The organism is Micromonospora sp. NPDC047707, from assembly GCF_040704235.1.
Taxonomy (GTDB): Bacteria; Actinomycetota; Actinomycetes; order Mycobacteriales; family Micromonosporaceae; genus Micromonospora.
This window is the reverse complement of sequence record NZ_JBEYSU010000004.1, coordinates 1-112931: the sequence shown is the minus strand read 5'-3', so window position 1 is coordinate 112931 and position 112931 is coordinate 1. Positions and strand designations below refer to the sequence as shown.

Here is a 112931-nt window from a genome sequence, read left to right as displayed (position 1 = left end):
CCGGCAGCGGCAGCGTGGTGACCGCCGACGGTCTGTCCGCGCTCGTCGAGCGCACCCTGGCCGCCGCACGGCTCTGCCCGCCCGACCCGGCCTGGCCCGGCCTCACCCCGCCCGCACCGACCCCGTCCGGCGCGCCGGTGGACGAGGCCACCGCGTACGCGGAGCCGGACGAGCGGGCCGAGCGGGTCCGGGCGTTCGTGGCGGCGGCCGGCGGGCTGGAGGCGGCGGGCTACTGCCGCACGGCGTTTCGTTCGTCGGCGTTCGCCAACTCGGCCGGCCACTCGGCACGGGGCCGCACGGCCGAGGCGGCGATGGACGGCATCGCCCGCACCGGCGGGGCGGACGGGGTGGCGCGACTGGCCGCCGACCGCCTCGCCGACCTCGACGGCACGGTGCTGGGCGCCCGCGCGGCCGCGAAGGCCCGGGCGGCGGCCGACCCGGTCGAGCTGGTTCCCGGCCGCTACGAGGTGGTGCTGGAGCCGGCCGCGGTCGCCGACCTGCTGCAGAATCTCTCCTTCTACGGCTTCAACGGCAAGCGGTACGCCGAGCGGCAGTCCTTCGCCGAGCCGGGGGTCGCCCAGTTCGACCCGCTGGTCACCCTGGTCGACGATCCACTCGGCGGCTCCGGGCTGCCGTTCGATGTGGAGGGCACCCCGCGCGGCCCGGTGACCCTGGTCGACGCCGGCACCACCCGCGCCGTGACCCACGACCGGCGTACCGCGGCGGAGGTCGGCACGGCCTCGACCGGGCACGCCGTCGCCGGCGGCGCCACCTGGGGGCCGATGCCCCGCAACCTGCGCCTGTCCCCCGCAGCGGCCGCGCCGGCCGCCGCCGGTCCGCCGGCCGGCGAGTCGGAGTGGGTGGGCGGCGGGGACCTCTCCGGCGCGGTCGTCGATCCGGACACCGCCGCACTGGTCGCCGGGGTGCGGCGCGGCCTGCTGGTCAGCGACCTCTGGTACACGCGGGTGCTCGACCCGAAGAGCCTGGTCGTCACCGGCCTGACCCGCAACGGCGTATGGCTGGTGGAGGACGGGGTGGTCGCCCGCGCGGTCCGCGACTTCCGCTTCACCGAGGCGTACCCGAGGGCGCTCGGCCCCGGCGCGGTGCGCGGCCTGGGGCGGCGACCGGTGCGCCAGCCCGACCGGGTCGACGGCGTCTGGTGGGAGGCGCCGGCGTTGCGGCTCGCCTCGTGGAACTTCACCGGCGGGGCTTCCGGCTGACCTGGTGGAGTCCTGCCTGGATCTGGAACGGGACGCGGTCGGCGTCCGCACCGCCACCAGCCGGTCCTGACGGGCGGACATCGATTGTGACGGAAGGGGTTTCCAAGCGCCGGAACACACGGGACACTGCCTTGCGCGGACGGCTCGCGAAGATCGGCGTAACGTGTGTCACTTAGCTGCGCCGTATCGCCGGCGCGGTCGTTGGTGTGCGCAAGACGTGGCAGTGGACGCGGTCTGGCCGGTCCGCTGACCGAAGGGAACGTGATCCGCCGCCCGTCAGGGCCCCGTCAGGGAGACGACTGGAAATGACATCAACGGCAACGAGGCCGGGAGGGCCGGGTGCACGGCCCCGCGCCGCCATCTCGGCGAGGACGTTGCGTACCGACCGCTGGTGGGTGCAGCCCGCCATCATCGCCGCGATCCTGCTCCTCTTCATCGTCTACTCGACGGTCCGCATCTTCATGGCGAAGTGGTACTACGTCGAGGACTTCCACTACCTCACGCCGCTGTACTCGCCGTGCGTGTCGAACGAGTGCGTGCCCGGCTCGGCCCACTTCGGCACCCCGTTCGGCGACTTCCCGTTCTTCGTTCCGCTCGGCATCATCGCGTTCCCGATCGTGGCCGGGTTCCGGGTGACCTGCTACTACTACCGCAAGGCGGGCTACCGCTCGCTGTGGGCGTCGCCCCCGGCCTGCGCCGTGACCGAGCCGCACAAGAAGTACACCGGTGAGACCCGGTTTCCGCTGTTCGTCATGAACTGGCACCGCTACTTCTTCTACCTGGCGGCAGTGATCCTGCTGGTCAACCTCTACGACGCGGTCCTCGCGTTCCGCGGGCCGGACGGCGGCTTCGGCATCGGCCTGGGCACCCTGATCATCCTGGTGAACGTCGTCGCCCTCGCCGGCTACACGCTCTCCTGCCACGCCTGCCGGCACGTGATGGGCGGGCGGCTCAAGCACTTCTCCAAGAACCCGCTGCGCTACCGCTTCTGGACGTTCGTGTCCAAGCTGAACGTCCGGCACGGCACGTTCGCCATGGTGTCGCTGTTCACGGTGATCTTCACCGACCTGTACATCATGGCCGTCGCGGCCAAGTGGATCACCGACCTGCGGTTCATCAACTAGAGGGCCCCCTGATATGACCACTACCACGCGAATCGAACGACACCACTACGACGTCGTCGTGATCGGGGCCGGCGGCGCCGGGCTGCGGGCGGCGATCGAGGCCCGGCTCGCCGGCAAGAAGACGGCGATCATCTCGAAGTCGCTCTTCGGCAAGGCCCACACGGTGATGGCCGAGGGCGGCGCCGCCGCCGCGATGGGCAACGTGAACAGCCGGGACACCTGGCAGGTGCACTTCCGCGACACGATGCGCGGCGGCAAGTTCCTCAACAACTTCCGGATGGCCGAGCTGCACGCGAAGGAGTCGCCGCAGCGGATCTGGGAGCTGGAGACGTACGGTGCGCTCTTCGACCGCACCAAGGACGGGAAGATCTCGCAGCGCAACTTCGGTGGCCACGAGTACCCGCGGCTGGCGCACGTCGGTGACCGCACCGGCCTGGAGTTGATCCGCACCCTCCAGCAGAAGGTCGTCTCCCTCCAGCAGGAGGACAAGCGCGAGCACGGCTCGTACGACGCCCGGCTCAAGGTCTTCGCCGAGACCACGATCACCGAGCTGTTGCTCGACGGGGACCGGATCGCCGGGGCGTTCGGCTACTACCGGGAGTCCGGCGAGTTCGTCCTCTTCGAGGCCCCCGCGGTGGTGCTGGCGACCGGTGGTGTCGGCCGCTCGTACAAGGTCACCTCGAACTCGTGGGAGTACACCGGGGACGGCCACGCGTTGGCACTGCGCGCCGGGGCGACGCTGATCAACATGGAGTTCCTCCAGTTCCACCCGACCGGCATGGTCTGGCCGCCCTCGGTCAAGGGCATCCTGGTCACCGAGTCGGTCCGCGGTGACGGCGGCGTCCTCAAGAACTCCGACGGCAAGCGGTTCATGTTCGACTACGTGCCGGACGTGTTCCGCAAGCAGTACGCGGACAACGAGGCCGAGGCGGACCGCTGGTACGACGACCCGGACAACAACCGGCGCCCGCCGGAGCTGCTGCCCCGCGACGAGGTCGCCCGCGCCATCAACAGCGAGGTCAAGGCCGGCCGGGGCACGCCCGCCGGCGGCGTCTACCTGGACATCGCCTCCCGGCTGCCGGCCGAGGAGATCCGCCGCCGCCTGCCGTCGATGTACCACCAGTTCAAGGAGCTGGCCGACGTCGACATCACCAGGGAGCCGATGGAGGTCGGCCCGACCTGCCACTACGTGATGGGTGGCGTCGAGGTCGACCCGGATTCCGGCGCGGCGTTCGGGCAGGTGCGCGGGCTGTTCGCCGCCGGCGAGGTGTCCGGCGGCATGCACGGCTCCAACCGGCTCGGCGGCAACTCCCTGTCCGACCTGCTCGTCTTCGGCAAGCGCGCGGGCGGTCACGCCGCCTCGTACGCCGACGGTCTGGCCGCCCGGCCGCGGGTGCCGGTGACCGTGGTGGAGGCCGCGGTGGAGACGGCCCTGGCGCCGCTGCAGCGGGACACCGGCGAGAGCCCGTACACCCTCCAGCAGGACCTCCAGGCGGTGATGGGCGACCTGGTCGGCATCATCCGGCGGGAGGGCGAGCTGGTGGAGGCGCTGAGCCGGCTCGGCGAGCTGCGCGAGCGGGTGGCCAAGGTGAGCGCGGCCGGCGGCCGGCGCTACAACCCCGGCTGGCACCTGGCCCTGGACCTGCGCAACATGCTGGTCGTCTCGGAGTGCACCGCGAAGGCGGCGCTGGAGCGGCAGGAGTCGCGGGGCGGCCACACCCGGGAGGACTACCCGGCGATGGACCCGGCGTGGCGCCGGGTCAACCTGGTCTGCTCGCTGGAGGGCGACACCGTTCGCCTGGACCGCAAGCCGCTGCCGAAGATGCGCCCGGAGCTGGTCGCGCTCTTCGACCGGGCGGAGCTGGCCAAGTACCTGACCGACGAGGAGCTGACGGAGTTCGACGCCCTCGCTGAGGAGGCGGGCAAGTAATGGGCACCGACAAGACCGAGGCGGCCGGCAAGCCGGCTACGAAGAGGCAGTTCCGCATCTGGCGGGGCGACGAGACCGGCGGCGACCTTCAGGACTACATGGTCGAGGTCAACGAGGGCGAGGTGGTCCTCGACATCATCCACCGGCTCCAGGCCACCGACGCGCCGGACCTGGCCTGCCGCTGGAACTGCAAGGCGGGCAAGTGCGGCTCCTGCTCGATGGAGATCAACGGCAAGCCGAAGCTCAGCTGCATGACCCGGATGTCGACGTTCGCCGAGGACGAGACGATCACCGTCACGCCGCTGCGCACCTTCCCCGTCGTCCGGGATCTGGTCACCGACGTCTCGTACAACTACGAGAAGGCCCGGGAGACGCCGGCGTTCGCCCCACCGCCCGGGGTCGCGCCGGGCGACTACCGGATGCAGCAGGTCGACGTGGAGCGCTCGCAGGAGTTCCGCAAGTGCATCGAGTGCTTCCTGTGCCAGACGGTCTGCCATGTCGTCCGGGACCACGAGGAGAACAAGACGGCCTTCTCCGGGCCGCGGTACTTCATCCGCGCCGCAGAGCTGGACATGCACCCGCTGGACGCGCGGACCGACCGCAAGGAGTACGCGCAGGCCGAGCAGGGCCTGGGCTACTGCAACATCACCAAGTGCTGCACCGAGGTCTGCCCGGAGCACATCAAGATCACCGACAACGGGATCATCCCCATGAAGGAGCGGGTCGTCGACCGCAGGTACGATCCCCTCGTGTGGCTTGGTAGCAAGATCTTCCGGAGGGGTCAGGTGCCTCAGACCATCGTGACCGGTGAGCACTCCCCGGGTGCCGTCGGCGCCCACGCCGCGGCGGGCCCGGCCGGGGTCCACTCGCACGCGGGTGGCTCGCACGACCCGCAGTCGGAGACGCAGGCGCAGCAGGGCGTCAACTGGCACCGGGAGGTGCCCAAGCCCACCGCGCCGGCCGTCGACTCGTCGGGTCGGATGCCCCTGACCGAGCTCACCTTCGACCGCGCGGCCGCACCGTCGCCGTTCGGCGACGACGTGACGTTCCCGCTGCCGCCGGAGCACCTCAATTTCGCCCACCCGGAGCAGGACAAGCACTGAGATCGGTCGAGACGATGACGGGGGCCGCGGCACACGCCGCCGGCCCCCGTCCCTTTTCGGCCCGGCCGTCCGGTCGGGGGAACGGTCAGTCGGCGGCCAGGAGGGGCCGGAGTGCGGCGACGATCGGGGCGTCGGCGGGAAGCCAGGTGACGGTGTCCAGTTCGGTGGCGGAGAGCCAGCGCAGCGCCGAGTGCTCCAGGGGCTGCGGCTGGTCGCCGTGCAGCAGGCGGGCCGCGTACACCTTGAGCACCGAGCGGCCGTGGGCCATCCGTACGTTGCGGCCGACCCGGTCGCCGATCTCGACGCGGACGGCGAGCTCCTCGGCGCACTCGCGGGCCAGGGCGGCGGTCTCGGTCTCCCCCGGCTCGACCTTGCCGCCCGGGAACTCCCACATGCCCGCCACCTCGGGAGGCGCGGAACGCGCGCAGGCGAGCACCCGCCCGTCCCGGATGATCGCCGCACCGACGATCACCTTCGGCTCCCGTCGCTCAACCTGCCCGCCGTCGTTGGCCCGTTCGGTCCGCACGGGCGTCCAGCGTGCCAGATCAATCGGCGGTTTGGGTACCGTGGCCGACCGTCAGGCCAAGAAGACACGGAAGTGTGGCCGTGGACACACTCACCGTGCGCCGACAGACTAGAGCCACCGGCAAGACACGGGACGGCGACGATTTGGCCACAAGCCGGCAACGGCGCCTGGGAGGTGTGGTGATGCGTGTGCTGTTCGGCGGGCGGGGGAAGCACGACTACCTCAGCGACGCGTTGACCCTTCTCCCCGGTTGGACCCGGGAGGGTGAGCAGATCCGACGCACCCTCGTCATCGACGACTCGCAGCACGCGGCGCTCACCGAGCGGGTCAAGGTCGTCGCCGACGCGCTGCACCTGCGCCCCGAGATCAGCCGGCGCGCCGACCACACGCTGATCCGGGTGGGGCACGGCAACGCGCCGCTCACCGAGGGCGAGGTCCTGCTGGCGGCCCGCATCGAGGACGCGTACCGCGCGGTCACCGAGTCCTGACCCGAGCCCCGCCCGCCTCCGACGGCTGCGAGCGGGGCTCGACGACATCAGGCCGGCCGGTCCTGCGGATACCAGCGCAGCTCGACGGCGTTGCCGTCCGGGTCCCGCACGTACACCGAGGTGGCGCTGCCCCGGGCACCGAAGCGGCCGACCGGCCCCTCCAGCACGTCGAAGAGCCCGCCGGCGATGACCTCCGACCAGTTCAGCGGCTCGACCACCAGGCAGAAGTGGTCGACGTTCGTCCCGGCCCGCTCCCCCCGGACCAGGTCGATGATCGTCTCCGGGCTCACCCGGACCGACGGGAACGGGACACGCCCGGCCCGCCACTCGTCGGCGCGGACCGGCGCCAGGCCGAGCCGGTCGCAGTAGAAGTCGAGGGAGCGCTCGACGTCGGCGACCGTGAGCACGAGATGGTCGAAGCCGGTGATCCGCACGGCGTTCACCGCGTCTCCAGCTCGTACGCCCGGCGCAGCCATCCGGTGAAGAGCACCGGGTCGACGTCGGCGGCGGTCCGCACCTTGACCGAGGCCATCCGCCGCGCACCGGCCACCAGCCGGCCGGACGGGTCGGGGACGTCCTGCCCCCGCCACAGCCCGAACGTCACGTACGAGGCGTACGGCTTCAGCAGGCAGACCGGCCGCGCGCCCGGCCGGTCCCCCAGGCCCCAGACCGGGTGGCCGTGCCACACCGCTGCGGTGGCCTCGGGCAGGGCGGCCTCGATGACGGCGCGGAGCTGTTCGGCGGTCTCCCGCAGTGGTTCGTCGAGGGCGGTGAGGTGGTCGGTCACCGTCATGGTGTGCCCCTTTCCGGGTCGGCTTCGGTGCTCTCACCCTGCGCCGGGCGGGCGGCGCGACCAAGACGGAATCGCGCCACTATCGTTGAGCGAGACTCAACGACGGGATGGGACGTGCTGGAACGCCACGAGCTGGAGACCTTCCTGACCCTCGCCGAGGAGCTGCACTTCGGCCGTACGGCCGAGCGCCTGCGGGTGAGCACCGGGCGGGTCAGCCAGGTGATCCGCACGCTCGAACGCCGGATCGGCGCTCCGCTGTTCGCGCGGACCAGCCGGGTCGTCCAGCTCACCCCGATCGGCCGGCAGCTCGCCGACGACCTGGCCCCGCTGATGGCCGGCATCGAGGACGCGGTGCGCCGGGCCACCGAGGCGGGACGCGGTGTGACCGGACGGCTGCGCGTCGCCTTCCTCGGCGAATGGACCGCTCCGGTGCTGCTCAAGGCCGTCGCCCTGTTCGGCCAGCGGCACCCGGAGTGCCAGGTGGAGGTGCGCGAGGTCCAGCTCGCCAACTCGCGGTCCAGCCTGGTGGACGGATCGATCGACCTGCTGATCGCCGCGTACCCCTTCGACGGGATGTCCTGCGGCCCGGCGCTGCTGGAGGAGGCCCGGGTGCTCGCGGTGCCCGCCGGCCATCCGCTGACCCGACGGGCGTCGGTCTCCCTGGAGGTGCTCGCCGACCATCCCGTGGTGCAGTACCCGTCGGCGACCTCGGCCGGCTTCAAGCACGACCGCACGCCGGAACACACCCCGTCGGGGCGGCCCGTACCGAAGGGGCCGGTGGGCGAGACGTTCTCCGAGATGCTGACGCTGGTCGCGATGGGCCGTGGCGTGCTGCCGGTCGGCGAGCACACCCGCCGCTACTACCCGCGCCCCGACGTCGCGTACGTGCCGATCCACGACGCGCCGCCGATCCGGCGCGGCCTGGTGTGGCGGGAGAGCAACACGACGGCCCGGGCCCGCGAGTTCGTCCGGGCCGCGAGCGACGCCAACCCGGCGCCCACCGGTTGATCTTGGTGGTGGTCCGCCCGACCTACCCTGGGGTCATGGCGAACGCGACGTACGACCGCAAGGAGCAGTTCCAGCAGATCCAGAGCGGCCTGCTCGAGGGTGAGCAGATCATCGCCGTCTACGACGCCGTCGGCACCGGCACCGGCTTCATCGGCCTGACCGACCGGCGCGTGATCATCCAGGACCGCTCGTTCATCGGCAAGCGGTACGCGATCACCAGCATCCCGTACTCGAAGATCACCAGCGTGAGCGTGGTCAGCAACAAGTCGTGGGGCGGCTCGTTCTTCTCCACCGGCGCCATCGCCATCCACGTCGGCACGCACACCTACGAGGTGGAGTTCCGCGGCGCGCAGAAGAGCCACCACGTCCACAACGTGATCCTCCACTACATCAGCTGACGCGCTCCTTGCCGAGATCCTGGAAGGTTCCGGCCCCTGGAGGGCCGCAGGCTTCCACGATCTGCCGCAGGTCAGGGGCGCAGCTCGGCCGCCCGGTCCAGCAGAGCGCGGCGCTCGGCCCCGGAGTGGGCGGCCGCCGCCTCGCGGAACAGCGCCGCCGCCCGCGCGGTGTCACCTCGCCGGGCGGTCAGGTCCGCCTCGGCGGCGATGGCGAGCGGATACCCGTCGAGCGCCCCGCCCGCCCGCGCCGCCGCCAGCAGGCTCAAACCCGCCTCCGGCCGGTACGCGTAGCCGTGGGCGACGGCCCGGTTCAGCTCGACCACCGGTGACGGCTGAAGGTCGGCCAGCCGGTCGTACGCCCGGGCGATCGCCGGCCAGTCGGTGGCCTCGGCGGACGCGGCGGCGGCGTGGCACGCCGCGATCCGGGCCTGGAGGGCGTACGGGCCGTGCCCGGCGCGGGCCAGGGCGGCGAGACCCTCGGCGATCAACCCCTGATCCCACCGGGACCGGTCCTGCCGGTCCAGGGTCAACAGGTTCCCGTCGCCGTCCCGCCGCGCGTCGCGGCGGGAGTCGTGCAGCAGCACGAGCGCCAGCAGCCCGGCCACCTCGGGCTGCCCCGGCATCAGCCGGTCCAGCAGCCGCGCCAACCGGATCGCCTCGTCGGCGAAGGCGGGCTGACCGTCGGCGTCGTACCCGCGCGTGAAGAGCAGATACAGTACGGCCAGCACGCCGGGAAGCCGCTCGTCGAGGTTCCGCCCGGTCGGCACCCGGTACGGGATGCGCGCCGCCCGGATTTTCGCCTTGGCCCGGGTGAGCCGCCGCGTCATCGTCGCCTCGGAGACGAGGAACGCCCGTGCGATGTCCGTGGTGGCAACCCCGCAGACGGTACGCAGCGTCAGCGCGACCCGGGCCTCCAGCGCCAGGGCCGGGTGGCAGCAGGTGAACACGAGCCGCAGCCGGTCGTCCACGATCTCCCCCTCCCCCGGCGGGGCCTCCACTTCCGGCCCGGTCGACGCCAGCACCGCCAGATCCCGCAGCTTCCGGCGCTCGACGTGGGCCCGGCGCAGCACGTCGACCGCCCGGTTACGGGCCACGGTCATCAGCCAGCCGCCCGGGTTCCCCGGGACGCCCTCGACCGGCCACCGCTGCACCGCGCTCGCCAGCGCCTCCTGGGCGCAGTCCTCCGCGAGGGTCCAGTCCCCGGTGACCCGGATGAGGGCGGCGACGATCCGCGCGTACGCCTCCCGGCCAGCGGTGGCGACGGCCTCGGCCGCCACCACCGCGCCGCCGCGCGTCAACCCCGGTCCGTCAGTCATCCAGGTCCGCGAACGGCCGCAGCTCGATGCGCCCGCCCCGGGCCATCGGATGGGTACGCGCCACCTCGATCGCCTCGTCCAGGTCGGCGCACTCCAGAAGGTCGAAGCCGACGATGACCTCCTTGGTCTCGGCGAACGGGCCGTCGGAGACCAGCAGTTGACCGTTGCGGACGCGGACCGTGGTCGCGGCCGACGGCTCGGCGAGGCGCTCGCCGGTCAGCCGCCGCCCCCGGCTGTCGTTCTCCGCCACCCAGACCTCGACATCGGGCCAGTCCGAGCGGTCGGTGTCCGGCTCGGTGTCGGTGCAGACGAACATCAGGTACTTCATCGTGTGCTCCTCTCGCGAATGCGTCACGAGGATGACGAACGGCCGCCCCCGATCCGGACCGTCGGGCGGTCAGAATCTCGGCGGGCGCACCGAGCACGGCCCGTCGTGGTCGTCGCGCCGCCCGCAGCGACGGCCGCCGGGCAGCAGCGTGTCACAGAAGGCCCGGTGCCGCAGGTGCTGCGCGTCCTCGACGGACACCGTGGTCTCGCCGGGGTCGGTCTGCGGGAGCACGCTCACCCACCGCGCGACGACCCGCGCCAGGCGTACGGCGGACGACAGGTCCCGTGTGACGACGGGCAGGTGGATGACGAACCGCCCCGGATCGGCCGCCATCAGCGGAAAGCTCCGACGTTGCGGCGGCGGGCCTGCTCCGACTGCCAGCGCCGCAGCGCGTCCTTGATCCGCGTCGTCTCCTGCCGGCTGACGCCGAGCGCGTCGTAGACCGTGGAGAGATCGTCGGCCACCCGGTTCAGGAACTCGTGGACGTCGTCCGGGTCGAGACCTCGCCGACCGAACCGGCTGGGCCTGAACCGACGCTCCCGCACCTGCCAGGGGCGCAGCGGATGGTACGAGGCCGAACGGTAACAGGTGGACCCGTGGGCCGGCTCGGTCCGCTCGTGTCGGCCGCGCCGGCGGAAGAGTAGACGCACGACGATCTGCCTCTCTCGTCACAGGGGCATGGAATGGGACGCAACCGGGATGACGTCTGCCCGTTCTTCCCCGGTCACGTTGCGCAACAGGGAGACTATCAAGGAGCCAACATAGCAACAATGGATCGTTGCACTAAAGCCATGATGGATGTTGGCAACGGAGGTACAAGGCTGACCAGATGGCCATCGATCCGCACTCGCACACCCCGGTCTACGTGCAGCTCGCCGAGCTCATCCGGACGCAGATCGAGGCCGGCGAACTACCGCCTGGAGCCAACGTCGGAAGTGAGACCCGACTGAGCCAGGAGCACGGCATCGGCCGGGACGCGGTCCGCATGGCCATCGCGCTGCTGCGTTCCGAGGGACTGGTTACGACGAGCCGTCCCTTCGGCACCCGGGTCCGCGAGACACCGGAGCGGAGGAAGGTCGAGCTGGCACCGGGTGGCTCGGTGGTCGCTCGCATGCCGACGGGGAACGAGCGCCGCAGGATGCAGCTCGACGAGGGTGTGCCGATCCTTGAGGTTCGTGACGCCAAGGGCGAGGTAGAAGTCCTGCCGGGTGACGAGGTCGAGCTGACCCGTCCGGCCGACTGATCCACTCGACCTCCTGCCGGCTGAGTATCACCGTCCACCGGGGCAGCCCTGATGGACGGTGAAAGCTACGCTGCGCCCTCTACGGGGGCGGTGAGTTCGATGGGTGGACGGGCGTTGCGAGCCGCGATGCTGCTGCTCGGCGCGGTGTTGCTGGGCACGGCCGGGCTGAGCGCGGGAGCCTGGTACGGCGGCCGGGGTGCCACCCCGCCCACCCCGGAGCGGTCGACGGCCGTGGCGGAGGAGCTGCTCCCCGGCACCCACGCATCGGGATCGATGATCGTGCGAGGTTGGCGTCACGGCGTCGGCCTCGCCGACGACGACTACGGCTCCGGGCGGACCGAGCTGCACTACGGGGAGAGCCCGGACTGCGCGCTCACCGGGCTCCTGCGGCGTACCGCGGAATCCCGAGGTTGGCGGGACGGCCGCGCCGTGCCGGGCAGTCCGTGCGACGGCTGGCGGGTCGAGCGGGACGGGCTGCTCGTCACGCTCGCGCAGCACCCGACCGGCACCCGCCTCGCCGTCACGGCGGCACCACCCGCCGGCTTCGAGGCCGCCGTGGTCGGCGGCACCGTGCTCGGCGCGCTCGCCGGCGCGGGACTGTTCCTCCTGCTGGCTCGCACCCGCCGGCAGCCGCTCGCCGCCGCCCTGGTGACCGTCGGCCTGCTGCCGGGTGCGCAGTCCACCTGGTTCGACCTGCTCACCGACGGGCTGGCCGCGCCGACCTGGCCCGCGTGGCGGGCGTTGGCGCCCGTGCTGGTGCCATGGCTGGTGATCGCGCTGGTCACGGCGGCAGTCCTCGCCCGACCCGCCACCCGACCGGCCACCCCCGCACCTGCCGAAGCGCCCTAGACGAGGCAGCCAGAAGCAGGTGCCAGCGCGACACCCGTCTAGCCGCTGAGATCGTCCTCCAGCCAGTAGACGGAGATGGCGAGGAGCGGCTCGGGTCCGTCGTTGCGAACCTGGTGCGGCACCTGGCTCTCGAAGGCCACGACATCCCCGGCGCCGACAGCGGTCGTCTGGTCGGCCCACGTCAACGTGCCGGTGCCCGTCACGATGACCCACACCTCACGGGACCGGTGGACATCGAAATCGTTGGACGTCCCGGGGGCCACCGACCACCGGGCGACCTCGAACGGGGCGGGCGCCTCCGACGGGAACGGCAGGCGGGCGCGGTGCACGGGACCGCCCTCGGCGAAGGTGTACCAGTGTGCGAAGGGCACGGGACCACTGGCTCGGCTGGTGCTCGGCATGCCGTCGAGGCTGCCGCCCCGACGCTGACCCGTCTGGCGGCAATCGGTCATCGTGGTCGCCGAGCGGCTACGGCCGCACCTTGCCGGAGACGCCGGACGTCCATCGGGCATGGTCCGCGATGAGCGGCTACCTCCGCGTGCCGTGCGAAGGATCAGCGCTGGGACGCCACGGCCCCGCTTTCGGAGACGTACGCGGTCAGGCGTTCAGCCACCTCGGAGGCCGACGGCATGGCGGCGATCTCGTCACTGAGGCGCTGTGCCGCCACGGTGAACGCGGGCTCGGTGAGCAGCCGGGCCAGCGCGGCGGCGACGGCCGAAGGTTCCTGCTCCCCGATCGGCAGGGCCAGTCCGGCTCCGGCTGCCTCTACGCGCTTCGCCTGGCGCTCCTGCCCTTCCGTGCCGGGCACGACGACGGCGGGGAGGCCGCGGGCCGCCGTGCCGAAGGTCGTGCCCGAACCGCCGTGGTGGACCACGGCCGTGACGCCGTCCAGCAGCTCCGCCGCCGGCAGGAAGGAGAACAGTTCCACCCGTCCCGGCTCCAGTCCGAACTCCTCAGCCGGGCGGCCGCCCGTCGCCGCCACCAGATCGACGTCGAGGGCGCTCAACGACCGAAGCACCGGGCCGAGCGCGGACGGCGCCCCGGGAGCGGTACTGAGGCTGACCAGTACGCGGGGTCGGCCGGTGCCCGGAACGCGGGCCGCACGCGGCGTGCCGTCGGGGGCCTGGTGCGGCTCCGGCCGCAGCGCGATGTGATCGAGCGGCGGCAGCGCACCGCCCCGTTGCAGGCTAGGTGGGCAGAGGTCGAGCAGCCAGCGGCCGGACGGCACGTGGTCCGGTGCGGCCAGACCGCGACTGAGGTACCGGGAGCGCGCCGCCACGGCAAGGGCGGCCAGGGATTCCGGCTCCAGCGCCGGGTCGATCGCCACCACCGCGGACGGCAGCTCGATCATGGCCGCGACGAGCGGACCCACGAAGTCGAGGTGCTCGGAGACGACCAGATCCGGCCGCCAGGCACGCGACCCGGCGAGAGCCTCGTCCACGGCCAGGTCGACGCGCACCCCGGCGAAGAACTCGCCGACGAGTTCCGGCGTCCTGCTGACCAGGATGTTGGTGCCGGTTCGACGCGCCAGCTCGTCGATCACCACGCCCGCTGTCGGACCGGCGGCGATCAGCTCGAAGCCTTCCGCCTCGACGGCAGCGGCCATGCCGGCGGCGCTGACGAAGGCAACGGAATGCCCCCGCTTGCGCAGGGCACGGGCCAACGGGAGCAGTGGCAGGAAATGGCCGTTGATCGGATTGTTGAAGAAGAGAACGCGCACTACGAGGAGCCTAGTCGGCGGGCGGGACCGCACGAGCCCTGGGTGCTGCCGGCAGCCGTACGGTGATCGTTCAGACGTTGAAGCGGAACTCCACCACGTCGCCGTCCTGCATGACGTACTCCTTGCCCTCGATGCGGACCTTGCCCGCCGCCTTGGCCGCGGCCATGCTGCCGGCCGCGACCAGGTCGCCGTAGGAGACGACCTCGGCCTTGATGAAGCCGCGCTGGAAGTCGGAGTGGATCACCCCGGCGGCCTCCGGCGCGGTCGCGCCGATCGGGACGGTCCAGGCCCGCGCTTCCTTGGGGCCGGCGGTGAGGTACGTCTGGAGCCCGAGCGTCCGGAAGCCGACCCGGACGAGCTGGTCCAGCCCGGGCTCGGACTGCCCGATCGACTCCAGCAGCTCGCGGGCCTCCTCCTCGGGCAGGTCCACCAGCTCGGACTCGATCTTGGCGTCCATGAAGACGGCCTCGGCCGGGGCGACCAGGGCGCGCAGCTCGTCGAGGAACTCCGCGTTGGCCAGCTCGGCCTCGTCGACGTTGAAGACGTACAGGAACGGCTTGGTGGTGAGCAGGTGCAGCTCGCGCAGGTGCTCCAGCTCGATGCCGGCGGCGGCCGCGCCCGCGTACAGGGTGGTGCCGCCGTCGAGCACGTCGACGGCGGCCTTGGCGGCGGCCAGGGCGGCGGCCCGGTCCTTGCGGAGCTTGGCCTCCTTCTCCAGCCGCGGCACGGCCTTCTCCAGCGTCTGGATGTCGGCGAGGATCAGCTCGGTGTTGATCGTCTCGATGTCGTCGGCCGGGGAGACCTTGCCGTCGACGTGCACCACGTTCGGGTCGGAGAAGGCGCGCACCACCTGGCAGATCGCGGAGGCGTCGCGGATGTTGGCGAGGAACGCGTTGCCCCGCCCCTGCCCCTTGGAGGCGCCGCGCACCAGGCCGGCGATGTCGACGAACGACACCGGCGCGGGGATCACCTTCTGCGAGGTGAAGATCTCGGCGAGCTTGTGCAGCCGCTCGTCCGGCAGACCGACGACACCGACGTTGGGCTCGATGGTGGCGAAGGGGTAGTTCGCCGCGAGCACGTCGTTCTTGGTCAGGGCGTTGAACAGCGTGCTCTTGCCGACGTTGGGTAGGCCGACGATGCCGATGGTGAGACTCACGACGAGCCAGCTTACGCCGGTGCCCACCGGCCACCCGCACCTGGCTCGGCTTTCGGGCTCCACCGGCACGGGTCATTGCCGGGGAGCTGCTGCGGGCGATCGAGGGGCCCGGGGTCCGGGCCATCGTCTGCGCCGCCTTCGAGGACCGGGTCTGACGCGGGGCCCGGTCAGTCGAGCAGGCGCGGGCCGATCGGCGTTTCGCGTACGCTGCCGTCGGGGCCCCGGCTGACCTCGTACGCCGACACCCCCGGACGGTCCGCGACCGCCTCGACCAGCCGTTCGCCCCGGTAGAGCAGGCCGGTGCCGTCGTCGGTGCAGTGCGCGGTCGGCAGCGTTCCGTCGCCGACCAGCCGGTGCATCAGCGGCCGGCGCTGCTCCTCGCTGTCGTAGTGCACGCCGTTGCCGTACGGCAGCCAGCCCAGCCCGCCGGTGAAGCCGCGCAGCGTGGGGCCGAAGCTGTCGGTGGCGCCACCGGTGTGCCAGCAGATGGAGCCGGCCGACACGCCGCCCAGCACGACGCCGGCCTCCCAGCACTCCCGCAGTATCTCGCCGAGGCCGTGCACCCCCCACACGGCCACCAGGTTCGCCACGCTGCCACCGCCGACCCAGATCACGTCCTGCGCCCGCAGGTGCGCCCGGACGTCGTCGACGTTCGGCAACGGGAACAGCGCCAGGTGGGTCATGCGGAAGCGACTGCCGGCGAACGCCTCGTACACCCGGGTCAGCGTGGTGGGCTGGTCCCCCTCGGCCTGGTTGAGGAAGCAGATCCTCGGCTCGCGCCCGGTCTCGGCCAGGTCGGCGGCCAGGTGGAAGATCGGGTTGATCCGCCGGGCCGCACCGTCCTTGCGCGGCGCGTAGACGCCCATGCTGGTCGCGAGGATGGTCGGTTCGCTGGCGGCCACGGTCGTCCTTCCGTCGGGAGCGCCGCCCATCCTGCCGCAGCCCACGCGGACCCCGCTCACCGGCCACCGCCGCCGTCGGCTCGCCACCGACCGGGTCCATCAAGAGCAATCGGGCCGTGGAGAGCGTTTCCCGGCCCCGTCGGCGGCGCGGACGGGTCTGGCGTGCGCCCCCCGGCGCCGGTCAGCGCTCGGCGTCGGTCACCGCGCCGAGGAGGGTACGCAGCAGGTCGCCGAGGCGCTCCTGGTCCTCCGGTGGCAGCACGTCGAGCAGCCGGCGCTGCACCGCGAGACCCGCCTCCGCCGCCTCCTCGACCAACTCCCGGCCGGCGTCGGTGAGGGTCACCTGGAGGCCCCGCCGGTCGGCCGGGTCGGGCGAGCGGCGGACCAGTCCGGCCCGTTCCAGCCGGTCGAGCCGGCCGGTCATGCCGCCCGAGGTGAGCATCATCGACGCGGCGAGCGCCTTCGGCGGCAGCGTGTACGGCGCACCGGCGCGGCGCAGCGCGGCGAGCACGTCGAACTCTCCCCGGCTGATCGACCATCGGGCGTACGTGCGCTCCTGCTCGTCGCCGACCAGGCGGGCCAGCCGGTAGATGCGGCCGAAGACGGCCATCGGCTCGGGTCGCATGCCCGGGCGTTCCCGCCGCCACTGCTCGACGATGCCGTCGACGTCGTCCCGTTGCGCCACATCCGGATTGTGCCGCACCTCGCACCCCTCACTTCACTCGACTCTAAGTAGCTTATCGCTAAGCTACTTAGCGAAGAGCGTTTCGAGGAGGAGCCCATGGACCACCGCCGGCTCGACCCCCTGGTCACCGCTGCGGCGCCGATCGCCTGGGGAACCACGTACCTGGTCACCAGCGAACTACTGCCGCCGGACCGGCCGCTCTGGTCCGGCGCGTTCCGGGCCCTGCCCGCCGGGCTGCTGCTGCTCGCCGTCACCCGGCACCGGCCACGCGGCTCCTGGTGGTGGCGGAGCGCCGTGCTCGGCGCGCTGAACATCGGCGCGTTCTTCCCGCTGCTCTTCCTGGCCGCGTACCGGCTGCCCGGCGGGACGGCCGCCGTCCTCGGCGCCACCCAACCCCTGCTGGTCGCCGGCCTCACCGTGCTGGTGCTCCGCGAGCGTCCCCGCCGGTGGGCGCTCGCCGCGGCGGTGACGGCGCTGGTCGGGGTCACCCTGGTGGTGCTCCGCCCGGGCGCCGGGCTGGACGCCCTCGGCGTGGCGGCCGGGCTGACCGCCACCGCGGCGATGGGGACCGGGCTGGTGCTGACCCGGCGGTGGGGACGCCCACCGGGGGTCGGGACACTCACCGCCACCGGATGGCAGCTCACCGCCGGCGGGCTGCTGGTGGTGCCCGTCGCGGTGCTGGTCGAAGGGGCGGTGCCGCGCCCCGACCCGCCCGCGCTGGCCGGGTACGCCTGGCTGACGCTGGTCGGCACGGCCCTGGCGTACGCCCTCTGGTTCCGCGGGGCCGCCCGGCTGCCCGTCACCCAGGTCTCCCTGCTCGGCGCGCTGAGCCCGCTGACCGCCGCCGTGCTCGGCTGGGCGGTGCTCGGCCAGGCGCTGACCGGGTGGCAGCTCGCCGGCTTCGCGCTGGCCGTCGGCGCCACCGTGGCCGGCCAGCTTCCCCCGCGCCGGCCGGCCGGCGAGCGTCAGTCGCGGGGACCGGGCTGGCGGGGGACGACGGGCTCGATCCGCAGCGTGCCGGGGGCCAGCTCGGCGGCGGCGGCGAGCGGCAGGGTGAACCGGGCGTCGGCGGCCGGGACGGTCGCGTACGACTCGCGGAGCATCCACCGGACCTCGTCGGCCGTCCAGCCCAGGCCGGGCCGGGCGGCGATCTCCCGCAGCAGGCGCAGCGCGGCCCGGGTGTCGTCGTCGTAGAACCGCATGCACCAGTGGTGCACCCACATGCCGAGGGCGCGCAGCCCGTCGTCGTCCAGCGAGCGGACGAGCCGGCCGCAGGCGGTGTCGCCGAAGGCGCGCCCCGGGTCACCGGCGCGGTCCCGGTCGAGGGCGCCGACCGCAGCGGGAGCGACGGCCCGCATGCGGGAGTAGAAGCCCTGCACCACCGCCCGCTCCAGCGGAGGGTGCCCGTCCCGCGTCGACGCCGCCTGCCGACCCGCCCCGCTCGCCATCGCCGCACCCCTTCTTGAGTTGATGGCGGGACGGTACCGGCCACAACCGACAGTTTCCCGCACGACCGGAGCGAACGCGCGGCTAGGCTCCGCAGGACGGGCCAGGTAGCCGGGGGGTGTCATGAAGCCCGACACGATCGTGCTCATCCACGGCTTCTGGGTGACCCCGCTGAGCTGGGAGGGGTGGAAGGCCCACTACGAGGCCCAGGGGTACCGGGTCCTCACGCCCGGCTATCCGGGCTTCGAGGTGGGCGTGGAGGCACTGAACTCCGACCCGACCCCGATCGAACGACTGACCGTGCCGGACATCATCGCGTCCCTCGAGGCCGTGCTCCGCGAGCTGGACCGGCCGCCGATCATCATGGGCCACTCCGCGGGCGGCGCGTTCGCCCAGATCCTGCTCGACCACGGCTTCGGCGCGGCCGGCGTCGCCCTCAACTCGGCACCGACCGAGGGCGTCAAGGTGACGCCCCCGGCGCAGCTCAAGGCGTCCTTCCCGGTGCTACGCCATCCGTTCGACCGCGAGCGGGCGACCGGACTCAGCCCCGAGCAGTGGCGGTACGCGTTCACGAACACGTTCCCGGAGGAGGAGTCGCTCGCGCTGTACCGGCGCTACCACGTCCCCGCCGCCGCGGCGATCTTCTGGGGCAGCCTGCTCGCCAACGTCCAGCCCGGCCGGCAGGACACCTGGGTCGACTACCGGAACGACGCCCGGGCGCCGCTGCTGTTCATCTCCGGCGGCGAGGACCACCTGATGCCGCCCGCGGTGCAGCGGTCGAACGTGGCGCACTACACGCCGAACGCGGTCACGGAGCTCCGTGAGTACCCGGGCTACGCCCACCTGCTGCCGGCGCAGCAGGGCTCGGAGCGGATCGCGGACGAGGCGCTGGCCTGGGCGCTGGAGCACGCCCGCTAGCCGGTCCACGGCCACGTCCGATTCCCGCCAGCAGGCGCGTCCGGCGGGGAGGCATCATCGGTGCGTGGACCTGGACTTCGAACGGTGCTACCGGGCCGTCGACAGCCGCGACCAGCGGTTCGACGGCTGGTTCTACACCGGCGTGACCTCTACCGGCATCTACTGCCGGCCGTCCTGCCCGGCGATCACCCCCAAGCGGCAGAACGTCCGGTTCTTCCCGTCGGCCGCCGCCGCACAGGGCGCCGGCCTGCGCGCCTGCCGCCGGTGCCGGCCGGACGCCGCGCCCGGGTCCCCGCAGTGGGACGTCCGGGCCGACGTGGTGGGTCGCGCCATGCGACTGATCGCCGACGGTGTCGTCGACCGGGACGGGGTGCCGGGCCTCGCGGCGCGGCTCGGCTACACCGAGCGGCACCTGCACCGGATGCTCCGCGCCGAGTTGGGCGCCGGCCCGCTCGCCCTGGCCCGGGCGCAGCGCGCACAGACCGCGCGGACCCTGATCGAGACCACCGCGCTCGGGATGGCGGACGTCGCGTTCGCGGCCGGGTTCGGCAGCATCCGGCAGTTCAACGACACGGTCCGCGAGGTGTACGGGGTCGCGCCGACCGAGCTGCGGACCGCCCGGGGGCAGCGTCCGGCGCCGGCCGGGGCGGGCACGATCACCGTACGGCTCGCGTACCGGCCGCCGCTGCACGCCCGGGCGCTGCTGGACTTCCTCGCCCTCCGGGCGCTGCCGGCGGTCGACGAGGTGCGCGCCGGCACGTACCACCGGGGCCTGCGGCTGCCGCACGGCACCGGCGAGGCGGCCCTGACCCCGGCGGACGGGCACGTGGTGGCGACGCTGCGGCTGACCGACATGCGGGACCTGGCGCCGGCGGTGGCCCGCTGCCGCCGCCTGCTCGACCTCGACGCCGACCCGGTGGCGGTCGACCAGACGTTGGCCGCCGACCCCGCCTTCGCCCCGGCGGTCGCGGCGGAGCCCGGCATCCGCGTCCCCCGCGCCGCCGACGGTTTCGAGATGGCCGTCCGCGCGATCATCGGCCAGCAGGTCTCGGTGACGTCCGCCCGCACCACCCTGACCCGCCTCCTGACCCACCTCCCCGCCCCGACCGCCGCCGTCGATCATGAAGTTAGCGGGTACGAAGGAGATCAACTCACCCGTCAACTTCATGATCACGCCGAGGCGGGGTGGGGGTTGCGGGGGTTTCCGTCGGCTGGGGAGGTGCTGGGGGTGCCGGACGCGGGGTTTGGGATGCCGGGGGGGCGGCGGGAGACGATCCGGGGGCTGGCGCGGGCGGTGGTTGACGGGGTCCTGGACCTGGAGCCGGGCGGGGATCGGCAGGAGACCCGGCAGCGGCTGCTGGCACTGCCCGGCATCGGGGCGTGGACGGCGAACTACGTCGCGCTGCGCGCGCTCGGCGACCCGGACACGTTCCTCCCCACCGACCTCGCCGTACGCCGTGGCGCCGCCGCCCTCGGCCTGCCGGACGACCCGAAGACCCTCGACACGTACGCCGACCGCTGGCGCCCCTGGCGCTCGTACGCGGTCATCCGACTCTGGAGAGCAGCATGAGCACGATCGACAGCACCGTCATCGCCACCCCGGCCGGCCCGCTCAGCGTCGTCGCCGGACCCGACGGGGCGGTCCGGGCCGCCGGCTTCACCGCCGACCCGCAGACCCTGGTCCCCCTCATCCACCCGAGCCTGCGGGCGCCGCTACGGCCCCGGCCCGACCTCGGCCCGGTCACCGCCGCCGTCGCGTCCTACCTGGACGGCGACCTGACCGCGATCGACACCGTGCCGGTGGAGCAGCACACCGGAGGGGCGTTCATGGCGTACGCGTGGACGGTGCTGCGGGACGTGAAGCCGGGCGAGCCGGTCACGTACACCGGGTTCGCCGGGCTGGCCGGACGCCCGGCGGCGGTCCGCGCCGCCGCGGCGGCCTGCGCCCGCAACGCCGCCGCGCTCTTCGTCCCCTGCCACCGGGTGCTGCGCACCGACGGGACGCTCGGCGGCTACCGCTGGGGGCTGGACGTGAAGAAGTGGCTTCTCGGTCATGAGCGGCGCTTGACAACAAGCTGACACCGGCACCGCTCCCAGATGCCGCTACCGTCGGGTAGTGCCTGCGGAACGTGAAGGAGACTCGGTCACTGCCACGGGCCGACATCCGCTGCACAACCTCTGGCGGCTGCGGCACTACCTGCGCCCGTACGCGGGGGAGTTCGCCTGGCTGCTCGTCGCCGGGCTGGCCGCCACCGCGGCGGGGATCGCGGTGCCCCTGGTGGCCCAGCGCGTGGTGGACGGCCCGGTCGCCCGGCAGGACCCTGCCGGGCTGGTCCGCCTCGCCGGCCTGGCACTGCTGCTGGGTCTCGCCGAGGCGCTGCTGATCTTCATCCGGCGCTGGGTGCAGTCGTCCTCCTCCGTCGGCATGGAGGCGGCCATCCGCGCCGACGTCTACGCCCACCTGCAACGGCTGCCGCCGAGCTTCCACGACCGGTGGCAGTCCGGTCAGCTGCTGTCCCGGATCACCACCGACCTGTCGGTGATCCGCCGGTTCCTCTCCTTCGGCCTGTTCTTCCTGATCCTCAACCTGGTCACGTACGTGGTCGTGGTGGTGCTGCTGATCCGGCTGCACCCCGTGCTGGGGCTGCTGGTGGCGGCGAGCGCGGTGCCGCTGTTCCTCATCGCCCGACGGTTCGCGCAGGCGTACCACACCGCCTCCCGACGCATGCAGGACCAGCAGGGCGACGTGGCGACCCTGGTCGAGGAGACGGCGCAGGGGCTGCGCACGATGAAGGCGTACGGGCGGGGGCCGCAACTCGCCGCACGGTTCGCCGAGGGGGCCCGGGCCCTGCACGACACCGGCGTCGGCAAGGGGCGGCTGCTCGCCGCGACGTCGGCCCGGCTCGACCTGGTGCCGAACCTGACCCTGGGCGTCGTGCTGGTCGCCGGTGCGGCCGCCGCCGCGAGCGGCGCACTCACCATCGGGGAACTGGTGGCGTTCGTCAGCCTCCAGCTCATGCTGGTCTGGCCGGTGCAGGGCCTCGGCTGGATCATCGCCGGCGGGCAGGAGGCGGCGACCGCGGCCGACCGGGTCCGGGAGGTGCTGGACACTCCGCCCGCCATCGTGGACCGTCCGCACGCGGTCGCGCTCGGCCGGGCCGCCGTACGCGGCCGACTGGCGTTCGAGGGGCTCTCCTTCCGCTACCCGGGCGCCACGGCACCCGTCCTGCGGGCCCTCGACCTGACCGTCGAGCCGGGTGAGACGGTGGCGCTGGTAGGCGCGACCGGCTCGGGCAAGAGCACCCTGCTGTCCCTGGTGCCCCGGCTGCACGAGGCGGGCGACGGGCGGATCACGCTGGACGGGCATGACCTGCGGGACCTGCGCCTCGCCTCGCTGCGCCGGCTGGTCGGGGTGGCCTTCGAGGAGCCCACCCTGTTCTCGATGTCGGTGTGGGAGAACCTCACGCTGGGCCGGCCCGACGCCGGTGAGGAGGAGGTCCGCGCCGCACTGGCACTGGCCCAGGCCGACTTCGCGTACGACCTGCCGTGGGGGCTCGCCACCCGCGTCGGCGAGCAGGGCCTGTCGCTCTCCGGCGGGCAGCGGCAGCGGTTGGCGCTGGCCCGGGCCGTGCTCGGCCGGCCGGCGGTGCTCGTGCTCGACGATCCGCTGTCCGCCCTCGACGTGCACACCGAGGCGATGGTGGAGGCGGCGCTGCGCCGGGTGCTGCGCAACACCACCGCGCTGCTGGTCGCGCACCGACCGTCCACCATCGCGCTCGCCGACCGGGTCGCCCTGCTGGAGGAGGGACGGATCACGGCGGTGGGCCGGCACTCGCACCTGCTCGGCGCCGTGCCCGCGTACCGTGCGCTGCTCTCGGCGGAACCGCCGACCCGCGCGCCCGGCCCCGCGGCGGGTGGCCCCGCACCCGACGGGCGGGGCCTGGTGCGGTCGTGACGGAGGCCGACGACGACACCGGTGGTCCGCCCGGACCGGTGCCGTCGCCACGACGGCCGCCCGACCCGCAACGACGGCCGCCCGACCTGGACAGTTGGCGCGGGATCGCCACCGACCCGGACGCCGACCGGAGCCACGCCGAGGACACCGACCCCGCGGCGGTGGCCCGCCTCCGCGCGCGCAGCCGGGTGCTGCTGGGGGGCCTGCTGCGCCCGCACCGCTGGCGGCTCGCCGTCGCGGTCGCGTTGCTGCTCGGGCAGAACGCGGCCGGCATGGCCGGGCCGTACCTCGTGATGCTCGGCATCGACCGGGGGATCGCGCCGCTACGGGCCGGGAATCCCGGCCCGCTGGTCGGGATCGCCGCCGCGTTCGCCGTCGCCACCGCCATGGAGTACGCGGCACGCCGCGGCTTCCTCGTGCTCTCCGCACGGATCGGCCAGGCCGTCCTGCTCGACCTGCGACAGCGGGTGTACGGCCAGTTCCTGCGGCTGTCGGTGAGATTCCACGAGCGGTACACGTCGGGGCGGATGGTCTCCCGGCTCACCAGCGACCTCGACTCGATCGGCGAGTTGGCCGGCGGCGGCATCGACAGTCTCGTGCTCGCCGCCCTGTCCATCCTCTCGGTCGCCGCCATCCTGCTCTGGCTCGATCCGCCGCTGGCCGGCGTGACCCTGCTCGCGTTCCCGTTCCTGTACTGGCTGTCGCGCTGGTTCGCGCGCGCCTCGGCGGCCGCGTACCGGCGCACGCGGGAGACGATCGCGCTGGTCATCGTCCACGTCGTCGAGTCGATGCGGGGCATCCGGGCGGTGCAGGCGTTCCGCCGCGAGCGCCGCAACCAGCGGATCTTCGCGGCGGTCAGCGACGACTACCGGCGGGCCAGCCTGCACGCCTTCCGCCTGATCGCCACCTACTCCCCCGGGATCAAGGTGATCGGCAACGTCACCGTGGCGGTGGTGCTGTGCTACGGCGGCTGGCGGGTGCTCGACGGCCACACCGAGATCGGCGTCCTCGCCGCCTTCCTGCTCTACCTGCGGCGGTTCTTCGAGCCCATGCAGGAGCTGAGCCAGTTCTACAACTCGCTGCAGTCGGCCACGGCGGCGCTGGAGAAGCTCGCCGGGGTGCTCGACGAGCGGCCCGCGGTGCCCGAACCGGCCCGGCCGGTGCCGCTGCCGGCCGGGCCGGCCCGCGGCGCGGTCACCTTCCGGGCGGTCACCTTCGGGTACCGCCCGGACGCGCCGATCCTCACCGGCCTGGACCTCGACATCCCGGCCGGGCAGACCGTCGCGCTGATCGGCCCGACCGCCGCCGGCAAGTCGACCATCGCCAAGCTGCTCGCGCGCTTCCACGACCCGGTGGCCGGGGAGGTGCTGCTGGACGGTGTCGACCTGCGCGACGTCGCGGACGCCGAGCTGCGCCGCGCGCTCGTGCTGGTCACCCAGGAGACCCACCTCTTCGGCGGCACGGTCGCGGAGAACATCCGGTTCGGCCGTCCCGACGCCGACGACGACGCCGTGGCGGCGGCAGCGCGGGCGATCGGCGCACACGACTTCATCGCCGCGCTCCCCGAGGGGTACGCCACCCAGGTGCACCGCCGGGGCGGCCGGCTCTCCGCCGGCCAGCGGCAGCTCGTCGCCTTCGCCCGCGCGTTCCTGGCCGACCCGGCGGTGCTGATCCTCGACGAGGCGACCTCGTCACTGGACGTCCCGACCGAACGGGCGGTCCAGCACGCCCTCGGCACCATCCTGCGGGACCGCACCGCGCTGGTCATCGCGCACCGGCTGTCCACCGTGGAGATCGCCGACCGGGTGGTGGTGCTGGAATCGGGGCGGATCGTCGAGGACGGCCCGCCGGCCGAGCTGGTCGCCGCCGACGGCCGGTACGCCGCGCTGCACCGGCAGTGGCGCGACTCGCTCGTGTAGGACCACCCGTGCCCTACGTGGCGGACGCGGCCGGCTCGGCGCGCCGGCCCGGGAGGAAACGGTCGACCGCGCGGGGCAGCGGCCCCTGCACCAACCCCGACGAGCGCAACGTCCACGCGCCGGTCTCCACCATCCTCGACCGGGGGAACGCCCGGACCGGTGGGACCCTCGGCCTCCAGCTGGCCACCGTGGCCCGCTGTTCGTGCGGCACCCGTCGGTGCCCCGGTCGGCGACGGACCCCGACGTGCGCCCCGCCGGGTAATCCGCTGCCCGACGGGCGGTCGCTGCCTACCATCGACGGATGACTGATACGGCGAGGACGGCCCGCGCCGGCGTCCCCGAGCGTCCGACCCTGGACGGGCTCGAGGAGACCTGGGCGCGCCGCTGGCAGGAGGAGGGCACGTACGCGTTCGACCGCGGCAGAGAGCGTTCGGACGTGTACGCGATCGACACCCCGCCGCCGACCGTATCCGGCGAACTCCACATGGGACACGTCTTCTCGTACACCCACACCGACCTGGTGGCCCGGTTCCAGCGGATGCGCGGTCGCACGGTGTTCTACCCGATGGGCTGGGACGACAACGGCCTGCCGACCGAACGCCGGGTGCAGAACGTGTACGGGGTGCGCTGCGACCCGGACCTGCCGTACGACCCGGCCTGGGTGCCACCGGACGCGCCCGTGGACGACGCCGCGCGCAAGGATCCCACCCCGATCTCCCGGCGCAACTTCATCGAGCTCTGCGAGCGGCTCACCGTGGCCGACGAGCAGGTGTTCGAGGCGCTGTGGCGGCGCCTCGGCCTGTCCGTGGACTGGTCGCTGACGTACACGACGATCGGGCGGGTCGCGCGGGCGACCAGCCAACGGGCGTTCCTGCGCAACCTGGCGCGGGGCGAGGCGTACCAGGCGGAGGCACCGACGCTGTGGGACGTCGGTTTCGCCACCGCCGTCGCCCAGGCGGAACTGGAGGACCGGGAGCGGCCCGGCGCGTACCACCGGCTGCGCTTCCACGGGCCCGGCGGCCGGGAGGTGCTGATCGACACCACCCGACCGGAGCTGCTGCCGGCGTGCGTGGCGCTGGTCCACCACCCCGGTGACGAGCGGTACGCGGACCTGGTCGGCGCGGTCGTGCGTACCCCGATCTTCGGGGTCGAGGTGCCGGTGCGCGCGCACCCGCTGGCGGACCCGGCCAAGGGCACCGGCATCGCGATGATCTGCACGTTCGGTGACCTGACCGACGTGACCTGGTGGCGCGAGCTCCGCCTGGACACGCGGGTGGTGATCGGCCGCGACGGCCGGCTGCTGCCGGAGGCGCCGGCCGGCGTGCCGGCGGAGCCGTACGCGGCGCTCGCGGGGCAGACCGTCAACGGCGCCCGGCGAACGGTCGTGCAGCTGCTGGCCGACGCGAACGATCTGGTCGGCGAGCCGCGCCCGATCACCCACCCGGTCAAGTTCTACGAGCGGGGCGACCGGCCGCTGGAGATCGTGTCGACCCGGCAGTGGTACCTGCGCAACGGCGGCCGGGATCCGGAGCTGCGCGCGGAGCTGCTGGCCCGGGGGCGGGAGCTGCGCTGGGTGCCGGAGCACATGCGGCACCGCTACGACCACTGGGTGGGGGGCCTGACCGGTGACTGGCTGGTCAGCCGGCAGCGCTTCTTCGGGGTGCCGGTGCCGGTGTGGTACCGGCTCGACAACGCTGGCGAGCCGGACTGGTCCCACCCTCTCACACCGGACGAGTCGGCGCTGCCGGTCGATCCGTCCACCGACGCGCCCGCCGGGTACGACGAGTCGCAGCGCGGAACGCCGGGCGGCTTCGTCGGCGACCCGGACGTGCTGGACACCTGGGCCACCTCGTCGCTGACCCCGCAGATCGTCGGCGGCTGGGAGACCGACCCGGACCTGTTCCGCCGGGTGTTCCCGATGGACCTGCGCCCGCAGGGGCAGGAGATCATCCGCACCTGGTTGTTCGCCACGGTGGTCCGGTCCCATCTGGAGCACGGGGTGCTGCCGTGGCGGGACGCGGAGCTGTCCGGCTGGATCCTCGACCCGGACCGCAAGAAGATGTCCAAGTCCAAGGGGAACGTGGTCACCCCGATGGCGCTGCTGGAGGAGCACGGCGCCGACGCCGTCCGGTACTGGGCGGCGAACGGCCGGCCCGGCACCGACCTCGCCTTCGATCCGGCGCAGATCAAGGTGGGCCGGCGGCTGGCCACGAAGCTGCTGAACGCGTCGCGGTTCGCCCTCGGGCTGGGCGCCGCCGACGCGTTGCGGGCCGCGGCGACCGAGCCGCTCGACCGGTCGATGCTCGCCGAGCTGTCCGGGGTGGTCGCCACGGCGACGGCCGCGTTCGAGGCGTACGACCACACGGCGGCGTTGCAGGCCGCGGAGGGGTTCTTCTGGCGGTTCTGCGACGACTACATCGAGTTGGTGAAGGAACGCGCCTACGGCAGCGGGCCGGGGGCCGACTCCGCGCGGGCGGCGCTGGCCGGCGCGCTCTCGGTGCAGTTGCGGCTCTTCGCCCCGGTGCTGCCGTTCGCGACGGAGGAGGTGTGGTCCTGGTGGCGGTACGGCTCGGTGCACCGCGCGCCGTGGCCCACCACGTACGAGGTGGGGCGGGCGATCTCCGGCGAGGGTGACCCGGAGCTGCTGCGCCTCGCCGGGGACGCGCTCAGCCAGGTGCGCCGCGCCAAGTCGGAGCGGAAGCTGTCGATGAAGGCGGAGGTGCCGCTGGCCGAGGCGCTCGGCCCGGCCGCGCTGCTCGACCAGCTCACCGTCGTCGCCGACGACCTGAAGGCGGCGGGCCGGATCGGCAAGCTCGACCTCCTCCCCGACCGCACCCCCGAGCTGGTCATCGCCTGCGCCTTCTGAGGTGTAAGGAAGGGCCCCCTTCTAACGCCTGGTGCATAGGAAGGGCCCCTTGTTAACACATGCCGCCGACGCGGCTGTGCGAGTGTTGACAAGGGGCCCTTCCTCTACCGGTGGCGTTGAGAAGGGGCCCTTCCTTGCACGTCAGCTCGTTTCGCCGGCCACGCTGAACGAGCGCAGGCGGTCGATCGCCAGGGCGGTGAAGCCCACCGCGATGAGCGCGCTCATCACGGTCGCCACCGGCACCGACACGTCCGTGGCGAGCAGCTCGGTCGGGGCGAAGCGGTCGGCGAGCGCGATCACGTACTGCTGGATGGAGAGCACCTTCGTGCCGCTGACGAAGTTGCCGAGCAGCCCCTCCCAGATCAGCACGTAGACCAGGCCGAGCAGCACGGGCCGCCGGGTGACCAGGCTGAGCGCCACGAACAACGCGCAGTACGCCAGCGCCCCGACAGCCGCGGCGGCGGCGAGCGCCAGGCCGAGGCGTACCGAGTGGGCGAGCACGCCCGCGACGTAGAGCGGCACGGCGACGGTGACCGCGGTGACGCCGGCGGCGACCGCGAGCTTCGGCAGTACGATCTGCCAGCGCGGCAGCGGCTTGGTGAGGATGTGCACCACGGTGCCGTCGTCGATCTCGGCGCCGAGCACGCCGGTGCCGACGATCAGGGCGACCACCGGCAGCACCACGGCGAGCCCGAGGCCGACCAGCACCGGCGGGCCCCACTCGCCCGGGTCCACCCCGAGGGAGCGGGACAGCACGGCGAGCAGCACCAGCAACGCCGGCAGCGGGAGCAGCAGCAGGAAGCGGCGACGGCCGAACAGTCCACGCGCGGTGATCCAGGAAACGGTAGACATCAGGCCTCCACCAGGTAGGAGAAGACGCTCTCCAGGGACTCGTCCTCGGGCACGAGCTGCCGGACGCGGATGCCCCGGGCCAGGGCGATCCTCGGCAGCGCGCGGGTGAAGGCGCCGTAGTCGCCGGCCCGCACGGTCAGCCCGGTGCGGCCCAGCTCCACGCCGGTCACCGACGGCTCCGCCATCAGCGCCACCGCCAGGGCCCGGTCGTCGGTGGACCGGATCGCGAAGACGTGCGGCCGGTTGGTCATCAGGCGCCGGATGGTCCGGAAGTCGCCCGAGGCGGCGAGCCGGCCGGCGACCATCACCTGGACGGTGCCGGAGACCTGCTCGACCTCCTCCAGGATGTGCGAGCTGAACAGGATGGTCCGGCCGGCGGCGCCGAGGCGGTGCAGCAGGTCCATCATGTGCAACCGCTGGCGCGGGTCCATGCCGTTGAACGGCTCGTCGAGCAGCAGCACCTGCGGGTCGTGGACCAGCGCCGCGGCCACCCGGGCGCGCTGCCGCATGCCCTTCGAGTACGTGCCGATCCGGCGGGACTGCGCGTCCTCCAGCTCGACCAGTGCGATCGCCCGGCGGGCCGCACCCTCGGGATCGGGCAGCCGGTGCAGCTTGGCGCTGGCGAGCACGAACTCGTACGCGGTGAGGAAAGTGTGCACGGCCTCCCGCTCGCTGACCAGGCCCAGCCGCCGGTAGACCTCGGGGTTGCGCCAGGTCGGCGATCCGTCCAGCGTCACCGTGCCCCGCGACGGCGACAGGAAGCCGGCCATCATGTGCAGCAAGGTGGTCTTGCCGGCGCCGTTCGGGCCGAGCAGGCCGGTGACGCCCGCGCCGAGGGACATGCTGACGTCGTTGACGGCGACCACGTTGCCGTACCAGCGGGAGACGCCCGCCAGCTCCAGGGTGCTCGTCGTGCGGGTGGGGGCCGGCGTCCGCTCGGCACTGATCGCGCTCATCGGGCGGCCACCTTCCGGTACCGGGCCAGCAGCAGGGTGACGCAGGTGGCGACGAGGACCACGGCGGCGAGCGCGTAGACCGGGCCGAAGTCACCGATCGGGATGTCGACGTCCTGACCCGCCGGCACCAGCAGGTCGCCCAGCGCCCAGGTGCCCACGCCGCCCACCAGGGTCGACGGCGAGGCGAGGAAGGCCAGCTCGTTGACCGCCCGCGAGGGCAGGATGGAGAGGATGCCGACGATCGGCGTGGTCATCAGGAAGACCGCCACGATCCCGCCGGCGGCGAACGCCCGCTTGCCGGTGAGCGACGCGACCAGCAGGCCGATCGAGGCGAAGACCACTGCCCAGAGGCCGGCGTAGAGCAGGCCCGGCAGCAGGTCGAGCAGCTCGTTCCAGACGCCCCGCATCCCCTCCTTGGTGGTGAAGGCGGCACCGAGGAACATCACCAGCTGCGGCCCGCCGAGCAGCAGCCAGAGCGCGGTGACGAGGGCGAGCAGCTTGGCCAGCGGATAGTCCGACCGGGGCAGTGGCCGGGAGAAGTACAGCGGCAGGACGCCGCTGCGCAGGTCCCGGCTGACCAGCTCGGGGGCGGCCACCGCGACGAAGAAGATGACCAGCCAGCTCATGTTGTCGGCGAACTGCGCGTACGTCATCACGACCTCGCCGAGCTGGCTGCGCACCGCGGTGACGCCGGCGGCCACCAGCGTCACGATGCCCACCACCAGCCAGGGGAAGATCTTGGCCTTGGCGGTGCGGCCGAAGCCGAAGACCGTCCGCAGGCCGTGCAGGTAAAGGGCTCCGAACACGGCACCGCGGCCCAGCCGTGGGCCGGTGTAACGCTGGTACCCGATGTCGTGGATGACACCGGCCGGCTCAGACATGGCTGGGCTCCCTCGTGGCGAACAGCTCGGCCACCCGGTGCCGGCGCTGGTCCAGCCGGTGCAGCGGCAGGTCCAGTTCGGCGACCGCGCCGAGGATCAGGTCGTAGGTGGCGTCGTCGGCGAGCGGCACCAGCAGCAGGCGCCCCTCCCGGCTCACCGGCAGGCGGTACGCGGCCAGCCGGGTGGCCAGCTCCTCCGCGCCCTCGCTGACCTCGACCGCGAGGATGTCGGTGGCGGTGGTCATCGCGGAGATGTGGTCGGCGCGCAGCAGCCGGCCGCCGTCGATGGCGACCAGCGTGTCGCAGATCCGCTCCACCTCGCCGAGCAGGTGCGAGCAGACGAGCACGGAGATGCCGAACTCGGTGCCGATCCGGTGGATCAGCGCGAGCATGGCGTCCCGGCCGGCCGGGTCGAGGCCGTTGGTGGGCTCGTCGAGCAGCAGCAGGTCGGGGTCGTGCACGAGCGCCTGGGCGAGCTTGACGCGCTGCTTCATGCCGGTCGAGTAGCCGCCCACCGGGCGGTACCGCTCCTCGTAGAGACCGACGTGCCGCAGAGCCTCGCTGGCGCGTTCCCGCGCGACGGTGCGGGGCAGGCCGCTCATCCGGCCGAGGTGGGTGACCAGCTCGGCGGCGCTGAGGTCCGGCGGGAGGGCGTCGTGCTCGGGCATGTAGCCGACCCGGGCGCGCACCTGGTCGGACTGGGTGGTCGGGTCCAGGTCGAGCACCCGCACCCGCCCGCCGGTGGGCGGGAGCAGGCCGAGCAGGATCTTGATCAGCGTCGACTTGCCGGCGCCGTTCGCGCCGACCAGGCCGATGATCCCGGGCTCGACCGCGACGGTCAGGTCGGCCAGCGCGGTGACCCCACCCCCGTACGTCTTGGTCAGCGACTCGGTCGCGATGAGTGTCACGCCGACAGCCTAGGCAGGTCACGCACCCCCGGGGCATCCGGCGCGCCCCTGATCCGCCCACTAGGGGTACCGGGGTAAGGCTCCGGTAATCCCTCGGGCGGCTCCGGTCCGGAAGAATGCGCGGCATGTTCCTCCGACTGCTGCGCGCCCCGCTCACCTGGGTCGCGGTCGCCGTGCTCGCCGCCGGTGCCGCGTTCGGTCTCTGGTGGTTCCAGCCGTGGAAGCTGGTCACCGACACCGAGGTGGACGACGATCTGGCCGTGGTGGCGACCGCGGCACCGCCGTCCGCTGCCGACACCGGGCCGTCCGGCCCCGCCACCACCGCCCCGGCGGGCCCGGTGATCGTCCGCAGTGGTGAGTTCGTCACCCACGAGCACGACACCACCGGCACCGCCCGGATCGTCCGCACCGCCGACGGCCGGCTGCGGCTGGAGCTGGTCGGGCTGGACACCTCCAACGGTCCGGACCTGCGGGTCTGGCTGACCGACCAGCCGGTCCGGGAGGGCACCGCCGGGTGGCGGGTGTTCGACGACGGCCGCTGGGTGGAGCTGGGCCGGCTCAAGGGCAACCGGGGCGACCAGGCGTACGACATCCCGGCCGACCTGACCCTGGACGATCTGACCAGCGTGTCGATCTGGTGCAAGCGGTTCGCCGTGTCGTTCGGCGCGGCGCCGCTGACCCCGGCCTGACCGGTCACCGTCCCGCCACCGGGCCGTCACCCGGGCTCCGTCGCGCCGGTCACCCGCGTCTCCCCCGACACCGGGAGTGGCACTCGACCGATCCCGGTGTGGGCTGAGAAACTGTGTGCCGGTCAGGCGGGTTGGGGGATTCGATGAGCAACGGCTGGGTGCTGCCGGACGAGCTGCTCCGGGACGCGCCGGCGTACACGCCGCGCCCCGGTGAGCTGGCGGATCTGGAGCTGTTGCTGACCGGGGCGTACACGCCACTGACCGGGTTCATGACCCGGGCCGACCTGGTGTCGGTGAGCCGGCGCAGCCGCCTCGCCGACGGCTCGCCCTGGCCCGTGCCGGTGACCCTCCAGGTGCCCGCGGCGCTCGCCCAGGGGCTGGACGTGCGCGACCCGGCGCGCCGCACGCTGGTGCTGACCGACGGCGAGGGCGCTCCGGTGGCCGCGCTGGAGGTGACCGACGCGTGGCCGGTCCGCGACGGGGTGGCGGGCGTGGGCGGGCCGGTGCGCCGGCTGGGCGACGGGGGCCACGGGCCGTTCCAGCGGCTGCGCCGCACCCCGGAGGAGGTCCGCGCGCTGCTGCCCCCGGGGCGGGTGCTCGGGGTGATCGCCGACCGCCCGCTGCACCGGCCGCAACTCGCGCAGATCGCGCACGCCGCCCGTACCCTCGGCGCCCACCTGCTCGTGCTGATCCCGGTCGGCGAGGACGGCGGCGGCGGGTTGCCGCCGGAGGCGCTCGTCCGCAGCGTCTTCGCCGCCCGGGACCGGATGCCCCCGGCGACGCTCGTCGCCGTGCCGCTGTCCCGCCGCCGGGAGGAGATCAGCGACGCGCTGCTGCGGGCCCGGGTGTCGGCGGCGTACGGGGTGACCCACCTGCTCTCCACCGGCGAGATGCTCTCCGGCGCCGGGCTGCGGGTGCTGGTGCCCCGTGAGCTGGCCTACGACAACCGGGACGGGCAGTGGCGCTGGCGGGAGGACATTCCGCCCCGCAACCGGCGGCTGGCACTGAGCCAGGCGGAGATCGACGACCTGCTGGACCGGGGCTTCCCGCTGCCCGAGTGGCACACGCCGCCGGCGGTGGCGAAGGAACTGGTCCGGGCCCGCCCGCCCCGGCGCTACCGGGGTCTGGTGATCTTCCTGACCGGCCTGTCCGGTTCCGGCAAGTCCACCGTCGCCCGGGGTCTGGCCGACGCGCTGCGCGAGCAGGGCGAACGGACGGTCACCCTGCTCGACGGCGACGTCGTCCGCCGGGAGCTGTCGGCCGGCCTGGGCTTCAGCAAGGCCGACCGCGACGCGAACGTCCGCCGGATCGGCTGGGTGGCCGCCGAGATCGCCCGGCACCGGGGGGTGTCGATCTGCTGCCCGATCGCCCCGTACGCGCAGGCCCGGGCCACCGCCCGGGAGATGGCGCTGACCGCCGGGGCGGGCTTCCTGCTGATCCACGTCGCCACCCCGCTGGAGGTCTGCGAGCAGCGGGACCGCAAGGGTCTGTACGCGCGCGCCCGGGCCGGCCTGCTCAGCGGGATGACCGGCATCGACGACCCGTACGAGGAGCCGGCCGACGCCGACCTGGTGGTCGACACGACCGATCTGTCGGTCGACGAGGCGGTGCAGTCGGTGCTGCACCACCTGGCCGAGACGGGCTGGGTCGAGCCCCGCCACCCGACCGTGTAAGCACCCCCTTCCCTTTCGTGGGTGACTCCCGCGCGCTAGTGTTCATTCTTGTTCGAACACGTTCGACCGCGTGAGAGTGCGCGGTGACAGGTGCGGAGGTGCGGCGCATGCTGGCGCAGCAGCGGCAGGCGGCCATCCTCGACCGGGTACGCACCGCCGGCGGGGTACGGGTGACCGAGCTGGCAGCCGAGTTCGGCGTGTCGGACATGACCATCCGACGCGACCTCGACCTCCTGCACGAGCGCGGGCTGCTGGCCAAGGTGCACGGCGGCGCGACGGTGGCCGGGCCCGGCTCCACGGACGAGCCGGGGTTCCGCGCCAAGTCGGTGCGCCAGCTCGCCGAGAAGGCCGCCATCGCCGGCCGGGCCGCGGACCTGGTCCGGCCCGGCGCCGCGATCGCCCTCTCCGCCGGCACCACCACCGCCGAACTGGCGCGCCGCCTGGTCGACGTGCCCGGTCTCACCGTGGTGACCAACTCCCTGCCGGTGGCCGAGATCCTGCACGCCGGGGGCCGTCCGGACCAGACGGTGGTGCTCACCGGCGGCGTCCGCACGCCCTCGGACGCGCTGGTCGGGCCGCTCGCCGTCGGCGCGATCCGCTCGCTGCACCTGGACCTGCTGTTCCTCGGCGTGCACGGGATCACCGAGCGGGCCGGGTTCACCACGCCCAACCTTATGGAGGCCGAGACCGACCGGGCCCTGGTGACCGCCTCCGACCGCCTCGTGGTGCTCGCCGACCACACGAAGTGGGGCACGGTCGGGCTCTCGTCGATCGTCGAGCTCTCGGCGGCCGACGTCCTGGTCACCGACGACCGGTTGCCGCCCGACGCCCGGCAGGTACTCGACGGGCAGGTGGGCGAACTGGTGGTCGTCAGTGGCACGGGCCGGACCACGCCGACGAGTGGAGGGGAGGCGGAGTGAAGCGCACCGCGATCGAACTGGCCGACGGCCGGGAGCTGATCTACTTCGACGAGCGGGACGACGCCGTCCGCGACCAGCCCGACCGCCGGGAGCTGCCGCCGCCCCCGCCGGCGTCGCAACTGCGGTACGACCCGCTGACCGACGAGTGGGTGGCGGTCGCCGTGCACCGGCAGACCCGCACCTTCCTCCCCCCGGCCGACCAGTGCCCACTCTGCCCGTCCACCGCCGACCGGCTCAGCGAGATCCCGGCACCCGACTACGACGTGGTGGTCTTCGAGAACCGCTTCCCGTCGCTGAGCGGCCGGATCGCCGAGGAACCGGCGGAGATCACGCCGTTCACCCCGGTCCGGCCCGGGCAGGGCCGGTGCGAGGTGGTCTGCTTCACGGACGACCACACCGCCTCGTTCGGCGGCCTCACCCCCCGCCGGGTGCGGACGGTGCTCGACGCGCTCGCCGACCGGACCGCGGCGCTGGGCGAACTGCCCGGCGTGGAGCAGATCTTCCCGTTCGAGAACCGGGGCGTCGAGATCGGTGTGACGCTGCACCACCCGCACGGGCAGGTCTACGCGTACCCCTTCGTGACGCCGCGGACCCGGGCGATGCTGGCCGCCGCCCGCCGGCACGCCGACCGCACCGGGGGCCGCAACCTGTACGCCGACGTACTCGCCGCCGAACGCGCCGCCGGGGACCGGGTGGTCGCCGGCAACGAGCACTGGACGGCGTACGTCCCGGCGGCCGCCCGGTGGCCGGTCGAGGTGCACGTGGCGCCGCACCGGCCGGTGCCGGACATCCCGGCGCTCACCGACGCGGAGCGGGACGCGTTCGGTCCGCTCTACCTGAACCTGCTGCGCCGCTTCGACAGGCTGTTCGACCTGCCGATGCCGTACATCGCGGCCTGGCACCAGGCTCCGGTCCGCGTCGACCGGGACCTGGGTCACCTGCACCTTCAGCTGTTCAGCATCCGGCGGGCGAGGGACAAGCTGAAGTACCTGGCCGGGTCGGAGTCGGGGATGGGCGTGTTCATCAACGACATCGCCCCCGAGCGCGCCGCCGAACTCCTCCGCTCGGCGTGAAAGGAAGGGCCCCCTTTCAACGCCTCGGGTAGAGGAGGGGGCCCTTGTCAACACCTTGCTGGACGAGCGCCGGTCACCGGACAGGGCGCGGGGGGCCCGGGACAGGGCCCCCCGCTGGGAAGGGACGGCTGGCTGCGTACGACAGCCGGGAAGGCTGGCTGATCGGCACGCATGTCGCGAGGCGACCGCGGTCAACCTTCCTGGACGTGACTGGCATCTCGTCCACCCAGGTCAACGAGGCGCGCCGGGCAAAGTGACGCAAAACGGCGTGTCGCCTGCCCGACACGCCGTTCCACCCTGTCGAGGGCGTTAAGAAGGGCCCCTTTCACAACGCCAGGCGTGAACAAGGGGCCCTTCCTTACACACGAGTCAGGCGAGCTTGCGGGCCAGGTTCTCGTCCAGCGCGTTCATGAACTCGTCGGTGGTCAGCCACGGGGCGTCCCGGGAGATGAGCAGCGCGAGGTCCTTGGTCATCTGGCCGCCCTCGACGGTCTCGACGATGACCTGCTCCAGGGTGTTGGCGAACTCGGTGACCGCCGGCGTGCCGTCCAGCTTGCCCCGGTGGGCCAGGCCACGGGTCCACGCGTAGATCGACGCGATCGGGTTGGTGGAGGTCTTCTCGCCCTTCTGCCACTGCCGGTAGTGCCGGGTGACGGTGCCGTGCGCGGCCTCCGCCTCGACGGTGCGGCCGTCCGGGGTCATCAGCACCGAGGTCATCAGGCCCAGCGAGCCGAAGCCCTGCGCCACCGTGTCGGACTGGACGTCACCGTCGTAGTTCTTGCAGGCCCAGACGAAGCCACCCTCCCACTTGAGCGCGGCGGCGACCATGTCGTCGATGAGCCGGTGCTCGTAGGTGATGCCGGCGGCGTCGAACTCGGCCTTGAACTCGTTCTCGAAGACCTCGGCGAAGATGTCCTTGAACCGGCCGTCGTACGCCTTGAGGATCGTGTTCTTGGTCGACAGGTAGACCGGGTAGCCACGGTCCAGGCCGTAGCGCATGGAGGCGCGGGCGAAGTCCCGGATCGACTCGTCGAAGTTGTACATGCCCATCGCGACGCCGCCGCCGGGGAAGTTGGCGACCTCCATCTCGACCGGGGCGGAACCGTCGGCCGGGGTGTAGGTGATGGTCACCGTTCCCGGGCCGGGGACGACGAAGTCGGTGGCCTTGTACTGGTCGCCGTGGGCGTGCCGGCCGATGATGATCGGCTTCGTCCAGCCCGGGACCAGCCGCGGCACGTTGGACATGATGATCGGCTCGCGGAACACCACGCCGCCGAGGATGTTGCGGATGGTGCCGTTCGGCGACCGCCACATCTTCTTGAGGCCGAACTCCTCCACCCGGGCCTCGTCCGGCGTGATGGTGGCGCACTTGACGCCGACGCCGTGCTCCTTGATGGCGTTGGCGGCGTCGACGGTGACCTGGTCGTCGGTCTCGTCACGGTGCTGGATCGACAGGTCGTAGTAGTGCAGGTCGACGTCGAGGTACGGCAGGATCAGCTGCTCCCGGATCTGCTTCCAGATGATCCGGGTCATCTCGTCGCCGTCGATTTCCACGACCGGGTTGTTTACCTTGATCTTCGCCATCGGCCGGCGCTCCTCTCGGGGGACACGTGCTCAAGCAGTACGAGCGTACTGGAAACTGGCTGGCAGCCCCCAGGCGGCCTCGCCCCCAGGTCGGGACGGGCGGCGCGAAGGTCACTGGCAGGCGTCGCCGCGTGCCACTGAGCCGTACCCCTGGGTCTATCACGGCGGTCGCCCGGCGGCAGCGGCGAGGGCGGCATTGCGTACGGCGCAGGGAACGGCGGAGGGCCGCCGGCGTCGCCGGCGGCCCTCCACGGGATCGGTCAGCTCACATGTTGGCGACGTCGGCCTGCTTGGCGCGGACGGCCTCGGCGGCCTCCTTCAGGGCGGCCAGCTCGTCGGCGTCCAGGTCGGTCTCGACGACCCGCTTGACGCCCTCGGCGCCGATCTGGGCCTCCACGCCCAGGTAGACGCCGGAGATGCCGTACTGGCCGTCGACCCAGGCGCACACCGGCATGACCTCGCCGGAGTCCTCCGCCACGGCCTTCGCCATCCGGGCGGCGGCCGCAGACGGGGCGTAGTACGCGGAGCCGGTCTTCAGCAGCGCGACGACCTCGGCGCCACCGTTGCGGGTCTTGACGACCAGTTCCTCGATCTGCTCCGCCGGCATGGCGTCGCGCAGCGGCTTGCCGTCTACGGTGCTCTTCGACGGCACCGGCACCATGGTGTCGCCGTGCGAGCCCAGGGTCAGGGTCCGGACCGACTTCACCGGTACGCCCAGCGCCTCGGCCACGAAGTTGGTGAACCGGGCGGTGTCCAGCATGCCGGCCTGGCCGAGCACCCGGTTCTTCGGGAACTGCGTGGCGAGCTGGGCGAGCGCGGTCATCTCGTCCAGCGGGTTGGAGACGACGATGACCACGGCGTTCGGGGCGTACTTGGCGACGTTCTCGGAGACCTGGCGGACGATCTTGGCGTTCGTCTCCAGCAGGTCCATCCGGCTCATGCCCGGCTTCCGGGGCAGGCCGGCGGTGATCACGACCACGTCCGAGCCCTCGATGGCCTCGTAACCCTCACCGTTCGGGCCGGTCGTGACGCCGACGACCTTGGTCTCGAAGCCCTCGATCGCGCGCGACTGGTTGAGGTCCAGGGCGAGGCCGGCGGGCTTGCCCTCCACGATGTCGGTGATCACGACGGTGTCGAAGACGTCGTACTCGGCCAGGCGCTGTGCGGTGGTGGAGCCGTAGAAGCCGGCCCCGACGACAGTGACCTTCTTACCCATGGTCGTCCCACTCCCTGATACCAGTCGGTTTTCCGGACCGTATCAGCCATCCTGGCACCGATCCGGCCAGGGGCGGACGGTTTGCACCTGATGGGTGGGGACGCCTCAGTCGCGCTCGGCCCGCTCGACCACGTTGGTCAGCAGCATGGCGCGGGTCATCGGTCCGACGCCGCCAGGCATCGGGACCAGGGCGCCGGCCACCTCGGCCACCTCCGGGTCGACGTCGCCGGTGTAGCGGCCCTTGCCGTCGGGGCCGATCACCCGCGTGATCCCGACGTCGACCACGACGGCGCCGGGCGTGACCATGTCGGCGGTGAGCAGTCCGGGTACGCCGGCCGCGACGATCACGATGTCGGCGGCGCGGGTGTGCGAGGCGAGGTCGAGGGTGCCGGTGTGGCACAGGGTGACGGTGGCGTTCTCGCTGCGCCGGGTGAGCAGCAGCCCGAGGGGGCGGCCCACCGTGTTGCCCCGGCCGACCACGGCGACCTTGGCGCCGCGCAGCGCCACGTCGTGCCGGCGGAGCAGCTCGACGATGCCGCGCGGGGTGCAGGGCAGCGGGCCCGGGTAGCCGAGCACCAGCCGGCCCAGGTTCACCGGGTGCAGGCCGTCGGCGTCCTTGTCCGGGTCGATCAGCTCCAGCACCCGCTGCGTGTCCAGCTGGGCGGGGAGCGGCAGCTGGACGATGTAGCCGTGGCAGGCCGGGTCGGCGTTCAGCTCGGCGAGGACGGCGTCGACCTGCTCCTGGGTGGCGTCCGCCGGCAGCTCGCGCCGGATCGAGGCGATGCCCACCTCGGCGCAGTCCCGGTGCTTGCCGTTGACGTATGCCTGGGAGCCGGGGTCGGTGCCGACCAGGACGGTGCCGAGCCCGGGCGTGACGCCCCGCTCCGCCAGAGCCTTCACCCGGGCCCGCAGCTCGTCCTTGATCTCGGCCGCGGTCGCCTTGCCGTCCAGAAGCGTCGCCGTCACGCCCAGATCGTCTCACGCCCGGCCCCCCGCGGGCCGACGACCCGGCCAGCCGCCGCCGCACCGCCCACGCCAGTAAATGACGTGACGGTGTGTGACGTGGCCTTGGTCACCGTGTGTGACTTTTGATGGTCGCTCAACGGCCGTCAACTCGACGGCGGCGGCGCGGCGGGGAGGATCGGGACGACCGGGCGGACAGCTCGCAACGACACCGGACCGGTCCGGCACGCTACGCGGCCCGCCGACCATAAACGCTGGTGCGACGCCCTACAAGGCCTCGACGCTCTACCAGTACGGCGAGCCGGATGCAAGCCCGGGCCCCACACCCTGTTATCGGTTCGCAACGGCATCGTTGTCGATCGCGATTGTGCGACCTACCGTTGCCCATCGTTGCGCAGCGTAAACCCAGCGTCGGGCCTGACTGCGCAGTGTGAGGAGACGAGGAGACTTCATGCGCGTTCGTAGGCTCGCCGCCTGGACCGCTCTCCCGCTCGCGGTGACCCTGGGCCTGGTGGCCTGCGGCTCGGGCGGCGACGGCGGATCCGGCGGAACCAACCCCAACGCGGCCGTGCGGATCGAGATCGCCGAGCCGCAGCACCTGGTGCCGACCAACACCAACGAGACGAGTGGCTCGCAGGTGCTCGCCGCCCTGTTCAGCCCGCTGGTCGAGTACGACGAGGCCAACAAGGCGTACGAGGTGGCGGCCGAGTCGGTGACGTCCGAGGACAACACGACCTGGACGATCAAGCTGAAGGACGGCTACACCTTCCACAACGGCGAGAAGGTGACCGCCGACAACTACGTCGACGCGTGGAACTACGGCGCGTACGCCCCGAACGGCCAGAACTCGAGCTACTTCTTCGAGAAGATCGCCGGGTACGAGGACCTGCAGGGCGAGCAGCCGAAGGCCAGGACGATGTCCGGCCTGAAGAAGGTCGACGACCTGACCTTCACCGTCACGCTGTCGCAGCCGTACGCCGAGTTCAAGACCATGCTCGGCTACACCGCCTTCTACCCGCTGCCGAAGGCCGCCTTCTCGGCGCCGGGCGTGCTGGCCGAGGGCTACGAGCAGGCCCCGATCGGGCAGGGCCCGTTCAAGATGAAGGGCACCTGGCAGCACGACGCCAAGGTCGAGGTCGAGAAGTACGACGCCTTCCCCGGCGAGAAGCCGAAGGTGGCCGGCGTCGAGTTCCGGATCTACCAGCAGCTGACCGCCGCGTACGCCGACGTGCTGTCGGACAACCTCGACGTGATCAAGACGATCCCGACCGAGAACCTGTCGACCGCGTCGACCGACCTGGGCGACCGGTTCAAGACCAGCCCCGCCTCGTCGTTCCAGTTCCTCTCCTTCCCGACGTACCAGAAGGAGTTCAGCAACCCGGACGTGCGCAAGGCGATCTCGATGGCGATCGACCGCGAGGAGATCACCAAGTCGATCTTCAAGGACTCGCAGACGCCGGCGCGCTCCTTCGTCTCCCCGGTCGTGGCGGGCTACCGCGACAACACCATCGGTTCGGCCGGCACGTTCGACCCGGCCAAGGCGAAGGCGCTGTACCAGGCCGCGGGCGGCCCGAGCCGGATCGAGATCTCGTACAACGGCGACGGCGGCCACAAGGACTGGGTCGACGCCACCTGCAACCAGCTCAAGGCCAACCTGGGTGTGGACTGCGTCGGCACCGCCGAGCCGAAGTTCGCGGACCTGCTGACCAAGGTCAAGGCGAAGCAGCCGGTCGGCCTGTTCCGGATGGGCTGGATCATGGACTACCCGTCCATGGAGAACTACCTCGGCCCGCTGTACAGCACCACCGGCTCGTCGAACTACTACGGCTACAGCAACCCGCAGTTCGACAGGCTGGTCGCCGAGGGCTCGGCGGCGGCCACCGAGGAAGAGGCGATCAAGAAGTACCAGCAGGCCGAGGACCTTCTGGCCAAGGACATGCCGGTGATCCCGCTCCGGTTCGGCCAGAACAGCTTCGGTCACTCGACCAAGGTCACGAACGTGGAGATGGATCTCTTCGACCGGGTCGACCTGGTGAAGATCGAGGCCGTTCAGTAACACGGCGCGACGGGTCGGGCCACTGCCAGCCGGTGGTCCGACCCGCCTTCCTGTTCGCCCTTTTTCAGAGAGACTTCCTAGTATGTTCCGCTTCATTCTGCGGCGACTGCTCCAGATGGTCCTCGCGTTCTTCGGAACCACGCTGATCGTCTACGCGCTGATGTTCGCCGGTCAGGGCGACCCGATCCAGGCGCTCGCCGGCGAGCGCCCGGTCACCGCCGCCCAGCGGGCATATCTGACGGAAAAGTTCCACCTGGACAAGACCGGGATCGACGGCTTCTTCTACCGCTACTTCGACTACGTCACCAACCTGCTCCAGGGCGACCTCGGCCAGTCCCTCACCGGACGGCAGATCGGCGACATCCTCGCCGCCGCCTGGCCGGTGACGATCAAGCTGGCGCTCATCGCCATGGCGGTCACCATCCTCTTCGGGGTCACCGCGGGCGTGCTCGCCGGCATCCGGCGGGCCAGCATCTTCGACAACTCGACGCTGCTGCTGACCCTGCTGGTGCTCGGCATCCCGACGATCGTGCTGGCCCCCCTCGCCCAGTACTTCCTCGGGGTGAAGTGGCAGCTCTTCCCGCCCACCGCCGGCGCCGAGCCCGACCTGTACGCGCTGCTCCTGCCCGGCATCGTGCTCGGCTCGCTCTCCCTGGCCACCGCGCTGCGGCTGACCCGGACCTCGGTGGCGGAGAACCTGCGCGCCGACTACGTCCGCACCGCCCGGTCCAAGGGCCTGGTCAAGCGGCGCATCGTCGGGATCCACGTGCTGCGCAACTCGCTCATCCCGGTCGTCACCTTCCTCGGCGTCGAACTCGGCAACCTGATGAGCGGCGCGATCATCACCGAGGGCGTGTTCAACATCCCCGGTGTCGGCTTCAACCTCTTCCGCGGCATCCGCACCGAGGACGGTCCGCTGGTGGTGGGCATCGTCAGCGTGCTGGTCGTGGTCTACCTCATCTCCAACCTGGTGGTGGACGTCCTGTACGCCGTACTCGACCCGAGGATCCGCTATGAGTGATTTCGAAACCGTGGCGGCGTCGGAGGACCAGGCCGCGCGGCGGGGGCCCTCCGGCGAGCCGGGCGCCCCGAACCAGGTCGGCGGCACCTCGACCGTCACCGGCCGTCCCCGTAGCCTGGCCGGCGACGCCTGGCGCGACCTGCGCCGCAAGCCGATCTTCTGGATCAGCCTCGCGCTGGTCGTGCTGGTCACCGCGATGGCCGCGGTGCCCGGCCTGTTCACCGGCAACGACCCGACCAACTGCGTCCTCGCGCGGCAGCACGCCGCGCCGTCCGGCGGCGCCATCCTCGGGTACGACTTCCAGGGCTGCGACACCTACGCCCGGGCGGTGTACGGCGCCCGCGCCTCGCTCCTGGTGGGCGCACTCTCCGCGCTGCTCACCGGGCTGGTCGCGCTCACCGTCGGGATGCTCGCCGGCTACTTCGGCCGGTGGGTCGACGCGATCCTCTCCCGCGTGATCGACATCGTGCTCGGCATCCCGCTGCTGCTCGCCGCGATCGTCCTGCTCAAGCGGGTCGCCAGCGACAGCTCGACGGTCCGGATCGCCTCCGTCATCTTCGTGCTGGCGGTGCTCGGCTGGACCACGGCGGCCCGGGTGGTCCGCTCGTCGGTGATCACCGCCAAGGAGCAGGACTACGTCGCCGCCGCCCGGATGCTCGGCGCGAGCAACGGCCGGATCATGTGGCGACACATCCTGCCCAACGCGCTCGCCCCCGCCGTCGTGGTGCTGACCATCGCGCTCGGCTCGTTCATCGCCGCCGAGGCGACGCTGTCCTTCCTCGGCATCGGCCTGAGGGAGCCGACGATCTCCTGGGGCATCGACATCAACAACGGCCGGGTGCACATGCGGGAGTCGGCGACCCCGCTGATCGTCCCGTCGACCTTCCTCGCGCTGACCGTCCTGGCGTTCATCATGCTCGGCGACGCGATCCGTGACGCCTTCGACCCGAAGCTCCGGTGAGGCTCTCATGACCCAGTCCGCTGTCCACCCCACCCCGGCCTCCCCCACTCCGGAGGGCGGCCACCTGCTCGAGGTGCGGGACCTGCACGTCGAGTTCCGCACCACCGAGGGGGTGGCGAAGGTGATCAACGGCGTCTCGTACCACCTGGACGCCGGTGAGACCCTCGCCGTCCTGGGCGAGTCCGGCTCCGGCAAGTCCGTCACCGCCCAGGCGATCATGGGGATCCTCGACACCCCGCCCGCGGTGATCCGCTCCGGCCAGATCCTCTACCGGGGCCGGGACCTCCTCACCCAGTCCGAGGAGCAGCGCCGGCAGGTGCGGGGCAAGGAGATCGCGATGATCTTCCAGGACGCCCTGTCCGCGCTGAACCCGACCTTCCCGGTGGGCTGGCAGATCGGCGAGACGCTACGCCAGCGCGCCGGCATGTCCCGCGCGGACGCCCGCCGCCGCGCGATCGAGCTGATGGACCTGGTGCAGATCCCGGCCGCCGCCAACCGGCTCGGCGACTACCCGCACCAGTTCTCCGGCGGCATGCGGCAACGCGTCATGATCGCCATGGCGCTGGCGATGAACCCCAAGGTCCTCATCGCCGACGAGCCGACCACGGCGCTGGACGTGACGGTGCAGGCCCAGATCATGGACCTGCTCGCCGACCTGCGCCGCGACCTCGACATGGCGATGATCCTCATCACCCACGACCTCGGCGTGGTCGCCGGCGTCGCGGACCGGATCGCCGTCATGTACGCGGGCCGCATCGTCGAGCACGCCGACGTGCGGTCGCTGTACCGGGCGCCCGCCCACCCGTACACCAAGGGGCTGCTGGAGTCGATTCCGCGGATGGACGTCCGCGGCCAGCAACTGTCGACGATCCGGGGTCTGCCGCCGAACCTGATGCGGATCCCGTCCGGCTGCCCGTTCCACCCCCGGTGCCCGTACGTCCAGCAGGTCTGCGTGGACGTCGTGCCGCACGACCTGGTCCTCGGCGACGGCCGGACCAGCGCGTGCCACTTCGCGCAGGAGGTCCGTGATGACAGCGCCCGCTAGCCCGACCAAGGTCCGGGGCGAGACGATCCTCGCCGTCGAGAACCTGGTCAAGCACTTCCCGATCACCCGGGGCGTCGTGTTCCAGAAGCAGGTCGGCGCGGTCAAGGCGGTCGACGGGGTCAGCTTCGAGCTGCGCCGCGGCGAAACGCTCGGCATCGTCGGCGAGTCCGGCTGCGGCAAGTCCACCCTGGCCCGCCTGCTGATGCGCCTGGAGACGCCGACCGCCGGCAAGGCGACCCTGGAGGGCCGGGACCTGTTCAAGGCCTCGGGTGCCGAGCTGCGCCGCCTGCGCCGCAACATGCAGATGGTGCTCCAGGACCCGTACACGTCGCTGAACCCGCGGATGACCGTCGGCGACATCATCGGCGAGCCGTTCAAGATCCACCCGGAGGCGGCCCCGAAGGGCAGCCGGCAGCGACGGGTGCAGGAACTGCTGGACGTGGTCGGCCTGAACCCCGAGCACATCAACCGGTACCCGCACCAGTTCTCCGGCGGCCAGCGGCAGCGCATCGGCATCGCCCGCGCGCTCGCGCTGCGGCCCGAGGTCATCGTCTGCGACGAGCCGGTGTCCGCCCTGGACGTGTCGATCCAGGCTCAGGTGATCAACCTGCTGGAGCAACTCCAGGACGAGCTCGGGCTCTCGTACATCTTCATCGCCCACGACCTGTCGGTGGTGCGGCACATCTCGGACCGGGTCGCGGTGATGTACCTGGGCCGGATCGTGGAGATCGGCACCGAGGACGAGATCTACGAGCGCGCCACCCATCCGTACACCCAGGCGCTGCTGTCGGCGGTGCCGGTGCCGGATCCGGAGCAGCGCGACAACCGGAACATGATCCGGCTGGTCGGCGACGTGCCGAGCCCGGCGAACCCGCCGAGCGGCTGCCACTTCCGCACCCGCTGCTGGAAGGCCCAGGAGGTCTGCGCCGCCGAGGACCCCGCCGCGGTGCCCCGCGCCGCCGACCCGCACCCGTCGGCCTGCCACTTCGCCGAGCTCCGTATGTAAGGAAGGGCCCCTTCTTAACGCCTCGCGTTGTGGAAGGGGCCCTTCTTAACAAGACACGTCGGGGCCGTCAGTGGAAGAAGTGGCGGGTGCCGGTGAGGTACATGGTCACGCCGGCCTCCTTGCAGGCCGCGATGGTCTCCTCGTCCCGGATCGAGCCGCCGGGCTGGACGATCGCCCGCACGCCCGCGTCGATGAGGATCTTCGGGCCGTCGGCGAACGGGAAGAACGCGTCGGAGGCGCACACCGCCCCGCGCGCCCGCTCGGTGCCGGCCCGGTCCACCGCCAGGCGGGCCGAGTCGACCCGGTTGACCTGGCCCATGCCGACGCCGACGGTCGCGCCGTCCTTGGCGAGCAGGATCGCGTTGCTCTTCACCGCCCGCACCGCCCGCCAGGCGAAGGCGAGGTCGCGCAGGGTCGCCTCGTCGGCCGCCTCGCCGGTGGCCAGGCGCCAGGTCGCCGGGTCGTCGCCCTCGGCGTCGATCCGGTCCCGCATCTGCACCAGCACACCGCCGGTGACCTGCCGCCACTCGGCCGGCAGCGGGGCGTACGCGGGTGCCCGCAGCAGCCGGATGTTCTTCTTCCCCTGAAGGATCTCGACGGCACCGGGCTCGAACTCCGGCGCGACGACCACCTCGGTGAAGATCTCCGCGACCTGCCGGGCCAGCTCGGCGCTGACCGGGCGGTTCACCGCGATCACGCCGCCGAACGCCGACACCGGGTCGCAGGCGTGCGCCTTCCGGTGCGCCTCGGCCACGTCCGCGCCGACCGCGATGCCGCACGGGTTCGCGTGCTTGATGATCGCCACCGCCGGTTGGCCGGCGAAGTCGTTCGCGGCCCGCCACGCCGCGTCCGCGTCGAGGTAGTTGTTGTAGGACATCTCCTTGCCGTGCAGCTGCTCGGCCTGGGCGAGCCCCGCCGGGCCGGACGGGTCGGCGTAGAGGGCGGCCGCCTGGTGCGGGTTCTCGCCGTAGCGCAGCACGGCCTGCCGGCGCAGTGCCAGACCGGCGAACTCCGGCCAGGCGGCATCCTCGACGAGTTCCTGCGCGCACCACTCGGCGACGGCCACGTCGTAGTCGGCGATCACCGCGAAGGCGCGGGCCGCGAGCGCCTTGCGCTGCGCCAGCGTGAACCCGCCGGCCCGCACGGCCGCCAGGAGCACCGGGTACGCGGCCGGGTCGGTCACCACCGCGACCGAGACGTGGTTCTTGGCGGCGGCCCGGACCATCGCGGGCCCGCCGATGTCGATCTGCTCGACGCACTCGTCCTGGCTGGCCCCGGAGGCGACGGTGGCCTGGAACGGGTACAGGTTGGAGACCAGCAGGTCGATCCCGGCGATGCCGTGCTCGGTGAGCTGCGCCGCGTGCGACTCCTTGCGCAGGTCGGCGAGGAGGCCACCGTGGATCTTCGGGTGCAGCGTCTTGACCCGGCCGTCGAGGATCTCCGGGAAACCGGTCACGGACTCCACCGCGGTCACCGGCACGCCCGCACCGGCGACGGCCGAGGCCGTGCTCCCCGTCGAGACGATCTCCACGCCGGCGTCGTGCAGCGCCCGGGCCAGCTCGACCAGGCCGGTCTTGTCGTAGACGCTGACCAGCGCCCGCCGGATCGGGCGGCGCTGGTCCTGACTGGAACTCACGGAACCGTGACCTTTCTTCCGGTGATCGTCCAACCTTCGCGGACCAGGCGGCCCACCTGCTCGACGAGCTGGCGCCGCTCGGCTTCCTTGATGCGCTCGGTGAGCGTCTCCACGTCGTCGTCGTCGAGCACCGGCACGGCGACCTGAGCGACGATCGGGCCGGTGTCCATCCCGGCGTCGACGAAGAAGAGCGTGGCACCGGTGATCTTGACGCCGTAGGCGAGCGCGTCGCGAGGCCCGTGGATGCCGGGGAACGCCGGCAGCAGCGTGTTGTGCGTGTTGAGGTAGCGGTCGCCGAAGGCGGCGAGGAAGTGCGGGCCGACCAGCTTCAGGAAACCGGCGGAGATGACCAGGTCCGGCTTGTGCTCGGCCACGTGCGCGGTCAGGGCGGCGTCCCAGTCCTCGCGGCTCGGGTGGTCCTTGACCCGCTCGACGAACGTGGGCACCCCCGCCGCGGCGGCGCGGTCCAGCCCCGCGATGCCGTCCCGGTCGGCGCCGACCGCGACCACCCGGGCTCCGTACGCCGGGTCGGCGCCGGCGTCGAGCAGTGCCTGGAGGTTGCTGCCGGAGCCGGAGACGAGGACGACGATGCGGGCGACGGACGCGGGCTCGGTCACCGGACAACCCTATCGGGACGGCGACGCCGTCCAGCCGGTGGGCGGCGGGCCGGTCACCGACGCCCTGACTGGCACGAACCGGGTACGCTGCCGGTCGCTCTGGCCGGCGCGTGCCCGGCCGTCACCATCCGACGCCCCGGCGTCGACCCCCGTTGAGGAGTGACCAGAGATGCAGCCCGGATACCCGCCCCAGCAGCCGGCCCCGGTCGACAACAACATGACGATGTCGATCGTCTCGATCTTCCTGTTCTGGCCGCTGGCCATCCCCGCCATCATCAACGCCAGCAAGGTCAACCCGCTGCTCCAGCAGGGTGACTACGCGGGCGCCCAGGCCGCCGCGGCGGAGTCGAAGAAGTGGTCCAAGTGGGCGCTCATCGTCGGCATCGTCATCTGGGGCGTCACCATCCTGTGCTGCCTGGCCTCCTTCGCGCTGAGCGGCAGCACCGCCAACAGCCTCTGACCGGACGGGACGTCCCACATGCGGCCCGGCCCCGATCCGTACGGTCCATCACCGACGGATCCCACCGCACCGCCGCCGCACGACCCGTACGGCGGGACGCCGGTGTACCCGAACGCGGGCTACCCCTTTCCGCGGGGACAGCAGAACACGCTCGGGCTGATCTCCATGATCCTCGGCATCGCGTCGGTCCCGCTGGTCTGCTGTCACCTCGGCCTGCCGCTGGGCGTGGCCGCGCTGGTGACCGGCTGGCTCGGGAAGCAGAAGGGCGACCAGGGGCTGGCGGGCAACCCGGGCCAGGCGGTCGCCGGCATGGTCTGCGGCGCGCTCGGCGCGGTGCTGGGCCTGGCCTGGGGCGCCCTCACGGTCGTCGGGTTCGGCCTGTCCGGGCCGTGACCGGCGTACCCGTGACAGCTTCGGCGGGGGCACCCGGACGATCCGGGCGCCCCCGCCGCCGTCCCGGGACCGCTCGCGCCGGCGGTGACACTCGCGGTCCTGCCGGCGGAGCGTCGTGACCGCACGGCCGGACCGGAGCGGCCGGCGGGCTCAGGGCGGCCGGCGGGCTCAGGGCGGCCGGCGGGCTCAGGGCGGCCGGCGGGCTCAGGGCGGCCGGCGGACTCAGGGCGGCCGGCGGACTCAGGGCGGCCGGCGGGCTCAGGGGCGGGAGAGGACCCGGGTGGCGGCGGCACCGAGCAGCACGCCGACCCCGGTCACCGCGGTCGCGACGGCCGCCACGTGCCACGGCACCGGACCGATGTCGGCGAGTCGACCGCCGCCCAGCGGCCCGGCGGAGGCCGCCGCGGCGAGGCCGGCCAGCAGGCCCGCGACGGGCCCGGCCAGCACCGCCCGCCGGAGCAGGGGCGCCCAGCGCAGCGGCGCCTTCTCGTCGGCGGCGAGCCGGAGCACCCGGCGGGCCAGCAACCAGCCCGCCACCATGCCGGCCAGCACCGGTATCGCGAGCAGCGCGGTGGCGGGCCCGTCGACCGGCCCCCCGGGAAGTCCGGCCACGAGCGGCACGGCCGGCAGCGCGCCCACCGACACCTCGCTCGTCCGGACGGCCGTGTCGGTGCCGACGGCGAACCCGGGACCGAGCAGGTAACTGGCCGACCAGACGGCGGTGTTCGGGGCGTACGCCAGGCTGACCAGCGTGATGCCCGCCTGGCCGGCCACTCCGGTCCGGTACGCCCCGATCAGGTCGGCCGCGTCACCACCCCCGGTCGCCACCGAGAGGCCCGCCGCACCGGCCCCGGCCGCGAGCAGCAGCAGCCCGGCGACCAGGCCGGCCCGAACTCCGTCGCGCAGCGGCAGCGGCGCCCGCTCGGCGAGCAGGTGGGCGACGCCGGTCGTGCGGGCGGCGCCGACCAGGGCGGCGAGCGTGCCGACGACGGCCAGCGTCAGCCCCGCCCGCACCGGCGACACCCCCGGCCCGTTGGCCGCCACCAGCAGCGCGGCGAGCACGCCGAGCACGGCGTACGCGACACCGACCGCACCGGCGGCGACGAGCGCCCGCCGTGGGGAGCGGCTGCCGCGCGCGCCGATCGCGCGGCTGGTGTGCACTCCGGCGCGGGTGAGCCGCCAGACGGCGAGCAAGGTCAGGGCGAGCGGGGCGAGACCGAGCGGCCCGGCGTCGGTCGTCAACGGGACACCGTGCCCGAGGAGCCAGCCGGCCAGCCCGGCGCGGACCGCACCCGGCACGGTCGCGGCCCCCTCGCTGAGCTGGACGAGCCAGAGCACCACCGCGACCGGCAGCCAGGAGGTGAACGCCGCCCCGGCGGCGGCGACCCCGGCGGCGACGGCGAGGGGCGGCCGGCGGCGGGGCGGCTCGCCGGCGCGCGGTGCGGGGATCCGCCGGGCCGCCCCGGGGCGCCCGGGTGGCCGCGGGCCCACCTCCGTGGGTCGGCTGGGCTGATCGGGGGTGACGAACGACATCGGGGTCTACTCTGGCACGCCGCACCGCTGATGGCAGTCCGATACCGCGCCCGGACGGCGGCGAGTTCCGTGATCCACCGTCCCCCACCTCCGATCGGGTCTAGCCTCGGCCACAGGACGTGATCGCGAGGCGGAGGAGGCACGCCGTGAACGCTCCCTACCCACCGCCCCCACCCCCACCGGCGGGTGGCCGGGACCGGACCACCCTCTGGGGCGTGCTCGGCATCATCACCGGCCTGCTCTGTTGCGGCATCCTGGGGATCGTCTTCGGCTACCTGTCGATCCGCGACGCCCGCCGCTTCGGTCAGTCGCCGGTGCTGGGCTGGCTGGCCATAGCCTTCGGCGTGATCAACATCATCGGGAGCGGCATCCTCTGGGCCGGCGGCAACTATCCGCTCTACAACGACTGAGCCCCGGACCGCCGGGATCCGGAAACGAGCGGAGGGGCCGACCGTGACCGGTCGGCCCCTCCGCGACAGCCGCTGCGGGCTCAGCCCGCCGACATGATCTCCCGCATCAGCTTCGCGGTCTCGGTCGGGGTCTTGCCGACCTTGACACCGACCGCCTCGAGCGCGGCCTTCTTGGCGTCGGCCGTGCCGGCCGAGCCGGAGATGATGGCGCCCGCGTGCCCCATGGTCTTGCCGGGCGGCGCGGTGAAGCCGGCGATGTAGCCGACCACCGGCTTGGTCACGTTCGCCTTGATGAACTCCGCGGCCCGTTCCTCGGCGTCGCCACCGATCTCACCGATCATGACGATCGCGTCGGTGTCCGGGTCGGCCTCGAACGCGGCCAGCGCGTCGATGTGGGTGGTGCCGATGATCGGGTCACCGCCGATACCGACGCAGGTGGAGAAGCCGATGTCGCGCAGCTCGTACATCATCTGGTAGGTCAGCGTGCCGCTCTTGCTGACCAGGCCGATCCGGCCGGTGCCGGTGATGTCGGCCGGGATGATGCCGGCGTTGGAGGCGCCCGGCGAGGCGATGCCGGGGCAGTTCGGGCCGATGATCCGGGTCCGCTCGCCCTGCGCCACGTTGTACGCCCAGAAGGCGGCGGTGTCGTGCACCGGCACGCCCTCGGTGATCACCACGGCCAGCGGGATGCCGGCGTCGATCGCCTCGATCACCGCGCCCTTGGTGAACTGCGGCGGCACGAAGATGACCGTCACGTCGGCGCCGGTCTCCTTCATGGCGTCCGCGACGTTCGCGAAGACCGGCAGCTCGGTGCCGTCGAAGTCCACGGTGGTGCCCGCCTTGCGCGGGTTCACGCCGCCGACGACGTTGGTGCCCGCGGCGAGCATCCGCCGGGTGTGCTTGGAACCCTCGGAACCGGTCATCCCCTGAACGATGACCTTCGAGTCCTTGGTCAGCCAGATCGCCATGTGTCAGACCCCCGCAGCGGCCAGCTCGGCGGCCCGCTCGGCCGCGCCGTCCATCGTGTCGACCCGCTGCACGAGCGGGTTGTTCGCGCCGTCGAGGATCGCCCGACCGGCCTCGGCGTTGTTGCCGTCGAGGCGGACGACCAGCGGCTTGGTGACCTTCTCGCCACGCTGCTCGAGCAGGGCCAGCGCCTGCACGATGCCGTTGGCGACCTCGTCGCAGGCGGTGATGCCGCCGAAGACGTTGACGAAGACGCTCCTGACCGACGGGTCGGACAGCACGATCTCCAGGCCGTTGGCCATCACGGCCGCGCTCGCGCCGCCGCCGATGTCGAGGAAGTTGGCCGGCTTGACGCCGCCGTGCCGCTCACCGGCGTACGCGACCACGTCGAGGGTCGACATGACCAGACCCGCGCCGTTGCCGATGATGCCGACCTCGCCGTCGAGCTTGACGTAGTTGAGGTCCTTCTCCTTGGCGGCCTGCTCCAGCGGGTCCACCGCGGCCTGGTCGACCAGCGCCTCGTGGTCCGGGTGCCGGAAGGCGGCGTTCTCGTCCAGGGTCACCTTGGCGTCGAGCAGCAGCAGCCTGCCCTCGCCGGTCTTCGCCAGCGGGTTCACCTCGACCAGCGTGGCGTCCTCGGCGACGAAGGCCTTCCACAGGCCCACGGCGACCTCGACGACCTGGTCGGCGACCTCGGCCGGGAAGCCGGCGGCGACGACGATCTCGCGCGCCTTCGCCTCGTCGACGCCGGTGTTCGCGTCGATCGGGGCCTTGACGACCTTCTCCGGGGTCTCGGCGGCGACCTGCTCGATGTCCATGCCGCCGGCCACGCTGGCGATGCAGAGGAAGGTACGGTTCGCCCGGTCCAGCAGGTAGGAGAAGTAGTACTCCTCGGCCACGTCCGCGGTCACGGTGATCATGACCTTGTGGACGGTGTGCCCCTTGATGTCCATGCCGAGGATGTCGGTGGCCCGGGCCACCGTCTCCTCCGCGCCCTCGGCCAGCTTCACACCGCCGGCCTTGCCCCGGCCGCCGACCTTCACCTGCGCCTTGACGACCACCCGACCGCCGAGGCGTTCGGCGATCGCGCGGGCCTCCTCCGGGGTCGTGGCGACGCCGCCGGCGAGCACGGGCAACCCGTGCCGCTCGAACAGGTCCCGCCCCTGGTACTCGTACAGGTCCACGATTGCGCGTCCCGTCCCGTCTCCGCGGCGCGCCGTCGCGCCGCCACCAGCGATATGGAAAACAGTTTGACGCCTGTCATCAGTTGAAACAGGCCATTGGGCGCAGCCTAGCGAGGTCGGCACCGCCGGCAACCGAGCGGGTGCGCGGTGTGCGGTAATGCACAACCGCCCCGCCGCCGCCCGCCCGTCATGCCGTCGTCAGCCTTCCGGGCGATGTTGCCCGGGGTGCGTAACCCCTCCGGCAGGGCGTCGTTGAGTGAGGTGTCGGAGCGCTGGTTCGGCGCGACGACGGGAGACGGCCGATGCCCTGTCGGTCGAGGGGTGGCGGCGGGGCATCGTGCATAGAGGGGCCGGACGTGTGAGGGGTGCGTCCGGCCCCTCCCCCTGTTCCGGTACGGGCGCGGGTCGACCGCACGGCCGGCCGCGCGGCCCGGTGGGCGTCAGCCGACCGGCTGCGCCACGTTCTGCCGGACCCACTCCACGATCGACTGGGTGGTCGCCCCCGGCGTGAAGATCTTGGCGACCCCGAGCTTCTCCAGCTCCGGGATGTCGGCGTCCGGGATGATGCCGCCGCCGAACACGACGATGTCCCGCGCGTCCCGCTCGCCGAGCAGTTCCAGCACCTTGCGGAAGAGCGTCATGTGCGCCCCGGAGAGAACGGAGAGCCCGACGGCGTCGGCGTCCTCCTGGATCGCCGTCTCGACGATCTGCTCGGGGGTCTGGTGCAGACCGGTGTAGATGACCTCCATGCCGGCGTCCCGGAGGGCACGCGCGACGACCTTGGCGCCGCGGTCGTGGCCGTCCAGGCCCGGCTTGGCGACGACGACCCGAACACGAGAGCTCATCTGCGCATCCCCTTCACCGGCTCCGCGGCTCTACCTGAACGAACGGTAACCCGGCCGGGCCGAGCCGGGAAATCCGGGCCGCGTCACATCAGGCGGACGGCGGACACCGGTACGTGGCCGGGCAGTGACAGACACGGTCTCGGTCGTCAAGCCGGACGACTCCGCCGTTTGGTCACGCTGCGCGACGAACGGTCGGTATCGGGGGCACGTTCACCGGGCTGTGAGGTGCCACAATCATGGACGCAACCGGACAGATCGCAACACCAATTCGGCGATGCGGCTTGTGACGGACGTGGCAGTTGGCTAACGTGTCCACGGTTGTCATCAGGTCCATGGACGGGTGGCGACGCGGTCAGCGGACGTTCAGCCGAGCTTCACGAACGCCCCGGGCCGCTTCGGTACCCCGACAACGGAGGGTGTGCGTGCGCCAGCGCCTGTCGTCTGAGCCCGATCGATATCGCGGTCGCCGCCGCGTACCCACCCCGCCGCGGAGCCGTTACGCCGCCGTCGTCACCACCGCTTTCGTCGGTGCCGGCGGAGTCGCGCTCCTCGCGGGCGCCCTGCCGGACGCCAAGAGTGTCAACCCGTCGGTCCTCGACGAGTTGAAGGCCGCGTCCACGTTGAGCCAGGACGCCGCCGACCGCGCCGACGCCGCGGACCGCGCGACGCGTGGCAACACCCGCGGCGGCGCCGAGGCCGAGCCCGAGGTCTGGCTGCTCCCCCTCCAGGGTTATGACTTCAACTCGCCCTACGGGGTGCGCTGGGGCAAGTTACACACCGGCGTCGACCTGGTCGCCCCCGAAGGCACCCCCTACGTCGCCATCCACGACGGCACCGTCACCAAGGCCGGCTGGTTCGGCGGGTACGGCTACACGGTGATCGTCCGCCACGCCGACGGCAGCGAGGCCATCTACGGCCACTCCTCCGCGGTGACGGTCAAGGAGGGCCAGCAGGTCAAGGCGGGCGACCAGCTCGGCCTGGTCGGCAACACCGGCCACTCCTACGGCTCCCACCTGCACCTGGAGATCCATGTCAAGGGCGAGCCGCTCGACCCGGTGCCATGGCTCAAGGAGCGCGGAGTGGACATCAAGCTCCAGGTGGAGGCAATCTACAACGAGGTTGCCGCCTCCTGACGCTGCGTGACACCCGATAACCGCCCGGATCGTTCGATCCGGGCGGTTCCGTATTGCCACCCGAGGCGGGAAAGTGTCCCGGGTCACATCACGGGATGTGGCCAAGCGCACGGCCACCCATGATCGACTTTCGCGGCATTCCCGGACAGCAGGGGACATAGGGCCCTCGACCACATCGGACCTGCCGCCGCCGCCCCGGTCCCCCTACCCGGCCTGATCCGGACCGACACCAGTATTTCGAGGTCACATGCCCCTCGATCAGTGAAGGTCCGTAGTGCAGGACGACAGCTCCAACCCGACCGAGAACATCGCCCCCGTCCGGCACCGCAGGCGGGCCAGCAGGCGTACCCGCGTGCTGGTGGCCACGGCGGTCGCGGTGGCCGGACTCGGCCTCGGGGGCGTCGCGGTCGCCGCAACAGGTAACGACGACGCCACCGTGCCGGCCGCCGCCGCGATCGACGCACAGGCCCGCGCCGACGCCGCCGCCCGGGCCGACCGCTCCGCCCGCGAGTCGGCCAGGCCCACCCCGGCGAGCCCGACGCCCGGCCCGTCCACTGCCAGCCCCACACCGAAGGCCACCGCCAAGCCGACGGTGACGGCCAAGCCGACGCCGAAGAAGACCACCCGGCCGAAGCCGACGTGGGTCATCCCCATGAAGGGCGCGGAGATTACCTCCTGCTACGGCCCCCGCTGGGGAGTCCTCCACGCCGGAATCGACTTCGCCATGCCCGCCGGCACGCCGGTCCGCGCCGCGTACCGCGGCACCGTGGAGAAGGCCGGCGACGCCGGCGACGGCTACGGCATCTCCGTCGTGGTCGACCACGGCAACGGCTACCTCACCCACTACGCCCACCTGAGCACCGCGAAGGTGAGCGTCGGTGACCCGGTCGCCGCCGGGGAGACCATCGGCCTGGAGGGCTCCACCGGCGACTCCACCGGCCCGCACCTGCACTTCGAGGTGCACCAGGGCCAGCTGTGGAACCAGATCGACCCGGCGCCGTTCCTGCGCGCCCGGGGCATCGACGTGGCCTGCTGACGGCTTGTAGCTCCTCAATTGACCTGTCGGTCTCTCATCGGGCCCGAGTGGGCCGAGCGGCAGGCGGGCAAGGCCGGCATCGCTTCACCGCGCTGTGCAAAAGGGTTCGCCGCCACCGATGGCCCGACCGGCCCGCAGGCGTCTGCGACCGGCTCGGCCCGGGCACGACAATTCACTCACACCCTGCTCACAACGCCCATGCATACTTGTCGGTCGGTCGGTCGGCCGGCCGGTCGGCGGTTCGGTCGAGGAGGTGGCGGGGTGCGGGTCCTGGTCGTGGAAGATGAGGTGCTGATGGCTGAGGCCGTCGCCGAAGGGCTGCGGCAGGAGGCCATCGCCGTCGACGTCGCCTACGACGGGGCGGCGGCACTGGAGAAGCTCGCCGTCAACGCGTACGACGTGGTGATCCTCGACCGCGACCTGCCGCGGGTGCACGGCGACGAGGTGTGCCGCCAGGTCGTGGCGCAGGGCCTGGACGTGCGGGTGCTGATGCTCACCGTGTCGGTGACGGTGGCCGAGCGGGTCGCCGGGCTCAGCCTCGGCGCCGACGACTACCTGCCGAAGCCGTTCGCCTTCGCCGAGCTGGTGGCCCGGGTGCGGGCGCTCGCCCGGCGCGCCCGACCGGCGACCCCGCCGGTGCTGGAACGGGCCGGGATCCGGCTCGACCCGCACCACCGCGAGACCTACCGTGACGGCCGCTACGTGAGTCTGTCCCGCCGCGAGTTCGCGGTGCTGGAGGAGCTGCTGCGGGCCGGAGGCGCGGTGGTGTCGGCCGAGACGCTGCTGGAGAAGGTCTGGGACGAGCACATGGACCCGTTCACCACCATCGTCCGGGTCACCATCAGCGGGCTGCGCCGCAAGCTGGGCGAGCCGCAGCCGATCGAGACGGTCACCGCCGTCGGCTACCGGATCCGCTGATGCGCGAGTGGCGCGGCAGCCTGCGGGTCCGGCTGACCGTCGTGTTCAGCCTGCTGTTCGCCCTGGCGGGCGGGGCGGTGCTGGCGGGCATGCTGATCCTGGTCGACAACAGCATGGAGTTCAGCCTGAACGTCGCGTACAACGAAAAGTACGGGCTGCTCCCGCCGGAGCAACAGGCGGTCGCGAGTGAGCACATCGAGCGCAGTTTCGTCTCCAAGCAGACGATCATGGATTCGATGCAGGCGAACCTGCTGTTCAAGGGCGGGATGACGCTGCTGGCGGTGTGGGTGCTGGTCACCGCGGCGGGCTGGTTCGTCGCCGGGCGGCTGCTGCGCCCGCTCAGCATGATCACCGAGACCGCGCACCGGATCGCGGGGCGCACCCTGCACAAGCGCATCGACCTGGACGCCCCGCCCAGCGAGGTGAAGAGCCTGGCCGACTCGTTCGACAGCATGCTGGACCGCCTCGACGAGGCGTTCGCCGGGCAGGGCCGGTTCATCGCCAACGCCGCGCACGAGTTGAAGACCCCGATCGCGCTCAACCGCACCCTGCTCGATGTGGCGATGGCCCGCCCGGACAGCCCACCGCAGGTGCTGCGGCTCGGCGAGAACCTGCTCACGGTCAACCTGCGCCACGAACGGCTGATCGATTCGCTGCTCACCCTGGCCAGGGCAGACGAGGCCGTCACCGACCGGCGGTCGGTCGACCTGGCGCAACTGGCGGGGTATGCGCTCGAGGTCACCGCGAAGGCGGCCGTGGAGCAGCGGGTGCAGGTCCAGTCGCAACTCGCGGCGGCGCCGGTGGTCGGCGACCCGATCCTGCTGGAGCAGTTGATCCGCAACCTGGTCGACAACGCGGTCCGCTACAACCACCCGCACGGCTTCGTGTGGGTGCAGACCCTGGCCGAGGTCCGGCAGGCCGAGATCATCGTGACCAATACGGGCGCGCTGATCTCGCCGCACGAGGTGCCGGTGCTGTTCGAGCCGTTCCGCCGGCTCACCGATCGGGTGGGTTCGGCCCGGGGCAGCGGTCTGGGCCTGTCCATCGTGCGTGCGGTCGCCCAGGCTCACGGCGGCGACGCGCTGGCCACCCCCCGTCCCGACGGCGGCCTGTCCGTGCGCGTGATCCTGCCCCGCCCGTGACGCCCTGCGGGCATGAGCCCACGACTGCACCCGAAGAATCAGTAAATACATCGACTTTGGATGATGTTAGCGGGATGTGAGGAACTCTGCTCACCGCCCCATAACACCACCTCTGGTGACCTGTGTACCGAGACGGCCGGTGAACCCCGCCGGCGTCCAGCACAGGCATGGCGGCGACGTTCCCGTCGAGACGGAGCGTCGTACGCGATGCGCAAGCCTTGGTCCAGAGGAGAAGTAGATGCCGATCGACGGCAGACGGGTGGGCCAGCGTTCACCGCGTGGCATCCGGTACGCGGCACTGGCGGCGTGTGCGCCGTTGCTGGTGGCGGTGTTGACGGCGTGCGGGCCGGACCAGTCGGAGACCACCGGCGGCGCGGCGAACTCCGGCACCGCCGGCGAGTGGAACGCCTACGACAAGCAGATGCAGAACCTTGTGACGTGCCTGCACGAGCAGGGCGCTACGGGAGTCCGCTACCTCGGCCACGACAAGGTGGGGGAGGAATTCTCGGGCATGCCGGACTCGGTGACTCCCGAACTGGTCCAGTGCTTCGAGAAGTGGCCCGCGCTGGACCGCCCGGTGAAGGACACGCTCAGCAAGCCGAGCGAGGAGCAGCTGCGCGAGGCCCGCGCGAACGCGCAGTGCATGCGCGACAACGGCGTGCCGGACTTCCCGGATCCTGATCCCAACCCGGCCCCGGCCGACGAGACCGCCTTGCGAGGCCTCAAGGAGAAGCACCGAGCCATGATGGAGAAGCCGGCGGCCAAGGCGGCGGCGAAGATTTGTCTGCCCGACACCAGCGACCTGACGGGCGTCGGATGAGCGGCCGATCTCGCCGGGTGCTCTTCGGTGTCGTCGCCGCCGCGGTGGTCGCCGCGGCGGCGGCGATGTCCGCCGGGGTCCTCGCCGGGGGCGGGAAGGACAGCCCCGTCGGCGCTCCCGCCGTCGACACCGTCAAGGTGACGCGGTCCACGATCACGGCGGCCACGGTCGTCGAGGGCGAGATCGGCTACGGCCAGCCGTCGGCGATCACCTCCAAGGCGGCCGGCACCCTGACCTGGCTCGCGGCGGCCGGCAGCACGGTGCGGCGCGGACAGCCGCTGCTGCGTGCCGACAACAACCCGATCGTGCTGCTCTACGGCGAGCTGCCGTTCTACCGGGTCCTCGCCGACGGAGTCGAGGGCCCGGACGTCGCCCAGCTCGAGGAGAACCTGATCGCGTTGAAGTACACCGGCTTCGAAGCGGACACCTCCTACTCCGCGTCGACCGCGGCCGCCGTCAAGCGATGGCAGAAAGACCTGGGGCTGCCCGACACGGGCACTGTGGCGCCGACGGACGTGATCGTCGCACCCGGCCCGCTGCGGATCGCCACCCAGACGGCCCGGCTCGGGGCGCCGGCCGCCGGTGACATCCTCACCGCCAACCCGACCACCCTCATCGTCACCGCGAAGGTGCCAGCCACCGAGCCCGACCTGGCCAAGAAGGGCGCCAAGGCCACCGTCACGCTGCCCGACGGCGCACCGGTGACGGCGACCGTGCTCGGCGTGGTGCCACCCGCGTCCCCCGGCGGTACGCCCGCGGATCCGGCGCCGGATCAGGGGGAGCCCACGGTCACCGTGCAGCTGGCCCTGAAAGCCACCGCCAAGCCGCAGCCCGGGCCGGTGACGGTTCGCTTCGTCACCGCCGAGCGCGCCGACGTGCTCGTCGTGCCGATCCAGGCGCTGCTCGCCGTCGGCGAGCGCGGCTACGGCGTGGAACTGCGGGACGGCGCGACCAGCCGGGTCGTGCCCGTGCAGACCGGGCTGTTCGCCAGCGGCAAGGTCGAGATCAGCGGCGACGGCATCGTCGAGGGCGTCACCGTGGGAGTCGCGCAGTGAACGTGGTCGAGCTGACGGACGTCACCAAGACCTACCCCGGCGGGGTACGGGCCGTACGCGGCGTCAGCCTCGACATCGCGTACGGCGAGGCGGTCGCCGTCGTCGGGCGTTCCGGATCGGGCAAGTCCAGCCTGCTCAACCTGATCGGCACCCTGGACCGCCCCACCAGCGGCCGGGTCCGCATCGGCGGGCACGACGTGGCGGCCCTCTCCGACCGGCAGCTGTCCGGGCTGCGGGCCGCCACGATCGGCTTCGTCTTCCAGCAGTTCCACCTGACCCCGGGCGTCGCGGTGCGCACGGCGGTGGCCGACGGCCTGCTCTACTCGAGCGTGGCCGCCCAGGAGCGGCTGCGGCGGGCCGACGCCGCGTTGGAACGGGTCGGCCTGGGCCACCGGCTGCACCACCGTCCGCACGAGCTGTCCGGCGGTGAGCGGCAGCGGGTGGCGATCGCCCGGGCGCTGGTCGGTGACCCGCCGCTGCTGCTGGCCGACGAGCCCACCGGCAACCTCGACTCCGCCTCCGGCGAGACCGTGCTGGGCCTGCTGGCGCAGCTGAACGCGACCGGCACCAGCGTCGTGGTCATCACCCACGACCGGGAGCTGGCGGCACGGCTGCCGCGGCGGGTCGAGGTCTCCGACGGGCTCATCGTGCGCGACGAGCGCGAACCCGGTGTGGTGCCGTTCGCCGCGCGGGTCGGGGCGGCCCGGTGACCGCCCCGCCCCGCCCCGGGCGGCTGTCGCCAGCCGACGTGCTGCGGCTCGGCGCGGTCGGGCTGCGATCACGCCGGCTGCGGGTGTTCCTGTCCGCGCTCGGCATCGCGATCGGCATCGCCGCGATGATCGCCGTGGTCGGTATCTCCAGCTCCAGCCAGGCCGAACTGAACCGGCAGCTGGACGACCTGGGAACCAACCTGCTGACTGTCGAGCCGGGCAGATCGTCGGCCGACAAGCCGACGCAACTACCGAAAGAGGCGATCCCCATGATCGCAAGAATCGCGTCGGTGGAGGCGGTGTCGGCGGTCGGACGGCTGCCCAACGTGCACGCGTACCGCAACGAGCACGTCAACCCCGTGCAGACCGGCAGCCTCACCGTGTACGCGGGCCACCTCGACCTGCCGGCAACGGTCGGGCTCGACCCGGTCAGCGGGCACTGGCTGAGCCAGCCCACCGCCGACTTCCCCACCGCCGTGCTGGGCTGGACCGCGGCGCAGCGGCTCGGCATCGACGACGCCGCGGCACGGCCGCAGATCGTGCTCGGCAAGCACCGCTTCACCGTGGTGGGCGTGCTGCGGCCGGTGCCGCTGGCCGAGGACCTGGACCGCGCCGTGTTCGTCGGCTGGTCGGCCGCGGAGAACTACCTCGGCTTCGACGGGAACGCGACGACCGTCTACACGCGTACGGCGGAGGACGCGGTGGCCGAGGTACGCAAGGCCCTGCCGCGCACCGTGAAACCGGGGGCGCCCCACGAGGTCCTGGTCTCGCGGCCGTCCGACGCGCTGGCCGCCAGAATGATCACCGAGAACACGTTCAGCGGCCTGCTGCTGGGCCTCGGCGCGGTGGCGCTGCTGGTCGGCGGGATCGGCGTCACGAACACGATGGTCATCTCGGTGCTCGAACGCCGCTCGGAGATCGGCCTGCGCCGGGCGCTCGGAGCCACCCGCGGCCAGATCCTGCTGCAGTTCCTGGTGGAGTCGCTGCTGCTGTCCGCGCTCGGCGGACTCGGCGGCATCCTGATCGGCGTCGTGGTGACCGGCGGGTACGCGGCCACGCAGGACTGGCCGGCCGTGGTGCCGCTCTGGGCGACGGCGGGCGGGTTCGCCGCGACGCTGCTGATCGGCGCGGTCGCGGGGCTCTACCCCGCTGTGCGGGCCGCCCGGCTCACGCCGACGCAAGCGCTGGCGGGCGTCTGAGCCGACCGGCCGGCGGCGTCCCGATCGGGGGTCGCCGCCGGCCGGCGGCCGGTGCGGAACCGCCCGAGTACTGGTCGGAACTGCCGGACCGGTCGGGTTCCCCGACGACTCGAACATGGACTCGCCGGTGCCCGGCTTCAGCAGCCGTACCAGCAGGAGCGCCCGGCGCTCAGCCGGGCCGAGTCCGCGGCCTGCACCGCACCTGCTCAGGCAGTCCCTGGCCGCGGCTCAGAGCCTGTCGATCGGGGCGTGCCGAAGGACCAGCCACATCGTCTGGTCGCCGAAGTCGATCTGGGCCCGCGCCCCCGGGCCGTGCCCCTCCACGGCGAGCACCCGGCCCAGCCCGTACCGCTGGTGGTTGACCCGGTCCCCGACCGCCACCTTGGGCGCCTGCGGAAGCTCGCTCGCCGTCGCCAGCCGGCTGCCGTCCACGCCGAGACGCTTCGCGAGCTGCGCCGCCTTCGGGGTACCCCCGGTGAAGCCGCCACGGCCGCGGTCGGCGCGGTCCGCGCGGCCACCCACGCCTCCGCCACCGCCGGCCCACGACGTGTACGACCCCTCGGTGCGCTCCCAACGCACCAGCTCCGTGGGAAGCTCCTCCAGGAACCGGGACGGCGGGTTGTAGGCGGGCTGCCCCCACGCCGAGCGGGTCACCGCCCGGGACAGGTAGAGGCGCTGGCGGGCCCGGGTGATGCCCACGTACGCGAGGCGCCGCTCCTCCTCCAGTTCCCGCGTGTCCCCGAGGGCGCGCAGGTGGGGGAAGACGCCGTCCTCCAGGCCGGTCAGGAACACCACCGGGAACTCCAGGCCCTTGGCGGTGTGCAGCGTCATGAGGGTGACCACGCCCTGGTGCTCCGGGTCGTCGCTGGGGACCTGGTCGGCGTCGGCGACCAGCGCGACCTGCTCCAGGAAGCCGGCGAGCGTGGCCCGCTCCCCCTCGGCGCCGAGCGCCTCGACCCGCTCCGTGTACTCCCGGGCGACGCTGACCAGCTCCTGCAGGTTGTCGACCCGGCCGGCGTCCTGCGGGTCGAGGCTCTCCTCCAGCTCGGTCAGGTAACCCGAGCGGGTCAGCAGCGCCTCGAGCACCTCCTCGGGGGTGCCCGTCTCGGCCAGCTCCCGGGCGCCGTCGAGCAGCGCGACGAACTCGGCGATGCCGTTGGCCGCCCGGGTGGAGATGCCCGGCGCGTCCTTGGCCCGGCGCAGGGCCGCGCCGAAGGAGATCCGGTCCCGGCCGGCGAGCGCCTCGACGCACGCCTCGGCCCGCTCCCCGATGCCTCGGCGCGGCGTGTTCAGGATCCGGCGGAGGCTGACCGTGTCGTCGTCGTTGACCACCGCGCGCAGGTACGCCAGGGCGTCGCGGACCTCCTTGCGCTCGTAGAAGCGCACCCCGCCGACCACCTTGTACGGCAGGCCGACCCGGATGAACACCTCCTCGAAGACGCGGGACTGGGCGTTGGTGCGGTAGAACACCGCCACGTCCCCCGGGCGGGTGCCCCCGTCGTCGACGAGCCGGTCGATCTCCCGGGCCACCCAGTCCGCCTCGGCGTGCTCGGTGTCGGCGACGTAGCCCACGATCGGGTCGCCGGACCCGGCGTCGCTCCACAGCCGCTTCGGCTTGCGGGAGGTGTTGCGGTCGATCACGGCGTTGGCCGCGTTGAGGATGGTCTGGGTGGAGCGGTAGTTCTGCTCCAGCAGGATCGTCCGGGCGTCGCTGAAGTCGCGCTCGAACTCCAGGATGTTGCGGATCGTCGCGCCCCGGAACGCGTAGATCGACTGGTCGGCGTCACCCACCACGCACAGCTCGGCCGGCTCCAGCCCCTCGGTGCCGGACACCAGCTCCTTGATCAGCACGTACTGGGCGTGGTTGGTGTCCTGGTACTCGTCGACGAGCACGTGCCGGAACCGGCGCCGGTAGGTCTCCGCGACGTGCGGGTGCGACTGGAGCAGGTGCACCGTCGTCATGATCAGGTCGTCGAAGTCCTGCGCGTGTGCCTCCCGCAGCCGCCGCTGGTAGAGCGTGTACGCCTCGGCGAGCGCCCGCTCGTTGGGGCCCTTGGCCCGGGCGGCGAACGCCTCCGGGTCGACCAGCTCGTTCTTCAGGTTGGACACCTGGGCCGCCAGGCCGCGTGCCGGGTAGCGCTTCGGGTCGAGATCCAGCTCGCGGGCGACGAGCTGCATCAGCCGGCGGGAGTCGTCCGCGTCGTAGATCGAGAACGTGGACTTGAGGCAGGCGTGCTCGTGCTCGGCCCGCAGGATGCGGACGCAGGCGGAGTGGAACGTCGACACCCACATCAGCCGGGCGCGCGGGCCGACCAGCGCGGCCACCCGGTCCTTCATCTCGCCGGCGGCCTTGTTGGTGAAGGTGATCGCGATGATCTGGCCGGGGTGCACGTCCCGCGCCGCCAGCAGGTACGCGATCCGGTGGGTCAGCACCCGGGTCTTGCCCGATCCGGCGCCGGCCACGATGAGCAGCGGCGACCCGGCGTGGGCGACCGCGTCCCGTTGGGGGCCGTTCAGCCCGTCGAGGAGCTGCTGCGGGTCGAGGCGCGCGGCGGCGGTCCGGCGCGGCGGAGCAGGCTCGGGCGCGGGCGGGGACACGGGGATGTCGAAGAGAGGATGCATCGCACGGCGAGTCTATGCCGCCGCCCCGACGAAACCCGCCACGCACGCCCCGGGTGTAAGGAAGGGCCCCTTCTTAACGTCTCCGGTAGTGGAAGGGCCCCTTGTTAACGGCTTTCCTTGCGCCCGTCGCAGCCCTCACGGCATACTCGACGGCGTGTTCGGTCAGCGCTTCTACTTTTACTACGGCTCCGGGAGTCCGGCAGCCGTAGGTCGCGCCTGATCAACCAGACCTACGAAAGCCCCGGGCTCCGCGAGCCCGGGGCTTTTCCGTCCCGGGATCCGGGCACCGGGCCCGACATCCGAAGGGTACGGCGATGATGACAGACGTGGCGGAGCAGAACGGGAGCCGGGCCGAAGCGGGCGGGGCCGGCGGCTCCGTCGATCCCCGCACCGGCGCCCAGGAGCCGCTGGCGGCGGCCCGGATCGCGGAGATCCGCCAGCGCATCGACGAGATCGACCAGGCGCTGGTCGAGCTGTGGCAGGAACGGGCCCGGCTCTCCCAGCAGGTCGGGGCGACCCGGATGGCCTCCGGCGGCACCCGCCTGGTGCTCTCCCGGGAGCAGGAGATCCTGGAGCGGTTCCGGTCGGCGCTCGGCGCGGACGGCACCCAGTTCGCGATGCTGCTGCTCCGGGCCGGCCGCGGCCCGCTCTGAGGCCGGCCGCGGCCCGCGTTGGGGCCGGCCGCGCGCCGCCCCGCCGCGACCCTTCGCACCACGCCTCGGGTCTGCGGCCCCGCAGCCGTGCCCGGTGGGCGTCCGCTCGCCGCGGGCCGGCGACGGGCGGGAGACGAGGACCGGGGCGCCGGCCGTGGTGCGGCCGGCGCCCCGGGTCACTGAGGAGGCACTACCTTCACCGCCGGCCCCGTCAGGGTGGTCGGGCGACGGCGTCTGGAGGGCTACTACTCGACCGCGTGCACCACGTCGCGTACCTCGGCGAAGTGGCAGGCGCTCGGGTGCGCCGACTTCTCCCGCACCTCCAGGACCGGTTCCTGCTGGGCGCAGATGTCCTGGGCCTTCCAGCACCGGGTCCGGAACCGGCAGCCCGACGGCGGGTTGGCCGGCGACGGGACGTCACCGGTGAGGACGATCTGGTCCCGCAGGCCGCGCAGCTTCGGGTCCGGCACCGGCACGGCCGAGAGCAGCGCCTGGGTGTACGGGTGGGTGGGGTTCTCGTAGATCTGGTCCTCGGTGCCGATCTCGACGACCTTGCCGAGGTACATCACCGCGACCCGGTCGGCGATGTGCCGGACCACGGACAGGTCGTGGGCGATGAAGATGTACGAGAGACCCAGCTCGTTCTGGAGCTTCTCCAGCAGGTTGATCACCTGCGCCTGGATCGACACGTCCAGGGCGGAGACCGGCTCGTCGCAGAGGATGATCTCCGGGTTGAGCGCGAGCGCCCGGGCGATGCCGATGCGCTGGCGCTGGCCGCCGGAGAACTGGTGCGGGTACCGGTTGATGTGGTCGGGGTTGAGGCCGACCAGCTCCAGCAGCTCCTGGACCCGCGCCCGCCGCTTCGCCCGGGGCAGCACGTCGGGGTGCACCTCGAAGGGCTCACCGACGATGTCGCCGACGGTCATCCGCGGGTTGAGCGACGTGTACGGGTCCTGCATGACGAGCTGGATGTTCCGCCGGCCGCGACGCCGCTCGGCGCCGCTCACCTTCGACATGTTCTTGCCCTGGACGAAGAGGTCGCCCGAGGTCGGGGTCTCCAGACCCACCAGCATCCGCGCCAGGGTCGACTTTCCGCAGCCGGACTCGCCGACGACGCCGAGCGTCTCGCCACGGCGCAGCTGCAGGTTGATCCCGTCGACCGCGCGGACCGCGCCGACCTGCTTCTTGAAGAGGATCCCCTGGGTCAGCGGGAAGTGCTTCACCAGGTCGCGGGTCTCCAGCACGATGTCAGACACCGGCCTTGACCTCCTTCCAGAAGTGGCAGGCGGCCGTCCGGACCGGCGACACCTGGTAGAGCGGCGGCGACGGTTCCTGGCGGCAGACGTCCTGCGCGTACCGGCACCGCGGGTTGAACGAGCAGCCCTTCGGGATGTTCGTCAGCGCCGGCGGCAGCCCCTTGATGGCGGCGAGCTCCTGGCCCTTGAGGTCCAGTCGCGGAATCGACTCGAGCAGGCCCTTGGTGTACGGGTGGGCCGGGCTCGCGTAGATGTCCTCCACCGGCGCTTCCTCGATGACCCGACCGGCGTACATGACCGAGATCCGGTCCGCAACGTCGGCGACCACGCCCATGTCGTGCGTGATCAGCACCAGGCTCATGTTCCGCTCGCGCTGAAGCTCGGCGAGCAGAGTCATGATCTGCGCCTGCACGGTGACGTCCAGGGCGGTGGTCGGCTCGTCGGCGATCAGCACCTCCGGGTCGAGCGCGAGCGCCATGGCGATCATGACGCGCTGGCGCATACCGCCGGAGAACTGGTGCGGGTAGTCGTTCACCCGCTGCTTCGCCGCCGGAATCTTGACCAGGTCGAGCAGCTCGACCGCGCGCGCCCTGCTGTCCTTGCGGGACATGCCGCGGTGCTTGCGGAACAGCTCACTGAGCTGGAAGCCGACGGTGAAGACCGGGTTCAGCGCCGACAGGGCGTCCTGGAAGATCATCGCGATCCGGTTCGCCCGGACCTTGCGGCGCTGCGCCTCCGGCAGCTTCAGCAGGTCCACGCCCCGGTAGAGGATCTGGCCGCCGGTGATGAAACCGGGCGGGCTGTCCAGGATGCCCATGATCGCCTGGGCGGTGACGCTCTTGCCGCAGCCGGACTCGCCGAGGATCGCTCGGGTCTCACCCGGCCGCAGGTCGAAGCTCACGCCGTTGACCGCGCGCGCGATGCCGTTCCGGGTGCGGAACTCCACGTGCAGGTCCTTGACCTGGAGCGGCATGGCGTTCGGGTCCAGGCCGGGCAGGGCGTCTAGCTTGACGTTCACATCAGTGCTCATGGGACTCACCGGAACTTCGGGTCGAGGGCGTCACGCAGGGCGTCACCCATGAGGATGAAGGACAGCACCGTGCCGACCAGCAGCCCGCAGGGGAAGAGCAGCAGCCACGGGTCCTCCAGGAAGTAGACCTGGTGGGTCGAGATCATGATGCCCCACGACTGGGCGGGCGGCTGGAGCCCGACACCGAGGAAGGTCAGCGTGGCCTCCGCGGCGACGAACGAGCCGAGCACGATGGTCGCGTACACCAGCATCGGCGCGATCGCGTTGGGCAGGATGTGCCGGAACATCAGCCGACCGTTGGTGGCGCCCACCGCCTTCGCGGCGTGCACGTAGTCCAGGTCCTTCGACGAGATGACGCTACCGCGGATGATCCGCGAGATGACCGGCCAGGTGAGCAGGAACAGCACCAGGGCGATGGTCACCGGGTTCTGCCGCTTGATGACCGTGAGGAACACGATCGCCCCGAGCAGGAACGGCAGCGAGAGGAAGATGTCCATCACGCGGGAGATGACCGCGTCGACCCAACCGCCGTAGTAGCCGGCGAGCAGGCCGAGGGCACCACCGATCAGGATCATGGCGCCGGTTGCCATGATCGCGATGATCATGGAGGGGCGGGCGCCGTAGATGGCGTGCGAGTAGTAGTCGCAGCCGAGGATGTCGGTGCCGAAGGGGTGATCCCAGCTCGGCGCGACCCGGGAGCGGTCGGTGCTGCAGTCGCGCGGGTCCTGGCTCGTCCACAGCCGTGGGAAGGCCGCCATCGAGCCGACCACGAGGATGTAGAGGAACGCGATCATGAAGACCGGGTCGCGGACCAGTTGCCGGCGGGCGTCCGCCCACAGGCTCGCGCTGCGCTCCTTGCCACCGGTGGTCGCGGGGTCCCCCGCCGCCGCCGGCCCGTCACCGCCCACCGGCGCGCCGCCGACGGCGGTGCCGGCACTGGTCAGGTCGCTCATGTCCACACCTCGTTTCGTTCTGCCCTGCCGCGGGCGGCGGGGGTCTCCCGCCACCGGTTGCTCGCCCTGGTCCGGTCACTCATAGCGGATCCTCGGGTCGAGGACGGCGTACAGGATGTCGACCAGCAGGTTGGCGACCAGGACGACCAGCACCAGCATCGTCACCACGCCGATGACCACGGACGACTCGCCGGTGCGCGCCGAGAACGTCACCAGGCGGCCGATGCCGGGCACGTTGAAGATGGTCTCGGTGACCACCGCACCGGCCATGGCGGAGCCGATGTCGACGCCGATGAAGGTGATGACCGGGATCAGCGAGTTGCGCAGCGTGTGGACACCGATGACCCGCTTGTTCGCCAGACCCTTGGCCCGCGCGGTCCGCACGTAGTCGGCCCGGATGTTCTCCATGATGCTGGTCCGGGTGAGTCGCGCGGTGGTGGCGAGCGAGACGGCGCCCAGCACCATGCCCGGGATGACCAGGCTGGCCAGTGGATAGTCGGGCTTGAAGCCCGGGCTGAAGATGCCGTTCGAGATGACCTCGGGGATCCAGGCCTGGTCCCGCAGGACGTTGCCGAACTTGACCCCGACGAACTCCCGCACCACGACGCCGAGCACGAAGATCGGGACCGAGATCACGAACACGGTGCTGATCTTGACCAGGTTGTCGGCGAAGCTACCGCCCCGCAGGCCCGCCCACACGCCGGCGGCGATACCGACGACCGACTGGAAGACGATCGCGATCACCAGCAGCTTCAAGGTGTACGGGAGAGCGTCCGCCACGAGATCGGTGACCTCACGCTGGCGGAGGTTGATGCCGAAGTCGAACTCGAGGAAGACGCCGGTGACCCGATCGACGAACAGCCCGAGGCACGGGTTGCCCTTCTGGTCGAGGCAGGGGTCACCGTAGCCGAGCCGCTCGGTGATCGCCTGCAGCAGGGCCGGCGGCGGCGTCCGGTCGCCGAAGATGGCCCGGACCGGGTTCCCGCTGAACTGGATCGCCAGCGAGGTGATGTAGTGCAGCAGGAACATGGTGCCCAGCACGGTGGGGATGAACTGGAGCAACCGTCGAATGACGTAGCGCCCCATGTCGGGGTCTCCTCTCGGCGCTGACGTGGCGGCAACGATCGCCCTGGTGGGGTGACCGTTGCCGCCACGTCCTGTTACGGCTGGATCAGGAGTCTGAAGCTCAGTTCTGCTTCAGCGAGGTCGCAGCGTAGTCGGCGTCCGAGACCTTGTTCCAGACGAAGTTGTCGACGTTCTCGCTGTAGATCGCGGCCTCCTTGCGCCACCACATCGGGATGACCGGCAGGTCCTCGAGGATCAGGTCCTCCGCCTTCTGGTAGAAGGGGATCGCCTCCTCGATGGACTTGGCGCTGTCACCCTGCTGGAGCAGGCTGTCGAACTCCGGGTTGGCGTAGGTGGAGTTGTTGCTGTCCGCGCCGGTGCTGTACAGCGGCGAGAGGAAGGTCTCCAGGAACGGGTAGTCCGGGCCCCAGCCGAGACGGAACGGACCGGTGAACTTCTTGGCGTCCGCGGTCTCGAGGTACTGGGCGAACTGCAGGTTGATCTTCAGCTCGTAGTCGATGCCCAGCGCGGCCTTGATCTGGTCGCCGACCGCCTGCAGCCACTGCTCGTGGCCGGCACCGGCGTTCGCCCAGAGCTGCAGCTTCTTGCCGGCCGGCCAGCCGCCCGCCTCCTGCAGCAGCTGCTTGGCCTTCTCGACGTCCTTCTTGCAGTACTGGCAGACGTTCTCGCGGGCGCCCTGGAAGGACGGCGCGATGTAGCCGGTGGCCGGGGCCTGCCGACCGTCGAAGACGGCGTCGATGATGGACTGCCGGTCGATCGCCAGCGAGAGCGCCTGGCGGATCTTCTTGTCCTTGAACTCCGGCAGGTAGATCGGCATGCCCACGTAGGTGAGGCTGTCACCCGCGAGCTCGAAGAGGCGGTCGCCGTAGGTGGACTTCGCCTCCTTGTAGCGCGCCGGCGGCAGGGTGTACATCACGTCCAGCTCGCCGGCCTGGAAGGCGGCGTAGCCGGCGTCGACGTCCGCGAAGATCCGGAAGGTGATCTTGTCGGGCTTGCCCGGCTCGCCCTTCCAGGACTCGCTGCGGACCAGGTTGATGCCGACGTTGTGCTGCCAGCTGCCCTCGATCTTGTAGGGGCCGTTGCCGATCGGGGTCTCGTTGCACTTGTCGGCCGCGTCGATGCACGCCTTGGCCATCGGGGAGTAGCCCGGGTAGCCGATCGTGGTCGGGAAGCCGGAGAACGCCTCGGCCAGCTCGACGGTGAAGGTCAGGTCGTCGACCTTCTTCAGGCCGGAGAGCTCCTTGGCCTTCGGCTCCGGGGCCTTCTTCGGGCCCTCGCCGTCCGGGTCCTCGGACTGGACGTCCTTGAAGCCGGCGATCCGCTTCATGAAGTAGCCGTTGTTCTGGCCGTTGGGGCCGTAGGCGGCGTAGTTCCACGCCCGGATGAACGCGTCGGCGTTGACCGGCTCACCGTTGTCGAAGGTGTAGCCGCTCTTGACCTTGATCGTCCAGAGCTTCTGGTCGTCCGAGGTGATCGACTCGGCCAGGTCGTTCTCCGGCGCGCCGGACTCGGCGTTGTACTTGACCAGCTGACGGTAGATCTGACGGATCACGTAGAGCGACGGCTCGTCGTCACCGGCGGACGGCAGCAGGAACGCCGGCTCCGCGTTGTAGACCCGGAGCTCGCCGCCCGCCTGGCCGGCAGCGTCGTCCGGGTCGTCGCCGCCGCTGCTGCAGGCGGTGGCCAACATGGCGGTGGCGGTCGCCGCGACCGCCACCTTCAGGAATTTCCCGCGCATGGGAGTGCCTCCTCAGGGCGCTCGGCTCACGAGGGGGTTGTGAGGTGCCTGCCACTGTGACACCCGATGCACGGTGGCGGGAAGGCGTGTTATCAACCCGATACCCGGCCGGGACGGTGCGTACATTCGTCCGGAGGCGGCTTCACCCTCCCCGGTCAGGCGTGGTAAGAGCTGCGGGAACGTTCCCGCCGGGCCGGTTCGCCACGGGTAGGGTCGATCCACGATGACCTTTCCGCCTTCCGCCACGCCCCTGGCCGACGTGCGCCGGGCCCTCGCCATCTTCGCCCATCCGGACGATGTGGATTTCGGCTGTGCGGGCACCGTGGCCACCTGGACGGGCAGCGGGATCGAGGTCGCCTACGTTCTGGTTACTGAGGGTGATGCTGGGGGATACGACGAGACACCCCGGCCGGAGCTGGTCCGGCAACGCGCGGAGGAGCAGCGGGCGGCGGCCGCCGCCGTCGGCGTCCGGCAGGTCGACGTCCTGACCGGGTACGCCGACGGCACGCTCGCGCCGACGCCACAGCTCCGCCGGGACCTCACCGCGGCCATCCGCCGGTTCCGCCCGGACCGGGTGCTGACCAGCTCGCCGCTGCGCCGGTGGGAGCACATCGCCGGGCCGGGACACCCCGACCACCAGGCCGTCGGCGAGGCGGCCACCTGCGCCGTCTACCCGGACGCGCGCAACCCGTTCGCGTACCCCGACCTGCTCGCCGCCGGCCTGGAGCCGTGGGTCGTACGGGAGGTCTGGTACGCGGGCGGCCCGGCACCCGACCATGCCGTCGACGTCACGGACAGTTACCACCGCAAGGTCGCCGCGATGCGCGCCCACCGGTCGCAGACCGCTCACCTCGACGTGGACACCTGGGTACGCGACCAGCTCACCGCCATCGCGGCCGACGCCGGCCTGCCGCCCGGCCGCCTCGCCGAGGCGTTCACCGTCCTGCGGACGGAGTGAGCGGCGACCCCGTCCGGCGCAGCCGGCACGGTCAGACGAGGCGGCGGTCGGCCGCCCAGCGGGACAGCTCGTAACGGTTGGACATCTGGAGCTTGCGCAGCACGTTCGACACGTGCGTCTCGACCGTCTTGATCGAGATGTACAGCTCCTTGGCGATCTCCTTGTACGCGTACCCCCGGGCGAGCAGCCGCAGCACCTCCCGCTCGCGGTTGGTGAGCTGGTCCAGCTCGGGATCGGAGACCGGCGCGTCGGGCCGGGCCGCGAACGCGTCCAGCACGAACCCGGCCAGCCGGGGGCTGAACACCGCGTCCCCGTCGGCGACCCGGCGGATCGCCGCCGCCAGCTCGTCCGGTGAGATGGTCTTGGTGACGTAGCCCCGCGCGCCGGCCCGGATCAGCCCGATCACGTCCTCGGCGGCGTCCGACACGCTCAGCGCCAGGAACCGCACCTGCGGGTGCGTACGCCGCATGGCCTCGAGCACCGCGCGGCCGCCACCGTCGGGCATGTGCACGTCGAGCAGCACCACGTCGGGCTCCGTGGCGGCGATCCGGCTGACCGCCTCGGCCACCGTGCTCGCCTCACCCACCACCTCGACGTGCACACCCAGCTCGGCGCGCACCCCGGCCCGGAACATCGCGTGGTCGTCGACGAGGAAGACCCGCAGCCGCTCCGGGGCGGTCCCCGTCTCCTCGACCGGGCCCGTCGTCTGCTCCGCCATCACCTGTCCCTTTCCGCCGTGGACGAGTCCCGGGAGATCGGCAGGATCAACCGGACCTCGGTCCCCTCCCCCGGCTCGGACCGGATCTCCGCCCGGCCGCCGTGCCGCCTCATCCGCCCGATGATCGAGCCCCGGACACCGTGCCGGTGGTCCTCCACCGTATCCGGGTCGAAGCCCTTCCCACGGTCCCGGACGAAGACACTGACCTGCTCCGGCTCGACCTCGGCGTACAGCGAGACGGTCTGCACGCCGGCGTGCCGGGCGGCGTTGACCAGGGCCTCCCGCGCGGCGGCCACCAGCGCGCCCACCCGTTCGTCGGTCTCCCGGTCACCGACGACCACCGTCTCCACGGTGATCGCGAAGGTGTCCTCCACCTCGGCCGCCGCCTGCTCCAGGGCCGCCGCGAAACGCTCCGTCGGGGAGCCGGTCGGCTTGTAGAGCCAGTTGCGCAGCGAGCGCTCCTGACCCCGGGCGAGCCGCTGCACGGTCTTCACGTCACCGGCGTTGCGCTGGATCAGCGCGAGGGTGTGCAGCACCTGGTCGTGCACCATCGCGGCCAGCTCGGCCCGCTCCTGCTCGCGGATCCGTCCCTCGCGCTCCGAGCGCAGCTGGTTCCACGTCCGCCAGAGCACCGGCGCGGCGACCACCCCGACGCCGGCGAGCCCGACCAGCGCGAAGATCACGCCGTTGAGCACCGCGTCGAAGTTCTGGGCCGGCGAGTAGACGGCCGCGACGCCGATGATGCCCACCGCGACGAGCACGCCGCCGCCGATGAACCGCAGCACGAACGCCCGCCGGTCGCTCTCCTCGACCACCGCGCTCAACCAGGGCACCGGCATCGCCTCGCCCCACTGCCGCCGCCGCTCGGGGGCGGACTGGTGCCAGATCACCCCGGCGCCGACCGCGATGATCGCCACCAGCCACCCGGCGGTGCCGGCTGCGCCCACCGAGTCGAAGAGCACCATCTGGAGCAGCAGCACCACGAGCCCGATCGCCACGAACGGCAGCAGCTGCGCGACGTCGCGGCGCGGAGGTACGGCGGTGTCGCCCGGTCGCAGCGGCACCACCGCCCAGAAGGCGGCGTAGAGGAGCAGACCGAGACCGCTCAGCCCGAGCAGCACCATGAAGGCGACCCGGACGCGGAGCACCGAGATGCCGAGGTGCTCGGCGATGCCCGCGGCCACCCCGGCGGCCATCCGGTGCTCGGGGGCGCGGTAGAGGCGAGGGGGCTGGGTCACGGTGCTGATCGGGGGCTCCCTGGTCACGACGGGTACGGTGTGGGCGACCGTCCGCTGCCGGCGCCGGTTCGATCGTCACACGGCACGCCGCCGCCCGACCACGGGGACGCCCCGGACATCCGGGCCGCCCGGATCTCAGGGTGGTGTCAGGGTCTCCTCCTGAGGTCGCCGACGCGACCCGGGGAGCAGGATCGAGGGCATGACCGAGGAAGCCGCTCAGTCCCCGACGCCCGGGGTGCCGCCGCCGCCCGCGGCGTCCCCGCCGGCCGGCGGGCCGCCACCTCCGCCGCAGGACCCGACCGGCGCGCCGCCCACCCCGGCCGCCGCCCCGCCGGCGGGCGGCGGCACCAGCTTCACCTCGCGGTACGGGCTGGTCCGACCGCACGACGGCCGGTACCTGGCGGGCGTGTGCGCGGCCATCGGCCGGGCGACGAACACCGACCCGGTGCTCTGGCGGGTGCTGCTGGCGGTGCTCGGCTTCTTCGGCGGCATCGGCATCCTGGTGTACGTCTCCGCCTGGCTGATCATCCCGGGCGAGGGCGACAGCGCCTCGCCGGTCGAGTCGATGCTGGGCCGTGGGCGGTCCAGCATGTCCCCGGTCACCGTGATCGTCCTCAGCATCCTGGTGGCGGTCAGCTTCGCCTTCATCGTCACCGACGCGTTCCGGGCCGTGCTGCTGGGCGCGGCCATCCTGGTCTGCGGGGCGCTGCTGCTCAACCGCGAGCGCCCCGGTGGCCCGCCGGTCGGCGGCGCCCCGCCGGGTGCCGCCCCCGCGCCACCCGGCCCGGTGCCGCCGGTGGCCTACCCGGCCCCGGTCGGTCATCCGGCCGCCCCGGGGGACCCGACCCTCGCGGCGGGCGCCGTGCCACCCGCCGGAGCGACGGAGCCGGCCGCGCCGACCATGCCGCTGCCGGTCACCACGTCGCCGCTGCCGGTGACCACGCCCGGGACGGCCGAACCGACGGCCGAACTGCCGGCGGCGGCGCCCGCAGGCGTGACGCCGCCGCCCGCGCCGCCGGCGTGGGGTGGGACGCCGGCCGGCCCGGCGCCCTCGGCGTGGGCGTCTCCGGTCAGCGGTACGCCGGCTGCGCCGACCTGGCCCCCGGCACCGTCCGGGCCGCCGATCCCGCCCCCTGGCGGCTACCGCCCACCGTTCGCGCCGCACGGCCCGTACGCGGGACGTCCGGTGGCACCGCCGGCGCCGGCGCCCCGCCCGCCGAAGCGGCCACGGGAGCGGTCCGCGCTCGGTGCGGTGACCTTCTCGCTGATCTTCCTCGCCCTCGGCGTGGTGACCGTCCTCGACCTGCTGGACGTCTTCCCGGTCGGCGCCTCGGCGTACTTCGCGGCGGCCCTGGCCACCATCGGCCTCGGCCTGCTCGTCGGCACCTGGTTCGGCCGGGCCCGGTGGCTGATCGCACTGGGGCTGGTGACCGCCGCCGCGCTGACGGTGGCGACCGTCGCCGAGTCGTACGACCACATCCGGGGGGTGGACGGCGCGGTGACCTGGGCCCCGGCCAGCCACGCGGAGCTGGCGACCCGGTACGAGAACAGCTTCGGCGACTCGGTGCTCGACCTCCGCGCCGTGGACTTCGACGGGAAGGACACCGAGATCACCGTCGCGGTCAACTTCGGCGAGGCCACCGTTGTGGTTCCACCGGACGTCGACGTGACCGTCCTGGCCGACGTGAACGCCGGTGACGCGGTCGTCTTCGGCCGCCGTTCGGGGACGCTCGACGAGCGCGCCGGCGGGGTCGACGGGCCGCTGCGCGAGACCACCGACCTGGGTGCGAACGGCCCCGGCGGCGGGAAACTACGCCTCTACATCCACGTCAACGCCGGCAAGCTGGAGGTGACCCGGTGAGGGCGCATCGCACCGACCTCGTGTCCCTGGCGTTCGGGCTCCTCTTCGTCGGCCTCGCCACGTGGTGGCTGGTCGCCCGGCTGCTCGGGTTCGTCCTGCCGCCGGTCGGCTGGTTCCTGGCCGGCGCGCTGCTGCTGGTCGGCGTGCTCGGACTGGTGGGCGCGCTGCGCGCCGCACGCTCCACCCGCCCGGCCGGGACCGACGGGATCTCCACGACCGACGGGACCACCGGACCCGCCGGGACGGTCGCCCCGACCTCGACGCACCCGGTGCCCGAGGTGGCGGCCGGGGAGACCGCCAGGACGGACGCGGACGGGTGGCCGGTGCCCGGCCAGCCGGACCGGGACGTGTCGGCGCCCCTGTCGGGCGCCCCGGCCGGCGGGAACGCCGGCCGGGAGGACGCCGACGAGTGGCCGACGGAGGCGGTCACCGACCGCCGGGACGAGGCCGTCGAGGACCGGCCGGCGGACGTTCCCGGGGACTGGCCGCCGTCCCCACCGGCCGGTGGGGACGGCCGCTGACCGCGGCGGTGCGATGCCCGCACGGCGGCGCATATGCTGGCCGGTGGAGACCGTCCCGGCCGGTCGCCGCACGCCCGCGCCGGGCCGGCCACGGCCGATGCCGGCGCCGGCCGTGCCGGTATTCCGCCTCAACCGTCGTCCCGACCCGTCAGGAGCCCGCCCGACATGACCCAGTCCCCCGCCGTGCGCCTCTCCGGCCGGTCCGGTCCGGTCCGCATCGGCGAGCGTGCCGCCCGTACCCTCGTCGCCGAGTTCGCCCGGATCAACGACCCGAAGGCCGCCCTCCTGGTCGGCGCCAGCCCGGAGTCCCCGGTGCTCGCCGCGGCGATCGAGGCGCTGCTGCCCGGTGACACGCTCACCGTGGTGCCGGCCGCCGCGACGAGCGCCGCGCTGCTGCGTGAGCACGTCTCCACGCAGGGCCGCTGGGTCGCCGAGCGGGTCCGCGTCGTCGAGACGTTGGCCGAGGCCGAGGTAGCGGCGGTCGCCATCGTCGGTGAGCCGTTCACCGGCACCGCCGAGGAGACCCGCGCCGCCATCGAAGGGCTGGGCAAGTACCTGGCCGACGGGGCGGTGCTCAGCGTCGCCGCGCCGGTCGCCCCGGGTCGCAGCGCCGGCGCCGCCGACGAGCTGGACCGCCAGGGCGCGCTGTACGGCGTCGGCAGCGACCTGGTGCTGCGCAACAACCCGCCGCTGCGGGTGCACCGGCTCCGGTTCACCCCGGTCGACGCCGCCGCGGCCGCGGGGCTGGCTCCGGCGTACCGGCCGTCCAGCGTGCCGCTGACCCGCACCATGCACATCGACTCCAACGGCGTGGCCGCCGCGGGCATCGCGCTCGGCCTGGCGGGGCTGGCCCGGCTGACCCGGCCCAGGTCGAAGCTGTGGCTGCTGCCCGCCCTGGCCGCGGCGCCCGTGGCCGCCTTCTTCCGCGACCCGGAGCGGGACGTGCCGGAGGACCCGTCGGCCGTGGTCGCCGCCGCCGACGGGCAGGTGCTCTCCGTGCAGCGGCTGCACGACGAGCGTTTCGGCGACGGCGAGTGGCTGCGGATCGCGGTCTTCCTGTCGGTGCTCGACGTGCACGTCAACCGCTCCCCGGTGGCGGGCAAGGTGGTCGACTACTTCGTGGCCGACGGCGGCTTCGTCAACGCGATGAAGCCGGAGGCCGAGCACAACGTCGCCGCGTACACGGTGCTGGACACCGCGCACGGCACGGTGGTGGTGGCGCAGCGCACCGGGCTGATCGCCCGGCGGATCGTGCAGCGGGCGCCGATCGGCGCGCTGCTGGCGAAGGGCGAGCGTTTCGGGCTGATCCGGTTCGGCTCACGCACCGACGTCTACCTGCCCGCCGAGGCGGCGGAGCCGCTGGTCGGCCCGGGTGACAAGGTGGTCGGCGGGTCGACCGTCATCGCCCGCTGGCGCTGACTTCCGCCATCCAAGCTGAAAGGGGCGCCGCGGATACCCGCGGCGCCCCTTTGCTGCTGCTTGATCGTCAGACGGTGCGACGCTGGCGCAGCCAGAGCACCGGGCCGCTGAGCAGGTAGCCCACGACGACGAGGGCGAAGGTGAGCCGGATGTCGACCAGCGCGCCGAGGACCGGGGCCAGCCACAGCCACGGCGGCAGCTTCACCAGGCGGGCGAGCTTCGCGTACGGGAAGCTGGAGACCATGGCGAAGGCGAGCAGCGTCACCCCGCTGACCAGCACCAGCCCCGACACCGGCAGCCCGATGGCGACCGTCAGGGCGAGCACCGCGGCAGCCATGGTGGTCGGCACGCCGCAGAAGAAGCGGCCGTCCTTCGGCGAGACGTTGAACCGGGCGAGCCGGATGGCGGCGCAGGCGGCGACGAGGGCGCAGGCCACCGCGGCGGCGGCCGGCGGCACGGAGCCGGCCAGCGAGGCGTAGACCACCACCGGAGCGGCGAGCCCGAACGAGCACATGTCGGCCAGCGAGTCCATCTGGGCGCCGAACGGGCTGGCCACACCGAGCTTGCGGGCCAGGGCGCCGTCGAGACCGTCGAAGGCGACGCAGGCGATCAGGCAGAGGGCCGCGACCCGCACCTCACCCTGCATGGCGAGGAAGATCGCCAGCATGCCCAGCATGAGGCTGGCCAGGGTGCACGCGTTGACCACCGCGAACTTCATCCGGCGGGCGACGGTCCGCTCGCCGGGGAGCAGCGGGATCGACATCGCCGTCGGGTCGTCTACCGGCGACGCGGGAGCGAGGGCGGGGCTGACCGGGACGACCGCCTCGATCTCGGCGTCGTACCGGCCGTACCGGGTGTCCGCGTACCGGCGCTCGACCAGTGCCACGTCGGTGCCGGCACGGAGGTCGCCGTCCCGGCGACCCACCCGGACCAGCAGCACCTGGCGGGCGAACGTGCTGCTGCGGCGCAGCCGGCCCGCCCAACGGCGCCCTGCGGGGCGCGGACTGTCAGTCGTACGACGCCGGCGCCATGGGGCTCTCGGCACGTTTCCTCCATCACCGGATCGGCTCACCGCCTCGGCGGCGGGTGTCCGGCTGTCTCGTGCCGGACCTCTCTGGCCCGGCAGCCGTTTTGCGGAGTACACCATCGCATAGGGGAACGGGGATTGGCGATAGCTGCCGGCGGTACTTATATCTCCCTTAAACCGCGCGAACCGCTCTCATATTCCCATCCCGGGCCGCATCGCCCGTTTCACCGCCAACTCCCTCACTCGAATGTACCGGACCTGGGCGAGGTCGTCGCGGCGAGCGAGTGCCGGCATCCCTGATGACCGATATATAGCTGTTTAATGCTTTGCCGGTCGCCGTGCTCAGGCGCCGTGTCCTCACGTACGGCCCCGGACGGCGGACGGTTCAGCCAACACGCTCCGTGATCGCGCGGCTGGCGATGTCGGTCAGCGGCAGGCCGGCGAGCTGACCGACGTTGAACCACGCCGCGCACTCGGTCGACCCCCCGGCCAGCTCGGTGACCCGCGGCTCGGTCGGCTCGTCCACCGCCACCCGGTAGACCACCCGGACGCCGTGCCAGTCCAGCGGGTACCCCTCCGGCCCGAGCGCGGCCGGGTTGTGCAGGTTGTCCACGCCGATCAGCTCGACCACCCGCCCGAGCTGGCCGGCCTCCTCGACCAGTTCACGCAGCAGCGCGGGCTCCGGCGCCTCGCCGTGGTCGGTGCCGCCGCCGGGCAGGTGCCAGCGGCCGGCGCCCGGGTAGCCGTCCGCGATCCGCGTCAACAGCACCCGGCCCCGCGGATCGGTGACCAGCCCGTACGCCCCGAAGCGCTGCCGCCGGCCCGCCGGAAGCGGGCCGGCCTGGTCGGCCGGCAGGGCCGTGGGGAGCCCCGGTGGCAGGGGCGTGACGGCCAGCCCGAGCAGCTCGGCGGTGAAGGGCATCAGCGGCACGGTCGCCGCCTCGGCGGGCGTGAACCAGCCCACCTCGTCGCCGCCCCCGGTCGGCTCCGGCCGGAGCGTGCCACCCCGCGCCGTCACGTCGAACACCAACCGGTCGGTGTGCAGCACGATCCCGGCGTCGGCGAAGGTGGCCACGTCCGCGACGGCCGCCCGCATCCCGGCCACCGCCACGGCGAGCCCGCTCTCCTCGGCGAACTGCCGCACGACCGCGTCGGCGGGGTGCTCGGCGTGCGCCAGCCCGCCGCCGGGCAACTGCCAGACGCCCGGGTACGGGCACGCGGCCGGCCCCCGCGCGAGCAGCACCCGCCCGTCGGCGTCCCGCAGAACCCCGTACGCCGCCACCCGTCGCCGCTGCTCCACGAACCCGTCCCCCGTCCGCACTACGTCGATCATGAAGTTATCGCCGTCGACACCGGCGTGTCCCGACAATAACTTCATGATCGACGTGTGCGGCGCCGGGCGAACCCGGGGTGGGGTGGGCGATCAGGTCAGGCGGGCGGCCTGGACGGCTTCCGCCGTCACCTCCGTGAGCCGGTCGCTGGGGAGGGCGCCCAGCTCCTCGCGGGCGAACCAGCGGGCCTCGCAGGTGGAGCCGCCCACGTCGGCGACGGTCGGCGGCGCGGGCTGGTCGACCACGACCCGGTAGAACGCGCGGACGCCGTGCCAGTCGATCGGGTACCCCTCCGGGCCCAGCGAGGCGGCGTCGCGGTGGCTCGCCACCCCGAGCAGCTCGACCAGGCGCCCGGTCTGCCCGGTCTCCTCCACCAGTTCCCGGATCAGCGCGGCGCCCGGCTGCTCGCCGTAGTCGGTGCCGCCGCCGGGCAGGTGCCAGCACCCGGCTCCCGGGTAGCCGTCCGAGACGCGGGTGAGCAGCACCCGCCCCTCCGGGTCGGTGACCACGGCGTACGCGGCGAAGCGCTGCGCCCGGTGCAGGCCGTCCGGCCCGGGCACCGCGTAGAACGACGGGAACTCGGGCGGCTCGTCGGGCACGATGTCCGCCGAGGAGGCCGGCAGGCCCAGGGCGCGCGCGGTGAACGAGCGCAGCGGCAACTCGCGGGCCTCGTCGAGGGTGAACCAGCGGGCCAGGTCGGTGGGCCGGTCGACCCGGTCGGTGAGCGTCCCGCCACGGACCGACACCCGGTAGAGGAGGCGGTCGGTGTGGATGGTGATGCCCCGCTCGGGCAGCGCCCGCATGTCGGCCAGAACGTCCTTCAGGCCGGCGACGCTGACCGAGAGCCCGGTCTCGGCCGCGGTCTCCCGGACGACGGTGTGGTGCGGATCCTCGCCGTGGTCGACCGCGCCTCCGGGCAGCGACCACGTGCCGGGGGTGCCGGAGCGCTCCGATGCGCGGACCAGCAACACCCGACCGACTGAGTCAGTGCAGACTGCGTACGCCGCGATCCTGCGGAGCGGCTCCAGCATGGTGGTCACGGAGCCAAATTCTCCCCGCAACCGGCTACCGGCATCGAAAAGAGTCAGATTCCTGACTCTAAGCTCCCGCATCAGGGGCGGGTCAGGGTATGGATCCGGGCGGTCACCGAGGTCGGCCGGCAGCCCGGCGCGGACCGTGGAGACATGACGACCACCGGTATTCCCCAAGCCCCGTACAAGCAGCTCCGCCGCCCCGTCACCGACCGGATGGTCGCCGGGGTGGCCAGTGGAGTCGGCCGCTACTTCGACGTCGACCCCACCCTGGTCCGGGTGATCTTCGCGGTCACCGGCCTGCTCACCGGCGGCCTCGCGCTGCTCGCGTACCCGATCATGTGGTTCCTGATGCCGGAGGAGCCGGCCGGCGCGCCCGCCTGGCCGCACCCGACGGCGGCCGTGCCCACGCCGACGGCCGAAACCACGCCGACGGCCGGGACCACGCCGGCCGCGCCGACCACGACGGCTACCCCGCCCGCGCAGCCGGCCCCGTGGCCGGCGGCGACGCCCGAGGCGACCACCGCGCCGGTCCCGACGCCGCAGAGCCGGCCGGCGCCTCAGCCGCCCGTGCCGCCCGCGGCGTGAGCCCGGCTCACTCCCACTCGATGGTGCCCGGCGGCTTGCTGGTCACGTCCAGGACCACCCGGTTGACCTCGGCGACCTCGTTGGTGATCCGGGTGGAGATCCGGGCGATCACCTCGTACGGCAGCCGGGACCAGTCGGCGGTCATCGCGTCCTCGCTGGAGACCGGGCGCAGCACCACCGGATGCCCGTAGCTGCGCCCGTCTCCCTGCACGCCGACGCTGCGCACGTCCGCCAGGAGGACCACCGGGAACTGCCACACGCCCCGGTCCAGACCCGCGGCGGACAGCTCCTGGCGGGCGATCAGGTCGGCCTTCCGGAGCACGGCCAGCCGCTCCTCGTCGACCGCGCCGATGATCCGGATGGCCAGGCCCGGCCCCGGGAACGGGTGCCGCCAGACCATCGCCTCGGGCAGGCCGAGCTGGAGCCCGAGGGTGCGGACCTCGTCCTTGAAGAGCGTGCGCAGCGGCTCGACCAGCGCGAACCTCAGGTCCTCCGGGAGCCCGCCGACGTTGTGGTGGCTCTTGATGTTGGCCGTGCCGGTGCCGCCGCCGGACTCGACCACGTCCGGGTAGAGGGTGCCCTGCACCAGGAACTCCACGTCGCCGTGGGCGGCGATCTCCCGCGCGGCGGCCTCGAAGACCCGGATGAACTCCCGACCGATGATCTTGCGCTTCTGCTCGGGGTCGGTGACCCCGGCGAGCGCGCCGAGGAAGCGCTCCTGCGCGTCGACCACCTTCAGCTTGATGCCGGTGGCGGCGACGTAGTCCTTCTCCACCTGCTCCGCCTCCCCGGCCCGCAGCAGGCCGTGGTCGACGAAGACGCAGGTGAGCTGGTCACCGACGGCCTTGTGGACCAGCGCCGCGGCGACGGCGGAGTCCACGCCGCCGGAGAGCCCGCAGATGACCTCCTTGTCGCCGACCTGCTCGCGGATCCGGGCCACCTGCTCGTCGATGATGTTCTCCGGCGTCCAGGTGGGCTCGATGCCGGCGATGTCGTACAGGAAGCGGGCCAGCATCTCCTGACCGTGCGCGGTGTGCCCCACCTCCGGGTGGAACTGCACGCCCGCGCGACGGCCGGCCAGGTCCTCGAAGGCGGCCACCGGCGCACCCGCCGACTCGGCGGTGACCGTGAAGCCAGCCGGCGCCTCGGTGACGCAGTCGCCGTGGCTCATCCACACCGGCAGGTCGTCGGGGAGGTCCCGGAGCAGCACGCCGGCCTCGGGACGGGTGTGCAGCGGGGTGCCGCCGTACTCCCGGTTGCCGGTCTTCGCGACCGTGCCGCCGAGCGCCCGGGCCATCGCCTGGAAGCCGTAGCAGATGCCGAACACGGGCACCCCGGCGTCGAACATGCCCGCGTCGATCTGCGGCGCGTCGGGCGCGTAGACGCTGGCCGGGCCGCCGGACAGGACGATCGCGGCCGGGTCCTTCGCCAGCATCTCGGCGACCGGCATCGTGTGCGGGACGATCTCCGAGTAGACCTTCGCCTCGCGCACCCGGCGCGCGATGAGCTGGGCGTACTGGGCTCCGAAGTCCACCACCAGGACTGGGCGAGGCGTGCTCATGTGCAGAAAGCCTACCCACCGTCACGGCCCGCCCGGCCGCCACCCGGCGGGCGCGTCGGGGTGAGGCTGTTAACAAGGGTCCCCGGCTCTACCGGAGGCGTTAACAAGGGGCCCTTCCTTACCGCAGTGCGCCGGGGGCGTCGGGCGGGACGGCCGGGGTGCGCGGGGGGATCGGGGGGACGCGGACATAGCGGGCGCCGAGGGATGGGCGGGGATCCGGCTCGCCCTTGTTGGGCCAGAAGGACATGGCGCGTTCGGCCTGGGCGGTGATCGTGAGGCTCGGGTTGACGCCGAGGTTGGCCGAGACCGCCGCGCCGTCCACCACGTGCAGGCCCGGGTGCCCGTACACCCGGTGCCAGGGGTCGATCACCCCGTCGTCGGGGGTGGCACCGATCACCGCGCCGCCGAGGATGTGCGCGGTCATCGGGATGTTGAACGGCTCGGTCAGCGCACCGCCCGGCACCCCGCCGATCTCCTCGGCGAGCAGCCGCACCGCCTGGTTGCCGGCGGGGATCCAGGTCGGGTTCGGGGCGCCGTGGCCGGGGCCGGAGACCAGCCGCCGGCCCAGCGGCCCGCGCCGCATCCGGGTGGTCAGGGAGTTGTCCGCCGACTGCATGACCAGCGCGATCACCGTCCGCTCCGACCAGCCGCGGACCGACAGCATCCGGGCCGCGACGCCCGGCTGCCGCACGATGGAGCCCAGCCAGCGGCGCACCCGGCGCGGGCCGCCGTCGACCAGGAGCGACTGGAGCAGCCCCATCGCGTTGGAGCCCCGCCCGTAACGGACCGGTTCGATGTGGGTCTGCGCGTCCGGGTGGAACGAGCTGGTGATCGCCACACCCTCGGTGAAGTCCGTCCCGTCCGCCCGGGCCCGCTGGCGGGGCACCGACGCGCCGAGGATCGCCTCCGAGTTGGTCCGGGTCAGCTCGCCGAGGCGGGACGAGAGCCGGGGCAGCGCCCCGCTCGCCTTCATCCCGTGCAGCAGTCGCTGGGTGCCGAGCGCCCCCGCCGCGAAGACCACCTGGTCGGCGTGGATCACCTGGCGGCGCTTGCGCAGCCAGGCCCCGGTCCGCACGGTGTGCACCGCGTACCCGCCGCCCTCGACCGGGCGCACGGCGGTCACCGTCGTCAGCGGGTGCACGTCGACACCGAGCCGCTCGGCGAGCCACAGGTAGTTCTTGACCAGGGTGTTCTTGGCCCCGTGCCGGCACCCCGTCATGCAGCCGCCGCAGTGCGTGCAGCCGGTCCGCTCCGGGCCGGCGCCGCCGAAGTACGGGTCGGGCACCCGCTGCCCCGGCCGGCCGATGTGCACGCCGACCGGGGTGGCGTGGAAGGTGTGCCCGACCCCCATCCGCTCGGCCACCGACCGCATCGCCCGGTCCGCGCCCGTGGTGACGGGGTACGTGGTGACGCCGAGCATCCGCTTCGCCTGGTCGTAGTGGCGGGCCAGCTCGTCCCGCCAGTCGGTGACGTCGCGCCACTGCGGATCGTCGTAGAAGGCGTCGAGCGGCTCGTACAACGTGTTGGCGTAGACCAGTGAGCCACCGCCCACCCCGGCGCCGGAGAGCACCATCACCCCGCCGCCGGCCTTCCGGTCGGCCGCCCGCAGCAGGGTAATCCGCTGGAGCCCGTAGCACCCGAGCCACGGCGCCCAGAGGAACCGCCGCACCCGCCACGAGGTCTCCGGGAACTCCTCGTCGGCGAAGCGGCGCCCGGCCTCCAGGACCCCCACCCGGTAGCCCTTCTCGGCGAGCCGTAGCGCGCTCACGCTGCCGCCGAACCCGGACCCGATGACGACCACGTCGTACCGCATGAACGCATCATTACCGGCGGGTAGCCGTCGCGCCAGGGGCAGTTTGCCGCGATCATGGAAACCCGTTCGACGGATAGTCGAGCGCCGGCGCAACCCGGTGCCCCCGTCCGCGCGTTTCTTCAGGCACGGGGGAAGGGGTGGCCGGATGGTCCTCGGGTCCGACGCGCGCCGTGGGTGGCGCCTCGCCCTGGTCGCGCTCGCCGCCGGCGTCCTGCTCACGGCCGGCGGGGCGGCCGTGGTCCGTACGCTGGCCGACCGCGGCCCGCAGCGGCCGGCGCCCGACGCGAGCGCCACCGGAGCCACCCCCACCCCCACCCCCACGCCCACGCCGTCGCCCGCACCGACCGGCCCGCCGCCCGGCGCCGCCGCCATCACGGGCCCGCTCAACCTGCTGCTGGTGGGGGTGGACACCCGGGTCAGCGACCCCGCCTGGGAGCCGCACTCGGACGCCGTCCTCGTCCTGCACGTGCCGCGCGGGCTGGACCGGGCGTACCTGTTCTCACTCCCCCGCGACCTGCTGGTCGACATCCCGGCCTTTCCCCGGGCCGACTACCGCGGCGGGCGCACCAAGCTGACCCACGCCATGGCCTACGGCAGCCGGGTGCCCGGCCGGCCGCGCAATCCGGACCCCGCCCAGGGGTACGACCTGCTGCGCAGCACGGTCAGCGGCTACACGGGCCTGCGGATCGACGCCGGCGCCGTGCTCACCTTCGGCGGCTTCGACCGGCTGGTGGACACCCTCGGTGGGGTGGACCTGCGGATCGACCAGCGGGTGGTGTCGCAGCACCGCCGGCCGGACGGCACCCACCGCGCCCCGAAGCCGGGCGGCGGCGGGTACGTCGGGCCGCAGATGGTCTACGAGCCGGGCGTACGGCACCTCAACGGCTGGCAGGCGCTGGACTACGCGCGCCAGCGCTACATGTCCGGTGGCGACTACGCGCGCCAGCGCCACCAGCAGCAGCTGATCAAGGCACTGGTCACGAAGATCCTCGACGAGGACCTGGCCCGGGACCCGGCGCGGGTCGAGCAGGTGGTGGCGGCACTCGGGGACACCCTGATCTACGCCGGTGGGCCGCGGATCGTCGACGTCGCCTACGCCCTGGGCGGTCTGGATCCGGACCGGCTCGTCCTCGTCGGTCTCCCCGGCGCATCCGTCGGCCGGGGCGGCGGCTACCGCGGTGAACAGCTCACCCAGGTCGGGCGCGGGTTCCTCCCGGAGCTCCGGGCCGGCCGCGCCGATGCGTACCTGGCCGCGCATCCGGAGCTGCGGCAGGAATCGTGAGCCCGTCCCCGCCGCCGACCGGCGGCGGGGACGGGGACACCACCGCTCAGAGCGGCTTGGGAACGGCGGGCTTCCTGGTGTCGTACAGCCACGCGTCGAAGAGCTTGTCCAGCTGCTTGCCGGAGATCCGCTCGGAGAGCTCGACGAACTCCTTCGTGGTGCCGGTGCCGTTCCGCTGCTCCTGCGCCCAGGTCTTCAGGATCTGGAAGAACGCCTTGTCGCCGACCGACACCCGGAGCGCGTGCACGGTCATCGCGCCACGCTCGTACACCGATTCGCTGAACAGGTTCTTCACGCCGGGCTTACCCGGCGGGGTCCGCCACACCTCCGCCGGCACCCGGGCCATCCGGATGTCGAAGGCCTGCTTCGCGGTGCCCTCGCCGCTGTGCTCGGCCCACAGCCACTCCGCGTACGACGACAGCCCCTCGTTGAGCCAGATGTCCTGCCACCGCTCCAGCGCCACGCTGTTGCCGAACCACTGGTGGGCCAGCTCGTGCGCCACCACGCCGGTGTTCTCGCCACGGCGGAAGAAGCCGGCGGAGTAGACCGGTCGGCTCTGCGTCTCCAGCGCGTACCGGATGCGCTCGTCGGACACCACCACGCCGCCGTACGCGTCCACCGGGTACGGGCCGAACACGGTCTCCAGGTAGTCCGCCACCTTGAGCGTCTTCGCGATCGACGCGTCGGCGGCGCCCTTGGACACCTTCGTCGTGACCGCGTGGAACACCGGCCGTCCCTTGTGCTCGCTCTGGGTGAGCCGGAACTTGCCGATGGCCACCGTGCTGAGGTAGCTCGCCATCGGGGTGTTCTCGGCCCACTTCCAGGTGGTCCAGCCGCCGGTGCTGGTCTTCCCGCCCGGCACGCCGTTGCTGACCGCCGTCAGGCCGTCCGGGACGGTGATCTCGAACTGGTAGGTCGCCTTGTCCGACGGGTGGTCGTTGACCGGGAACCAGGTGCTGGCCGACTCCGGCTGGCCCAGCGCGATCGCCCCGTCGCCGGTGTGCAGCCACCCGCCCTCACCGAGCACCTCGTTCTTCAGCGGCTTCGGCACGCCCGCGTACGTGATCTCGGCGGTGAAGCCGTTGCCGGAGACCAGGCCGGCGGCCGGGGTGACGACGAGTTCGTTCTTCTCCTGCTCGTGCCCGGCGGCGGCACCGTCAATCGTCACACCGCTGACCGTCAACCCGGCCAGGTCCAGGTTGAACGACGACAGGTCCGCCGTGGCCGTGGCCTTCACCGTGGTCACGCCGCTCAACTGGTCCTTCGCCGGGTCGTAGCGGACCTTCACCGTGTACGCCGTGACGTCGTACCCGCCGTTGCCGTAGCTCGGGAAGTACGGGTCGCCGGCACCGGCCGCTCCGGGCGTGAAGTTCCGCGCCGGCGTCGGCGTCGCCGTCGGTGCGGCCGACTGCTCGGGTGCCGCCGTCGGCTCGGACGACTGGCAGCCGCTCACCCCCAACACACCCGCCATCAGCAGACCGACGCCCGCCCGGGGCGCTCGTCGTCCACGTACCATCAGCAGTCCTCTCCCCGTCGCCGTGGCCGGTCGACGCCGGCCGCCCCGCCCCGCTCCGGCCGGGCGCAGGCGGGAGCCTACCGATTGACGATCACGCGTCCATCACGGCAGGGTCGGCGCGGTCCGCCCGGTCAGCCAGGCGTCGAAGAGCGGGCGCAGATCCTTCCCGGAGACCCGCTCGGCGAGCGCCACCAGATCGTCCGTGGTGGCGTTGCCGCCACGCCGCTCGGCCGTCCACGTGCGAAGGATCGTGAAGAAGGCGTCGTCACCGACCGTCCGACGCAGCGCGTGCACGGCCAGCGCACCGCGCGTGTAGACAGCGCTGCCGAACAGCTGCCCCCGGCCGGGGTCGAGCGTCGGTCGCGACCAGTCGGTCATCGCGTACCGGAGCTCGAAGTTCCGCTGCGCGGTCCGGCCGCCGTCGTGCTCCTCCCACAGCCACTCCGCGTACGTGGCGAAGCCCTCGTTGAGCCAGATGTCCCGCCAGCGGGCCACCGCGACGCTGTTGCCGAACCACTGGTGCGCCAGCTCGTGCGTGACCACACCGAGGTTGGGCCGCCCGCCCCGGAAGAAGCCCGGCCCGTAGACCGGCCGGGACTGCGTCTCCAGCGCGTACCCCACCCGCGGGTCGGTGACCGCGATCCCGCCGTACGACCCGAACGGGTACGGCCCGAACCGGCCGGCCAGGAAGTCGGCGATCTCGGCGGTGCGGGCCAGCGAACTCGCCTCCGGGCCGGTCGCGGCCAGCCGCTCCGGCACCGCCGTGACGATCGGCTTCCCGGCGTGGGTGCCGGTCGTCACCCGGTAGTCCCCGATCACCAGCGTGCTCAGGTAACTCGCCATCGGCGTCCGCTCGGCCCACCGCCACGTGGTCCGGCCGCCCGCGCTGGTCCGCCCGCCCGGCACGCCGTTGCTGAGCGCCTCCAGCCCGTCCGGGACGGTCACCTCGATCTCGTAGGTGGCCTTGTCGGAAGGGTGGTCGTTGACCGGGAACCAGGTCGCGGCCGAGTACGGCTGACCGAGGGCGATCGCCCCGTCCTCGGTGTGCAGGAAGCCGCCACTGCCCAGCTGCCCGTCGGGGCGGGCGGTGGGAACGCCGGCGTACGTCACCTCGACGGTGAACCGGCTGCCCCGGGCCAGCCCCCGCTCCGGGGTGACGACCAGTTCGTCGCCGTCGCGGTGGTGTTCGGCCCGGGCGTCGTCGACGGTCACCGCCGTCACGTCCAGCCCGACGAGGTCCAGGTTGAAGCGGGACAGCGGCTCGGTGGCGGTGGCGGTGACCACGGCCCGGCCGGAGAGCCGGTCCCCGGGCGGGTCGTAGTCGACGGCGAGGCGGTAGTTGTCCACGTCGTACCCACCGTTGCCGGCCCCCGGGACGTACGGGTCGCCGATGTCGGCCGCGCCCGGGTGGAAGCCGTCGTCGTCCCTGGTCGGGAGGCAGCCGGCGAGCACGACCGCCGCCGCGACGGCCACGGCCAGGCCCGGGCGGACCGGGGCTGAGGTACGACGCACCGGTCGAGCCTATCGGCGCGACCGGTGCGTGCGGTGCTTCTCGGGGCGGGTCAGCGGTCCAGGACCAGGCCGACCTTCTGGAACTCCTTGAGGTCGCGGTAGCCGCACTTGGCCATCGCGCGGCGCAGCCCGCCGAACAGGTTGAGCTGGCCGTCCGGCTCGTCGGCCGGGCCAAAGAGCAGCTGCTCCATCGAGCCGAGCGGCTCGCCGGCCACCTCGAACGCGCCACGCGGCAGCGACGGGTGGCTGGCGGCCGAGTGCCACCACGCGCCACCGGCCGGTGCCTCCGCGCACAGCGACAGCGGCTCGCCGAGCATCACCGCGTCCGCCCCGCAGCCGAGGGCCTTGGCGATGTCGCCCGAGGTCATGACGTCGCCGTCGGCGATCAGGTGCACGTACCGGCCGCCGGTCTCGTCCAGGTAGTCGCGCCGCGCGGCGGCCGCGTCGGCGATCGCGGTGGCCATCGGCACCCGGATGCCGAGCACGGAGTCGGTCGTGGACCAGTCGTCGCCGCCGATGCCGACGATGACGCCGGCCGCACCCGTACGCATCAGGTGCAGGGCGGTCTTGTAGTCGGTGCAGCCGCCGACGATGACCGGCAGGTCGAGGTCGGCGATGAACTCCTTGAGGTTGAGCGGCTCCTCGGTCGTCGAGACGTGCTCGGCGGAGACGATGGTGCCCTGGATGACCAGGATGTCGACACCGGCGTCGAGGATGACCGGGGCGAGCGCGAGGGTGTGCTGCGGCGAGACCCGCACGGCCACCGTGCCGCCGCCGGCACGCAGCTCGCGGACCCGCTCGGCGATCAGGTCGGGACGGATCGGCTCGGAGTACGCCTCCTGGAGCCGCTTGGTGTGGCGCGCGTCCTCGTCCAGGCCGGCCAGCTCCTCCAGCACCTTCGTCGGGTTCTCGTAGCGGGTCCACAGACCCTCCACGTTGAGCACGCCGAGGCCGCCGAGCTGGCTCAGCTTCACCGCCGAGGCCGGGCTCATCGTCGCGTCGGAGGGGTGGCCGACGCAGGGGATGCCGAACGGGTACGCGTCGAGCTGCCAGGCCGTGGAGACGTCGTCGACGTCCCGGGTGCGGCGGCTCGGCACGATCGCGATGTCGTCCAGGTGGTAGCCGCGCTGCGCGGTCTTGCCCAGCCCGATCTCGACCACGTCACGCATGGGGACTCCAGGTGGTTGGGGGTGGTGGGTCAGCGGGTGTGGTAGTTGGGCGCCTCGACGGTCATCTGGATGTCGTGCGGGTGGCTCTCCTTGAGCCCGGCCGCGGTGATCCGGATCAGCTGGCCACGCTGGTGCAGCTCGGTGATGCTCTCCGCACCGGCGTACCCCATGGCGAGCCGCAGCCCACCGACCAGCTGGTGGGCGACCCGGGCCAGCGGCCCCCGGTACGGCACCTGGCCCTCGACGCCCTCGGGGACCAGCTTCTCGTCGCTGGTCACGTCCTGCTGGAAGTAGCGGTCCTTCGAGTACGACTTGGCCTGGCCCCGGGACTGCATGGCACCCAGCGAGCCCATCCCCCGGTAGGCCTTGTACTGCTTGCCGTTGACGAAAATCAGCTCGCCCGGGCTCTCCTCGCAGCCGGCCAGCAGGCTGCCCAGCATGACCGTGTCGGCCCCGGCGACGAGCGCCTTGGCGATGTCGCCCGAGTACTGGACGCCGCCGTCGCCGATCACCGGGACGCCGGCCGGCCGCGCCGCCCGCGCCGCCTCCATGATCGCCGTGATCTGCGGTACGCCGACACCCGCGACCACCCGGGTCGTGCAGATGGCGCCCGGGCCGACCCCGACCTTGACGCCGTCCGCGCCGGCCTCGACCAGTGCCTTCGCGCCGGCGTACGTGGCGATGTTGCCGCCGATGACGTCGATGCCGGTGTCCTTCTTGACCCGGGCCACCATCTCCAGCACGGCCCGCTGGTGGCCGTGCGCGGTGTCCACGATCAGCACGTCGACGCCCGCGTCGACCAGGGTGCGGGCCCGCTTGTACGCGTCCTCACCGACGCCGACGGCGGCGGCGACGCGGAGGCGGCCGGCGTCGTCCTTGGTGGCGTCCGGGTACTGCTCGCTCTTGGTGAAGTCCTTGACCGTGATCAGCCCGCGCAGCTTGCCGGAGCCGTCGACGATCGGCAGCTTCTCGACCTTGTGCTGGCGCAGCAGGGCGAGCGCCTCGTCCTTGCTGACGCCGACCGGGGCGGTGATCAACGGGGTGCGGGTCATGATCTCGTGGACCGGGGTGGCCGGGTCGGACACGAAGCGCATGTCGCGGTTGGTGACGATGCCGACCAGCTGGCCGTCGCCGTCGACCACCGGCACGCCGGAGATGCGGTACCGCCCGCAGAGCGCGTCGACGTCGCGGAGAGTGTCCTCCGGGCTGGCGGTCACCGGGTTGGTGATCATGCCGGACTCGGAGCGCTTCACCAGGTCGACCTGGAGCGCCTGGTCCTCCACGGAGAGGTTGCGGTGCAGTACGCCGATGCCGCCCTGGCGGGCCATGGCGATCGCCATCCGCGCCTCGGTCACCGTGTCCATCGCGCTGGACAGCAGCGGGATGGACAGCTCGATCGACCGGGTCAGCTTGGTGCGGGTGTTCACCCGGCTGGGCACGATGTCCGACTCGCCCGGCTGGAGCAGCACGTCGTCGAAGGTGAGCCCGAGCGGCACCACTCGCGCCGAGCCGGCGGGCAGCTCCGGCAGGTGGCCGCCCAGCTCGCCGTTGTCGGCGCCGGTCGGCTGAGCGGTGCTGGGCGAAATTTCCACGATTGCTCCCCTGAGCTGCTCGGACGGGCTTCAGCGAGGTGGCGCGGGCGGGCACCGGCGCACGCCGGGTGACGGCGCGTCGCCCCATCGTACCCAGTGACCCGCCCCGTCCCCGCCGGTGGCGGGGCAGGTCACGCACGGCCCGGGGGCGGGCGTCGGCGGGGGGTTGGGTCTACGGTGAGGGGGTGCACGACGAGCCCATCGACCCGTTCAACGGCGACCCGGCCGATCCGACCGCCGGCCTGCACGATCCTGGCGACGAGTCGCTCGACCCGCTGACCGACGTCGAGCGGCAGGACGTCCTGGAGGACCTGGCCGACCTGGAGATCTACCAGGCGCTGCTGGCGCCGATCGGGGTGCGCGGGCTGGTGATCGAGTGTGAGGACTGCCGGGAGCCCCACTACTTCGACTGGGACCTGCTCCGGGGTAATCTGCGCCACCTGCTCAGCTCCGGGCGTCCCCGGGTGCACGAGCCGGCGTACGACCCGGATCCGGACCACTACGTCAGCTGGGACTACGCGCGCGGGTACGCCGACGGCGTGCACGACACGCTGAGCGAGGGCTCGGACGAGGAGCCGGGCTCCGGGCGCTGAGGGGTCAGGCCACCAGCCCGGCGCGGAAGCCGGCGGCCACCGCGTGGGCGCGGTCCCGCGCGCCCAGCTTGCGGAAGAGCCGCCGGGCGTGGGTCTTGACCGTGTCCTCGGAGACGAACAGCTCACGCCCGATCTCGGCGTTGCTCTTGCCCTCCGCCATCCCCAGCAGCACCTGCAGCTCGCGCTCGGTCAGCCCGATCGACGCCCGCCCGTTCCGGGCGGCGGAGGCGTTGCGCTGGTTGCCCGGCACCGCACCCTCCGGCTCGCCGGCCGGTTCGGCGGGGTCGTCACCGCGCTGCACGGGCACCACCGTCGGATGCCCGGCGGCCGGGTCGGTGGAGCTGGCCGACCAGGCCGTGGGCGGGTCGGCGGGGGTCCGGCCGGCCGGCGTGGAGCGGGCCGGCCCGCCCACGGAGGCGGCGTCCCTAACGGGGTCGGTGACCCGGTGCCGGTTGGCCCGCCCGGGGGCCGAGAGCAGCAGCAGCGCCTTCGCCACCGCGCTGGTGAGGTCGTGGTCGGTGCCCTGGATGAGGCCACGGGCGCCGGCGTTGATCGTCGCGGCGGCCGCCTCGGACTCCTCGGCGCCGAGCAGCAGCACGGCGGCCTGCGGCGCCCGGGCCAGCACCCGGCGGACGAACCCGGCGCTGTCCGGCCGGGTGAGCGCCGTGTCGGCGAGCACCACGTCGGCGGGACGCTCCGCGAGCCGCAGCATCACCTCGGGATCGGAGACGGCGGTCCGCACCGCCCCGGACAGTCCCAGCCGCGCCGCCGCGGAGGTCAGGTGCTGCGCCGCCAAGGGCGTCCGAACGCACACGAGAACCGTACGCACAGTGGTCTCCTCTCCGTTCACGAGCAGACCATGGCCGGGTCCCGTCGGGAGGTGGTTCCGGGCAATCCTTCGAACTTTTCCGACAGTTGGGGCATATGCCGCGAGTTGTCCGAGGTTTTGGATCACAGAAGTGTGAGCCGCGCGGACCCCGGGTACCGGGACCTCGAGCCGGACACGGCGCGCCAGCGCGGACGCCGGTAACACAGGGAACTCCGCGGTGCCGCGCGGAAGGAGGGGTGCTGATGTCGAACGTACGTAGACTTCCCGGACCCATCGTCGACCTCTGGGACTGGCAGCGTCTCGGCGCGTGCCGAGGTCGGGACAGCGCCCAGTTCTTCCACCCGGACGGCGAGCGGGGCTCCTCCCGCCTGCGCCGGGAGTCGGGCGCCAAGGCGGTCTGCCGCACCTGCCCGGTCCGGGCCGAGTGCGCGGCGCACGCCCTCGCCGTCCGCGAGCCGTACGGCGTCTGGGGCGGCTTCAGCGAGTCCGAGCGGCTGCGGCTGCTCGCCCTCGGCTGGGAGGACCTGGCCGATCGCCGGCACACCCGGGTCGACATCGCCCGGCTGGAGGCCCGCCTGGGCCGGCCGCACAAGTCGACCGTCCCCGCCCAGCGCAAGATCGCCTGACACCGGCCCGAGGATCCTTCCGACGCCGCGCCCGAGCGAGGGCGCGGCGTCGTCGGTTGGGGCGCAGGTGGCTCCGGTTCCCGTCCCCGTCCCCGGGGACACCCGCCCGCAGGTGTGCCGCACGACCCCCTTTGCTCTGCTTCAACCGGCGCAACGTTTCGGCCCGCTTCCGGTGCGTGGGTTGAAGCAGAGCAAAGGGTGTGTGGCGATGGCGTGGCGTCCGGAGCCGGGGTTACGGGGTGGCATGGAAGCGGGTACCGGCGCGCCACGGTGCCACGCGGAAGCGGGTACCGGGCGGGCAGGCCAGGGGGCGCCGCTGGCGGTCCGGGCGGTACCCGTCGGTCAGCGGACGGTCACCCGGACCGCGTGCCAGCCGGTCGCGCCGTCGGGCGCCAACGCCGAACGCCGGCCGGTCTGCGTCTCGCCGGTCGAGTCCGTGGCCCGCACCTCCAGCCGGTGCTCGCCCGGCGTCGCGTCCCACCGCCACGACCACTGCACCCAGGTGTCCACCGAGACCGTCGCGGCGAGGTCCGCCTCCCGCCACGGACCCTCGTCCACCCGGACCTCGACCCGGCGGATGCCGCGATGCTGCGCCCAGGCCACCCCGGCGACGGTCACCGGGCCGGCGGTCAGCCGGTTACGCGGGCGCGGCGTGTCGATCCGGGACTGGGTCTTGATCGGCCCCTGGGCCGACCAGCCGCGCGGCACCCAGTACGCGTCGAAGTCCGCGAAGCTGGTCAGCTCCAGCTCGGTGACCCACTTGCACGCCGACACGTACCCGTAGAGACCGGGCACCACCACGCGGGCCGGGAAGCCGTGCTCGACCGGCAGCGGCTCGCCGTTCATGCCGACCGCCAGCAGGGCGTCCCGCCCGTCCCGCAGCACCGCCGTGGGGGTGCCGCAGGTCCAGCCGTCGACCGACCGCCCGACCACCTGGTCGGCGCCCTCCTCCGGCTCCGCCTCGTCCAGCAGTTCCTTCAGCGGCACACCCAGCCAGCGGGCGTTGCCGATCAGGTCGCCGCCGACCTCGTTCGAGACGCAGGCGAGGGTCACGTAGCGCTCGACCATCGGCCGTGCCAGCAGGTCGTCGAAGGTGAGCGTGATCGGGTTGCGCACCCGGCCGTGGATGCGCAGCCGCCAGGTGGCCGGGTCCACCTGAGGCACCACCAGTGCGGTGTCGATCCGGTAGAAGCCGGTGTTCGGAGTGACGTACGACGCGAGCTGCGGCACCTCCAGGTCGGCGCCGGCCGGCACGGCGGGCGCGGGCGAGACGGGCGGCGGCAGCGTCACCGCGCTCCGGGCCGCCGAGACGCCCTGGCGGCCCGCCAGCCACCGGCCGCCGAGTCCGGCCACCCCGGCCGCCCCGAGCAGCAGCCCGGTGGCGGCGAGAAAGCGCCGCCGCGACTCCGGGTCCGGCGTCGCGGGCTCGGCCGGCGGCACGGGTGGAGACCAGGGCCAGGGGTCCAGCTCCAGCGGGCCGGCGATGAACGCCCACAGCACCACCGCGCCGAGGCCGCCCCCGACCAGCGCCGGCAGGGCGTCGGCGCCGTCCGCGCCGGCCCGGGTCAGGGCCGCCCCGACCCCCAGGGCGGTGAACGCCGCGACGCCGGTGAGGCCGTACGCCAGCCGGCGCTGGGACAGCATGCCCAGCAGCGCGGCGAAGCCCGCCAGCAGCAGGGCCGTCCCGATCAGCAGCGCGATCTTGTCGTACGTGCCGAACAGCGCGATGCCGACCTGCTTCAGCGGCTCGGGCACGGTGTCGACGACCAGGCCCCCGACGGCGACCAGCGGCGCGGAGCGCGGGCCGGTCAGCACCGCCACGAGCTCCGCCGACCCGAGCGCCACCGCGGCGGCGGTCACCCCGGCCAGGGCGGCGTGGTACCTCGTCGTCGTGGTCACGCCGCCCAGTGTTTCCGATCGGGGCGGCGGCCCGGTAGTGACGTCAGCGTTCCGTAAGCACACCCGGAAACGCGTCGGGGCGCACCGCCGGCGTGGCGGTGCGCCCCGAACGGGGTTGCGACGTGGGTCAGAAACCCGGGCCGTGCTGGTGGCTGTGGCCGTGGCCGTGCGAGTGGCCGTGGCCGCCCGCGGCCGGCTCCGGCTCCTTCGGCTTCTCCACCACGAGGCTCTCCGTGGTGAGCAGCAGACCGGCGATGGACGCGGCGTTGGCGACCGCGTTGCGGGTCACCTTCACCGGGTCGAGGATGCCGGCCTTGGTCAGGTCGACGTACTCGCCGGTGGCGGCATTGAGGCCGTGGCCCCACTCCTTGCCGGCGACCTTCTGCACCACCACGTAGCCGTCGTGGCCGGCGTTCTGGGCGATCCAGCGCAGCGGCTCGACCAGCGCCTTGCGGACGATCGAGACACCCACCTTCTCGTCACCGGTGAAGCCGAGGTCGTCGTCGAGCACCGGCAGGATCTGGGCCAGGGCGGCACCGCCGCCGGGCACCGTACCCTCCTCCACCGCGGCCTTGGTCGCGGCGATGGCGTCCTCGATGCGGTGCTTGCGCTCCTTCATCTCGACCTCGGTGGCCGCGCCGACCTTGACCACCGCGATGCCGCCGGAGAGCTTGGCCAGCCGCTCGGCGAGCTTCTCCCGGTCCCACTCGGAGTCCGAGGCCTCGATCTCCTTGCGGATCTGGGCGACCCGGTCGGCGACCTCGGAGGCCTGGCCACCACCGTCGACGATCGTGGTGTTCTCCTTGTCGACCACCACGCGCCGGGCGGTGCCGAGCACCTCGAGGCCGACCTGGTCGAGCTTGTAGCCCAGCTCGGGAGCGACCAGCTCGGCGCCGGTGAGGATCGCGATGTCCTGGAGCATCGCCTTGCGGCGGTCGCCGAAGCCGGGGGCCTTCACCGCGCAGACCTTGAGGGTCTTGCGGATCGCGTTGACCACCAGGGTGGACAGCGCCTGGCCCTCGACGTCCTCCGCGATGATGAGCAGCGGCTTGTTGTTCTGGAGGACCTTCTCCAGCAGCGGCAGCAGCTCCTCGATCGCCGAGATCTTCTGCGTGGTGATCAGGATGTACGGGTCCTCCAGGACCGACTCCTGCGCCTCCACGTCGGTGACGAAGTTCGGCGAGACGAAGCCCTTGTCGAACTGGAGACCCTCGGTCACGTCCAGCTCGGTGGCGAGGGTGGAGCCCTCCTCGACGGTGATGACACCGTCGCGGCCGACCTTCTCCATCGCCTCGGCGATCAGCTCACCGATCGTCGCGTCCTGCGCGGAGATCGTCGCGACGTGCGCGATCGCCTCCTTGTCGGCCACCTCGACGGCCTTGCCGAGCAGCGCCTCGGAGACCTTCGCGGCCGCCGCGTCGACGCCCCGCTTGAGGCCGGTCGGGTTGGCGCCGGCCGCGACGTTGCGCAGGCCCTCGCGGACCATCGCCTGGGCCAGCACGGTCGCGGTGGTGGTCCCGTCGCCGGCGACGTCGTTGGTCTTGGTCGCCACCTCCTTGACCAGCTGCGCGCCGAGGTTCTCGTACGGGTTGGTGAGCTCGATCTCCTTGGCGATCGTGACGCCGTCGTTGGTGATCGTGGGCACACCAAACTTCTTGTCCAGGACGACGTTGCGCCCGCGGGGGCCGAGGGTCACCTTGACCGCGTCCGCGAGGGCGTTGACACCGTGCTCCAGCAGGTGCCGCGCGTCGTCCGAGAAGCTCAGGATCTTCGCCATGAATGTCCCTTCGAAGCGTCGTTGCCCCGGCCCGGCGAGCCGGACCGGGGCAACGACACTGCTCGGTTGCCTACTTCTCGATGACCGCGAGGACGTCGCGGGCGGAGAGCACCAGGTACTCCTCGCCGGCGTACTTGACCTCGGTGCCGCCGTACTTCGAGTAGAGAACGGTGTCGCCGACCTTGACGTCGAGCGGCACGCGGTTGCCCTTGTCGTCGATCCGGCCCGGGCCGACAGCGAGGACGGTGCCCTCCTGCGGCTTCTCCTTGGCGGTGTCGGGGATCACGATGCCCGACGCCGTGGTGGTCTCAGCCTCGTTCGCCTGGACCACGATCCGGTCCTCGAGCGGCTTGATCGCAACCTTGGTCGCGGTAGTCACGGGCATACCCTCCTGGGGTACTGGTTTCGTTACCGGCCGGCAAGCCGGCCAGCGCAATCTGCCACATGCCACCGGGCGGGGCCGTCGTCGCGGGTGCCGGTCCGCCTGGCGTTCACCTCCCGGACACCAGGCCCGGGGGGTTGGCACCCTCAGGGTGAGAGTGCTAATCGCAGGTTATTCCTCGGCTAGCACTCCGTCAAGGAGAGTGCCAACGGGACACCCGGCGCGTCGCCACAGCTTCGCCACTCTTCACCGCAACACGCCGGCTTTCGCTTCCCCGGCGGGCGAGCGCGCTCGTACGTTCCGACAACGGTCGGGACACGGAGGGTGGCGAATGATCGAGGTACCGACACTGGGCTTCCTGCGCGACCAGTTGCGCCGGGCCCGCCAGGCGCGCGGCCTCAGCCAGGAGGAGCTGGGCAGGCTGATTCATCCTGGCCCGGCTCGTCGACGGCACCGAGCTGGCACATCTGGACAACCAGCTCCGAGGCCACACCGTGGACGGCCCGAACGACCTTGCCACCTTGGGACGGCGTTGGGAGACTGTGGCCGGTGAGGCGCTGCCGCGCCGGCAGTCCGCCCGCCTGATCGAGGAAGTGGCGACGTCATGGACCTGACCCGCGCCGCCTGGCGCACGTCCACCCGTAGCAACAACAACGGCGGCGCCTGCGTCGAGGTCGCCGACAACCTGCCCGGCGTGATCGCGGTGCGGGACAGCAAGGACCCGGCCGGCCCGGTGCTCGCCTTCACCCCGGCGAGCTGGCGGGCCTTCGTCGCCGCCTGCCCGACACCTCGCTGACACCGCACGCGCCTCCCCCACGCCGGCCCGGTGTCGCCTCCGGGTCTGCCCGGCCACGCCGAGTCACCCCTCTGTCACGGAAGTCGAGTCGATCATGCGAGGGCCGGCCGTTCGGCCCCGGGCTCCCCCGGCCCGGCCGGTTCGGGACCGGCCGGAAGAATGGCCGGGTGGACCTGGAACAGCTGGCGGAGCTGCGTACGCCCGAGGGGTCGGCCGCGCTCGCGGCGGCGGCCGACGTGGCCGGCGGCGACCCGCTGGCCGCGGCGGCGGCGCTCCGCTCGGCCGGGGTGCCCGCCGCGCTCGTCGCGGCGGCGCTCACCCAGGCCGAACTGCGCCGCCGGGCGGTCGGCAAGTTCGGTGCGGCGGCCACCGGCATGTTCTTCACCCGCGCCGGACTGGAGCAGGCCACCCGGGGCGTGGTGGCACGCCGTCGCGCCGACCGGCTCCGCGCCGCCGGCGTGACCACCCTGGCGGACCTCGGCTGCGGCCTCGGCGCCGACGCGCTCGCCGCCGCCCGTGCCGGCATCCGGGTGTACGGAGTGGAGGCCGACCCGCTCACCGCCGCGATGGCCGCCGCGAACGCCGAGGCGACCGGGCTGGCCGAACGGTTCACCGTGGAGTGCGGCGACGCCACCGGGTTCGACGTGCGCCGGGTCGACGGGGTCTTCTGCGACCCCGCCCGCCGGAAGGCCGGCCGGCGGATCTTCGACCCGAACGCGTACTCGCCGCCGTGGGACTTCGTGGTCGGGCTGGCCGAGCGGGTACCGCGCACGGTGGTGAAGGTGGCGCCCGGCCTCGACCACGCGCTGATCCCGCCCGGCGCGGAGGCGGAGTGGGTGAGCGTCGACGGCGACCTGGTCGAGGCCGCCCTCTGGTGCGGCGACCTGGCGACCGTCCCCCGCCGTGCGACCGCGCTGAAGGAAGGGCCCCCTTTTAACGCCTCCGGTAGAGAAGGGTCCCCTTCTCACCGCGCGACCGTCCACGAGCTGACCGGTTCCGGCACGGTCGAGGCGCCGGTCGGTCCCGTGCGACGGTACGTGTACGACCCGGACCCGGCGGTGGTCCGCGCGCACCTCGTCGCCGAACTGGCCGGTGAACTCGATGCCACGCTGGCCGACCCGGCGATCGCCTACCTGTACGCCGACACCCCCGCACCGACACCGTTCGCCCGTTGCCTGGAGATCACCGACGTGCTGCCGTTCTCGCTGAAGCGGCTGCGGGCGCTGCTGCGTGAACGCCAGGTCGGCCGGGTCGAGATCCTGAAGCGCGGCTCGGCGCTCGAACCAGAGAAGCTCCGCCGCGACCTGAAACTCACCGGCAACCAACCAGCCAGCCTCATCCTGACCCGGGTGGCCGGCGCCCCGACGGTCCTGATCGCCCGCCCGCTCCCACCCCGCTGATCCAACCCCGTTGATCATGAGGTTAGCGGCGACGGCAACGGCGTGTCGCACCACTAACCTCATGATCAACGCGGGCTTCCGGCGGGGATACCGGGTGGAACGGGTGGGGCGGTGGCATTAGGTTGGCGGGCGTGGCGGGACAGGGGACTCCGGCGACGGCCTTGCTGGCGAAGCGGAAGGTCGCGCACCGCACCCATCCGTACGACGTCTCGCCGGAGGCGCCGAACTACGGTGCGCTGGTGGCGGCGGCGCTCGGCGTGCCCGCGGAGCGCGTCTTCAAGTCACTGGTGACCGAGGTCGACGGCACGCTCGCCGTCGCGGTCGTCCCGGTGGCCGGCGAGCTGGACCTGAAGGCCCTCGCCGCGGCGGTGGGCGGCAAGCGGGCCGCGATGGCCGACCGCACGGTGGCCGAGCGCACCACCGGATACGTACGGGGTGGGATCAGCCCGCTCGGCCAGCGCAAGCGTCTGCCCACCGTGCTCGACGGGAGCGCCCTGCGGCACGACACCGTGTACGTCTCGGCCGGCCGCCGGGGCCTCCAGCTGGAACTGGCACCGCAGGACCTGGCCGCCCTCACCGACGCCACGACCGCCCGGATCGCCTCCGCCTGACCCCGGCGCCCGGCACTTCCCCGGCTACTCCGGTCCGCCCGTTTCACCCGACCTTGCCCCGCCGGAGAGCGCTCGCCGCTTGGGTAAAGCCCGGGAGTCGCTGACGTTGCCGAATTGTTACTGCCCACAACAAACTCATGACCTCGGCACTCTTGTGCCGGCGGTGGAGCGCGGAATACGTTGCCGGGCACAACAAAACAACCACCATCCCCCACCTCCGAAAGGACCCTGCACATGCGCAAGGGCTTCCTCGCCGTCGCCGCCGCGGGCCTCCTGGCCACCGGCAGCATGGCGGCCTGTGGTGACAACTCCGGCGGCGGCGACCAGGCCGGCGGCAGCGGCAAGACCCCGAAGATCGGCGTCATCCTTCCGGACAGCAAGTCCTCCGCCCGCTGGGAGGGCGCGGACCGCAAGTTCCTGGAGGAGGCCTTCAAGGCCGCCGGCGTCGACTACGACATCCAGAACGCCCAGGGCGACAAGTCCCAGTTCCAGACCATCGCCGACCAGATGATCACCCAGGGCGTCACTGCCCTCATGATCGTCAACCTGGACTCCGGCACCGGCAAGGCCGTGCTGGACAAGGCGAAGGCGCAGGGCGTCGCCACCATCGACTACGACCGGCTGACCCTCGGCGGCTCGGCCGAGTACTACGTCAGCTTCGACAACGAGGCCGTCGGCAAGCTCCAGGGCGAGGGCCTCAGCAAGTGCCTGACCGACAAGGGCGCAAAGAACCCGGTCGTGGCGTACCTCAACGGCTCGCCTACCGACAACAACGCGACCCTGTTCAAGAACGGGTACGACTCGATCCTCAAGCCGAAGTTCGACTCGGGCGAGTTCACCAAGGGTCCGGACCAGTCAGTGCCGGACTGGGACAACGCCCAGGCGGCCACGATCTTCGAGCAGATGCTGACCCAGACCGGCGGCAAGATCGACGGCGTGCTGGCCGCGAACGACGGGCTCGGCAACGCGGCGATCTCGGTGCTGAAGAAGAACAAGCTCAACGGCAAGGTCCCGGTGACCGGCCAGGACGCCACCCCGCAGGGCCTGCAGAACATTCTCGCCGGCGACCAGTGCATGACCGTCTACAAGGCGATCAAGGAGGAGGCCAAGGCCGCCGCCGACCTCGCCATCGGGCTGGCCAAGGGCGAGCGCAAGCAGACCGGCCAGAACGTCAAGGACCCGGAGAGCGGGCGGGACGTCGCGTCCGTGCTGCTCACCCCGAAGCTGATCTACAAGGAGAACGTCAAGGACGTCATCGCCGACGGCTTCGTGACCAAGGAAGAGGTCTGCACCGGCGACTTCGCCAAGCTCTGCACCGACGCCGGCATCAGCTGAACCCCGCCGTGGTGAGCGCCGCCCGACACGGGCCACCCCCCGTGCCGGGCGGCGCGCCGCCGCTACCGACGGGCTGAAGAGACCTCCCCTTGAGCCGTAAGGAGAACCCCGTGTCCGCGACCCCCCTGCTGGAGCTACGCGGGATCGACAAGAGCTTCGGTCCCGTCCAGGTCCTGCGCGACGTCGCCTTCTCCGCCTACCCCGGCGAGGTGACCGCGCTGGTCGGCGACAACGGCGCCGGCAAGTCCACCCTGGTCAAGTGCATCAGCGGCATCTACCCGACCGACGCCGGGGAGTTCGTCTTCGACGGCCGGCCGGTGACCATCAACAGCCCGCGCGACGCCGCGGGGCTCGGCATCGAGGTCGTCTACCAGGATCTCGCGCTCTGCGACAACCTCGACATCGTGCAGAACATGTTCCTCGGCCGGGAGAAGCGCAGCGGCATCGTGCTGGACGAGCCGACCATGGAGCAGATGGCGGCCGAGACGCTCGCGGGCCTCTCCGTACGGACGGTCAAGTCGCTGCGCCAGCACGTCTCCAGCCTCTCCGGCGGCCAGCGCCAGACGGTGGCCATCGCCAAGGCCGTGCTCTGGAACAGCCGCGTGGTCATCCTCGACGAGCCCACCGCCGCGCTCGGCGTCGCGCAGACCGCGCAGGTGCTCGAACTGGTCCGCCGGCTGGCCGACAACGGCCTGGCCGTGGTGCTCATCTCGCACAACATGAACGACGTCTTCGCCGTCTCCGACCGCATCGCCGCGCTCTACCTCGGCCAGATGGTCGCCCAGGTGAGGACCACCGACATCACCCATGCCCAGGTCGTCGAGCTGATCACCGCCGGCCGCTCCGGCGCGCTCGGCCTGAGGAACGGGCAGAACGAGACCGGCGGCGAGCCCGCCGCCACCCCGGGAGCCGTCCGATGACCACCACCGCAGTACGCGAGGAGGGGCCGGCGGCCGTCACCGCGGCGCCCACCCTCGGCAGCCACTTCCGCAGCTACGTGAGCCGGGTGCGCGGCGGGGACATGGGCGCCCTGCCGGCCGTCCTCGGCCTGATCGTGCTCTGCACCGTCTTCGCCGTCATGCGGCCGTCGTTCCTCACCGCCGCCAACTTCGCCAACCTGTTCACCCAGGGAGCGGCGGTCACGCTCATCGCCATGGGACTGGTCTTCGTCCTGCTGCTCGGCGAGATCGACCTCTCCGCCGGCTTCGCCAGCGGAGTCTGCGCAGCGGTGTTGGCCAACGTGGCGACGGTGCTCGGCTACCCCTGGTACGTCGCGGTGCTCGCCGCCGTCCTGACCGGCATGGTGATCGGCACCACGCTCGGCATGCTGGTGGCCAAGATCGGCATCCCCTCCTTCGTGGTCACCCTCGCCGGGTTCCTCGCTTTCCAGGGCATCGTGCTGCTGCTCATGGAGGAGGGGAGGAACATCTCGGTCCGGGATTCGGTGCTGGTGGCGATCGCGAACCGGAACCTTCCTCCGGTGATCGGCTGGGCGCTGGCCGGGCTCGCCGTCGCCAGCTACGCCGCGATCCAACTGGTGCGGCACCGCACCCGCGCGGCCCGCGGCCTGGTCACCGACCCGTTCGCGGTCGTGCTCGCCCGGATCGTCGGGCTGGCCGCCGTCCTCGGCACCGCAGTCTTCATCCTCAACCAGGAACGCAGCTTCAACACCCTGATCAACTCGCTCAAGGGCGTGCCGATCGTGGTGCCGATCATCGCGGTGCTGCTAATCGTCTGGACTTTCATCCTCCAGCGGACCAGCTACGGCCGGCACGTCTACGCGGTCGGCGGCAACCGGGAGGCCGCCCGCCGGGCCGGCATCAACGTGGACCGGATCCGCATCTCGGTCTTCGTGATCTGCTCCTCGATGGCCGCGATCGGCGGCATCGTCGCCGCCAGCCGGGCCAACTCCGTCGACCCGAACACGGGTGGCAGTAACGTGCTGCTCTACGCCGTCGGCGCGGCGGTGATCGGTGGGACGAGCCTCTTCGGCGGCAAGGGCCGGGTGCTCGACGCGGTGCTCGGCGGCGCGGTCGTCGCGGTGATCGACAACGGAATGGGTCTGATGGGCTACAGCTCGGGCGTCAAGTACATCGTCACCGGTGTGGTCCTGCTCCTCGCCGCGAGCGTGGACGCACTCTCCCGGCGACGGGCCGCCGCCACCGGCACCCGCTGACCAGCTTCACCCGGAGTAGCACACCGCGATGCGCGTAGGACCGAGCCAGGACGAGATCCGCCGGCAGAACCTCGGGGCGCTGCTGCGCCACGTCCACCTGCACGGGGCGACGTCACGGGCGGAACTCACCACCGCGCTCGGGTTGAACCGCAGCACCATCGGCGCACTCACCACCGACCTCGCCGCGGCCGGACTGGTGAGCGAGGGGGCGCCGAAGGAAACCGGCCGGGCCGGACGACCGTCGCTGGTCGTCCGGCCCGAGTCGGCCCGGGTGCACGCGTACGCGTACTCCATCGAGGTGGACCGGCTGCGGGCCGCGCGGGTGGGTCTCGGCGGTGAGGTGCTCGACCGCCGGGAGCTGGAGCGGCCCCCCGGCCTCACCGCCGCGGAGGCCGCCCCGCTGCTGGCCGGGGCGGGCAAGGAGATGCAGCAGACCGTGTCCGCGGACGCGATCTGCGTCGGCGCTGGCGTCGCCGTCTGTGGGATGGTCCGCCGCGACGACGGCCTGGTCCGGCTCGGCCCGACGACGGGCTGGGTGGACGAGCCGATCGGCGCGGCGATCGGCGCGGAGCTGGGCCCGGACCTGCCGGTCAGCGTGGGCAACGTGGCCGACGTGGCGGCCTTCGCGGAGCACGCCCGGGGCGCGGCGGCCGGCTGCGACAACGTCATCTACCTGTACGGCGACGTCGGCGTCGGCGCCGGCATCATCGCCGGCGGACGGCGGCTGACCGGGCACGGGGGCTACAGCGGCGAGGTCGGGCACATGGTCGTGGTGCGCGACGGCGCCCGCTGCGAGTGCGGGTCCCGCGGCTGCTGGGAGACCGAGATCGGCGAGCACGGCCTGCTCCGCGCGGCCGGCCGCTCGGACGCGCGCGGCCGCGAGGCGCTGCTGGCCGTCTTCGACGCCGCCGACCGGGGCGACGCCCGCGCCCAGACGGCGGTACGGCAGGCCGGCGACTGGCTCGGCTTCGGCGTCGCCAACCTCGTCAACATCTTCAACCCGGAGATGGTCATCTTCGGCGGCACCATGCGGGACCTCTACCTGGCCGCTGCGGCCCAGGTGCGCAGCCGTCTCAACTCGATCGCGCTGCCGGCCTGCCTGGAGCACGTCCGGCTGCGAACCCCGAAGCTCGGTGAGGACGCCCCGCTGATCGGCGCCGCCGAGCTGGCCTTCGAACGCCTCCTCGCCGACCCGCTCGACGTCGGCTGATTCGCGGATCCCCACTGAACTGATCCGGCGCTCAATCCGTACCTGAGGACGGACGGGCGGCCGGCGAGGTGCGGCTGCCCGGCCGAGACGTACCGGCCCGGAACCCAGGAGGCACCGCAGACATGGCACCGCGCAGATCCGCCCGTCGCCAGGGCCACCGGACCCGTCGTTTGGCGGTCCTGCTCATCGCGTTCGCCGCCGGGCTCGGGGTGCTGCCCGGCGCGGCTCTCGCCGCCCCGGCCGGCCAGCAGCTCAACGCCGCCGACGCCGCACTGCTGGCCGGTGTCCGGCTGGCCGGGCTGTGGGAGATGCCCGCCGGCCAGATGGCCGCCGAGAAGGGACGGTCGCCGCGGGTGCGGGAGATCGGCGCGGAGATCGCCAAGCAGCACGAGGAGCTGGACCGGCTGACCGTGGAGGCCGCGAACAAACTCGGCGCGATCATCCCGACCGACCCGACCCCGGAGCAGAAGGGGTGGCTGACGGAGATGAAGAACGCGCGTGGGACGCAGTTCGACCAGATCTTCGTCACCCGGCTGCGGGTGGCCCACGGCAACATCTTTCCGGTGATCGGCGCGGTGCGGGCCACCACCCGCGACCCGATCATCCGGGAACTGGCCGAGGCGGCGAACACGTTCGTCAACAACCACATGCAGATGCTGGAGAGCACCGGGCTGGTCCGCTGGGCGGAGCTGCCGCCGGCCGCGCTGCCCGCGCCGGGCGAGGACGGTCTGCTCGCGGCGGCGTCGGCCAACACGGCACCCCAGTTCGGGGTCAGCAGCGCGCTGGTCTGGCTGGTCTTCCTCGCCGCCCTCGGCACCGGCGGCGTCGCCACCTGGCGGATGCTCCGCCGCACCTGACACCCGCCGCGCCCCTACCGCCCATGCGGATGACACGAACCAGGGAATCCCCGCCCGGACGCATCCGGGCGGGGATTCTCCTCGGGCTCGTCCTGGCCTGCCTGTGCCTCACCGTGCTCCCGGCGAGTCCGGCGGCCGCGCACGCCGTCGTGGTCGCCACGACCCCGCAGCGCGACGAGGTCGTCGGCTACGCGCCCCGGGAGGTGGTGGTCACCTTCAGCGAGCCGGTGGCACCGGTCCCCGGCCGGATCCAGGTGCTCGCCCCGGACGGCCGGCGGATCAGCGTCGGCGAACCGGAGGTACGCGGAGCGACGCTCCGCATCCGCGTCCGGGTCCCGGACCGGCCGCTCGGCACCTACCTGGTCAGCTACCGGGTCATCTCGGCGGACAGCCACCCGGTCGCCGGCAGCTTCACCTACTCCGCCGGGGCACCCTCCAGCACCCCGCCGCAGCCGGGGCCGGAGGACGCGTCGCCCGGCGGCCCGCTGGTGCCGGCGGCCAAGTACCTCGGATACCTGGGTCTGGTCGCGGCGGTCGGCCCGACCCTGTTGGCGGCCACGATGTGGCCCCGCCGGCGCTCCCGGCGCGGCGCCCTCGTCGTGGCGTGGACGGGGCTCGGGCTGGTCGCCGTCGCCACGGCCGCCACCTGGGTCGGGCAGGCCGCCGAGGCGGTCGGCGTGCCGGTCGGCGAGTTGTCCCCCGCGGACCTCCGGGCGGTCGGCACCGGCCCGGTGGCGGTGGTGTACGCCGTCCGGCTGGCACTGCTCGGGGTCGGCGCCACGCTGCTGCCCGCCGTCGTCGGGGGCACCGCCGGCCGTTCACGCACCGCGCTGCTGGCGGTGGTGGGGCTGGCCGCGGCGGCGACCTGGCCGCTCGCCGGGCATCCCGTCGCCGCTCCGCTGCCACCGGTGAGCATCGCCCTGGTCACCATCCACCTCGCCGCGGTGACCGTCTGGCTGGGCGGGCTGCTCACCCTCACGGCGTTCCTGCTGCGCCGGACCCACCCCCGGGTCCTCGCCCGGATCCTGCCGGGCTGGTCGAGGTGCGCCACCGTGGCGGTGGGCTGGCTGGTCATCACCGGCGTCGGTCAGGCGGCGATCGAACTCGGCCGGCCGTCGGCGCTGCTGGGCAGCGCGTACGGCCGGCTGCTCTGCGCGAAGGCCGCCCTGCTGGCCGCCGTCCTCGCCGTGGCCGCCTGGCAGCGGCACCTCGTCCGGCGGCGGGTCGCCGCCGGCCGCCCCCGCTGGGTCGCCCGCGCGGCCGGTGTCGAACTCGCGGCGACCGCGGTCGTGCTCGCCCTCACCGCCGTGCTCGTGCAGACCCCGCCGGGGCGCACCGCCGGGACGGAGGCGGCCGGGGCGGCCCGGGACGGCATCGCGCGGTCCGTCAGCACCGACCTGCTCACCGTGCAGTTCGACGTGTACCCCGCACAGGCCGGCGCGCTGAACAGCCTGCACGCCTACGTCTACACCCCCGCCGCGAAGCCGCTGCCGGTCGTCGAGTGGAGGGTCACCGCCGCGCTCCCGGCCGCCGGTGTCGAGCCGATCGCCGTCCCGGTCGACACACCGGAGCCGCACCACGCCAGCGCGGCGCTCCGCTTCCCGGTCCCCGGCGAGTGGACGGTCCGGATCACCGCCCGGGTCTCCGACATCGACCAGTCAACCGTCACCGCGACGGTGCCCGTGCGCTGACCGCGGTGGTGGCGGTACGGCCCGGCGAGCGGTTCAGGCGGGTCGCCGGCACGCCGCCGGGCGGCGTCAGCGGTCGACCTGCGTGAAGTCCCAGGAGTGCGGCGGGCGGGCGACCAGCGTCACCGGCGGGTCGGGCAGCGGCCGGGGGTTGCCGCGCCACTTGGAGATCACCACCACCCGGTGGTCGGTGGACGAGAACACCTCGCTGGACAGGTGCAGCGGGTCGTGGTCGAAGTCGGGCAGGGCGGTGTCGCACACCCACGTGATGAGGTCGGCCACCCCGTACGGCTCGGCCCGCACCTCCCACATTCGGACGATCACGTCGGCTCCTCCCCTCACACGCTGACCGTGGTCAGCGGCATCGCCGAATCCGCCGGAAGGTCCAGCCGGCTCGGCGCGACACCGGAGGCGACCAGGTGCGAGCCGAGCGCGGCGACCATCGCGCCGTTGTCGGTGCACAGCTTCGGCCGCGGCATCCGCACCCGGACGCCCTGTTTCGCCGCGCGCTCCCCGGCCATCGCCCGCAGCCGCGAGTTGGCCGCGACTCCCCCACCGATCACCAGGGTCTCCACCCCGTTGGCCCGGCAGGCGTCGAGCGCCTTCCCCACCAGCACGTCGCAGACCGCCTCCTGGAACGACGCGGCCACGTCGGCCACCGGGACCGGCTCGCCGGCCCGCTGCCGCGCCTCGACCCAGCGGGCCACCGCGGTCTTCAGCCCGGAGAACGAGAAGTCGTACCGGTGCGCCACCAGGTCCTTCGCGGCGGTCAGCCCGCGCGGGAAGCCGATGGCGCCCGGGTCACCCGCCCCGGCCTCCCGGTCGATGTACGGGCCGCCGGGGAAGGGCAGGCCGAGCAGCCGAGCCACCTTGTCGAACGCCTCGCCGGCCGCGTCGTCGATCGTCGCGCCGAGCGGGGTCACCCCACGCGCGAGGTCGTCGACCAGCAGCAGGGACGAGTGCCCGCCGGACACCAGCAGGGCGACCGCCGGCTCGGGCAGCGGCCCGTGCTCCAGGGTGTCCACGGCGACGTGCGCGGCGAGGTGGTTGACGCCGTACACCGGCTTCTCGGCGGCGACCGCGTACCCCTTCGCGGCGGCGACGCCGACCAGCAGCGCGCCCGCCAGCCCGGGCCCGGCGGTGACCGCGATGGCGTCGACGTCGGCGAGCGTCACCCCCGCCTCGGCCAGCGCCCGGTCCATCGTGGGCACGATCGCCTCCAGGTGCGCCCGGCTGGCCACCTCGGGGACCACGCCGCCGAACCGGGCGTGCTGCTCGACACTGCTGGCGAGCGCGTCGGCGAGCAGGGTGTGCCCGCGGACGATGCCGACCCCCGTCTCGTCGCAGGAGGTCTCGATCCCGAGGACCAGGGGTTCGTCAGCCATCGCTCCGCTCCTCGTGCCGCTGCATGACCAGCGCGTCGGTGTTGCTCGGCTGGTAGTAGCCACGCCGTACGCCGATCACCTCGAAGCCGTACATCGCGTAGAGCTTCTGGGCGGGGGCGTTGTCCGCGGCGACCTCCAGCAGCATGCTGCGGACGCGCCGCCGTGCCGCCTCGGCCAGCAGCGCCTCCAGCAGCAGCCGCCCGACGCCCCGGCGCTGCGCCTCCCGCCGTACGGCGATGTTCTGCACCCAGGCCTCGTCCGGCGAGGCGGTCGCGAGCCCGGCGTAGCCCAGCACGGCGCCGCCGTCGTCGGTCGCGACCAGGTAGTAATGCCCGTTGGCCAGCTCGTTCCAGAACATCGCCGGGGACCACTGCTCGGCACCGAACAGGTCCGCCTCGATCGGCAGGACGTCTTCGATGTGCCACCACCGGAACCGCTCCAGCCGCACGCTGCTCACGGGGTCACCTCGGCTCGCAACCCGGGCACGCTCCTCGCGGTCACGGTAGGACCGGCTTGCGCGCGGTCGCCGCGACCGCGTCCGGCCGCCGCAGGTAGAGGGGGGTCAGCGGTTCCCCGGGCGCGCCGGCTCGGATCCGCTCGGCCGCGAGCAGGGCCAGCACGGCGGCCTCCGGGTAGCGGGGCTCGGCCGCGACCGGCAGGGCCAGCGTCTCCGCGTACCGGTGCGCACCGTCACCCACGGCGAGGGTGACGGCCAGGCCCCGGGCGCGCTCGGCGGCCACCGCCGGAGCGGACACCTCGGGGCCGGCGATCCGCTGGCCCGCACCGTCGTAGACCGCCCAGTAGATCTCCCGGCGCCGCGCGTCGCTGGCGGCGAGGACCGGTTCGCCGGCGGCCGCCGGGTGGCCGATCCCGTCCAGCGAGCAGACACCGTACGTGGGAACGCCGAGCACCTGCCCCATCGTGGCGGCGGTGACCAGCCCCACCCGCAGCCCGGTGAACGGGCCGGGGCCGAGACCCGCGACGATCGCGGTGAGGTCGGCGGGGCGCGCGCCGGCGTCGGCGAGGACCGCGTCCACCTGCGGGGCGAGCAGCTCCCCGTGCGCGCGGGCGTCGACGGTGCGGCGGTGCGCCCGGGTCTCGACGCCGGCCGCCGAGACCTCCACCAGCGCGGCGGTCACCGCGGGCGTCGAGCTGTCCACCACCAGTACGAGCACGGTGAACCAGCCTAGCCGCCCCGACGCTCACCCCGAGTGACGCCCCGGATCACCGCAGATCCCGCTGCCCACAGCGCCCCGCCCGTGCCGCTCCGCCGAGCCGGCACCCCGCCAGCCCCCCACCCAGCCAGCACCCCGCCAGACTTTCCTCTGCCCTGCCCGTCCCTCCGCCAGGCTTCCCCTCCGTTGGGGACCGATGCGCGCCCGCCGGCTCGGCTGCTCGGTGTCCCGATGCCGTCCGGCCAGGAGCGGGTGCGTGCGCCTTCTGGTGCCGGACCACGGCATGTCGGGCTGGGAAGACCTGGTGCTGAGCGATATGCCGCTCAGTCATATTTATGACCGACAGTCATATCGCTTTCCACCTAGTTGTCATCCTCTGGCGGTGACGAAGAGTTCCCTCGCCCAGCAGATCGCCGCGACGCTCCGCCGCGAGCGGACGTCGCGGTTCCTCACCCAGCAGGCCCTCGCCGACCTCGCCGGCATCAGCCAGAGCGCTCTGGCCCGAATCGAGCGCGGTGACCGCGTGCCAAGCATCCCGCTGGTCGAGCGGACCTTCGCCACCCTCGATCTCCAGCTCCGCGTCACGGTGGAGCAGCTCGACGCCCACCTGGACGCCCAGCTCGACGAGCTCGCCGCGCGACCGCTGGCGGACCGGCTCGACGACCTTCCGCTGGACCGGGTCCTGGAGCGGCTCGGCGACCTGCCGCACCTCCTGACCGGCTGCACCGCGGCACTGATCCAAGGCGTGCCGGTGCCCGTGGACGGCATCGACCTCGCCGTCCGTTGGCGGGACTCAGCCCGGTTCACCGCCTGGCTCGAAGCCGTCTACGGACAGCGGTGGAACGAGCGGTGGGGCGACTACGGCGGGCTGCGCCTCGAGCCGGAGGAGCCGGGCGAACACCGCTGGCGCACCCGGTACGGGGAGATCCGCGCGCAGATGTGCGACGAGCTGCCGGAGGCCATCGAGGTGAAGCACCGCGATCGCGGCTACCGGGTGGTGCCGGTAGGGGTGCTGGAGCTGACCGACCCCCGGACAGCGTCGCTTCTGCAGCGTTGGCGCAGCCGGGCCGCTGGCTGACCGGCCGGAGGCTCAGCCGGCCGTGCGCTCCCAGTCGATCGTCGGCAGGCCGACGTCGGCGAGCGCCTTGTTGGCGGCGCTGAACGGGCGGCTGCCGAGGAACCCGCGCGGATTCATCGGGCTGGGGTGGCCGGCCTCCAGCACCACGTGCCGCGGGTTGGTCACCAGGGCCGCCTTCTTGCGCGCGTACCCGCCCCAGAGCAGGAACACCACCCGCGTCTCCAGCGCGTCGAGGGCGCGGATGGTGGCGTCGGTGAACTCCTCCCAACCGGAGTTCGCGTGCGAGCCGGGCGTGGCCTGGCGGACCGTCAACACCGCGTTGAGCAGCAGCACCCCCTGCGCCGCCCAGCCGCTGAGGTTGCCGCCGGCCGGCTTCGGCACACCCAGGTCGTCACCCAGCTCCTTGAAGACGTTGCGCAGCGACGGCGGCACGGCCACCCCGTCCCGGACGCTGAAGCTCAGCCCGTGCGCCTGCCCGACCCGGTGGTACGGGTCCTGCCCGAGGATCAGCACCCGGCAGTCCGCCGGGGCGCAGAGCCGGTAGGCCGAGAACAGGTCCTCGACGGGCGGGAAGACGGTCTGCGTGGCGTACTCCCGGGCGACGAACCCGGCGAGCGCCGCGGTGCGGGCCGGGTCGAGGTGCGGGGTGAGCGCCGTGCGCCACGCCTCCGGCAGCAACGCCGGCAGGTCCAGGGTGGGAACGTCGTCGGGCATCGGCGGCCTTTCCGGTCAGGTCGGTCCCGGGCACTCTAGACGAGTGATTCCCAACTCTGGGTTGAGCGGCGTGGCAGGTTGACCAGCGCAAGTAGAGAGGGCATCGATGGTCGTTTGTGAAGACAGACCTCGACACCCTCTTGACCGCACTGTACGTGCTTATCGACGACCA

105 protein-coding genes and 4 pseudogenes (1 of these 109 running past the window's edge) are annotated in these 112931 nt (G+C 72.6%); 57 read left to right on the top strand and 52 right to left on the bottom strand.

The window, feature by feature from the left end:
* From AB0873_RS06045 to AB0873_RS06030, 4 genes are all read left to right on the top strand, one after another.
* Positions 1-1220, top strand: the 3' portion of a protein-coding gene (locus tag AB0873_RS06045; RefSeq protein ID WP_366598652.1) for a metallopeptidase TldD-related protein. Its footprint begins 214 nt before the window's first position; 1220 of the gene's 1434 nt are visible here — the last part of the coding sequence; the start codon falls outside the window, past its left edge; it ends in the stop codon at positions 1218-1220.
* Between the two features lie 305 nt (positions 1221-1525).
* Positions 1526-2344 (top strand): hypothetical protein, encoded by an 819-nt coding sequence (locus AB0873_RS06040; protein WP_366598651.1) that lies wholly within the window; start codon positions 1526-1528, stop codon positions 2342-2344.
* Between the two features lie 13 nt (positions 2345-2357).
* Positions 2358-4274, top strand: a complete 1917-nt coding sequence (locus AB0873_RS06035; protein ID WP_155330375.1) for a fumarate reductase/succinate dehydrogenase flavoprotein subunit — start codon at positions 2358-2360, stop codon at positions 4272-4274.
* Entirely contained in the window at positions 4274-5377 is a 1104-nt protein-coding gene (locus tag AB0873_RS06030; RefSeq protein WP_155330374.1) for a succinate dehydrogenase/fumarate reductase iron-sulfur subunit, read from the top strand. The genes AB0873_RS06035 and AB0873_RS06030 overlap by 1 nt, the downstream gene beginning before the upstream one ends.
* A gap of 85 nt (positions 5378-5462) precedes the next feature.
* On the opposite strand, the gene AB0873_RS06025 is transcribed toward AB0873_RS06030, so the two are convergent.
* A complete protein-coding gene (locus tag AB0873_RS06025) occupies positions 5463-5903 on the bottom strand; it encodes a (deoxy)nucleoside triphosphate pyrophosphohydrolase (RefSeq protein ID WP_155330373.1) in 441 nt (146 codons plus the stop codon).
* 182 nt (positions 5904-6085) lie between these two features.
* Between AB0873_RS06025 and AB0873_RS06020 the strand changes: the two genes are divergently transcribed.
* Positions 6086-6391 carry a pterin dehydratase gene (locus AB0873_RS06020; RefSeq protein ID WP_366598648.1) on the top strand — a complete coding sequence of 102 codons (306 nt, stop codon included), beginning with the start codon at positions 6086-6088 and terminating at the stop codon, positions 6389-6391.
* Between the two features lie 47 nt (positions 6392-6438).
* Here AB0873_RS06020 and AB0873_RS06015 read toward each other — a convergent pair whose 3' ends face one another.
* Together AB0873_RS06015 and AB0873_RS06010 are read right to left on the bottom strand one after the other, a co-directional pair.
* Complete coding sequence (locus AB0873_RS06015) at positions 6439-6834, bottom strand: VOC family protein (RefSeq protein ID WP_366598647.1); 396 nt, start codon at positions 6832-6834, stop codon at positions 6439-6441.
* Positions 6831-7184 carry a DUF1801 domain-containing protein gene (locus AB0873_RS06010; RefSeq protein WP_366598646.1) on the bottom strand — a complete coding sequence of 118 codons (354 nt, stop codon included), beginning with the start codon at positions 7182-7184 and terminating at the stop codon, positions 6831-6833. The genes AB0873_RS06015 and AB0873_RS06010 overlap by 4 nt, the downstream gene beginning before the upstream one ends.
* Positions 7185-7298: 114 nt before the next feature.
* On the opposite strand from AB0873_RS06010, the gene AB0873_RS06005 reads away from it, so the two are divergent.
* Both AB0873_RS06005 and AB0873_RS06000 read left to right on the top strand, forming a co-directional pair.
* A complete protein-coding gene (locus AB0873_RS06005) occupies positions 7299-8192 on the top strand; it encodes a LysR family transcriptional regulator (protein ID WP_366598645.1) in 894 nt (297 codons plus the stop codon).
* 35 nt (positions 8193-8227) lie between these two features.
* A complete protein-coding gene (locus AB0873_RS06000; protein WP_130320299.1) occupies positions 8228-8590 on the top strand; it encodes a PH domain-containing protein in 363 nt (120 codons plus the stop codon).
* A 71-nt stretch (positions 8591-8661) separates the two neighbouring features.
* Here AB0873_RS06000 and AB0873_RS05995 read toward each other — a convergent pair whose 3' ends face one another.
* The 4 genes from AB0873_RS05995 to AB0873_RS05980 all read right to left on the bottom strand — a co-directional run bounded on the left by AB0873_RS05995 (position 8662) and on the right by AB0873_RS05980 (position 10884).
* Positions 8662-9906, bottom strand: a complete 1245-nt coding sequence (locus tag AB0873_RS05995; RefSeq protein ID WP_366598644.1) for a DUF6596 domain-containing protein — start codon at positions 9904-9906, stop codon at positions 8662-8664.
* A complete protein-coding gene (locus AB0873_RS05990; RefSeq protein WP_155330370.1) occupies positions 9899-10234 on the bottom strand; it encodes a YciI family protein in 336 nt (111 codons plus the stop codon). The genes AB0873_RS05995 and AB0873_RS05990 overlap by 8 nt, the downstream gene beginning before the upstream one ends.
* A gap of 69 nt (positions 10235-10303) precedes the next feature.
* A complete protein-coding gene (locus AB0873_RS05985; RefSeq protein ID WP_366598643.1) occupies positions 10304-10567 on the bottom strand; it encodes a hypothetical protein in 264 nt (87 codons plus the stop codon).
* Entirely contained in the window at positions 10567-10884 is a 318-nt protein-coding gene (locus AB0873_RS05980; protein WP_366598642.1) for a DivIVA domain-containing protein, read from the bottom strand. The genes AB0873_RS05985 and AB0873_RS05980 overlap by 1 nt, the downstream gene beginning before the upstream one ends.
* Positions 10885-11063: 179 nt before the next feature.
* On the opposite strand from AB0873_RS05980, the gene AB0873_RS05975 reads away from it, so the two are divergent.
* Positions 11064-11477, top strand: a complete 414-nt coding sequence (locus AB0873_RS05975; protein WP_366598641.1) for a winged helix-turn-helix domain-containing protein — start codon at positions 11064-11066, stop codon at positions 11475-11477.
* Between the two features lie 99 nt (positions 11478-11576).
* Positions 11577-12326: a hypothetical protein gene (locus tag AB0873_RS05970; protein ID WP_366598640.1), complete on the top strand. Its 750-nt coding sequence runs from the start codon at positions 11577-11579 to the stop codon at positions 12324-12326.
* Between the two features lie 38 nt (positions 12327-12364).
* On the opposite strand, the gene AB0873_RS05965 is transcribed toward AB0873_RS05970, so the two are convergent.
* The 5 genes from AB0873_RS05965 to AB0873_RS05945 all read right to left on the bottom strand — a co-directional run bounded on the left by AB0873_RS05965 (position 12365) and on the right by AB0873_RS05945 (position 16789).
* The gene (locus AB0873_RS05965; RefSeq protein WP_366598639.1) at positions 12365-12727 is read right to left on the bottom strand and encodes a cupin domain-containing protein; all 363 of its coding nucleotides are present in this window, start codon (positions 12725-12727) and stop codon (positions 12365-12367) included.
* Between the two features lie 152 nt (positions 12728-12879).
* Positions 12880-14046, bottom strand: coding sequence for a nucleotide disphospho-sugar-binding domain-containing protein (locus tag AB0873_RS05960; RefSeq protein ID WP_366598638.1), 1167 nt, complete (start codon positions 14044-14046; stop codon positions 12880-12882).
* A 70-nt stretch (positions 14047-14116) separates the two neighbouring features.
* Positions 14117-15202, bottom strand: coding sequence for a redox-regulated ATPase YchF (gene ychF / locus AB0873_RS05955; RefSeq protein WP_155330364.1), 1086 nt, complete (start codon positions 15200-15202; stop codon positions 14117-14119).
* A 167-nt stretch (positions 15203-15369) separates the two neighbouring features.
* On the bottom strand, positions 15370-16134 hold the full coding sequence (locus AB0873_RS05950) for a peptidase E (RefSeq protein ID WP_366598785.1): 765 nt from the start codon (positions 16132-16134) through the stop codon (positions 15370-15372).
* Between the two features lie 151 nt (positions 16135-16285).
* Positions 16286-16789, bottom strand: a complete 504-nt coding sequence (locus tag AB0873_RS05945; RefSeq protein ID WP_366598637.1) for a MarR family transcriptional regulator — start codon at positions 16787-16789, stop codon at positions 16286-16288.
* 96 nt (positions 16790-16885) lie between these two features.
* Between AB0873_RS05945 and AB0873_RS05940 the strand changes: the two are divergent.
* A pseudogene (locus tag AB0873_RS05940) lies at positions 16886-17701 on the top strand (EamA family transporter); the annotation flags it as partial.
* A 53-nt stretch (positions 17702-17754) separates the two neighbouring features.
* Here the strand turns inward: AB0873_RS05940 and AB0873_RS05935 are convergent.
* Positions 17755-18237, bottom strand: coding sequence for a hypothetical protein (locus AB0873_RS05935; RefSeq protein WP_366598636.1), 483 nt, complete (start codon positions 18235-18237; stop codon positions 17755-17757).
* A 121-nt stretch (positions 18238-18358) separates the two neighbouring features.
* Here AB0873_RS05935 and AB0873_RS05930 point away from each other — a divergent pair, with 121 nt between their 5' ends.
* The 7 genes from AB0873_RS05930 (at position 18359) to valS (ending at position 27893) form a co-directional block, all read left to right on the top strand.
* On the top strand, positions 18359-19153 hold the full coding sequence (locus tag AB0873_RS05930; RefSeq protein ID WP_366598634.1) for an alpha/beta hydrolase: 795 nt from the start codon (positions 18359-18361) through the stop codon (positions 19151-19153).
* 64 nt (positions 19154-19217) lie between these two features.
* Positions 19218-20723, top strand: a complete 1506-nt coding sequence (locus AB0873_RS05925) for an AlkA N-terminal domain-containing protein (RefSeq protein WP_366598633.1) — start codon at positions 19218-19220, stop codon at positions 20721-20723.
* Entirely contained in the window at positions 20720-21232 is a 513-nt protein-coding gene (locus AB0873_RS05920) for a methylated-DNA--[protein]-cysteine S-methyltransferase (RefSeq protein ID WP_366598632.1), read from the top strand. The genes AB0873_RS05925 and AB0873_RS05920 overlap by 4 nt, the downstream gene beginning before the upstream one ends.
* A gap of 37 nt (positions 21233-21269) precedes the next feature.
* A complete protein-coding gene (locus AB0873_RS05915) occupies positions 21270-23108 on the top strand; it encodes an ABC transporter ATP-binding protein (protein ID WP_366598631.1) in 1839 nt (612 codons plus the stop codon).
* A complete protein-coding gene (locus AB0873_RS05910) occupies positions 23105-25027 on the top strand; it encodes an ABC transporter ATP-binding protein (protein ID WP_366598630.1) in 1923 nt (640 codons plus the stop codon). The genes AB0873_RS05915 and AB0873_RS05910 overlap by 4 nt, the downstream gene beginning before the upstream one ends.
* 8 nt (positions 25028-25035) lie before the next feature.
* Entirely contained in the window at positions 25036-25332 is a 297-nt protein-coding gene (locus AB0873_RS05905; protein WP_366598629.1) for a hypothetical protein, read from the top strand.
* Positions 25329-27893 carry a valine--tRNA ligase gene (gene valS, locus AB0873_RS05900; protein WP_366598628.1) on the top strand — a complete coding sequence of 855 codons (2565 nt, stop codon included), beginning with the start codon at positions 25329-25331 and terminating at the stop codon, positions 27891-27893. Before AB0873_RS05905 ends, valS begins: the two co-directional genes overlap by 4 nt.
* A gap of 141 nt (positions 27894-28034) precedes the next feature.
* Here valS and AB0873_RS05895 read toward each other — a convergent pair whose 3' ends face one another.
* The 4 genes from AB0873_RS05895 to AB0873_RS05880 are packed head-to-tail and all read right to left on the bottom strand — an operon-like array spanning position 28035 to position 31489.
* Positions 28035-28745: an ABC transporter permease subunit gene (locus AB0873_RS05895; protein ID WP_155330354.1), complete on the bottom strand. Its 711-nt coding sequence runs from the start codon at positions 28743-28745 to the stop codon at positions 28035-28037.
* The gene (locus AB0873_RS05890) at positions 28745-29701 is read right to left on the bottom strand and encodes an ABC transporter ATP-binding protein (protein ID WP_155330353.1); all 957 of its coding nucleotides are present in this window, start codon (positions 29699-29701) and stop codon (positions 28745-28747) included. The genes AB0873_RS05895 and AB0873_RS05890 overlap by 1 nt, the downstream gene beginning before the upstream one ends.
* A complete protein-coding gene (locus AB0873_RS05885; RefSeq protein WP_366598627.1) occupies positions 29698-30582 on the bottom strand; it encodes an ABC transporter permease in 885 nt (294 codons plus the stop codon). Before AB0873_RS05885 ends, AB0873_RS05890 begins: the two co-directional genes overlap by 4 nt.
* Positions 30575-31489 (bottom strand): ABC transporter ATP-binding protein, encoded by a 915-nt coding sequence (locus AB0873_RS05880; RefSeq protein ID WP_366598626.1) that lies wholly within the window; start codon positions 31487-31489, stop codon positions 30575-30577. Before AB0873_RS05880 ends, AB0873_RS05885 begins: the two co-directional genes overlap by 8 nt.
* Before the next feature lie 125 nt (positions 31490-31614).
* Here AB0873_RS05880 and AB0873_RS05875 point away from each other — a divergent pair, with 125 nt between their 5' ends.
* The 4 genes from AB0873_RS05875 to galT all read left to right on the top strand — a co-directional run bounded on the left by AB0873_RS05875 (position 31615) and on the right by galT (position 35844).
* On the top strand, positions 31615-32178 hold the full coding sequence (locus AB0873_RS05875) for a DM13 domain-containing protein (RefSeq protein ID WP_366598625.1): 564 nt from the start codon (positions 31615-31617) through the stop codon (positions 32176-32178).
* A 143-nt stretch (positions 32179-32321) separates the two neighbouring features.
* A complete protein-coding gene (cysC, locus tag AB0873_RS05870; protein WP_366598624.1) occupies positions 32322-33851 on the top strand; it encodes an adenylyl-sulfate kinase in 1530 nt (509 codons plus the stop codon).
* Between the two features lie 107 nt (positions 33852-33958).
* Positions 33959-34771 (top strand): DeoR/GlpR family DNA-binding transcription regulator, encoded by an 813-nt coding sequence (locus tag AB0873_RS05865; protein WP_366598623.1) that lies wholly within the window; start codon positions 33959-33961, stop codon positions 34769-34771.
* Complete coding sequence (gene galT / locus AB0873_RS05860) at positions 34768-35844, top strand: galactose-1-phosphate uridylyltransferase (RefSeq protein ID WP_366598622.1); 1077 nt, start codon at positions 34768-34770, stop codon at positions 35842-35844. Before AB0873_RS05865 ends, galT begins: the two co-directional genes overlap by 4 nt.
* Before the next feature lie 369 nt (positions 35845-36213).
* On the opposite strand, the gene AB0873_RS05855 is transcribed toward galT, so the two are convergent.
* The 3 genes from AB0873_RS05855 to AB0873_RS05845 all read right to left on the bottom strand — a co-directional run bounded on the left by AB0873_RS05855 (position 36214) and on the right by AB0873_RS05845 (position 39610).
* On the bottom strand, positions 36214-37428 hold the full coding sequence (locus AB0873_RS05855) for an NADP-dependent isocitrate dehydrogenase (protein ID WP_155330346.1): 1215 nt from the start codon (positions 37426-37428) through the stop codon (positions 36214-36216).
* Positions 37429-37693: 265 nt separating this feature from the next.
* On the bottom strand, positions 37694-38644 hold the full coding sequence (gene mdh, locus AB0873_RS05850) for a malate dehydrogenase (protein WP_155330345.1): 951 nt from the start codon (positions 38642-38644) through the stop codon (positions 37694-37696).
* A 105-nt stretch (positions 38645-38749) separates the two neighbouring features.
* Positions 38750-39610: a bifunctional methylenetetrahydrofolate dehydrogenase/methenyltetrahydrofolate cyclohydrolase gene (locus AB0873_RS05845; RefSeq protein ID WP_366598621.1), complete on the bottom strand. Its 861-nt coding sequence runs from the start codon at positions 39608-39610 to the stop codon at positions 38750-38752.
* Between the two features lie 448 nt (positions 39611-40058).
* On the opposite strand from AB0873_RS05845, the gene AB0873_RS05840 reads away from it, so the two are divergent.
* The 5 genes from AB0873_RS05840 to AB0873_RS05820 all read left to right on the top strand — a co-directional run bounded on the left by AB0873_RS05840 (position 40059) and on the right by AB0873_RS05820 (position 45696).
* Positions 40059-41663: an ABC transporter substrate-binding protein gene (locus AB0873_RS05840; protein ID WP_366598620.1), complete on the top strand. Its 1605-nt coding sequence runs from the start codon at positions 40059-40061 to the stop codon at positions 41661-41663.
* 82 nt (positions 41664-41745) lie between these two features.
* Complete coding sequence (locus AB0873_RS05835; RefSeq protein WP_155330342.1) at positions 41746-42684, top strand: ABC transporter permease; 939 nt, start codon at positions 41746-41748, stop codon at positions 42682-42684.
* Positions 42677-43645: an ABC transporter permease gene (locus AB0873_RS05830; RefSeq protein ID WP_155330341.1), complete on the top strand. Its 969-nt coding sequence runs from the start codon at positions 42677-42679 to the stop codon at positions 43643-43645. Before AB0873_RS05835 ends, AB0873_RS05830 begins: the two co-directional genes overlap by 8 nt.
* A 7-nt stretch (positions 43646-43652) precedes the next feature.
* Entirely contained in the window at positions 43653-44690 is a 1038-nt protein-coding gene (locus AB0873_RS05825; protein WP_366598619.1) for an ABC transporter ATP-binding protein, read from the top strand.
* Positions 44674-45696 (top strand): dipeptide ABC transporter ATP-binding protein, encoded by a 1023-nt coding sequence (locus AB0873_RS05820; protein WP_366598618.1) that lies wholly within the window; start codon positions 44674-44676, stop codon positions 45694-45696. The genes AB0873_RS05825 and AB0873_RS05820 overlap by 17 nt, the downstream gene beginning before the upstream one ends.
* A 67-nt stretch (positions 45697-45763) precedes the next feature.
* Here AB0873_RS05820 and purH read toward each other — a convergent pair whose 3' ends face one another.
* Together purH and purN are read right to left on the bottom strand one after the other, a co-directional pair.
* A complete protein-coding gene (purH, locus tag AB0873_RS05815) occupies positions 45764-47332 on the bottom strand; it encodes a bifunctional phosphoribosylaminoimidazolecarboxamide formyltransferase/IMP cyclohydrolase (protein ID WP_366598617.1) in 1569 nt (522 codons plus the stop codon).
* Positions 47329-47949, bottom strand: coding sequence for a phosphoribosylglycinamide formyltransferase (purN, locus tag AB0873_RS05810; RefSeq protein ID WP_366598616.1), 621 nt, complete (start codon positions 47947-47949; stop codon positions 47329-47331). Before purN ends, purH begins: the two co-directional genes overlap by 4 nt.
* Before the next feature lie 169 nt (positions 47950-48118).
* Here purN and AB0873_RS05805 point away from each other — a divergent pair, with 169 nt between their 5' ends.
* Positions 48119-48409, top strand: a complete 291-nt coding sequence (locus AB0873_RS05805) for a CD225/dispanin family protein (protein ID WP_155330336.1) — start codon at positions 48119-48121, stop codon at positions 48407-48409.
* Between the two features lie 60 nt (positions 48410-48469).
* Positions 48470-48802: pseudogene (locus tag AB0873_RS05800) on the top strand (DUF4190 domain-containing protein); the annotation flags it as partial.
* Positions 48803-49060: 258 nt separating this feature from the next.
* On the opposite strand, the gene AB0873_RS05795 reads toward AB0873_RS05800, so the two are convergent.
* The gene (locus AB0873_RS05795) at positions 49061-50335 is read right to left on the bottom strand and encodes a DUF6350 family protein (RefSeq protein WP_366598615.1); all 1275 of its coding nucleotides are present in this window, start codon (positions 50333-50335) and stop codon (positions 49061-49063) included.
* A gap of 146 nt (positions 50336-50481) precedes the next feature.
* Here AB0873_RS05795 and AB0873_RS05790 point away from each other — a divergent pair, with 146 nt between their 5' ends.
* Positions 50482-50745, top strand: coding sequence for a DUF4190 domain-containing protein (locus AB0873_RS05790; protein WP_155330334.1), 264 nt, complete (start codon positions 50482-50484; stop codon positions 50743-50745).
* 80 nt (positions 50746-50825) lie between these two features.
* Here AB0873_RS05790 and sucD read toward each other — a convergent pair whose 3' ends face one another.
* The 3 genes from sucD to AB0873_RS05775 form a co-directional block, all read right to left on the bottom strand.
* Positions 50826-51713, bottom strand: coding sequence for a succinate--CoA ligase subunit alpha (sucD, locus tag AB0873_RS05785; RefSeq protein WP_155330333.1), 888 nt, complete (start codon positions 51711-51713; stop codon positions 50826-50828).
* 3 nt (positions 51714-51716) lie between these two features.
* Positions 51717-52895 (bottom strand): ADP-forming succinate--CoA ligase subunit beta, encoded by a 1179-nt coding sequence (sucC, locus tag AB0873_RS05780; RefSeq protein ID WP_366598614.1) that lies wholly within the window; start codon positions 52893-52895, stop codon positions 51717-51719.
* A gap of 440 nt (positions 52896-53335) precedes the next feature.
* Positions 53336-53740 carry a cobalamin B12-binding domain-containing protein gene (locus AB0873_RS05775; RefSeq protein WP_155330331.1) on the bottom strand — a complete coding sequence of 135 codons (405 nt, stop codon included), beginning with the start codon at positions 53738-53740 and terminating at the stop codon, positions 53336-53338.
* Between the two features lie 422 nt (positions 53741-54162).
* On the opposite strand from AB0873_RS05775, the gene AB0873_RS05770 reads away from it, so the two are divergent.
* The 8 genes from AB0873_RS05770 (at position 54163) to AB0873_RS05735 (ending at position 61753) form a co-directional block, all read left to right on the top strand.
* The gene (locus tag AB0873_RS05770; protein ID WP_155330330.1) at positions 54163-54873 is read left to right on the top strand and encodes a M23 family metallopeptidase; all 711 of its coding nucleotides are present in this window, start codon (positions 54163-54165) and stop codon (positions 54871-54873) included.
* Between the two features lie 274 nt (positions 54874-55147).
* Complete coding sequence (locus AB0873_RS05765) at positions 55148-55909, top strand: peptidoglycan DD-metalloendopeptidase family protein (protein WP_366598613.1); 762 nt, start codon at positions 55148-55150, stop codon at positions 55907-55909.
* A 261-nt stretch (positions 55910-56170) separates the two neighbouring features.
* Complete coding sequence (locus AB0873_RS05760) at positions 56171-56827, top strand: response regulator transcription factor (RefSeq protein ID WP_366598612.1); 657 nt, start codon at positions 56171-56173, stop codon at positions 56825-56827.
* Positions 56827-57969 (top strand): HAMP domain-containing sensor histidine kinase, encoded by a 1143-nt coding sequence (locus AB0873_RS05755; protein ID WP_366598611.1) that lies wholly within the window; start codon positions 56827-56829, stop codon positions 57967-57969. Before AB0873_RS05760 ends, AB0873_RS05755 begins: the two co-directional genes overlap by 1 nt.
* Positions 57970-58207: 238 nt before the next feature.
* Positions 58208-58789, top strand: coding sequence for a hypothetical protein (locus AB0873_RS05750; protein WP_366598610.1), 582 nt, complete (start codon positions 58208-58210; stop codon positions 58787-58789).
* Positions 58786-59844, top strand: a complete 1059-nt coding sequence (locus AB0873_RS05745) for a peptidoglycan-binding protein (RefSeq protein WP_366598609.1) — start codon at positions 58786-58788, stop codon at positions 59842-59844. The genes AB0873_RS05750 and AB0873_RS05745 overlap by 4 nt, the downstream gene beginning before the upstream one ends.
* 2 nt (positions 59845-59846) lie before the next feature.
* Positions 59847-60554 carry an ABC transporter ATP-binding protein gene (locus tag AB0873_RS05740; protein WP_366598784.1) on the top strand — a complete coding sequence of 236 codons (708 nt, stop codon included), beginning with the start codon at positions 59847-59849 and terminating at the stop codon, positions 60552-60554.
* A complete protein-coding gene (locus AB0873_RS05735) occupies positions 60551-61753 on the top strand; it encodes an ABC transporter permease (RefSeq protein ID WP_366598608.1) in 1203 nt (400 codons plus the stop codon). The genes AB0873_RS05740 and AB0873_RS05735 overlap by 4 nt, the downstream gene beginning before the upstream one ends.
* A gap of 228 nt (positions 61754-61981) precedes the next feature.
* On the opposite strand, the gene pcrA is transcribed toward AB0873_RS05735, so the two are convergent.
* Positions 61982-64375: a DNA helicase PcrA gene (gene pcrA / locus AB0873_RS05730; protein WP_366598607.1), complete on the bottom strand. Its 2394-nt coding sequence runs from the start codon at positions 64373-64375 to the stop codon at positions 61982-61984.
* Between the two features lie 314 nt (positions 64376-64689).
* Here pcrA and AB0873_RS05725 point away from each other — a divergent pair, with 314 nt between their 5' ends.
* The gene (locus AB0873_RS05725; protein ID WP_366598606.1) at positions 64690-65028 is read left to right on the top strand and encodes a chorismate mutase; all 339 of its coding nucleotides are present in this window, start codon (positions 64690-64692) and stop codon (positions 65026-65028) included.
* 245 nt (positions 65029-65273) lie between these two features.
* Here AB0873_RS05725 and AB0873_RS05720 read toward each other — a convergent pair whose 3' ends face one another.
* From AB0873_RS05720 to AB0873_RS05700, 5 genes are all read right to left on the bottom strand, one after another.
* Entirely contained in the window at positions 65274-66284 is a 1011-nt protein-coding gene (locus AB0873_RS05720) for an ABC transporter ATP-binding protein (protein ID WP_155330322.1), read from the bottom strand.
* Complete coding sequence (locus tag AB0873_RS05715) at positions 66277-67314, bottom strand: ABC transporter ATP-binding protein (RefSeq protein ID WP_366598605.1); 1038 nt, start codon at positions 67312-67314, stop codon at positions 66277-66279. The genes AB0873_RS05720 and AB0873_RS05715 overlap by 8 nt, the downstream gene beginning before the upstream one ends.
* 5 nt (positions 67315-67319) lie before the next feature.
* Entirely contained in the window at positions 67320-68267 is a 948-nt protein-coding gene (locus AB0873_RS05710) for an ABC transporter permease (protein ID WP_366598604.1), read from the bottom strand.
* Positions 68268-68342: 75 nt separating this feature from the next.
* Positions 68343-69353 (bottom strand): ABC transporter permease, encoded by a 1011-nt coding sequence (locus AB0873_RS05705; RefSeq protein WP_155330319.1) that lies wholly within the window; start codon positions 69351-69353, stop codon positions 68343-68345.
* A gap of 100 nt (positions 69354-69453) precedes the next feature.
* A complete protein-coding gene (locus tag AB0873_RS05700; RefSeq protein ID WP_366598602.1) occupies positions 69454-71091 on the bottom strand; it encodes an ABC transporter substrate-binding protein in 1638 nt (545 codons plus the stop codon).
* A 223-nt stretch (positions 71092-71314) separates the two neighbouring features.
* Between AB0873_RS05700 and AB0873_RS05695 the strand changes: the two genes are divergently transcribed.
* Complete coding sequence (locus AB0873_RS05695; RefSeq protein WP_366598601.1) at positions 71315-72049, top strand: PIG-L deacetylase family protein; 735 nt, start codon at positions 71315-71317, stop codon at positions 72047-72049.
* A 31-nt stretch (positions 72050-72080) separates the two neighbouring features.
* Here the strand turns inward: AB0873_RS05695 and AB0873_RS05690 are convergent, their stop codons facing one another.
* Both AB0873_RS05690 and AB0873_RS05685 read right to left on the bottom strand, forming a co-directional pair.
* Positions 72081-72767 (bottom strand): response regulator transcription factor, encoded by a 687-nt coding sequence (locus tag AB0873_RS05690; protein WP_366598600.1) that lies wholly within the window; start codon positions 72765-72767, stop codon positions 72081-72083.
* Positions 72767-74032 carry a PspC domain-containing protein gene (locus AB0873_RS05685; RefSeq protein ID WP_366598599.1) on the bottom strand — a complete coding sequence of 422 codons (1266 nt, stop codon included), beginning with the start codon at positions 74030-74032 and terminating at the stop codon, positions 72767-72769. The genes AB0873_RS05690 and AB0873_RS05685 overlap by 1 nt, the downstream gene beginning before the upstream one ends.
* Before the next feature lie 172 nt (positions 74033-74204).
* Between AB0873_RS05685 and AB0873_RS05680 the strand changes: the two genes are divergently transcribed.
* The 3 genes and pseudogenes from AB0873_RS05680 (at position 74205) to AB0873_RS05670 (ending at position 77806) form a co-directional block, all read left to right on the top strand.
* On the top strand, positions 74205-75866 hold the full coding sequence (locus AB0873_RS05680; RefSeq protein ID WP_366598598.1) for a PspC domain-containing protein: 1662 nt from the start codon (positions 74205-74207) through the stop codon (positions 75864-75866).
* Positions 75863-76048, top strand: a pseudogene (locus AB0873_RS05675) (hypothetical protein); the annotation flags it as partial. The gene AB0873_RS05680 and the pseudogene AB0873_RS05675, both read left to right, overlap by 4 nt.
* 504 nt (positions 76049-76552) lie before the next feature.
* Positions 76553-77806 (top strand): phosphatidylserine decarboxylase, encoded by a 1254-nt coding sequence (locus AB0873_RS05670; RefSeq protein WP_366598597.1) that lies wholly within the window; start codon positions 76553-76555, stop codon positions 77804-77806.
* 67 nt (positions 77807-77873) lie between these two features.
* Here the strand turns inward: AB0873_RS05670 and AB0873_RS05665 are convergent, their stop codons facing one another.
* The 3 genes from AB0873_RS05665 to AB0873_RS05655 form a co-directional block, all read right to left on the bottom strand.
* The gene (locus AB0873_RS05665) at positions 77874-78776 is read right to left on the bottom strand and encodes a CDP-alcohol phosphatidyltransferase family protein (RefSeq protein WP_366598783.1); all 903 of its coding nucleotides are present in this window, start codon (positions 78774-78776) and stop codon (positions 77874-77876) included.
* Between the two features lie 442 nt (positions 78777-79218).
* A complete protein-coding gene (locus AB0873_RS05660) occupies positions 79219-80133 on the bottom strand; it encodes an NUDIX domain-containing protein (RefSeq protein WP_366598782.1) in 915 nt (304 codons plus the stop codon).
* 123 nt (positions 80134-80256) lie between these two features.
* Complete coding sequence (locus AB0873_RS05655) at positions 80257-81204, bottom strand: NUDIX hydrolase (RefSeq protein ID WP_155330312.1); 948 nt, start codon at positions 81202-81204, stop codon at positions 80257-80259.
* A 144-nt stretch (positions 81205-81348) separates the two neighbouring features.
* On the opposite strand from AB0873_RS05655, the pseudogene AB0873_RS05650 reads away from it, so the two are divergent.
* Positions 81349-81588 (top strand): annotated as a pseudogene (locus AB0873_RS05650) (PspC domain-containing protein); the annotation flags it as partial.
* A 202-nt stretch (positions 81589-81790) separates the two neighbouring features.
* On the opposite strand, the gene guaA reads toward AB0873_RS05650, so the two are convergent.
* The gene (gene guaA, locus AB0873_RS05645; protein WP_366598596.1) at positions 81791-83344 is read right to left on the bottom strand and encodes a glutamine-hydrolyzing GMP synthase; all 1554 of its coding nucleotides are present in this window, start codon (positions 83342-83344) and stop codon (positions 81791-81793) included.
* 118 nt (positions 83345-83462) lie between these two features.
* The gene (locus tag AB0873_RS05640; RefSeq protein ID WP_366598595.1) at positions 83463-85157 is read right to left on the bottom strand and encodes a GMC family oxidoreductase; all 1695 of its coding nucleotides are present in this window, start codon (positions 85155-85157) and stop codon (positions 83463-83465) included.
* Between the two features lie 145 nt (positions 85158-85302).
* Here AB0873_RS05640 and AB0873_RS05635 point away from each other — a divergent pair, with 145 nt between their 5' ends.
* Positions 85303-86439, top strand: a complete 1137-nt coding sequence (locus tag AB0873_RS05635; protein WP_366598594.1) for an LCP family protein — start codon at positions 85303-85305, stop codon at positions 86437-86439.
* Positions 86440-86485: 46 nt separating this feature from the next.
* On the opposite strand, the gene AB0873_RS05630 is transcribed toward AB0873_RS05635, so the two are convergent.
* The 4 genes from AB0873_RS05630 to guaB form a co-directional block, all read right to left on the bottom strand.
* A complete protein-coding gene (locus AB0873_RS05630) occupies positions 86486-87955 on the bottom strand; it encodes a M1 family metallopeptidase (RefSeq protein WP_366598592.1) in 1470 nt (489 codons plus the stop codon).
* A gap of 102 nt (positions 87956-88057) precedes the next feature.
* A complete protein-coding gene (locus AB0873_RS05625; protein ID WP_366598591.1) occupies positions 88058-89467 on the bottom strand; it encodes a M1 family metallopeptidase in 1410 nt (469 codons plus the stop codon).
* A 50-nt stretch (positions 89468-89517) separates the two neighbouring features.
* Positions 89518-90636 carry a GuaB3 family IMP dehydrogenase-related protein gene (locus AB0873_RS05620; protein WP_155330305.1) on the bottom strand — a complete coding sequence of 373 codons (1119 nt, stop codon included), beginning with the start codon at positions 90634-90636 and terminating at the stop codon, positions 89518-89520.
* Positions 90637-90665: 29 nt separating this feature from the next.
* On the bottom strand, positions 90666-92228 hold the full coding sequence (gene guaB, locus AB0873_RS05615) for an IMP dehydrogenase (protein ID WP_196255839.1): 1563 nt from the start codon (positions 92226-92228) through the stop codon (positions 90666-90668).
* 185 nt (positions 92229-92413) lie between these two features.
* Here guaB and AB0873_RS05610 point away from each other — a divergent pair, with 185 nt between their 5' ends.
* Positions 92414-92821 (top strand): DUF5319 domain-containing protein, encoded by a 408-nt coding sequence (locus AB0873_RS05610; protein WP_155330304.1) that lies wholly within the window; start codon positions 92414-92416, stop codon positions 92819-92821.
* A 4-nt stretch (positions 92822-92825) separates the two neighbouring features.
* Here AB0873_RS05610 and AB0873_RS05605 read toward each other — a convergent pair whose 3' ends face one another.
* Positions 92826-93650, bottom strand: coding sequence for a response regulator transcription factor (locus AB0873_RS05605; RefSeq protein WP_155330303.1), 825 nt, complete (start codon positions 93648-93650; stop codon positions 92826-92828).
* A gap of 242 nt (positions 93651-93892) precedes the next feature.
* On the opposite strand from AB0873_RS05605, the gene AB0873_RS05600 reads away from it, so the two are divergent.
* The gene (locus AB0873_RS05600; protein ID WP_366598589.1) at positions 93893-94276 is read left to right on the top strand and encodes a WhiB family transcriptional regulator; all 384 of its coding nucleotides are present in this window, start codon (positions 93893-93895) and stop codon (positions 94274-94276) included.
* Between the two features lie 342 nt (positions 94277-94618).
* Here the strand turns inward: AB0873_RS05600 and AB0873_RS05595 are convergent, their stop codons facing one another.
* The 3 genes from AB0873_RS05595 to groES all read right to left on the bottom strand — a co-directional run bounded on the left by AB0873_RS05595 (position 94619) and on the right by groES (position 98337).
* The gene (locus AB0873_RS05595; RefSeq protein WP_366598588.1) at positions 94619-96175 is read right to left on the bottom strand and encodes a molybdopterin-dependent oxidoreductase; all 1557 of its coding nucleotides are present in this window, start codon (positions 96173-96175) and stop codon (positions 94619-94621) included.
* Between the two features lie 127 nt (positions 96176-96302).
* Positions 96303-97952, bottom strand: a complete 1650-nt coding sequence (groL, locus tag AB0873_RS05590) for a chaperonin GroEL (RefSeq protein WP_366598587.1) — start codon at positions 97950-97952, stop codon at positions 96303-96305.
* A 70-nt stretch (positions 97953-98022) separates the two neighbouring features.
* Positions 98023-98337 carry a co-chaperone GroES gene (gene groES / locus AB0873_RS05585; RefSeq protein ID WP_089005269.1) on the bottom strand — a complete coding sequence of 105 codons (315 nt, stop codon included), beginning with the start codon at positions 98335-98337 and terminating at the stop codon, positions 98023-98025.
* 425 nt (positions 98338-98762) lie between these two features.
* Here groES and AB0873_RS05580 point away from each other — a divergent pair, with 425 nt between their 5' ends.
* The 10 genes from AB0873_RS05580 to AB0873_RS05535 all read left to right on the top strand — a co-directional run bounded on the left by AB0873_RS05580 (position 98763) and on the right by AB0873_RS05535 (position 108410).
* Positions 98763-98948: a Scr1 family TA system antitoxin-like transcriptional regulator gene (locus tag AB0873_RS05580; RefSeq protein WP_366598781.1), complete on the top strand. Its 186-nt coding sequence runs from the start codon at positions 98763-98765 to the stop codon at positions 98946-98948.
* Complete coding sequence (locus AB0873_RS05575) at positions 98939-99130, top strand: DUF397 domain-containing protein (RefSeq protein ID WP_155330299.1); 192 nt, start codon at positions 98939-98941, stop codon at positions 99128-99130. The genes AB0873_RS05580 and AB0873_RS05575 overlap by 10 nt, the downstream gene beginning before the upstream one ends.
* A 167-nt stretch (positions 99131-99297) precedes the next feature.
* A complete protein-coding gene (locus tag AB0873_RS05570) occupies positions 99298-100530 on the top strand; it encodes a methyltransferase domain-containing protein (RefSeq protein ID WP_366598586.1) in 1233 nt (410 codons plus the stop codon).
* A 131-nt stretch (positions 100531-100661) separates the two neighbouring features.
* Positions 100662-101141: a Cys-tRNA(Pro) deacylase gene (gene ybaK, locus AB0873_RS05565; RefSeq protein WP_366598585.1), complete on the top strand. Its 480-nt coding sequence runs from the start codon at positions 100662-100664 to the stop codon at positions 101139-101141.
* Positions 101142-101375: 234 nt separating this feature from the next.
* Positions 101376-102476, top strand: coding sequence for a substrate-binding domain-containing protein (locus tag AB0873_RS05560; RefSeq protein WP_366598584.1), 1101 nt, complete (start codon positions 101376-101378; stop codon positions 102474-102476).
* Between the two features lie 110 nt (positions 102477-102586).
* Positions 102587-103396 (top strand): ATP-binding cassette domain-containing protein, encoded by an 810-nt coding sequence (locus AB0873_RS05555; protein WP_366598583.1) that lies wholly within the window; start codon positions 102587-102589, stop codon positions 103394-103396.
* Entirely contained in the window at positions 103393-104652 is a 1260-nt protein-coding gene (locus AB0873_RS05550) for an ABC transporter permease (RefSeq protein WP_366598582.1), read from the top strand. The genes AB0873_RS05555 and AB0873_RS05550 overlap by 4 nt, the downstream gene beginning before the upstream one ends.
* 28 nt (positions 104653-104680) lie before the next feature.
* The gene (locus AB0873_RS05545; RefSeq protein WP_155330293.1) at positions 104681-105862 is read left to right on the top strand and encodes an ROK family protein; all 1182 of its coding nucleotides are present in this window, start codon (positions 104681-104683) and stop codon (positions 105860-105862) included.
* 122 nt (positions 105863-105984) lie between these two features.
* Entirely contained in the window at positions 105985-106719 is a 735-nt protein-coding gene (locus AB0873_RS05540) for a DUF4142 domain-containing protein (RefSeq protein ID WP_155330292.1), read from the top strand.
* 29 nt (positions 106720-106748) lie between these two features.
* Positions 106749-108410, top strand: a complete 1662-nt coding sequence (locus tag AB0873_RS05535; RefSeq protein WP_366598581.1) for a copper resistance protein CopC — start codon at positions 106749-106751, stop codon at positions 108408-108410.
* Between the two features lie 66 nt (positions 108411-108476).
* On the opposite strand, the gene AB0873_RS05530 is transcribed toward AB0873_RS05535, so the two are convergent.
* From AB0873_RS05530 to tsaB, 4 genes are read right to left on the bottom strand one after another with little or no spacing between them, the layout of a single operon-like run.
* Positions 108477-108731, bottom strand: a complete 255-nt coding sequence (locus tag AB0873_RS05530) for a hypothetical protein (RefSeq protein ID WP_155330290.1) — start codon at positions 108729-108731, stop codon at positions 108477-108479.
* Between the two features lie 14 nt (positions 108732-108745).
* A complete protein-coding gene (gene tsaD, locus AB0873_RS05525) occupies positions 108746-109792 on the bottom strand; it encodes a tRNA (adenosine(37)-N6)-threonylcarbamoyltransferase complex transferase subunit TsaD (RefSeq protein ID WP_155330289.1) in 1047 nt (348 codons plus the stop codon).
* Positions 109785-110249, bottom strand: a complete 465-nt coding sequence (gene rimI / locus AB0873_RS05520; protein WP_366598580.1) for a ribosomal protein S18-alanine N-acetyltransferase — start codon at positions 110247-110249, stop codon at positions 109785-109787. The genes tsaD and rimI overlap by 8 nt, the downstream gene beginning before the upstream one ends.
* A gap of 40 nt (positions 110250-110289) precedes the next feature.
* Positions 110290-110967, bottom strand: coding sequence for a tRNA (adenosine(37)-N6)-threonylcarbamoyltransferase complex dimerization subunit type 1 TsaB (gene tsaB / locus AB0873_RS05515; protein WP_155330288.1), 678 nt, complete (start codon positions 110965-110967; stop codon positions 110290-110292).
* Between the two features lie 382 nt (positions 110968-111349).
* Here tsaB and AB0873_RS05510 point away from each other — a divergent pair, with 382 nt between their 5' ends.
* Positions 111350-112045, top strand: coding sequence for a helix-turn-helix transcriptional regulator (locus AB0873_RS05510; protein ID WP_366598579.1), 696 nt, complete (start codon positions 111350-111352; stop codon positions 112043-112045).
* A 12-nt stretch (positions 112046-112057) separates the two neighbouring features.
* On the opposite strand, the gene ung is transcribed toward AB0873_RS05510, so the two are convergent.
* Positions 112058-112759: a uracil-DNA glycosylase gene (gene ung / locus AB0873_RS05505; protein ID WP_366598578.1), complete on the bottom strand. Its 702-nt coding sequence runs from the start codon at positions 112757-112759 to the stop codon at positions 112058-112060.
* Positions 112760-112931 lie beyond the last annotated feature (172 nt).

Coding starts and splice junctions, on each gene's coding strand:
- AB0873_RS05830 (WP_155330341.1), top strand. CDS start 42,677: ATGAGTGATTTCGAAACCGTGGCGGCGTCGGAGGACCAGGCCGCGCGG.
- AB0873_RS06010 (WP_366598646.1), bottom strand. CDS start 7,184: ATGACGGTGACCGACCACCTCACCGCCCTCGACGAACCACTGCGGGAG.
- AB0873_RS06030 (WP_155330374.1), top strand. CDS start 4,274: ATGGGCACCGACAAGACCGAGGCGGCCGGCAAGCCGGCTACGAAGAGG.
- AB0873_RS05795 (WP_366598615.1), bottom strand. CDS start 50,335: ATGTCGTTCGTCACCCCCGATCAGCCCAGCCGACCCACGGAGGTGGGC.
- AB0873_RS05990 (WP_155330370.1), bottom strand. CDS start 10,234: ATGAAGTACCTGATGTTCGTCTGCACCGACACCGAGCCGGACACCGAC.
- AB0873_RS05715 (WP_366598605.1), bottom strand. CDS start 67,314: ATGAGCACTGATGTGAACGTCAAGCTAGACGCCCTGCCCGGCCTGGAC.
- AB0873_RS05820 (WP_366598618.1), top strand. CDS start 44,674: ATGACAGCGCCCGCTAGCCCGACCAAGGTCCGGGGCGAGACGATCCTC.
- AB0873_RS06000 (WP_130320299.1), top strand. CDS start 8,228: ATGGCGAACGCGACGTACGACCGCAAGGAGCAGTTCCAGCAGATCCAG.
- AB0873_RS05840 (WP_366598620.1), top strand. CDS start 40,059: ATGCGCGTTCGTAGGCTCGCCGCCTGGACCGCTCTCCCGCTCGCGGTG.
- AB0873_RS05705 (WP_155330319.1), bottom strand. CDS start 69,353: ATGGGGCGCTACGTCATTCGACGGTTGCTCCAGTTCATCCCCACCGTG.
- AB0873_RS05540 (WP_155330292.1), top strand. CDS start 105,985: ATGGCACCGCGCAGATCCGCCCGTCGCCAGGGCCACCGGACCCGTCGT.
- AB0873_RS05640 (WP_366598595.1), bottom strand. CDS start 85,157: ATGCGGTACGACGTGGTCGTCATCGGGTCCGGGTTCGGCGGCAGCGTG.
- AB0873_RS05885 (WP_366598627.1), bottom strand. CDS start 30,582: ATGTCTGAGCCGGCCGGTGTCATCCACGACATCGGGTACCAGCGTTAC.
- AB0873_RS05700 (WP_366598602.1), bottom strand. CDS start 71,091: ATGCGCGGGAAATTCCTGAAGGTGGCGGTCGCGGCGACCGCCACCGCC.
- groL (WP_366598587.1), bottom strand. CDS start 97,952: ATGGCGAAGATCCTGAGCTTCTCGGACGACGCGCGGCACCTGCTGGAG.
- AB0873_RS05690 (WP_366598600.1), bottom strand. CDS start 72,767: ATGGCGGAGCAGACGACGGGCCCGGTCGAGGAGACGGGGACCGCCCCG.
- AB0873_RS05935 (WP_366598636.1), bottom strand. CDS start 18,237: ATGGCGAGCGGGGCGGGTCGGCAGGCGGCGTCGACGCGGGACGGGCAC.
- AB0873_RS05965 (WP_366598639.1), bottom strand. CDS start 12,727: ATGCCGAGCACCAGCCGAGCCAGTGGTCCCGTGCCCTTCGCACACTGG.
- AB0873_RS05920 (WP_366598632.1), top strand. CDS start 20,720: ATGAGCACGATCGACAGCACCGTCATCGCCACCCCGGCCGGCCCGCTC.
- mdh (WP_155330345.1), bottom strand. CDS start 38,644: ATGGGTAAGAAGGTCACTGTCGTCGGGGCCGGCTTCTACGGCTCCACC.
- AB0873_RS05750 (WP_366598610.1), top strand. CDS start 58,208: ATGCCGATCGACGGCAGACGGGTGGGCCAGCGTTCACCGCGTGGCATC.
- AB0873_RS05835 (WP_155330342.1), top strand. CDS start 41,746: ATGTTCCGCTTCATTCTGCGGCGACTGCTCCAGATGGTCCTCGCGTTC.
- AB0873_RS05745 (WP_366598609.1), top strand. CDS start 58,786: ATGAGCGGCCGATCTCGCCGGGTGCTCTTCGGTGTCGTCGCCGCCGCG.
- AB0873_RS05805 (WP_155330336.1), top strand. CDS start 48,119: ATGCAGCCCGGATACCCGCCCCAGCAGCCGGCCCCGGTCGACAACAAC.
- AB0873_RS05895 (WP_155330354.1), bottom strand. CDS start 28,745: ATGTCTACCGTTTCCTGGATCACCGCGCGTGGACTGTTCGGCCGTCGC.
- AB0873_RS05710 (WP_366598604.1), bottom strand. CDS start 68,267: ATGAGCGACCTGACCAGTGCCGGCACCGCCGTCGGCGGCGCGCCGGTG.
- AB0873_RS05825 (WP_366598619.1), top strand. CDS start 43,653: ATGACCCAGTCCGCTGTCCACCCCACCCCGGCCTCCCCCACTCCGGAG.
- valS (WP_366598628.1), top strand. CDS start 25,329: ATGACTGATACGGCGAGGACGGCCCGCGCCGGCGTCCCCGAGCGTCCG.
- ung (WP_366598578.1), bottom strand. CDS start 112,759: ATGCCCGACGACGTTCCCACCCTGGACCTGCCGGCGTTGCTGCCGGAG.
- groES (WP_089005269.1), bottom strand. CDS start 98,337: ATGCCCGTGACTACCGCGACCAAGGTTGCGATCAAGCCGCTCGAGGAC.
- AB0873_RS05670 (WP_366598597.1), top strand. CDS start 76,553: ATGACCCAGTCCCCCGCCGTGCGCCTCTCCGGCCGGTCCGGTCCGGTC.
- cysC (WP_366598624.1), top strand. CDS start 32,322: ATGAGCAACGGCTGGGTGCTGCCGGACGAGCTGCTCCGGGACGCGCCG.
- AB0873_RS05970 (WP_366598640.1), top strand. CDS start 11,577: ATGGGTGGACGGGCGTTGCGAGCCGCGATGCTGCTGCTCGGCGCGGTG.
- AB0873_RS05775 (WP_155330331.1), bottom strand. CDS start 53,740: ATGAGCTCTCGTGTTCGGGTCGTCGTCGCCAAGCCGGGCCTGGACGGC.
- AB0873_RS05630 (WP_366598592.1), bottom strand. CDS start 87,955: ATGGTACGTGGACGACGAGCGCCCCGGGCGGGCGTCGGTCTGCTGATG.
- guaA (WP_366598596.1), bottom strand. CDS start 83,344: ATGAGCACGCCTCGCCCAGTCCTGGTGGTGGACTTCGGAGCCCAGTAC.
- AB0873_RS05855 (WP_155330346.1), bottom strand. CDS start 37,428: ATGGCGAAGATCAAGGTAAACAACCCGGTCGTGGAAATCGACGGCGAC.
- sucD (WP_155330333.1), bottom strand. CDS start 51,713: ATGGCGATCTGGCTGACCAAGGACTCGAAGGTCATCGTTCAGGGGATG.
- AB0873_RS05575 (WP_155330299.1), top strand. CDS start 98,939: ATGGACCTGACCCGCGCCGCCTGGCGCACGTCCACCCGTAGCAACAAC.
- AB0873_RS05620 (WP_155330305.1), bottom strand. CDS start 90,636: ATGCGTGACGTGGTCGAGATCGGGCTGGGCAAGACCGCGCAGCGCGGC.
- AB0873_RS05890 (WP_155330353.1), bottom strand. CDS start 29,701: ATGAGCGCGATCAGTGCCGAGCGGACGCCGGCCCCCACCCGCACGACG.
- AB0873_RS05560 (WP_366598584.1), top strand. CDS start 101,376: ATGCGCAAGGGCTTCCTCGCCGTCGCCGCCGCGGGCCTCCTGGCCACC.
- AB0873_RS05985 (WP_366598643.1), bottom strand. CDS start 10,567: ATGGCGGCCGATCCGGGGCGGTTCGTCATCCACCTGCCCGTCGTCACA.
- AB0873_RS05545 (WP_155330293.1), top strand. CDS start 104,681: ATGCGCGTAGGACCGAGCCAGGACGAGATCCGCCGGCAGAACCTCGGG.
- AB0873_RS06020 (WP_366598648.1), top strand. CDS start 6,086: ATGCGTGTGCTGTTCGGCGGGCGGGGGAAGCACGACTACCTCAGCGAC.
- AB0873_RS05550 (WP_366598582.1), top strand. CDS start 103,393: ATGACCACCACCGCAGTACGCGAGGAGGGGCCGGCGGCCGTCACCGCG.
- AB0873_RS06035 (WP_155330375.1), top strand. CDS start 2,358: ATGACCACTACCACGCGAATCGAACGACACCACTACGACGTCGTCGTG.
- AB0873_RS05535 (WP_366598581.1), top strand. CDS start 106,749: ATGACACGAACCAGGGAATCCCCGCCCGGACGCATCCGGGCGGGGATT.
- tsaD (WP_155330289.1), bottom strand. CDS start 109,792: ATGGCTGACGAACCCCTGGTCCTCGGGATCGAGACCTCCTGCGACGAG.
- pcrA (WP_366598607.1), bottom strand. CDS start 64,375: ATGCATCCTCTCTTCGACATCCCCGTGTCCCCGCCCGCGCCCGAGCCT.
- AB0873_RS05930 (WP_366598634.1), top strand. CDS start 18,359: ATGAAGCCCGACACGATCGTGCTCATCCACGGCTTCTGGGTGACCCCG.
- AB0873_RS05695 (WP_366598601.1), top strand. CDS start 71,315: ATGACCTTTCCGCCTTCCGCCACGCCCCTGGCCGACGTGCGCCGGGCC.
- AB0873_RS06040 (WP_366598651.1), top strand. CDS start 1,526: ATGACATCAACGGCAACGAGGCCGGGAGGGCCGGGTGCACGGCCCCGC.
- AB0873_RS05950 (WP_366598785.1), bottom strand. CDS start 16,134: ATGGGCGGCGCTCCCGACGGAAGGACGACCGTGGCCGCCAGCGAACCG.
- AB0873_RS05875 (WP_366598625.1), top strand. CDS start 31,615: ATGTTCCTCCGACTGCTGCGCGCCCCGCTCACCTGGGTCGCGGTCGCC.
- AB0873_RS05995 (WP_366598644.1), bottom strand. CDS start 9,906: ATGACTGACGGACCGGGGTTGACGCGCGGCGGCGCGGTGGTGGCGGCC.
- AB0873_RS05755 (WP_366598611.1), top strand. CDS start 56,827: ATGCGCGAGTGGCGCGGCAGCCTGCGGGTCCGGCTGACCGTCGTGTTC.
- AB0873_RS05635 (WP_366598594.1), top strand. CDS start 85,303: ATGGTCCTCGGGTCCGACGCGCGCCGTGGGTGGCGCCTCGCCCTGGTC.
- AB0873_RS05865 (WP_366598623.1), top strand. CDS start 33,959: ATGCTGGCGCAGCAGCGGCAGGCGGCCATCCTCGACCGGGTACGCACC.
- AB0873_RS05725 (WP_366598606.1), top strand. CDS start 64,690: ATGATGACAGACGTGGCGGAGCAGAACGGGAGCCGGGCCGAAGCGGGC.
- AB0873_RS05680 (WP_366598598.1), top strand. CDS start 74,205: ATGACCGAGGAAGCCGCTCAGTCCCCGACGCCCGGGGTGCCGCCGCCG.
- AB0873_RS05975 (WP_366598641.1), top strand. CDS start 11,064: ATGGCCATCGATCCGCACTCGCACACCCCGGTCTACGTGCAGCTCGCC.
- AB0873_RS05600 (WP_366598589.1), top strand. CDS start 93,893: ATGTCGAACGTACGTAGACTTCCCGGACCCATCGTCGACCTCTGGGAC.